This is a genomic window from Cytobacillus oceanisediminis, assembly GCF_007830235.1.
Lineage (GTDB): Bacteria > Bacillota > Bacilli > Bacillales > Cytobacillaceae > Cytobacillus > Cytobacillus oceanisediminis.
This window is the reverse complement of record NZ_VLKI01000001.1, coordinates 613,152-728,494: the sequence shown is the minus strand read 5'-3', so window position 1 is coordinate 728,494 and position 115,343 is coordinate 613,152. Positions and strand designations below refer to the sequence as shown.

Below are 115,343 nucleotides of genomic sequence, written 5' to 3'. Positions count from 1 at the left end.
ATTTGAGCAGAAGGCTTACTTCGAATTTTGCGAAAGAAGGGGGCCGGTCAGCATCGATCATAGTTAGAAGGAAGCTGGCGGAGCAATGGTATTAGACCCGCATGACTTAGTGGAGATTGATACAGAAAATCTTATCAGCCATTCTCCAATCCCGGCCTGGGCGATGGAATCGTTGAGTATTGCACCCTACGTTGTTGTCCGCAGAGCACATGCGCCCAGTGGACAGATAGCGATAGGGATTAGGGGGAAGTCCAGGGGTGAAAGATTTGGTGCATTTTTACCTGAGCATGCTGTAATTCGTCAAATCAAGCCCGAGCATTTGACTGGCAGGCATCTCTTGAAATATAAGCAATCACCTGTGTTTGAATCACTTGAAATAGCAGGGGAAATACTGAATAGGTACCAGTTTGTGTGGGGACCTGGGGGAAGTGCCGGTTTTGAACTTGCCAGCGGAGTTGAAACTGTTACAGCAAAAAGCGATCTGGATCTCATTGTACGGGCCATTGATCCACTTCCAATAAATACAGCCATCCTAATACTAAGTGATTTACAGACGTGCCCGGCTAGAGCAGATGTACAGGTTGAGACACCTAAGGGTGCATTTTCATTAGCGGAATATGCAAGAAATACATTTCCAATCCTATTAAAAACTCAAAATGGTCCACTTTTAATTGAGAATCCTTGGATGAAATAACTTGGGTACCTCAATTTTGCCTTGTGAAATCTAATTAGTGAATTAGATCTCCTTCATATTAAAATTTGAAAGCTGCCGTTTTGGCAGCTTTCGTTCTGAAATTATCCACTTTCATTTCTTGAAGCACCCAGACGCCTCGCACAAAATTCTTCTTTATACTACCGGGCATAGGAGCTGCCCATTGCTACCTGGTTTTTCTATGGGGTGTTATAGTTGACATATCATTCTGTAACGTTTATTATTACAGTAAGTCAATTGCTTATAATTTAGGAGGCGGACATGAACAGTGAATTCACACTTGCCATTCATAGTTTAACCCTGCTTGCGCTGCAGCCGGATCGGATGTCAACAAGCGATGCTATAGCCGAGAGTGCAGGTGTTCACCCCGTTCGCATTCGCAAAGTGCTAAGTTTGTTAAAAAAGCATGGGTTTATCAAGTCAAAAGAAGGTAATGGCGGCGGGTTTATTTTTGCTTTAGATTTAGAAAAAGTTAATCTTTGGGATCTTTATAAAACCACTTCTGAAGGTACACTCCAGCCGAAATGTCCGGAATCCAATGAACAGTGCATTGTGGGAGCAAATATGCAAAGAGTTCTATTTGCCATTTTCTTAGGTGCTGAAGAACATATGGGAGAGTATTTAAAGGACTACACCATAAAGGAAGTTATCGACCTTATCAATCAGGAACAATAAAGCGGTAATGGGGTATCCATACCGCATGATTTTTTTGTTTAAATGTAATTAAAAAAGTTACAGTTAACCTATCGGGTGTAAATTAATTAATTTGGGGTATGGCTTATAATACAGTTTAAATTAATCGACTAAAATAATATAAGAAGGTGAAACACATGTTGGCTAATAATAATTCCATATTAAAAGTAGGGGATTGGATTAAGGGAAAGTCACAAAAAGGTGAATTGATTCTAGGTTATATTGAAACCCTGGATATATTGAAAGGGATCGTAAGGGTAACCGTAGTGACAAGTGATAATCAAGAAACGATTGGCAAAACTATTCAAATGTTAAGCAGGAGGGTTAAGCCATTACCTGAATCTAATGTGGCGAACAAGGAACAAATCCATTTTCTAATAGACTTGGCGCTTTCAACAGGGGATGAAGAATGGTTCATTGAGCTTTCTTCCAAATTAAATTCAATGAAGGAGCTTGTAAAGGGAGTATCATAGATATAAAGATTCCCGTGATAAAGATGAAAAATTATAGGTGAAGTGCTGGAGAATTTTCATTAATTAAAATGAGGATAATAAACAGGGAAAAGCCCTTCTGAAAACAGATTCAGAGGGGACTTTTTCCTGTTTATTTTTTGCTGAAAATGGGACCTTCAAATACTTCAGCGTTTTTGGCAAACTTAAATTCAGTCATAGCTTGTCCGCCGGAGGAGAGGTTCGGATAAAAATTCACATGGTTTCCAGTGTGTTCAGCTTTTTTATTTTCCATTCCTTTTGCACGCTCGATTGCTTCTTCGAAAAGGGCTGCGTGAGCTGCTTCCCGATCGATCAGGAATTGGAACATTTCTCTTGCACCAGGGTCTGCTACGTGGCGATACAGCTCTTCATATACCTTTTTTGCGCGTAGCTCGGCTGCCAAGTCTGATTGAAGGTTGGCAACGAGGTCACCGACATTATTAATAAAATTTCCTGTAAATGGAGTGCCGGAAGAATCCACAAAATCAAGGCCATGGCCGTCCAGGATCGTGCTTTTTTGTACTGTTGAATTTTGATGGATCATACTATTGACATATCCTTTAGCGTCTGACAGCAGGTTTCCTTCGCCAGCCATTTTACGTTCGTCACTGCCGAGTCCATTCATCATCTGTTCTTTGTCTGGTCCGCCCATGAGCTGCGTAATACAGGAACCTACCATTTCAAGATGGGAAATTTCTTCAGTTGAGATATCCATCAATAGATCTCTGATTGCAGGGTCAGGAGTGCTGAAGCTCTGTGCAAAATACTGCAAACAAGCCTTTAATTCACCATTTGCCCCACCAAATTGCTCAAGCACTGCAGCCGCATAAGCAGGATTGGGTTCTTTCACTTCAACGGGAAACAATAGCTCTTTTTTGTGGATATACATAATCAGCCTCCAAACATAATTGATTTACATCATTTACATTCCCATTTGATTTTTGGATAAACTTTATTTTTGAAAATTCATACAATACAAGTGAATAAATTTAACATTTTTTTATGAACAAGATTCATTATTTTCCTTTCTTTATACAATAAACTATGGTTTTTTAATGTAAGAGGAGTGAAAATTAATGAATGAGGAACTTCAAAAATTATTGAACAATTTAATTCAAATTGAACACGTTTCATCAACATTATATCTAGCAATGTCTGCATATATGGGTAAAGAGAATCTGACAGGGATGGCTAAGTGGCTGCGTTTGCAATCAGAAGAGGAAAGAACGCATATGCTTATGTTGATTGATTATGTTGTGGATAAAAATGGAACAGTAGTGATCCATAGTATTCCCGCTCAGCCGAGTGACTTTGGAACTCCGCTGGAAACATTTCAGAAAGTGTTGGCTCACGAACAATTCGTAACAAATTCATATCGTCAAGCTTATAACTTCGTCAGTCAGGTTGACCCTCAGGCTGGGGTTATTATACAAGATTTTTTAAGAGAGCAAATAGATGAGGAAGCACAAAGTCAAACGATTGTCAGTCGTCTCAAACTTGCTGAAAATAATCCCTCTGCCCTTTTGCTTGTGGATCAGGAACTTGGACAAAGACAGAATGAGGCAGGTGGCCCGGCTGCTGGGTAAAAATAAGGATACGGATTATTGAGTAGGCGATTCCTTTTATTACAAAAAAAGAATATTTTATTATGTTTAATTTTTGAAACAGCTAATAATACAACAAATCCCCTGCAAATATGCCGGGGATTTCTTTTTTATCATAAAATCGTAAAAGTGAAGACAGGTTAGGTATAAATTGTTTGATTAAACTATATTTAAAGACCATCAGACCTTTATCTTAATAATAAGAGAGTTTATCTATCATATAATAAAATTTATCCCTATTATATCTATTTTTTCACCAAGACAGGGAGTATTCCCTGTCTCTAAATTGTCTACTTTCCTGACATTTTAGTTCAGTCAGGGGAGAGATCGCTATCATTCAAACACTCAGTCCTGTTCAAATTATTGTATTTTTTCCACATTTACCCGTCCAGAAAAAAACACAGCACCGCCGCCCATATCAGACAAACGGTCCGGAGTCAGCGAGTTGACAAGCTGATTAGTGCCAGAAGCATCTGCCCATAGGCCTTGTGTAACAAGGACGCCAGGGAGGACGAGTTTGCCAACCGCCGCTTTAAGTTCGCATTCTCCACGCTCATTCCACACACGTACCATTTCTCCATCAATGATTCCTGCTGCATCAGCATCCTTCTTATTTATATGCAGGCGCGGCTCTTTTTCAAGCTTCACATGCCTTTCATTATTGGAAAAAGTAGAGTTTAAGAAATTATGGTTCGGCGCCGGTACAAACAGGAAAGGAAAGACGCCTTCTTCCTCCAATGGGATATAGGTTGGCAGAGGAGGGTAGCCCGCATCCATCATTCTCTGAGAATATAATTCTATTTTTCCGCTTGGTGTCGGCAGTTTCCCAGGGAAGAGCGGCTTCACGTTAGCTTTGATATATTGATTTTTTACAAGAGATTCATAGTTAATTTCCCTAGTAAACGGATTGCTAGGGAAATCGAGTGCTTTCTCTATCATTTCAGCTTCAGCTTCCTGAAAAGCTGGTTCATCAAAGCCCATTCTTTCTGCAAGCAGGCGAAATACCTCCACATTCGATTTGGACTCCCCATAAGCTTCCATAACTGGCTGCTGGATTTGCATGTAATGGTGCCAATAGGATGAATAAAGATCTGTATTTTCATAGGAAGAGGCAGCTGGCAAAACAATATCAGCGTATTTAGCGGTTTCGGTTAAAAATAAATCATGGACAACGAGAAACAAGTCTTCCCGCTGAAGCCCTTTTCGTACCTTATTGCCCTCAGGCGCAACAACTGCCGGGTTGGTACCATATACAAACATGGACTTGATGGGCATTTCCAGTTCAAGAAGGGCATGGCCAAGCTGATTCATATTAATGATTCGTGTATTCTTATTTTCCAGGAGGTCAGGGCGCTGTAACTCTGTTGTATTAAGAGCCAGGTAACCTGAATTCCCTTTAATGGCACCCCCGCCTTGAACAACCCACTGCCCAGTAAGGGCAGGGAGGCAGGAAATAGTGCGGATGCACATTCCGCCATTATCATGGTGCTGCGGGCCGTTTCCGATCCGGATAAAAGAAGGGGACGTCTTTCCATACATGCGAGCAAGTGTGTAAATATCCTCAACAGGCACTCCAGTAATACCCGAAACGGTTACCGGATCATATGGGACGACATGCTCACGAAGATCTTCATGGCCAACCGTGTACTCCTGTAAAAAGTGTTCATCCACCATGTTTTCCGAAAACAAAATATGCATGATCCCCAGTGCAAGAGCGGTATCTGTACCAGGCGTAATCGGAATAAACCAATCTGCCATTTTACCGGTCTGGTTTTTGTGTACATCAATAACAACGATTTTTGCACCATTTTTTCTTGCTTTTTGTGCGAGTACGACCTGATGCATGTTAGTGCTAACCGCATTGATGCCCCAGAAAATAATAAGCTTGGAATGAATGGTGTCTTCAGGGTCAATGCCAAAGCTTCCGCCCATAGTATAGCTGTACCCGACCGTGCCGGCAGATTGGCAGATCGTCCTATCCAAACGTGAAGCACCTAGTTTATGAAAGAAACGGCGGTCCATTCCTTCTGCATTAAGCCGTCCCATGTTACCATAGAAGCTATATGGCAGGATGCTTTCCGGTCCCTCTTTTTTAATCAGATCGTTCCACCGTGAGGTAATGGTGTCAATGGCTTCCGCCCAGCTGATCCGCTTAAAACGGCCTTCCCCCTTTTCGCCAATCCGCTTTAAAGGATATCGCAGACGCTTTTCATCGTATAACCGTGCAGGCATGTTCCGTACCTTATTGCAGATATTGCCTTTTGTAACCGGGTGGTTGGGGTCACCTTCAATCTTCACGATTTTTCCGTCTCTTTTATGAACAAGAAGCCCGCACTGATCAGGACAATCCAGTGAGCATACGGAAGGGAATACACCGTTAAAAGAATCGCTGTAAGAGCTCATATCAAAACTCCTTTACTGAACTTATTAAACTGATAATATCACAAAAATCAATTAATTAAGTTTAAGATAAAGAATTCTACCACATCATACCAGTAAATTTCTATAATGAAACAGAATAGCTCACTTTTGAAACAATGAGGCGAAATAATTTTTGTAGAATAGGATTTAACCAAGAATAAGTAAAAATGATGATCAAAAGGGCATAGGTTATTTGAAAAGCCCACTTATCTATATGGAGATTCAAAAGGTGTTATGAATACAATTGAGTAGGAGACAAACCATATGACTACTAAAATTGCTATTATAGACGACCATAAGCTATTTAGAGAGGGAGTAAAACGGATCATTGAGCTGGAAGCAGACTTTGAAGTTGTAGCTGAAGGGGATCATGGGCGGGATGCGCTTTCTATAGAAAAGACATATCAGCCTGATATTTTCATTATGGATATTGATATGCCATACATGAATGGGATTAAAGCAACGAGTAAACTGATTGAGAAAAAATCAAATAGCAAAGTCATTATCCTATCCATCCATGATGATGAAAACTATGTGAAACGTATGCTCCAACTGGGTGCTAAGGGTTATCTGCTAAAAGATATGGGCGCAAAGACACTAATCGAAGCAATTGAAGTTGTTGCGAACGGTGGATGTTATTTGGATCCAAAGGTTACACAAAATATAATAGAAGAATATCGGAAACTGGCCTCATTAAACCTAAGCAGCGCTGCATCAACCGGTCAATCTGTCGAGCGTCCCCTGCATCTTTTAACTCGCCGGGAATGTGAAGTGCTTCAACTGCTTGCAGATGGAAATAGCAATATTGGCATCAGCAAAGCGCTTTTCATAAGTGATAAAACGGTTAAAAACCACGTCAGCAGCATTTTGAGGAAAATTAGAGTAAACGACCGAACGCAAGCAGTCCTTATGGCAATCAAAAGGGGCTGGGTCAGAATAGGTTAATAAGTGTTGCCGGTCATTTATAGTAAATAGGATTATACGTAACTTTTTATAGAGGCATGTTCTCAGGAGCATGTCTTTTTTGTGGAGTGATAGAAATTTGCCGGAAAACAGAAGCTGTTCCAAATTGAATTAGATAAAAATCTTTTATGGGTATGGGAATACTAAGAACTGAGAAAATAAAGCAGAAGAATCTTTAAGTAGGGCTTCGTAATACAAAGAACGAATAGGTGATAAAATGAATCGGTTTTATAAGCGATACTCAGACTTGATCTTTCATATGCTCAGTGAAAATAAGTGGAGCAGTTTAGCTCAATTAGCAGAAAAAACAGGGTTTTCAAAAAGCACTATTTGGCGTGATTTAGAATTTTTGGAGACGATCTTGCCTAATGAATGGAAGCTTGAAAAACATGAGTCCCTTGGAGTTCGATTAATAAAACCCGAAAGTGGGACTCTTGAAAGTATATTGGGGCAAATTCGAGAAAAGAATTCTTATTTCCATACATTAAAGCTTATTCTCTTAAATGATGGAGTGGACATTTCGCAAATATCCCGAGAGGTTCATATTAGCCGTTCCACTGCATATCGCCACATCGAAAAACTGCAGGATGTCGTACAGGAAGCTGGTTTAACTTTGACTGCGAGCCCTTTTAAACTAGTTGGAGATGAAAAAAATATTAGGCGATTTATTATGCAGTATTTAGATTTTATGACCTTTAAACTGGACGCCGTTAAAGTTTCTCTCAATTTTACAGAATTTCAAACTACGTTACTTCAGCTGCTTTCAGGATATTCTATGTCATTGCGCACAGGGTCTTTGCAGCGCCTCAAGATGATCATGTATATTTCAAATTTGCGTGCTTCTATGGGGTATTTTGTGTCATTTCCTAAATCTGTTTTAGCTACCTATCAAGAAAGTAAATTTTTTCTTATCACTAAAGACTTGGTGCATTTTATGGTTAAATGCCCATCCCGCGAACTCCAGCTTCAAGAAATACTCTTTTTTGCTATTTATCTCATGAGTGAGGAAAGGCCGATTAATAGGTCACAGCATCTCCGCTACCTCCGGGGCAGGAAGATAGGTGAAAGAGAGCACCCATTCTCTCTTTTCTTGGACAACCTTTCAGACTATGTTGGCTTTAATCTAACGGAGGATGATATTTTTTTATTTCATATTTATCAAACATTAAAGAGAATTTCACTTGAAAATGAATTTCAAACAGAAACGATTAGGAATTCGATGCTGCAATACCTGCCATATTACGAAACGAATCCGATCTTCCAGACAATTGAGGAGTTTGCAGTTAAAGCTTTTTCGAAAGTTCCTCTTATAATAAAAAAACTAGATGTTCTGGAGATGTTTACACTCCTTCAGGCTGCTATTTTACGAAAAAAAAATCAGCATACCATACAAGCTGCTTTGGTATGCCGTACTTATCATGAAAAAGATTATATAAAGGAAGTTTTGAAATTTCATCATGGAAATCAGCTGGCCATTTCAACACTGGATGCCTCAAGCATAGAATTGATATCTAAATATGAGGAGTTTGATTTGGTCATTTCTACAGATTTCAACGATTCTTCCCAACTGATTGAGCACATCCCAACCATTATAATTTCCACTTTTCCGACGCCATCAGAAATAACGGAAATCAAACGGTTTATTCATGAGCATTTCTTTGGCCAACTGCGTCTCGATCAAAATATGATCTATCCATTTGGGAAGAAAGAATTTCCTTATTAAAAGGAAAGACACCTGGAATAGCCAGGCCACTGAAAAAGTCCTTAAAGGATAGCCTTTGTTAAATTAGCCGGTTGATATCCACTCCAGGATGCTCGCTTTCCGCGGGGCGTGCGGTTAGCCTCCTCGGCGCTTTAGCGCCTCCGGGGTCTCACCTGTCCCGCTGCTCCCGCAGGAGTCTCGCACCTTCCGCTCCAATCAACCTAGTGCTACTTAACTAATAACTTTTAACCTAGCCTTATTTGAACAGGCAGACATTGTATGAGATCAAAACAGTTCTTGGCACAAAGAATCTCTCTGTTAAAAGAGGATCAGCAATTTGCGATATTTGCGTCTGTCCGACTGCACTCATAAGCAACGTTAAGTGATTTATTGACAGATCGGTATGCGGTAAAAGCAGGTCAATGATTTCTTCGAAAGAGGTTTTTGCACTCTCATCCAATGTTTCCATTATCCAAGAATAAATGTTTCCAGAATGCGGCCTAATGGGTAGTGAAAGGTATTTCCATTGCTTTTAGCTGTATTTCCCGCTAAAGTTTTTAAATAGATGATTGATAGGAAAGGTTGCGATTACTCTTTGAAAATATTTATTACAGGAGCAAACGGATTTTTAGGAAAAAAGCTTTCCCTAAGGCTTTTGGAACAGGGACACGAACTATATTTATTAGTCAGGAAAAGAACCCGATTGGATTCTTTTATGAATAAAGAAGGGAAGGGATACTCCGGGCAGATCCATATTGTAGAAGGAGATGTGACAAGGCAGAACCTCGGTTTAAACGCCGAGCTTTTGGAATCATTAACAGGAAAAATCGATGCGATTTATCATAGTGCTGCACTGTTATCTTTTGATGAAAATGATCGGGATAAGACTTATAAGGTGAATGTTGACGGTACGGAAAACGTCATGAATTTTGCTTTAAAGGTTGGAAGTCCAAGAGTATTGTATATTAGCACTGCCTATACGGTTGGGGAAGAGAATGCAGGGTCAGAAACACTTTATTCTGCAGACAGAAGTTTTGTAAATCCGTATGAAGCTTCAAAATGCGAGGCTGAGCATTTGGTTTACGGGTACAGAGAAAAGATGGAAGTGGTAATCCTCCGCCCAGCCATTATTATCGGCGATTCAAAGACAGGGGAGGCCGACACTAATTTCGGCCTGTATGGATTTTTAAAAGGGATTAAGATTTTAAAAAAGCGAGTGGAACGGAAAAAGGATAACCAAAACTACAGAATATTTTTAGATCCGGATGTTGCCCAAAATTTTGTGCCAGTCGATTATGTTATTAATGTGCTGGATGCAGCCTTGTTCCATAGCGAGAATGGAGACATTTTTAACATCACAAACCCTAACCCGCCGCTGCAGTCAGAGATTTTGTCGATTGTAAAAGAAGTGCTAGACTTTCCGGAATTGAAGATGCATTTACTCTCTTCAAACGGGGAGATGACAAATGAGGAAAAAGCTTTTCATGATTCAATGAGCATTTTTAATAGCTATTTTCAGCGGACGATTGATTTTCCGACAGAGCATACAGAAAAAATGCTCACAGCTGCCGGAGTGCCAATGCTTGAAATGGATAGAGAAATGTTAAAGAGGATTATAGAAACGTTTTTAATGAATCAGGCGAGGGTTCCTTTATAATTTAAAGAGATAAGGCCGCGGATAAATAATCCACGGTCTTTATATTTTATTCCATTATTTGCACTTTTAATAGTCTCTGCCTGTTTCTTCTTATCTTCCGCTACATTTTTTCCTTACCCTTCCGTCTTCACCGCCTTTAAAGCTCTTTTACATTTGGTTATTTTGATTGAACCCCTTGATATAGGCAAATTCCGTATAATTTGCCTGTTTCTTCAACATCCTTTAATTATAAGGTTTAGCAGAGGGATGAAAAAAATGAAGCCATTTCGCAGAAGAAAGACTAATAAAAAAGAAATTCAATCTCAGCAGGATGCCAATATTATTTTACAATCACCATTCTCTTCTAATATTGATGTTAATGTCTATATTCTGGAGCAATTGTTCAAAGATATTCCCGACTTGGTTATGCGCCATTTTCTGTTAAGCACAGGCTCGAACGCATTGTTGATTTATATGAAAGGTCTGGTGGACAAGGAACAAGTACATCTGCATGTTCTCCGTCCTCTTATGAATTCGAACACAATAAGTCACGGGAATATCGAATCAGTCATATCAGTGGGAAAGATTCTGAAATTGGAAAAATGGCAAAAGGCGGAGGAACTAATCTTTAACGGGTTTAGCATTCTGTTTATTGATGGCGTACCATTGGCATACGCAATTGAAACAAAAGGCTGGCCTCAAAGGGCCATTGAAGAGCCGGCTACTGAATCAACCATTAAAGGAGCGCATCAAGGCTTCATTGAAACGGGTGTAAGCAATGTTGCGTTAGTCCGCCGCTATATTCAAAACCGTGAGCTGAAGATAAAGGAATTTGATGTTGGAAGAAGAAGCAGAACAAAGCTTTCTGTCCTATATATTGAGGATCTGGTCCATCCAGAAGTTTTACAGGAACTAGAAGATAGGATTCAGCAAATTGATATTGATGCCATTTTAAACACGGGTGAATTGGAGGAGCTTATCGAAGACAATCCTTTTGCGCTATTTCCGCAGTCTTTGACAACGGAGCGTCCGGATGGAACTGCATCTCATCTCTTACAGGGAAGAATAGCCATTATTGTCGATGGGTCGCCCAGTGCGTTAATTGCCCCAATGACATTCACCTCTTTTTTTCAGACAGTAGACGATTATAGCATGAGATGGACTGTAGCGTCCTTTATACGATTATTACGGTTTGGCGCATTTTTTATCGCTGTGCTTTTACCTGCTTTATATATTGCATCCATTTCTTTTCACTATGAAATAATTCCGGTCAGTTTACTCATTTCTGTTGGGGAATCACGCGCTGTTGTTCCGTTTCCTCCTATAATTGAAGCACTTTTAATGGAACTAGCTTTAGAAATGATGAGAGAGGCCGGTTTAAGGCTGCCGGCTCCGGTAGGCCAAACAGTCGGGATTGTTGGAGGTATTGTTATCGGACAAGCAGCAGTTGAAGCAGGTATCGTAAGTAATATTATGGTTATAGTTGTTTCCATAACTGCTATTTCATCTTTTATCATTCCAAACCAGGATATGGCGACACATATTCGATTGTTAAGATTTCCGTTTATGCTCATTTCAACCTTATTTGGGATGGTGGGGATTGTAATTGGCATTATGATTGTTATGGCGCATTTTGTATCCCTGGAATCGCTTGGTACACCTTATGGAAGTCCGATTGCTCCGTTGCGCCTATCTGACTGGAAGGATAATTTTATCCGCTTTCCGAGATGGGCGATGGTTAACCGTCCGATATCTGCAAGAACGACTCAGCTAAAAAGGCAAAAGTCGAAACGAAATCGCGGGGATCAAAAATGAAGAAATATGCATTAAATGAAATTACCACTTCACAGTTCATCTTCTTCATATATAAAACACAGGTTGGCATGGGGATATTAACAATGCCAAGAATTACAGCAGAAGAAGCTGGTACAGACGGATGGCTCTCTGTTATTTTTGGATATTTCCTGGCGATATTTATCAGTTTAGTCATTATAAAAGTTATGGAAAAATATCCTGAAGATACTTTATTTGATCTGCTGCCGAAGGTCTTTGGCAAATGGATTGGGAAGCTATTCATTATAGGCTGGATTGGTTATACAGGCTATTTTGCCATCGTGTTATTATTGATGACCGTTTTTATTATTCAAGTGTGGATTTTTCCGCAAACGCCTTCGTTTCTGGTTATGTGGCTTTTTCTGATTCCAATCTATATGATCACTCGAAGTGGGATACGGGTTATTGGAAGATATGCTGAATTTGTTTATTTCATCACATTGTGGATGGTCCCGCTCTTATTATTCGGGTTAAAAGATGCACATTGGCTAAACCTGCTTCCCATCCTGAAAGAAGGTTGGAAACCAGTCTTGGTAGCAGTTCAAAAAACGGTGGTCCCATTTATCGGCTTTGAATTAGCGTTTATTTTATACCCTTTTTTGAAGAATAAAAAATCAGCCTTCAAAGGTATTATTATTGCAAATACATTGACCTTTTTATTGTATATGTATGTCATTATTATCACTTATGTATATTTTAGTCCTGATGAAATTAAAGAATATACATGGCCGACATTAAATATCTTAAAATCGATTGAACTCCCTTTTCTGGAGAGATTTGAGATCATATTTCTCTCTTTTTATATGATTATTCTCTCGATGACCATCATTCCTTTTCTTTTTACGGCTGCATTTGGAACAAGCAAGCTGTTTGGGCAGAAGAGTCATAAAATCCACGTTAGGATTTACATTGGAGTTATTGCTTTTTTTTCCATATTTTATACACCTATCGGCCAAAACATGGAATCATTGGGAAAATGGGCCGATTATCTTGGGATAGGTTTTGGTTACGCCTTTCCTATTCTCTTCGGACTGTATGTCTTTATTTATACAAAACTGAAGAATAGGAGGTTAAGTGCATGAGAAAAACATTCTTGTTTCTTATTTGCTCCTCCTTTTTATTTGTTTCCGGCTGTGGAGACCGGATGGATTTAGAGAATGCTGCCTTTGTCCTCGTATTGGGGCTTGATTTGGATGAAGAAGGCCGCTTACTTGTACATACATCAAATCCTGTATTTAGCCAAGAAGCCGAAAAAAGGCAGGACATGAAGAAAACAGCTGCTTCTTCCTTACACAATTCACGTGTCCAGCTTAATGCACAAAGCCAAGGTTTCCCGGCAGTAGGGAAGCTGCAAGTTATACTGATTAGCAAAAAACTAGCTGAACAAATCGATCCGTTTCTTTTACTGGAATACTTGTATCGTGTAGCGAAAAATCCAACAAATGCTCGAGTTGTGATTGTTGATGGATCGATTGATGGCTTGTTCAATGCCCAGGAGCAAATGAAGGATAAACCACGGATTGGCGTTCATTTAAAGGACATTGTTGATACAGGGTTTGAAGGCAATGAAACAGTAGATGTCAGATTGCAAAAATACCATTATCAGGTTTTCGAAAAGGGTATAACCCCTAGTTCAACTGAGCTATCTTACAATAACGATGAAATTAAAATTACGGGTACCTCCCTGTTTAATAGTGAAGGACTGTATACCTCATCCTTGGATCTTGAAGAAACTCCTTTGTTATTAATATTAATAAAGGAGACCGAAACCAAATCTCCACAATTTACTTTTCCTTTTTCATCAAATAGTTCAGATGGGGAGGGTGGGGAAGGACATAATTTCCAAAGCTTAACCTTTGCTATCCAAAAAATGAAAAAGAAAGTAAGGGTTTCAGTTCAAAATGGTCAATTTGTTTTTAAAGAATCTATTAAAGTAGATATAGATCTAACGGAAATACCAACGGATGTTGACTTTGAAAAAAATAAAAAGGAAATTAAAAAAGCGATAGAAGAGCATTTAAAGCAAAAGTTTTCTAATCTAATCAAGAAGTTTCAGGAAAATGAAATTGACCCGGTGGGCTATGGGCTATATGCCCGCTCATTTCAGTATAAGGAGTGGAAAAATGTTCAAGATGACTGGCCAAAAGCCTTTTCTGAAGCAAAAATTGATTTTAACATTGATGTAACAATTCGGAACCAGGGGGTAATGAAGTAATACTTCAATTAGCGGTATTTTATGCCTAGGTTTTTCTGCAGTCTTAAAAAAGAAATAGGAAAGCCATGTTTTAGCGTGGCTCTTTCTATTTCCTAAATTCCTATTCCTTGGCCTGGATTCCTTTTAAGGAGTCTTTTAAGTGCTGGCTTTTTAGAAGCCTACGGTGTTTTATTTCAAGATTTTGAATATGATTAAGTTCCTCTATCAAATCATGGATGGACAAGATTTCATACAATATCGCTGTTTCAGGCTGGACATGGTGATGGGTACGAGGTTTTAATCCGCCTGCAGGATGCTGCTGTTTTTGTTCGATAAACCATTGTGTAACTTCGCTGATTTTTTGATGATGGCTATCCGTTATCAGAAAGCCCGGATCGTACAGGCTGTCCTTCAGATCATCTAAAACTGAAATGGCGAATTTTTGCTTCCTTTCATCAAGCTTGATTTGGCTTGGCGGCAGAAAGATTAAGTTGCCAACGTGATAGGTAATCTGCCTTAAAATGGTGAGTTTTTTATATTCATAATGAAAGTCACGCATATCGTCTCGGCTGAAGCGGTGATATTTATATTCAGCTTTTTGGTAATTACATAATGTCTCCGTTTTTTCAATATCCTTTATAAGCCTTTGGAATTCTGTACGGAGATTTTTATCGTAAACCTCCAGATGAAAGATTTCCAAGCCTCGTTTATGTAAAATATCGCCAGATCTCCTATATAAGGAATGAATGCTGCTCATTATCGATTTAGAGTAATTCGGTGGCATGACAAAAAAGTTGACAGCAGTGGACACAACAATGCCGGTAGTGGTTGTCCCTAATCGGATGAAAAAAGAAGACAAGTAATGGTCTTGGACTGTAGAAATCATGGCTACACCCGTTAAGGTGGCAACCAGCATTCCGTCATGGAGCTTCAATTTATGGCAAGCGATAATCGTAGCCAGGGATACAGAGGCATAGCTGTATGGGCTGTCACCGAATAAAAAGGTAAAAAGGACAGCGAACCCAGCCCCAATGGCTGCCGCAGGAAACCGGACATAAGCTTTTCGGATTGAATCTGCTACGGTTGGTTCAATGGTTACGATCGCTGTAATGACCGCGAACATGGCCGGCCAATTCAGCATATGGCAGATAAAGGCCGTGATAAATACAGCAAGCCCTGTTTTGGCAATTCTTCCGCCGATAAACTTGTAAGAAATAAGTAATTTCATAAGCAGTCCTTCTTTAAAGCAGTATATGTCTATAGTAGTGTAATGACGCACCCAGAGCAAATGTAAATTTTCTGATAAAAAGGGGGATCTTCCGTGGCTGGCAAGGATAGTATGTTAAAATAAACAACTATACAGAATAAAAATCCAGCTAATTTATACAAAGAACCATGTTACATAGGGAAGGGTGAGTTTGAATGTCAATTGAAAGTGTAAAGGCCCATTTTAAAAAATGGGACCGGGAAAAAGATGTGATGGAGTTTGATTCTTTAAGTGCAACCGTAGACCAGGCCGCTGAGACAATCGGTGTCATGCCAGCACAAATTGCCAAGACTCTCTCCTTCAGAGGGGATGAGGATCATGCTATCCTTGTGATTGCAGCAGGCGATGCCAAAGTAGATAATAAGAAATTCCGGAGTACATTCGGCTTTAAGGCGCGTATGCTCTCTGCGGAAGAAGTGCTCGAACAAACTGGCCATGCAGTAGGCGGGGTATGCCCATTCGGATTGGCTAACGACCTGGATGTTTATCTAGATGAATCCATGAAAAGGTTCGAGACACTATTTCCTGCTTGCGGCAGCAGCAACTCGGCAATTGAATTAACACCTGATGAAATTGAGGAATACTCAGATGCAAAAGGCTGGGTGGATGTGTGCAAGGGCTGGGAAGATGAATTAATTATTGAACGGGCACCTGAGAAAATTACGAAATAAAAAAATAACGGGTGCCCGGTACCTATACCAGTTGACAGAATTGGTACATGTGCCTGGCACCTTTTTATTTGTATCAGTTATTTACAAATTGGCGAATTAGGTTATTTAGTTGTTTTGCCGCTTTAGTCGGGATACGGTGGTCAACTTTTTCAATAAAATGTAATTGATTGCGAGGCAATTTTTCATGAAGTTGTTCTGCATATGAATGAAAAGGCTTATCCTTTTTACCGTAAACCAATAAAATTGGCAGATGGATTTCAGCAAGCTGGCTTACGCAATTGTATTTTAAGCTATAACGATAATATTGCTCGATATTGCGGTAATCGCCTTTTCTTGCTTCTGAAAACATTTGTTTAAACAGCTTTATATTATTTGAATTACTCCAAGAGATGGACCACGCTAGGAAGCTTATAGCGCCCTTGCTTGAAAGTTTGATTCCCAAAGAAATTTTCTTCCTCAGGTAATCGTCATTTACATCGGCCATTGCCCCAATTGAAATTCCCCCCAGAGCTCTTTCGGTAAACGATAGCATGTATTCCAAAACAATAGAGCCGCCTGTAGAATATCCGCATAGAAATGCTTTGCTTATATTTAGATGGTCCAAAAGGCGATTAATATCTTTAACAATCAATGGATAGGTTACAGGTTCAGGGGAGTAGGGACTTCTTCCGTGTCCGCGAATATCAAAAGTAATAACCTGAAAATTTTGCGAAAGTTCTTCTAATTGGTACTTGAAATTCACGGAAGTTAATACAGGCGGGTGAATAAAAACAATGGGAGTACCGCTTCCTTTTACAGTATAGTGCAGACTGGACCCGTCCAAATTCAGCATTGGCATGGATAGACACCTCAATTTATTGATGCTTTTTAATTCTTAGTAATTTCCTTAACTAATATGTCTGTTCTGGACAGGTTTATACGATAAAGCGTTTACTTTTGTCTATATAAATGTTCCTAGCGACAGCAGTGAATATTTTTTTCATGTTAAGTATTTTCCTCATTTCAAAAAGGACATAGGGTTAAGGTCAAAATTTCTTTAATTAAGGCTCCGATAAATTTGCCTGTTGATTTCAGCACGAGGCACGCAGCGAACCGCGGGCGGTCCGACGCTCCTCGTCGCTTTGCTCCTGCGGGGTCTCCCTTTGATTCGCACTCCCGCAGGAAGTTGAATAAGCATCCTCGAATAAACACCGCACGAAGAAAATGCGAATGCATTTTCGAGGAGCTCGTGCCTCCCGCTCCAATCAACAGGTGTTAAAAAAACAACAATCAGCTTTAACAAGGCCTAAATTAAATGTAGTGAAAAAATACGAGTTTTGTATTATTATAAGTAATAATGAATAATCCTAAAGCTTAATAGAATGGAGAGCATCTTAATGGGAAAAAAACTTATTATCAATAAAATTGACAGTTTACAAGCTGATTTTTATAACATTAGCAAATATATTGGAGAAAACCCTGAGCTTGGACATGAAGAGTTCAAGGCATGTAAAGTATTGATTGAAGAGCTGGAGAAACATGGATTTTCTGCAGAAGTGGGGACATGCGGTTTGCCAACTGCATTTACAGCAACTTTTGACAGCGGGAAAGAAGGTCCTGTTATTGGATATATGTCTGAATATGATGCATTGCCAGAAGTCGGACATGCATGCGGCCATAATTTGATTGGCACAATGGGAATTGCTGCAGGCATTGGTCTAAGCAAAGTGCTCAACGAAACTGGCGGGAAAGTTATTGTATTTGGCACACCGGCTGAGGAAACCAAGGGCGGCAAAGTGACAATGGCAGAAGCGGGTATATTCGATTCACTTGATGCTGCCATAATGGTACACCCTTTGGACAATTATGTGAAGAGCGGAACATCGCTGGCGATGGATGCAATCCAGTTTGAATTTTTTGGAAAATCCGCACATGCAGCTGCAAATCCGCATTTGGGTATTAACGCATTGGATGCTGTTCTCCAAACCTTTAACAGCATTAATGCTTTGCGGCAGCATATCACACCGGATGCCAGAATCCATGGAATTATTACAGAGGGTGGAAAAGCAGCAAATGTCGTTCCCGATTACGCTGTTGCACAGTTTTACGTCCGTGCCGCAAAACGGGAATATGTAAATGAGCTCGTAGAAAAGGTTAAAAAGTGCGCTGAAGGTGCCGCATTGCAGACCGGTGCAACAATGAAATGGTCATTCTATGAACTTTCCTATGATAATATGATCACCAATAGTCCTTTATCGGAAGCTTTTAATAACGAATTGGTTTCCTTAGGAGTGAATGCGGGTGAAATCTTGGACCAAAAAGACGGATCGGGCTCCCTTGATATGGGAAATGTAAGCCAGTCAGCCCCTTCCATTCATCCATATATTAAAATTTGTAATGAGGCTTATGCATGCCACACACATGAATTCCGCGAAGCAGCAATGAGCGACCAGGGAAGAGAAGCTATGATCCTCGGAGCCAAAGCAATGGCGCTTACTGGCTATGAGGTCTTAACAAACAAAGAACTATTAAAGCAAATAAAAGAAGAATTTGAAGTGCAGAAAGCATTGGTTTAGTAATAGAGATACCCAAAATAATGGAATCCTTAAACAAAACAGCTAAAAAAAGAACCATGGTCCTTCCCAAGAATCCGGGATGAATCATGGTTTTTAATTTTAAGAAAGGCTATTCCATTCTGAATATAGCCCGGTTCCGTTACAGCCAGGACAATCAAACTGATTAGCGTGATAAGCGAACTCATTGCCTGGATACAGAGAAAATCCTCTGCCATAGCATTCCGGGCACTTATTTTCTTCCTTCATGCGGTTGACATGATTTTGATATCTCATCTCGCGCCATTCATTAAAGGCATTTAATAATCCCATCTTTTTCACCTCAGCCATTTTTTTCTTATTTTGAATAAAATGGGCAGATTTTATGCATCTCGCTACTATATGTATATGAAAAAGAGGGGACAAGTGTGAAAAAATGCTCGTCCAATTGTTTTAAATATAATTAAAGAAACGCCTGGATGGTCTCCAAGCATTTTAAATTACTGTATTTCTTTATATACGGTGAAAATTTCTTTTATTGCATCATTATATTTTATCTCAATATCAGTTTCATCAAAGAACCATTTGTCATTGAATTCTACATAAAAAGTGATTCCATCCCGTTCTTGCTGTTCACAGCAAATTGTGGGGTCTTCCAGTGAGAAAGCGAGGCTATAGCCTTTGTTTTTTTCTCCAAAGCCAGCATATTGCGGGAAAAGCCGGATAGAAAATGGTTTTGCTGACTGGAATTCATTTTCAAACCATTTAAATGCTTTGTCATCGATTGAGATCATAACAGGTGCACCATCCTTTCTTATTTTTAGTGTAAGTGAAGGATAATGCTGCTGTCTGTGCTTGATGTCACAAAGCTGCCAGGAAAGGCGTTATTTTTTCTGAATTCTGTCCGGCCATTTTTTGCTGAGTGCTTCTACAAAAATGCTAACATTCTTTTTCTCTTGCATGATCGGGGAAAGAACATATGAAAGAGTACGTTTGAATTCCTGGTTTTTAATTTTGATGATTGAAAGATTTTTTTGGTTAACATCTCTATCTACTACACTGCCTGACAGGATGCTGATACCCATTCCGTTTATAAGCGTTTCTTTAATCCCCTGGTTGCTGCTGATGGTTAGAAGGGATTTCACTTTTAACCCGTTAGAACGGATAAAATGATTAAAGTATTCGCGTGTGCCAGAGCCAGTTTCCCTCATAATCCATGCCTCGTTTTGGAGATCTGTAATGGCTACTTCCTTTTTATGGACTAAAGGATGCTTATTTGAAGAAACAATAAATAATTCATCTTGCATAAAAGGGATAACTGTAAGCTCTTTTTCATTCGTCTGGCCTTCAATTAACCCAATATCAACGTGATGGGACCGAGTTGACTGGATAATTTCCTCCGTGTTTCCGATCGTCACTTGGAGTTCGAGCTCAGGGTAATTTTTTTGCAGATCAAGCAGCAAGGGAGGCAAAATATATTCTCCTATTGTAAAACTGGCACCAATTTTCAGTTCGCCTTTAATGGTGTTTTGCTGCTCTAAAATATCCTGCCGTGTCTGCTCATAAATAGTAATCATCTGTTTGGCCCGGTCATATAATATTTCACCGCTTGGGGTAATTTTAAGAAATTTAGGTGAACGGTGGAACAGCTTGGTCTGGAACTCTTTCTCAAGGTTTTTAATGTGCAGGCTGACGCTCGGCTGTGACATAAGAAGGAGCTCAGCTGTTTTTGTAAAGTTTTTTACTTCCGCCAAGGTTACGAAGGTTTTTAAGGCATCATAATACAAAAAATCACCGCTTTGTCATTAGTTTTATTAATAATTGTGATAATTAATATTTATTTTACTAATGTTAATTCATTCGGTAAAGTAATAGATATATATTTTTTAAGTTTAAAGCCGACTTTTTTTATAGGAAAAGAGGAAATTTAAAGAAAAACAATAAAAATCAGCCATATTAGCTGGTTTGTGAGGTGGATTACGTTGCAACTTCAGGTAATGAACAGTCCGTTTAATCAGGAGCAGACAGAGCTCCTTAATCGCTTGCTGCCGACTTTGACAGAAACTCAATCTTTATGGCTGAGCGGCTATCTTGCAGCAGTGCAGTCATCATCATCACAGGCTGCACCGGCAGTAGAGGAATTGCCTGCCGTGGCTTCCGGTTCGGCAATCTCCAAAGAAATGACCATTTTATTTGGATCGCAAACAGGGAATGCGCAAAGCCTTGCAAAAAAGGCTGGTAAAACACTGGAAGGTCATGGTTTTCAAGTAACTGTATCCTCCATGAGTGATTTTAAGCCAAATAACTTAAAAAAAGTTAAGAACCTTTTAATTGTAGTTAGTACCCATGGTGAGGGAGATCCTCCAGATAATGCATTAACTTTCCATGAGTTCGTCCATGGGAGACGAGCGCCAAAGCTAGAGGACTTGCGTTTCTCTGTATTGGCGCTTGGGGATAGTTCTTATGAGTTCTTTTGCCAGACTGGGAAAGATTTCGATAAGCGTCTGGAGGAGCTTGGCGGGACACGGATTGCTCCCCGCGTAGATTGTGATCTTGATTTTGATGAACCAGCTGCGGAGTGGGTGGAATCTGTACTTGCTGAATTAAATGAAGGGCAAAGCAGCGTAAACTCATCAGGAACTGCACCTGCTGCACAAGCTCCGGCCGCCGAATCTGTATATTCCAGGTCCAATCCGTTCAGGGCGGAAGTGCTTGAAAGTATTAATCTTAATGGACGCGGATCCAATAAAGAAACACGCCACCTTGAATTGTCGCTTGAAGGCTCCGGATTAACTTATCAGCCTGGGGACAGCTTAGGTGTATATCCGGAAAACGATCCGGAATTGGTAGATTTGCTCTTAGAAGAAATGAATTGGGACCCTGATGAAGAGATAAAGGTGAAGGATGAAGTTGTTACCTTGAAAGAAGCGCTGCACTCTCATTTTGAGATTACAGTTCTGACAAAACCGCTTGTGGAAAAGGCAGCAAAGCTTTCAGGTAATGAAGATTTGCTACAGCTTGTTTCCCAGAGTGACCAATTAAAAGCATATATTGATGGCCGGGACCTGATTGATCTTGTTCGCGATTTTAAACCGTGGAATGGAACCGCGCAGGATTTTGTTTCTATTTTACGAAAAATGCCTGCACGCCTTTATTCCATTTCAAGCAGCCTTGAGGCAAACCCGGAAGAAGTGCATTTAACAATTGGAGCAGTACGTTATGACGCTCATGGACGCGAAAGAAAAGGTGTCTGCTCGATTTTATGTGCCGAGCGACTGCAGCCAGGGGATACTTTGCCTGTATTTATTCAGCATAATGAGAATTTTAAACTGCCGGGAAATCCTGATACTTCAATTATTATGATTGGACCTGGCACTGGAGTTGCGCCGTTCCGCTCGTTTATGCAGGAACGTGAAGAAACCGGAGCAGAAGGAAAATCATGGATGTTCTTTGGTGATCAGCATTTCGTAACAGACTTCCTTTATCAGACGGAATGGCAAAAGTGGCTTAAAGATGGCGTACTGACAAAGATGGATGTTGCTTTTTCCCGCGATGGTGATGAAAAAGTTTATGTGCAGCATCGTATGCAGGAGAACAGCAAAGAACTCTTCCAATGGCTGGAGGAAGGGGCATCTGTCTATATCTGCGGCGATGAAAAGCACATGGCGCACGATGTCCATAATACTCTCATTGACATTATTGAAAAAGAAGGCGGTTTGAACCGCGATGAGGCTGCAGCTTATCTTGCTGAAATGCAGCAGAATAAACGCTATCAGCGCGACGTATATTGATTTGGAATGAAAGGAGTTTTTTCAGCATGGTGAACCCTAAATTAAAAGCGCCGGATGGCCCTCCGAGTGACGTTGAGGGCATTAAGGATCGAAGTAATTATTTGCGCGGAACATTGGCAGAAGTGATGCAGGACCGGATTAGTGCCGGAATTCCGGACGACGATAACCGCTTAATGAAGCACCACGGCAGTTACCTGCAGGATGACCGTGATTTAAGAAATGAACGCCAAAAGCAAAAGCTGGAACCGGCATACCAGTTCATGCTGCGTCTGCGTTTGCCAGGCGGAGTAGCAACGCCGGAACAATGGCTTGTGGTAGATGATTTAGCTGATAAATATGGCAATGGAACTTTGAAGCTGACAACGCGCCAAACCTTCCAGATGCATGGGATTTTAAAATGGAATATGAAAAAGACAATTCAGGAAATCCATGCAACAATGCTGGATACAATTGCGGCATGCGGGGATGTCAACCGTAACGTTATGTGTATCTCTAATCCTGATATTTCGGAAATTCATTCGGAAGTCTATGAATTAGCGAAAATGTTAAGTGATGATTTGCTGCCTCGTACGAGGGCATATCATGAAATCTGGCTGGACGAAGAAAAAGTTGCTGGTTCGCCTGAGGTGGAAGAAGTAGAGCCGATGTACGGCGCGCTTTATTTGCCGCGTAAGTTCAAGATCGGAATTGCTGTACCGCCTTCCAATGATATTGATGTGTTTTCACAGGATCTAGGTTTCATTTCTATCGTGGAAAATGGCAGGTTAGTAGGTTTTAATGTTGCTATCGGAGGGGGTATGGGCTTCTCTCATGGCGATAAAGAAACATATCCTCAGCTTTCCAAAGTAATCGGTTTTGTTACGCCGGATAAGATTTATGATGTCGCAGAAAAGGTTATTACCATTCAGCGCGACTATGGAAACCGCTCTGCCCGAAAAAATGCGCGCTTTAAGTATACGGTGGATCGACTTGGTTTGGAGACAGTTAAAGAAGAGTTGGAGAATCGCTTGGGATGGAGCTTGGATGAAGCTAGGCCATTCCATTTTGACTCAAATGGAGATCGCTATGGCTGGGTAAAAGGTGTCCGCGGAAAATGGCATTTTACGATGTTCATAGAAGGCGGCCGGGTTGCCGATTTTGATGGATATAGGTTCAAAACGGCTTTGCGCGAAATTGCAAAGGTTCATAAAGGTGATTTCCGATTAACTGCGAATCAGAATTTGATTATTGGGAATGTTGCTACTGGTGATAAGAAGAAGATTGAGGCGCTGATCCATCAGTATGGTTTGACAGACGGCAGCCGTTATAGTGCGCTGCGCCGCGGATCGATGGCATGTGTTGCTTTGCCAACTTGCGGATTGGCAATGGCCGAAGCCGAACGCTATCTTCCAGTTTTGATCGATAAAATAGAAGAGATTGTGGACGAAGCCGGCTTGCGGAACGAGGAAATTACCATCCGCATGACCGGTTGCCCGAACGGCTGCGCACGCCATGCTTTAGGTGAAATTGGCTTTATCGGAAAAGCGGTCGGTAAATACAATATGTATCTGGGTGCAGCCTTTGACGGCAGCCGGTTGAGCAAAATGTACCGGGAAAACATCGGGGAAGAAGACATATTGAACGAGCTGCGCGTTATTCTGCCGCAATATGCTCGGGAACGCCTGGACGGCGAGCACTTTGGCGACTTCGTGGTTCGTGCTGGGATTATTGAAGCGACAACTGATGGGACTAATTTTCATGATTGATGATGGAAGACGGGGATCGCAGGGTCCCTGTCTTTTTTTTAAAAATAGATGGAACGCACATAAAAAATTTTATCCGCACATAATTTCCTGCTATCCGCACATAAAAAAATCTATCCGCTCATAAAAATCTCTATCCGCACATAAATTTTAAATTCGAAATCGCCGTATCAAATCTCCATTATTTTTGAAGGAAATATAGCCGGATTGTCGAATCTAGTAATAAAAATATTTATTGGAGTGATGTTATGATACTTAAAGAAAGAAAAATACCTCTTTTGATTCGAAAACTGGAAGCTCTTCTCCGCAGGCTGCCTCCTCTCCATCCCAAAATCCCATTAATTAATGAAGATTTAAATAAAAGAATTGCAGGTTATAAAGGTGAAGCTTCTATTGATTTTCATTTGGATTTTCTAGATAGTAAGGGGTTTTTTATTTTTCATGATATCCGTTTGCCGGATGGTCCCCGCTTTTTTCAAATTGATACGCTTGTTCTTACAAAGAAGTTTGCTTTGGTATTAGAAGTGAAAAATATTACGGGTATTTTGCAGTTTGATACAGTATACAACCAGTTGATTCGTACTAAAAACGGAGAAGAACAAGTCTTTCCCTGTCCAATCTTACAGGTGAACAGACAGGCATCACAGCTAGGGAACTGGTTTTCTGCTAATGCTATCAATGGAAGCATCCCAATCTATTCAATTGTTGTTATCAGCAACCAGCATACTCGAATCAAAGTCATTCCTCCTCATATCAACCTCAGCCAAAAAGTAATTCATAGAGATACTCTTCCAACAAAAATACAACAAATTGAAAAGTCCATAAAAAATGAAATCTCTGATAAACTCTTTAAGAAAATTATACGGTTATTAAAAAAGCAGAATACAGAGGGAGAGACTTCTATACTGTCAAGATTTCAAATAAAAGAGTCTGAAGTCTTAACAGGTGTATTCTGTCCTGCATGCAATCATTTGCCCCTTGTAAGAGTTAATCGTACCTGGCATTGCACTGGATGTAAGAGCACTCATAAAGATGCTCACATAAAAGCACTAAATGACTATAACTTCTTGATAGGAACAACAATCACTAATAAAGAATCCAGGGATTTCCTGCATTTAGATTCTTCCTATACAGCCACCAGATTACTGAAATCACTAAACTTACCCCATACAGGAGCAAATAAAAATAGAACATACACTCTGTTTTTTCCAAATGAAAACACCTCCCAACAAGGGAGGCGCAATGATTAGTAGCTATAATGCTGTTCCGGCAGGTTGTCATAGACAGCAGGGTCAGCGTTTTGAATAGATCCGTTCGCAATTGCATTGGCGGTGACATCCATTGCGTTGAAGGCCTGCTTGATCAGGTAGCCGTTCGATTTTTGGCCGAGTACGTAGGGTTCATAGGAATGGTCAGCCATGCCGCGCATTTCAAATAGCATGATAGCAATGTCGTATTGGAGTGCCATGGCATTGGACGCTACAGAAGGGTTTGTTGTCGGCTCATCAAATTTTAATATAAAAGACCAGCCTGTTGTATCAACACCTTCATAGAGTATGGTTGCGAGTTTTTTAGAATTAAGGACAACTTCTGGATCCACATTCGGGCTTTGAGGAGTAAGAATGGCTCCCGAGGTTAACTTCCCGTAGTAGTCTTCCTGCGTGCCCTGGTGGTGGAGGTCAATCATATAATCAATATTGTATTTTTGCAGCACATTCTTATGAAGAGCTTGAGTTTCAGGAGCCGCTAAATTGATGTGGTCTCTGTTTAAATCAATTTTGTCTGCATTATAGCGGGTTAGGTGGCGTCCGCTCGCCATGTAGTTATCAAGGGGAAAGTTTACATCTCCCATTGCTCCGTCAACGTTTAGCATTGGCACGAGAAGGATATTAACATTTTGAAGCATGTCCTGGACTTTTTTGCTGTTAGATCCAAGGTGGCTTATATAATCCAGTGCTCCTTCAGTTGTCATAGCCTCATTCCCGTGCTGCTGGGTCAGGTAAAGGATTGTTGGATTTTCAGGATTTGTTATGTATTTAGCAAGAAATAGGTCGCGCCCTTTTACGGACTGCCCAATAACTTCAAGTTCCATATGCCCCTGCTTAGCATCCTCTTTTTTCAGGAAAGAGGCCATCTCGTCATAAGTTGTTAGCATTGCAGTTTGAACGGTCTCCTTTCCATTTACATCTGGACCGCCGCCGACTGCAAACGCGGGTGCTGGAAAACCGGAAGCAGCTAATGCCGCAGTTAGTGATAAGGCAAGCATCTTTTTCTTCATCTAATTTCCTCCTCTTTGTTTTTAATAGAGTTAAATTATAAAACTGAATATAATGAAAACTCTAGCAAATAGGTTGGCCGTTCGGGGAAAATGATTATATGTTACCAGTTAATAGGTAATTTGATGTGGTGTGAATTTATGTAAAATAGCTTCTGCTTATCCGCCAACCTCAAAAGAAAAAAAGGTTTTTCAATGAAAATATCGAAACATTTAGATAGTTATAAAACGACTAACGGAAAAGGGGGATGGATCATGCGGAATGAATAGATGCTGCTTGTTGCACTGGCACATCTAGCAGGAAAAGCATTCCGCATCGGCCATATGGGAAACACAACAGAAGAAATGCTTGAAAAAGCAATTTTGCAGATCGGCGAGACAATGAAAGAACTTGGATTTTACGCTGATATTGAAAAAGCGGTTCAACAATTTAAAGAACTTGCTTTGCCGGTTGCTAAAGGGAGGAATTAAATGTCTGAACAAGCTTTGGTCCATGCTGCGGTTAAAGAGCTAAGAGAGATGAAACTGGCAGGGTTCCGGGTGCTTTGCCCAGGCGATCAATATATAAAGGAAATTCCAAAAGCTATCTCTTTATTAAATGAACGGAGCGGTGAGATAAAGCATGTTTTGAACCCTCATCAGCTAGTAGGTGCCTTTTTTGTAGAGGAAAGCTCACAAGAAGAAGACGGCTATTGGATCTGTTTTGAAGTGAAGGAAATAGAAAAAGTCCCAACCGGGATGACATCTCTAGTAATCCCTGCACAAAAATATGCTTCCCTAAGACATAAGGGATCAAATCATGAGATTGGGAATTCTTACAGCAAATTGCACGGATGGATAGAGGAAAAAGGATACAGCAGGCTTAAAGATAAATGGCATTTGGAGATTTATCACAAGTGGAATAATCTTAATGATCTGGATATTGAGCTGCTGGACGCAATTAAATAGAATGGTTAATGGCTGCTGCAGGCAGTCTTATAAAACAAAAAGCTGCTTTCGTTTACAAAGCAGCTTTTTCATGGCCACTAAAATTATACCATTATTATCCATGGGATATCAGTCTTTTTCTATTTTTCTATCTTGGTAACCTTATAGAGAGGGGAAAGGATAGATATAGAAAACTGTGAGGATTTAAATAGAAAATTATAATTATTGAGCTAAATGAGAAATTGAAAGATAAAATGTAAGGGGTTACTTTAATGAACATTCAATTAAAACCTATTACAAGAGACAACTGGGAAGAAGCCATCAATTTAAAGGTGAAGGAATCGCAGCGTCACTTCGTTCCTTCAGCGGCGGTTTCACTGGCAAAGGTGTATATCAAACCTGATGGGGATCAAGTCGAGTATATTCCATTTTCTATCTATGATCATGATAGAATGGTTGGTTTTATCATGCACGCTTATGAAGCGGATACGGTTAATATGTATTGGATAAACGGCTTTATTATAGATGAAAAATTCCAAAGGAGCGGGTATGGCCGGGCAGCGTTAAATGAGATGATCAACTGGATAAAAAATAAATTCCCAATATGCAAGGAAATCCGGTTAACTGTTCATAAAGATAATCATCATGCACGAGATCTTTATAAAAGCTTTGGATTTCTTCCAACTGGAGAGGTTTGGGGAGAAGAGGAAGTATTCCATTTTCCGGTAAAAAGGAGTTTTTAAAATGAACACAGAATCACTTAGGGTTAATAAACAAAGCTGGGACGAGGCAGCGGAGCGGTTTTATGGGCGTAATCCGCTGCCGGAATACGGACCGCTTGCGCCAACTGAAGATGAGCTTAAATTATTTGGTGATGTTCGTAATCTAAAAATGTTGGAGATAGGTTGCGGAAGCGGTCATTCACTAAAATATTTGGATCAGCGAGGTGCCGGGGAGCTTTGGGGACTGGATTTGTCTATAACCCAAATTACGGCCGCCAAGGCACTTTTAGAAAACGCTGCTTCACCTGTAAGGTTATTTGAATCGCCGATGGAGAATAATCCGGGAATACCTGCCGATTATTTCGATATTGTTTTTTCCATATATGCCTTGGGATGGACAACTGATCTGGAGAAGACTTTATCGAATGTACATCAGTATCTGAAACCGGGGGGATTGTTTATTTTCAGCTGGGAGCACCCCATGTATAACCGTATTAGAGCTAAAGGTGGTGTTCTGCTGATGGATAAATCCTATCATGAAGAAGGTTCCTACCAGCATGAAGCTTGGAGCCAGCCTGCCATTATGCAGCAATATAAATTAGGTACATATATCAATTTATTGATCGAAAACGATTTTAAAATTGAAAAGGTAGTTGAAGACGTAAGCTTGTCCGATGAAGATATCCAGAGGCATGCGAACAGATGGTACTCCTATGATAAAGCAAAGGCTCTGCCAGCAGCTTTTATATTAAAAAGCAGAAAGTCATAGATTTTTCTATCTTTTCTGGGAGTTGATATTATAAGATTGCTGTGCCATTTATTTCTGTGGTTGGTATCGAAGCACTGTCTTCTTAGCCGATAAAAGAATTATTTTGTTCATGCACAATAAGAGATAAATCAAGAAACATTTGCGGTGCTATATTGAACCTAAAAGAACGGTCAGCAGTTCAGGAAGTGTTTAATAGAAAGGCGATTCAATCAGGTCGGGAATGCTGAGATTAATGGAGTGGAATTACATATATAGAAACTTAGTAAAAGATATTTGGAGAAAAGATATTTCTCTTCATATAAATAGCGGGAATCCGCATAAATGCTGGCTATCTTCACATAATTCCGCTCTATCCTCACATAACCTATACTTTTGCCTAGTAAAGCTGACTGCAAATGTCATGTTTTGAAAAACACCCTCAATTCTAGAGGGTGTCCATCTTTTTAGTTATAAATCCGATTTAGGGTTCGTATTAAATTTCCCGTTTTTATTTTTTTTTTCATGACCGCGGACCTGGTCGCCGCCATTGCCTTTTTCTCGCACTTTTTTTCCGCCTAGCTTTACGTTTGGATATTCTTGTTCTGACATGGTCTTCACCTCCATGTTATTTAAATTATCCATTTTAGAAGAAAATATATAAATTTGGGGGATTTGCATGGAAATTACTCTCATTAGACATGGCCGATCGGCTCATATAGAAGAGACCCGGATGACCATCTCAGATTTTAACGAATGGATTGAAAAGTATAACAGTAACGGGATTTTTAAGAATGAAGTTTGTGCTCAAGAAGCAACTGAAATAGTGAAATTTGCACCATTTCTGATCACAAGTGATTTAAAAAGGTCCATCGAGTCGGCCAGGCTTTTGAATCCTGCTGCAAAAATAAAAGAAGATCCGCTTTTTAGAGAAACAGAATTGCCCTTACCTGCAGGGAGTCTAATGGAATTCAAATTAAAACCAAATAGTTGGGCCGTTATGTTAAGAATCCTGTGGTTCTGCGGTTATTCGAGCGACTGCGAATCATATCAGGATGCAAAGCTGCGGGCAAAGAATGCAGCATTAAAATTAATATCCTGTGCAAAAGAACACAATTCAGCAATCCTGGTTGGACACGGCTTTTTCAACCTTTTAATTGCAAAGGAGCTGCAAAAGATGGACTGGAAAGGAAGCAGAAAGACCGGCTCAAGACATTGGAATGTGACAACCTATAAAAAATGATTAACTTAATCATCGGAGCCTGGAGAGGAATAGCCTGTTCCAAATCTGCTTTTTAAAACGGTGCATTATTTGCTATTGAGGGGAACGGTACATAAGCTTAAAGTTTTGGGATCTACAGAGAAGGAATCCCAAATTGCTGCCTGTCCTCTCACCGAAAATTGGATTGTCACCTAAAAGCGAGCCAGCCAATATAATAGGTATACGAATTAATCATTTATAAATAGGTGACTGGAATGGAAAAGGTATTGCTTTTCTGCGATCCAGGGATTGATGATGCGGTCGCTATCATTTATGCATTGTTAAATCCCAGGATTGATTTAGTAGGAGTGGTTACAGGTTATGGCAATGTTAATGAAAAACAGGCAACCGATAATGCATCCTATTTGCTTCAGCTGGGAGGAAGGCCGGATATCCCGGTTATAAGAGGTGCAAAGGGGCCTTTTTCCGGTGAGCTTGTCAGCTATTATCCGGAAATTCACGGACCAGAAGGTTTGGGGCCAATTCGTCCGCCTGATAATCTTATTACAAACGTTCAAGATTACAGGGCCGTTTTTGATCTTATAGACCTGTATAAAAATGATTTAACGCTTGTAGATGTAGGCAGATCCACTTCCCTGGCAATATCTTTTATTTTGAAAGGAGCCGAGGAAGTAAATTTAGTTAAGGGAATTTACATCATGGGAGGAGCCATTAATCATCCCGGAAATGTTACTGCCGTGGCTGAAGCTAATTTTTTCGGGGATCCAATTGCAACTGACCTTGTCCTTGAAAAGGGGAAAAATGTCACAGTTATTCCCCTTAATGTGACAAATTATGCTCTGGTGAACCCGCAGATAGTCAATTGGATAGCAGCTTCTAACTCCAATCCTTATTCTGGATTAATTAAGTCAATTATTGATTACTATATTAACGCTTACAAGAAGTTGATACCAGGCTTGAATGCTGCCCCAATGCATGATGTAATCACCTTATTCGCGTTAACCAGTCCTGGTTCTTTTCAATTTGCCTCACGCAGGGTCAGAGTCGAATCTTCTTCGTTATCCAGAGGGAATACAATTGCAGACTTCCGGGCAAAGCCAAAAGAAGAACCGAAGGAAACACTGGATCATATCGCCTTGGCATTTGACTATAATGCCTTTATCCAAGACTTTATTAACGTTATGACTGCTAAAATTAATAATCTTAAATAGCTCCTAGAGTCTTTTGGATGGGTCATATTCAATCCTTCCGGTTATACGATTGAAAAACGGTGTCATTTTTGATGGCATCGTTTTTTCATCTAGGATCTGTTAAATTAGCCTGTTGATTTCAGCACGAGGCACTCCCTTTCCGCGGGCGGTCCGACGCTCCTCGTCGCTTTGCTCCTGCGGGGTCTCCCTTTGATCCGCACTCCCGAAGGACTTTGAATAAGCTTCACTGAAATAACACCGCACGAAGGAAATGCGAATGCATTTTCGCGGGATTAGTGCCTTCCGCTCCAATTAACAGGGTGTTAAAAAACAACAATAAGCTTTAACAGAGCCTTCATCTAAAAAAAAGATCAGGAAATGTCTGCCTTGCAAAAAATTAGAATTAAATAATTTTATACCAGGAAACTGATCTGGGGGTGATTACTGGGATGGATCTTTTCGGAAATATCTTACAAAATTAAATATACACGGACTCGAATATGAGAAGCGGTATGGAAATCCATATGTTTTACCTATTAATATGATTGAAGTTCCGGTTTTCTTGGGACAAATAGGCATCTCTATTATGAAACTTGACTCAGTTTGTTATACTAATATAGGTAAGAATATATGTTTAAACCTATTAACAGATATATCTTGCAAATATTAAGTGATAGGTGGAAATAAAAATGAGTCAAAAACCATACAGAGTTTTGCTGTATTATATGTATGTTCCGATTGAGGATCCAGAGGAGTTCGCAAAGGAGCACAAAGCGTTTTGTAACGAGCTTGGCCTTAAGGGGCGTATTCTTGTTGCAAATGAGGGAATTAACGGGACTGTTTCAGGACCAGTTGAACAGACTGATCGTTATATGGAAGTGATGAAACAGGATCCGCGTTTTGCGGAGATGGTTTTCAAGATTGATGAAGCGGATGGGCACGCTTTCCCAAAAATGAAGGTGCGCGCCCGCCAAGAGCTGGTAACACTTCGTCTTGAAGACGATGTTAATCCGAACCAGCTGACAGGCGAATATCTTGAGCCTAAAGAATTTTACAAGAGGCTCCAGGATGAAAATACTGTCGTGTTAGATGCACGCAATGATTATGAATATGATCTTGGCCACTTTAGAGGGGCGATCAGACCTGATATAAAAAATTTCCGTGACTTGCCTGAGTGGGTCCGTGAAAATAAAGAAATGCTTGGCGACAAAAAGATTATCACGTATTGCACAGGAGGGATCCGCTGTGAAAAATTTTCCGGCTGGCTTCTGCAAGAAGGCTTTAAAGATGTAGCCCAGCTTCATGGAGGAATTGTCACATACGGAAAAGATCCTGAAGTTCAAGGCGACCTGTGGGATGGCCAGCTTTACGTATTCGATGACAGAATCGGCGTACCGGTCAACCAGAAGGAGCATGTAGTCGTAGGGAAAGATTATTTCTCCGGGGAACCATGCGAACGCTATGTAAACTGCGCTAATCCTGAATGCAATAAAAAGATTCTATGCTCAGAAGAAAACGAGCATAAATATATGCGCAGCTGTTCAGATGAATGCCGCATACACCCAAGTAACCGTTATATCGCGGAGCATGGGCTGACAGAAGCAGAAATAGAAGAACGATTAGAAAAAGTGAATCCCTAATATGGCGAGAGCAGATTTTCTTTTGGAAAATCTGCTCTTTTTATGATTGGAAAATTCATGAAACCTGCTATAATAAATTCAATATTTTAAAAACATTAGGGTGGGAGGGTGAAATTTGGAGAACTTTCTTTTGTTCCTGTTTATGTCGTTTCTGCTGGTAATCCTGCCGGGGCCGGATACAGGAATATTAATCCAAAATACCATATCAAGCGGCAAAAAAAGCGGGATTAAAACAATGTTTGGCTCTGTGGCAGGGCTGCTTGTCCACACGATGGCTGTTGTGTTTGGCTTATCCGCGTTGATTGTAAAATCAGCATACATTTTTTCGATTATTAAATATGCCGGCGCGATGTACCTCATATACTTGGGCGTTGTTTCACTGAAATCCCTGTCATCTCAACGGACGCAGACGGAAGGTGTCAAAAAGCACAGGAAAAACAAATCCCATTTCCTGCAGGGGTTTTTCACATGTGTGTCTAATCCGAAGGTAGCCGTCTTCTTTTTGACGTTCTTCCCTCAATTTGTAAGCCCGGGTGGAAACCACTTTGTCCAATTTCTGACAATGGGATTCACCTATAGTATTATTACAATCGTTTGGTTCTTTTTCTATGTTTATTTAATCGACTTTTTCAGAAATTGGCTGAAAAAGCCTGCTGTAAATAACGTTCTGCAAGGTGTTTCAGGAGTAGTTTTAATGGGTTTTGGTATTAAATTGGCTCTGGAGAAACAGCCGTAAGGCAAAGGGACTGCTAAAGATGGGTAATCCGGATATAGCAGTCTCTTTTAGGGTCTAAGACTTGAATATCCTGCCTGATGCTTCTTTTTCTCAAGTTTGCAGGTCTATTCACCAACGGTTGAGAGAAAACAGATTGCATCCTGTCCTCTCTTTATATTTGATCTGACCACTTTCTGACTGTTTGAGCAAGCGAGTTTTTTTGTTCCTCAAATTGCCTAACCCGATGGCCATTTGCACCAGATGGATGCGGGAATCCAAATAAGATTGTATGACCAGCGAGCTTGTTGGCTTCCATCAGATGGCGGATGATGGTTTCAGCTGTTTTGCCAAGAGGGATGATGAGGGCGTTCTTTTTAATTTCTCCGATTTCTTCTGCAAAAACCTTTGTTGCATATTCAGTCAGGAGCTTTGACTGAAAGATGCCAGGCTGATGGCCAGTATAATTTTTGGCACGGTAGAAGACAGGGTATTTTATGACTGAGGTTGTATGCAGGAGTGTCCTGTCTTCATTAAAAAGGGCTGATGAGCCATTTATATGAAGAGATTCTGGAATGCCGCATTGATCAAGCATTGCCATTAAGTTAGCCCGCATTGCACCGGCAAAACCGGCTGCTATCTTCGTTTCCCTCAAGACAACTTCCATTGCTTTTTCAGCTGCAAAGCCCTTTAGAAAATGTTCATAGGCAATCTTCATCTGGCTCCAGCCAGGCGTGATGCCCACTATGATGATTCTTGCTTTTTTATTGATATATTCATTGTGGGGCGAATAGTACATCTCTAATTCCCAACTTTCTGAATTAAAAAATCTTCTGATAACAGATCTTCTTTTGTTAATGGCATTGAATCATTTAATGTTCGGATTGTCTGCAAAAAAGCAGGCAGCAATGTATGTGTCATAAGAGATCCCCTTAATCCAAAGATTGATTTTCCATAATATTACCAAATGGTGAATAAAAAAAGCCACTCAAGGGAGATTAACAAATAAAAAGGACCATTCATATGATAGGACTGCTCATTGCCATCACTCTGTTTAATCTTACCGCATTTAAATCGAATAAACGCCTGACCAAAAACCAAATTGTACATATATGGTTATTTACAATATCAGCTCAGCAGGTCTTTGACTGCATGATTGAATTCAAATACTGGGGCTACTGGTATTTCACAAAAGAACCGAATTGGGGCGGACTGGCGGCACATATTTTTGTAGTGCCGCCAGTCAATATGATGTTTCTGAACTGGTACCCTTTCAACTCAGACCTTATTAAACGGGTAACATATATAATCTTCTGGGTAGTTGCCATACTGCTGTATGAAGTATTGGCTTTGCTTCCAGAGCCATGGGGTTATTTCCGCTATGGCTGGTGGGAATTGTGGTATGCAGCCGCCCTAGATCCAATCCTTTTATTTGTCATGTTAAAGTATTATAAGTGGATTTGCGCATTGGAAAAAGAGGCATGTAAATGAAGAATGCTGTAAAAATTTTAGCTATCGTTTTTTTTGTAACTTTAACGTTTGAAAAGGCAGAAGCTTCTTCACTATGGGGGCATCCCCATTCAATTGTTTTTAAAGGGGAAAGTAAGAATTGGTTTGTGGAGCACAAAAGGTTTCTCATTGGAACAATGGTTGAATATGAGACGAGTCTTACATATAAAGGAACCAATCAATACATTAAGAAGGTCCGTTACTTAACTTATCTAATCACCGATGGAGCATCCGATCTTGCAGGGGATTTTTCCTTAAAGTGCGGTTCCGAATATAAAACGGAAAGAATCGAATGCGGAGGCTGCAGATACCTGGATAAGCAGGAAAGCTTAACGTTTATTCTTGATGAGTACGGAAAGTTTGAAGAGAGGATTATTCTCAAAAGAGAGAGGTGATAGGACCTCTCTTTTTGCGTTTGTTCATTAAATGAATTTTAGTCCTTTATTATGGTACAATTTTTATATCATTGTCCCTGGAAGGAGAGCGTTTGTGGATATTAAATTAACTCATAAAAGTATAAAAGAAATGTGCGGCACAGTCTCCTTCAAAAGAGGGGACGCTTTTTTTCGAAATAATAAAGTAAGCTTTAACGAATATACCGCTGATCGCTGCGAAGCAACGGTAGCTGCAGCGGAAGATTTTTATGTGAAGGTTGAAAAGGATTCGGGAAGCAGCTTTCAAACTTCTTGCAGCTGTCCGAAGCTTGCTTCCTTTGATAAGGAATGCCAGCATGTTGCGGCTGTGCTGCTGGCAATATATGAACTGCAGCAGAAGGGAACACCAGTAATCAATTCTTCGCAAGAACAGATGGCTGCACCGCCAGAAAATTCACTCACGGACGGTTTGCTGACGCTTTTCAGCAATTCGGCTGTCCGATCAAGCGGACATCAGCTGCATTTTGAAAACAGACAAGTGCTTGAATCGGAATTTACATGTCAGCCGGTGCATTTGGGCAAAGGCCAATATTTATTCACCATAAAATTAAAGATAGGCCCTACACCGGTTCTTGATATCCGCGATTTCCTCCAATCGGTAAAAGAAGGAAAACCATGTTTGTTATCCCTAACATTTACATATGATTCAAATCTGCATTGCTTTAAACCTGAATCAGCTGCTGTTATCCAGCAGCTGATCCAGGTTATACAAGATGAATCCGTTTATGTGAATGCCTTGTTGGACGAATTTGACTATACAGCCAGCAAAGATATGCTATTGATTCCACCCTCATCATGGGAGCGGATCAAACCAAGTCTTGCACATGCGGAAAAAGTGAAGCTTGAAGTAGTTGGAAAAACATTTGAAAGGTTTCATTTTTCAGATGAGAGTTTGCCATTACGATTTGAATTATTAGAAGCGGACAGGAGGTACTATTTGAGAATTAAAGGGCTTGACCGTTTGCTTGTCCTGAATTCTTACAATTCCGTTCTATATGGCGGCAAGTTCATCACGCTAAATAAAGAGGATTGCCATCGGCTGTATGATCTCACACAAATGATTGAAACTGCAGGGGAAAATATGATTCCAATCGCTGCGGAACAAATGGAGCTTTTTTTGGAAAAAGTAATCCCAGGTTTGCGGAAATTAGGTGAAGTGCAAATTTCAGAGGAGATGGCCAAGCAGTTTTTAAAGACTCCTCTTGTTGCTAAGCTCTACCTGGATCGTTTGAAAAATCGCCTCCTTGCCGGCCTGGAATTTCACTATGAAAATATTGTGATTAATCCATTGGAAAGACGGGAACCACGAGGCGGAGCACGGATTATTCGGGATGTTGAAAAGGAAGATGAAATCCTGCAGCTGATGGAGGAAAGCTCGTTTGCCAGGACGGACGGCGGTTATTTTTTGCAAAATGAAGAGCTTGAATATGAGTTTCTTTATCATGTCATTCCGAAGCTGCAAAAGCTCTTGCAAATATATGCTACAACGGCAGTTAGAAATCGTATTTTCAGGGAAAACGCTAAGCCGCAAATCCGGATTAGAGTGAAAAAGGAACGGACCAATTGGCTGGAGTTCAAGTTTGAAATGACCGGAATTGCAGATCAGGAAATCCGTGATATTTTATATGCCCTTGAGGAAAAACGGAAATATTATCGATTGCGAAATGGTTCGCTGCTATCTTTGGAAGCAAAGGAGTTTGAAGAAATCCAGCGATTTTTGAATGCTGTACCCGTGCAGGCTGAAGATCTGGAAAGCGGATTGGATATGCCGATTGTCCAGGGCCTTAGAATGCTGGATACAGTTGGGGAAAAGGATACATTTCGGCAGGAGGAGTCTTTCCGAAAGTTTTTAGCCACTCTTGAAAACCCGGATAGCCTGCAGATTGAGGTGCCGGAAAGCCTGGATACAGTTCTCAGGGATTATCAAAGACATGGCTATAAATGGATGAAGGCACTTGCACATTATGGCTTTGGCGGCATTTTGGCCGATGATATGGGGCTGGGCAAAACGCTGCAAAGCATTGCGTTTATACGATCTGAGCTTCCTGATATCCGGGATAATAAGGTTCCTGCGCTGATTGTATGCCCTTCTTCGTTAACTTACAACTGGTTAAGCGAACTGATGAAATTTGCACCGGAAATTCAAGCGGTAGTCGTAGACGGCAATCAGTTTGAACGGGCAGAGCTGCAGAAAGATTTAACTGGCATTGATGTAGTCATCACATCTTATCCGCTGCTTTTAAAAGACTTTAAATGGTATGAAATACAGGATTTTCACACAGTATTTTTTGATGAAGCCCAGGCGTTTAAGAATCCGGTAACACAGACAGCAAGGGCAGTGAAGAAGATACAGGCTAAACACCGCTTTGCTCTGACTGGAACACCGGTTGAAAACTCGCTTGAAGAACTGTGGTCTATATTTCACGTGGTATTTCCTGAGTTATTTCAGGGCTTGAAGGATTACAGTAATTTGACCAGAAAGACAATTGCACGGAGAATTCGGCCATTTCTGTTGAGAAGGCTGAAGGAGGATGTCCTTTCTGAGCTTCCTGAAAAAATGGAATCGATTGATTCTGTTGAGCTTCTGCCTGAGCAGAAAAAGTTATATGCTGCTTATTTGGCAAAACTGCGGGAGGACACTCTGAAGCATCTAAATAAAGATACAATCAGGAAAAACCGTATTAAAATTCTTGCCGGGTTGACCCGTTTGCGGCAAATTTGCTGCCATCCTGCTTTATTTGTTGACGGCTATAAAGGCAGTTCGGCTAAATTTGAACAGCTCAAGAGAATTATTGAAGAATCAAGGCTTTCAGGCAGAAGGGTGCTTATTTTTTCACAGTTTACAAAAATGCTTAATCTGATTGGAAGAGAGCTGGCGCTTGAGGGATTGCCATTTTTCTACCTTGATGGGCAAACACCTTCCGAGGAACGTGTCGAGGTTTGCCGCCGCTATAATGAAGGAGAGCGGGATTTTTTCCTTATTTCGCTGAAAGCTGGGGGAACAGGCCTCAATCTGACCGGTGCGGATACCGTCATATTATATGATTTGTGGTGGAATCCGGCGGTTGAGGAACAGGCAGCCGACCGGGCACACCGCATGGGCCAGACTAATACAGTCCAGGTCATCAAGCTTTTGGCCCGCGGCACGATTGAGGAAAAAATGAATGAACTGCAGGACAAAAAGAAAAACTTGATTGAAGAAATCATAAACTCCGATGAAAAATCTGCAAAGAGCCTGACGGAAGAGGATATACGGGAAATATTAATGATCTAAAAGGAGAATACAGATGTCGGAAAAACAAATCAAAGAGAGCGATATGCCAGAAAAGCTTGCAAAACCAGCAAGACGGGCACTTGAAGGCGCAGGCTATTTTCGGCTGGAGCAACTTGCGGGTGTTCCTGAAGAAGAAATAATGAAGCTGCATGGAATGGGGCCGAATGCAATAGAAAAACTCCGCAAGGCATTGGCTGAAAAGGGATTAGCATTTGCAGATGAATAACAATGGGCGCGTCTTAAATGATGCGCCAATTTTTGTGAAAAGCCGCGTCAGATTAAGGAGTTGTGCATAAACCATTAAGAGTGGTTCATAAATTTAAAAAGTTGTACGCAAAAGTAGAAAAGTGGTTCATAAAATTTGAAAGCGAGGATAAAAGTGTTTTTTTCTTTTGAAAAATACTCTTTTCTCGGTCAATACGTCTCGAATATCAGCTGAATTTTAAGATAAAGTTAAGAACATTCCAAATAAATAGCTGAACATGGAAGATAAATAGAGAAAATGCTAGATTAATCTCTCAACATGGTAGCTATTAAAAAAAATAGTTTAAATAAAGAAGGGGATTTACCAAATTTTAGAGAAAGGAATAATGATTTAAAATGTTTGGAGGTTATTTCCGATGTGTAAAGTGGTTTCGAAGGAATTTAAAGCAGTGGTTATGAGGAACAGGGGACATTTTAGAGATTATGCTGAATTGGTCCCTAAAGCCGCACAGCATTTCCTGAAGCGGGCACATGATATACCAAACAGTACAGGTGTTGAGGTTTCCATTTATGAACCTAAGAGAGATCCAACGCATAGAGAAGGAACCTTTTTCGTAGGCTGTTTAGTAAATGGCGATGCAGAGTCTTTGCCAGAAGGAATGGAGTACATACGAGCTGGGAATTCATACGCAACGATTAGAGGCAAGGTAACGGAAATGGGACAGTTGTACAGCGAATTGGACAAATGGATTGGAGAGCAGGGTTATCAATATGGCTCGCCTGAACATTATATTTTGGAAGTCTATTGCCCGGTGGAAAATGATACAGAGGATGTTGAAGTCTATATTCCTATCAAGAGTTCATAAATATGACCGCCCAGAGGATATCTCTGAGCGGTTTTTTGAAATTAAATTTCCTTGGACGAAATCGGGAGAAATAGCTTGATGCCCCTTTTATTGAACGGCAGCATTTTAAAATCAGCTATTAAATGGCTTATGTATCCTGCGAGGCAGGTATAGAAAACTCCATTGATTCCGAGGGATACTTCAAATTTTGAAGCGATGTAGCCAAAGAATATAACACCAACTATTGAATGGGTATAGCTGCGATGTGAAACGAATGAAGCGATTAAAATATAAATCCCAAACAATATCAGCCACAGTTCCTGGAGGGAGATCCCGCCTGCCAGGACGCCGATTCCAGTTATGGTCAGCATATGCTTTTGCCTGATGCGGGAGGAAATGGCGACCATACCAATTCCGATGGCTATGCCAAGCCATTTCTCTTTAGAGTTTCCTTCATAGAAACTGTAAATAATCATTAAAATTCCGATTAGCTGGGCAACTGTCCGTACCACTTCATGTGATAATGTGATCCGGTCACGAAGCTTTCCATCAATGTCCAGGTCGGGGATCAATCCTGACACTCCTCCTAAACCAACCAATAATAGTGTTGCGGAGGGGCTGGCATGAACAGTGTTCGCAACCACGTATCCTGCTGCTGCTCCGATTGCTGCATGGGCGGTACCATTCAAAATTTTTTCCACCTTTATGAGATATTTGCATTTTTTTCATGCTCTATTATTTTATAACAAAACATTTGTTCTGTTTAGTGTTTACTAGAATTTAGTGCTATTCTCCCAAGCAGTGCTTAATTATCTTGGGCAATCATGGCAGGGTTCATGGTATAATGAACAAATGAAACATACATAAGTTTGTAAGATGAAATGACGTTTTAATCGCAATGCAAGAATTTGTTTTTTTTAAAGGAAGGTATTTATGGCTGAGGAAAACATAACGAGGATTCATTTAGATGGCAAAGAATACATATTGATTGGAACAGCACACGTTTCAAAGCACAGTGCAGAACAGGTTAAAGAAGTAATTGAAGCAGAGCACCCGGACTCTGTTTGTGTAGAATTGGATGAGCAGAGGTATCAATCGATAACTGAGGGCAGCAAGTGGAAGGAAATGGACATCATCCAGGTTATTAAGGAGAAGAAAGCTTCCCTCCTTTTAATGAATTTGGCCATTTCTTCTTTTCAAAACCGGATGGCAGATCAATTTGGCATTAAGGCTGGACAGGAAATGATTCAGGGTATCGAATCAGCGAAAGAAACGGGAGCCAATCTCGTTCTGGCTGACCGCAATATCCAGATCACATTTGCACGGATTTGGGGAAATCTCGGTTTAAAGGGGAAGGCACTCCTGCTTAGCCAGGTGATCGCCAGCATCTTCAGCAAAGATACGATTTCAGAAGAAGAACTTGAAAAAATGAAAAACCAGGATACGATCAATGCGATTCTGAATGAGTTTACGGAATCTTTTCCCCGGTTAAAGACACCTTTAATTGACGAACGGGATCAGTATCTGGCGCAAAAAATTAAAGATGCACCAGGCGAAAAAATTGTTGCGGTATTAGGGGCAGCCCATGTACCGGGGATTAAAGAGGAAATTAAGAAAGAGCAGGATATGGCTCGATTGACTGCACGCCCGCCAAAATCCAATCTTCCTAAAATTATTGGATGGAGCATTCCTGTATTTATTTTGGCGATTATTGCTTACACTTTTTATGCCAATCCTTCTGCCGGATTTGCGCAGACGATCAGCTGGATTATTTGGAATGGCGCACTATCAGCCCTTGGAGCGGCCATTGCAATGGGGCATCCGCTTACGATTTTGACAGCCTTCGTGGCAGCGCCAATTACGTCATTGAACCCTCTGCTTGCAGCTGGCTGGTTTGCAGGCCTGACTCAAGCATATATACGCCGGCCCAGTGTACAGGATTTCGAAACTCTGTCAGAGGACGTTTTTAGTGTAAAAGGCTTTTGGCGGAACAAGGTCAGCCGCATTTTGCTGATTGTTGTGCTCTCGAATCTGGGAAGCTCTCTTGGTACTTTTATTGGCGGGGCAGATGTAATTAGGGTGTTTTTTGAGACCTTATAATTGTTTAAGGATGGGACCTTCGCGGTTTCATCCTTTTTTTATTTGTTAAAAAATATTGCTGCTGATTAAACCAGTATGATTAGGAAATACTATTTCAGACAAAATGGCAGGAGGGAAAGCAATGCCGAGCGTAAATAGTGAAGATAAACTTACAGCAGCTGAACTCGCAACCCTTTGGTCACAATATATTAATGACAGTTTATCCATTTGTGTCCTTCGTTATTTTTTAAGTCATGTAAAGGATAAAGAGATCCGTAAAGTACTTGAATATGCCCTTAATTTATCAGAGAGCCACATAAAAAAAATTAATGGATTTTTATCAAAAGAGAATCATCTCATCCCCATTGGTTTTACAGAAGACGATGTTAATTTGGATGCACCGTTATTATTTACGGATACTTATATGGGTGTATATATACATATCATGTCTATACATGGGGGAACCAGGTACACGGGTGCTTTGGGGAATTCAACCCGGAAGGACATAAGGAAATATATGATGCAGGTTATAAATGAAACCATGGAATTATATGATCGTTCGACAGATGTATTAATTAATAAAGGAATTATTGTAAAACCGCCGATTTTAAACAACCATATGGAAATTGATTTTGTAAAAAACCAAAGTTATTTAACTGGTTGGTTTGGAAAGCGTAGACCTATTAATGCAGTCGAAATCAGCGGGGTCTATCTGAACATGCAGAAAACAATGGGGAAAATTGTTTTAGAACTGGGATTCGGTCAAGCAGCGAAATCTAAAGATGTTCAAAAATATATGGAAAGAGGCAGACAACTTTGCTGCAAACACTTTGATATCCTATCTGTGATGTTACAGGAATCTCATTTAAATATTCCAAGAACATTTGAAGCGGAAGTAACTGATTCAACCATCCCTCCTTTTTCCGATAAACTTATGCTGTTTCATATATCAACCCTGCTGTCTTCGGCTATAGGCTATTATGGCGAAGCGATGTCTATGGCCCAGCGCAGGGATTTGTCGGCAAGTTACGCAAAAATGATCATAGAAATTGGAGTGTTAGCAGAAGACGGGATGAATCTATTAATAGAAAATGGCTGGTTTGAACAGCCTCCAATGGCTACAGACCATGAAGGTTTGTCAAAGAATAATTAAAGCTCGAGGGAGTAAAACACGTAGTTTTTGTAAGTCATAAAACGAGAATTGTTTGGGCAAACAGGTTAAATGAAATGGATCTGAGTAGTAAAGAGTAAAATTAAAAAGTGTTAGTTGCTCCTTAGGACAACTAACACTTTTTGTTTATCTGTCTGCAACAATTGCTTTTCTTTTATACAGCCACGATCCTAGAATGAAAGTAATGGTGCCCCAAATTACCATCACGCCAATTCCAAACCACAATGTGCCAGAAATAACACTTGTCTCATACACCATACTTTCTCTCAGGCCGTCCGCAAAATAGGTAAGCGGAAGTACATTAGAGACTGGCTGCAGCCATTCAGGCATGGTTTCAACCGGAAAAAACACACCGCTTAAAAACATCATAAGGAAGCTGACAATATTTGCAACGCCCATATAGGCTTCAGTCGTTTTGCTGAAAGAAGAAAAGAAGTATCCAAGGGCATTAAAGGACAAGGCTCCCATTAAGAAAACAACGACCAGACTAATAGGACTAATATAAAGATTGGCGCCGAAGATCAGAACACCAATTAACGATAGCAAGATGATTTGTATAATACTGAACAGCAATCTCATAACCATGTCGCTTAACCCAAATATGCCCATGTTTGCAGGAGTCATCCGCAGCCTTTTGATTAATCCTTTTCTTCGCATTTCTACCAGATCAACCATTCCGAACATACCGCCTTGAGCAATCGATAAAGCAATCATGCCGGTTAATAGAAAATCTGTATAATCTAATTCATTGCTCCCAGATGAAACAGATTTGTATTGTAATTCAAAAGAAGGCTCTGCACCGGCCGCAAATAAATTAGCCTGCTGTACAAATTTATCCAGAATGCCTGAAACCGCCTGAACTGCTGCACCTTGTTCATCCTCTTTATTTACAATAAGCAAAACAGAAGAGGCATCTGCTGATTCAGGCAAGATAATGGCTGCATCCACCTCCTGTCCTTTTACCCATTCCTCTGCTTTCTCCCTGCTGACAGGCGTGCCAGTTTTCACGTCAAATACCGGAAGTCCGCTGATTTGCGTAAACAGCATTTCCGAAGCAGGGTTCGGATTTGGATCGACAATGGCAATTTCTGATTGAAACTCTTCATCTGAATTTCCGCTAAAGATCACCATAAAGATAACCATCAGGATGACTGGAAAAAATATACCCCAAAACCACGCCTGTTTTTCACGGAGTGTCAATTTTAATTGAGCGGAAAGCATCATTTTAAATTGATGAAAATGTTTAATTTTAATCCCTCCATTCCTTGCCTGTAAAAGCAATAAATACATCTTCAAGGCTCATTTCCCGAATGGAGACCTGCTCCACCTGATATGCTTTCTCCTTGTTGAATTTGAACAAATCCAATAGTGTATCCTCCGGTTTTACGGCCCAGACTTTCAGGGATGTACCTTCACGCTCGGTTCTTGCGACAGACTCCAGGTTCCTGGAAAAGTGGTCAGCTTCCTCTGCAGCATTCTCGCCATCCAGGAATGATAATCTTATTTCGCGTTCATTTGTAAGTTTCTCAATAAGAGCAGAAGGAGAGTCAAGAGTGATAATGTTTCCCTGGTCCACGATGCATACACGATCACTTAATTTTTCGGCTTCTTCCATATAATGAGTGGTTAGAATGGTGGTCTTGCCTAATTGCTTCAGGTGAAGAATTATATCCCAAATATTTCGGCGTGCCTGAGGATCCAGGCCGGTTGTCGGTTCATCGAGAAAAATAATTTCCGGATCACTGATCAGCGCAAGGCCTATCGCCAGCCTTTGCCGCTGGCCGCCGGAAAGCTTTTTCACCTGATTTTTACGATGGTCAGTAAGGTTAATGATCTCGAGAATGTCGTCCGTTGGCCGTGCATGATCATAAAAAGAAGCAAAAAGATTCAGGTTTTCTTCAGGTGTTAATAAATCAAACATGGCGCTCGATTGGGGCTGGACGCCAATCTTCTTCTTGATGGCAACAGCGTTTTTACTCCAGCTGAGATCCCCAAAATGAATTTCACCATCATCTGGCGAAACCAAGCCTTCAATCATTTCCAATGTTGTCGTTTTGCCTGCACCGTTTGGACCGATAATCGTAAACACTTCCCCAGTGTTCACCGAAAAACTGATGTCCTGCACAGCCCGTATTGTACCGAACGACTTTTGCAGATTCCTCACTTCTAAAACCGTCATCATGCTTCCTCACTTTCATGGCGCTTCTGGGTCGGGTGAATGAGCTGAGTAGAATGTGCACCATCTAAAAAATTAGTAATCTTATATTTAATACGTTGCTTACTTTGAAAAAATTCATTTTCCAAATAAACTTAATAAATAGCTAATGACTAATTGAGTAATATTCGGAAGAATGTCAGATAAAGGCTCGGATTAACGATGAAATGTAGATGGGACCTTCAAGGATGTTCATTAAAGAGGCAGAGGGAAGGACCTTTCTAGATGATCGAGGTGCAAATGAGTGTGAACCATTTCCAAGTAACTCTTAGGACGGTCGCTTTTTAGAATCTGTTGGCGTATAATGAATCTATAGAAACAATTTCCTTAACTTTTTTCATCCGATTCTATAGGAGGCTGAGTGTATCATGAAAAATGAACAAATGTTGCCAACCCATATAACGTTTAAATCGAAGAAAGCCATAAAAAATGGAGAAGTGATTCGAACTGCGCTATTCGCAAGATTTAAGGTTACTGAAGTCGAGACAGAGTTTAAGGAAAAATATTATTTCATTTTCTACAAAAACAATCTCATCTATGGTGACCTGCTTGAACATATAGAAGAAGGCACCTTCATAGAGAAAGCGATGGAAGAAGGAATTGTATTAGAAAGAAATCATCCCTTTATATCCGTTCTAAATCAAGCCTCACCATTAACCATCCCTGCAAAAAATAAGCTCTTCTTAATGCTTCAACGTAATTATTCCCTCCTCGAAATACCGTGCATAACTGCTGCTCTCGATTCTTTTTTTTCAAAAGGCCAGCTTGGTCAAACCATCGAAAAAATCTTTTTCCACTTTAGAAGAAACGGCAGTTTTTTAAAGGCCTTTCAATCCATTCGTATATTGTCTGAGCTTTCACCTTCCTTAGTAACTGTGGGCGATATCCTCAATACCCGTGAGTTTAGTTCATATGCAAATTTCTACAGCACTTCACCCATTTCAGCCATTGATCAAAAGGATCCCTTATACACAGAATTTTACTGCTTCGCAAAACGCAAACATCCAGATCACCATAAAATGCTCGAAACCCTGCTGAAAAATCAGGAACGATATGCAGACTGGCTGCTGGTTTGGATGGAAGATAAAAAGCACCTTACACCAGAGTCAGCTAGAAGCAATACGGATCTTGCGCTTCACTACATACCGGTGGAGAATTGGATCCTTGCTTTATCAGAGGCAAACATAAATCCATATCAAGGGGTACAGCAATCTCTTGGGTTTATTGAAGACTTGATCAGTGATGGACAATTGGAGAAAGCGGCCATTTATTTGTTCCCATTTATTGAGGATCTTCCGGCAGAATATAATAAGATTCTAAATGAGCTGAGAAAACACCTGGATGCCCAATTTGTCGCATCCCATTTGGATGAATTTCTGCTTCTCCTCGAGCAGATTGACCAGGAAGATGATCCGATGCAAACGGAACAGCGGATTTTGCAGTTGATTGCTAAGCTGATGGAAGGACATGATGTATCGGCTGTATCTGATAAATTAAAGCCGATCTCCGAAAAGTTTCCGAACAGTCTGGCCATCCGAAAAATCAATAAAATGGCAGCAATATTGGAGGATCCCGACCGAATGATGGAATTAGGCCAATATTATGCAGAGTTTAGCCAGTATGATCAAGCTATCGAATGCTTCTTTTGGGAAATGGAACTTAAACCAACTGACCCAAACCCTGTATGGCAATTATGCAAAATGTATCAGCACAAAGGGTTGGTCCAAGAGGCCTCAGCCTATCAGCAAATTTACACTCAATTAAGAAGCAACGGGGAAACAGGGTGAAAGAGGGAAAGTTTCATTATGCTCATAATCTGAGAAGAAAAATTTCCTGATTTTTGCTCCTACTATTAAAATTTCTTAAAAATACCCATAAAATAAAGTTTCGCTCATAAAATGAAGATTTCGCTCAAAATTTAGGATTTCGCCATAAAATGAAAATTCCGCTTCGCCCATAATATAAATTTTTACTCATAAATCCTGTCAGTTGTTTATTAAATAAACAATTTCGCCGATAAAACTTGTTTTTCTTCCATAAACCTGTTTTCATAAGAGGAAAGTTATTCATAATGGGGAGATGTGTTAATGAAAACAGAAAAAGAAAAAATGCTTGCCGGCGAAATGTATGATCCTGCAGATCCGGAACTATTAAAACAACGTGAAAATGCAAGGCGACTGGTTAGGCTGATCAACCAAACAACAGAGATAGAAGGAGATAAACGGATCGGCCTGCTAAAAGAATTGTTTGGATCAACAGGTGATAATCTTTTTCTGGAGCCTACCTTTCGATGTGACTACGGCTACAATATCCACGTGGGCGAAAACTTTTTTGCCAACTTCGAATGTGTCATTCTTGATGTATGCGAGGTAAGGATTGGAAACAATTGCATGCTTGCTCCGGGCGTACATATTTATACGGCTGCTCATCCGCTTAATCCGACTGAACGAAATTCCGGAAGGGAATTTGGGAAGCCTGTGACAATCGGAAACAATGTCTGGATTGGCGGGGGAGCCATCATCAATCCTGGAGTGAATATAGGGGACAATGTGGTTATTGCATCTGGTGCAGTCGTCACCAAAGATGTTCCTGAGAATGTGGTTGTAGGCGGCAACCCTGCAAAAATAATGAAAAGTATTGAGATTGATTAAGAATAAAGTGCTTTATTTCTTAGGAGGTAAAGCTTTTTTTATGGAAACTAATCTATTCTAGCAGAAGGTTTTTTCTGGAGAATATTGAATACAAATAATGATTTGGTTTCTTGCACATTTGAAAACATGAACACATATTGGGCAAGCCGCATTCAGAAATTCGAGAAATCAATTGAGCAGCTGAAGTATTTGCCAGCTAGTTTGATAGATGAAGAAATTGAATGGACTGTACTCGGTTTGCTGCGCCAATTTTACACATTAAGAGAAAACAATATTATTTCTAACTTGGTGCAGGAGAGTACGCCTTGCAGCATATGCCGGAAGAATGCATGGAATTATCCGGGAAGCGATTAATATCCGGGACAGGGGTCAAGGAAAAATTCTTCGACTCAAAGGTGAACCGAATAAATGAAACTATTAGATTCTCAAACTATATTTTTAGTCAATCAGCCGCCATAATAATATGAAAACTGCCTGGCCAGACAGCTTTCTAGAAAAAGAACTTAAATAGAGAAAGACTCATTATTAGAAATAAAACAATCGAACCGCAAAAAATACCCACCATTTGTCTTCCTGCTTTTTGTTTTATCCGTAAGTATTCTGTATAAGTGATTTCACCTTTTGCAAACATGAGACCTGTTTCATTTGGTTCAATCATATAATGAATTCCATCAGAAGCCTCCAGTATCACTGATGAAATCAAAGGCAAACGCTCTAATGCAACCGTACCAGGGTCATTTATGGGAATTACATTCCCAGCAAAATTGACTTTTATAATTTTGTATTTTGTTTGTTTTCTCATGTCTTCATAAATATTAATGGCATGATGTTCAATTGCATTTGTGGAAACGCACAATTTTATCACCTCATTTTAATTAATTATATTTTAAAAATATGCAGAGGTGAATCGTTAATATTGAGGAGATATTTGAAGAAAATATGGAATAGGTTAAAAAAGAATGAGCTGCTCTAGAAGAGATAGCTCATTTACATAACTTTATTTAGGTCAATTTCATCGGAGTATCTAAATCATAAGAATCACGGTAGGACCGATAGGATACAAATTGTTTTCCGTGGGAAGATCCATCCAGCTGCAAGATGCGGTCATTGTTGGTTTCCATATAAAGTAAATCCTCATTCACTTTTAGCCGATAGAATGTGTAGGTGTTTCCGAGCAGCTCTTTTTTGGATATTTGTGTGTCAGGATGCTGTTGAATGAATTCAGCCAGCTGCTTAACTGAAACAGAAGGGATATCTGCCATTTCAAAGAACTTTCCTTTTAAATTGGTTTTTATTTTGCTAACTGCGTTCATAGCCTTGTCTTTGTATTTGTTTTTAGACATATGGTCACTCCTTGTTAGTGAGATTATTAAGCATAATTCCCATTTGTTAAAAGAATAAACAATATTGAGAAAGACGCGTCAAAATATTTCTGCTTGTTGTAAATTTAAGGTTTGTTATTTGAATTATATTTTAAAGGAAGTGCACGTTTTGTCTAATCAAATGAACCATTTAAGGTCTGATTGCGAAAATTGCTTTGGACTGTGCTGTGTAGCTTTGCCTTTTGCAAAATCCGCCGACTTTGCAATTAATAAGGAAGGAGGCATACCTTGCCCCAATCTGGAGTCTGATAATCGCTGCCGTATACATAGTAAACTTCGAAATAAGGGGTTTAAAGGCTGCACCTCTTATGAATGCTTTGGAGCTGGCCAAAAGGTCTCTCAAGATACTTTTGAAGGAAGAGACTGGCGCGACCATCCCAAGCTGGCCAAGGAAATGTTTGAAGTTTTTCCGGTAATGCAGCAGCTTCATGAAATGCTTTGCTATTTAACAGAGGCACTGCGCTTAGAATCAGCTCGGCCAATCCATAGTGAATTGAGAGTTGCTCAGGAAAAAACAGACTCTCTAACGAATTTGGAACCACACTTAATTATTGGCCTGGATGTTTCTGTCCATAGAGCAGTTGTGAATGATCTGCTTTTAAAAGCAAGTCAACTGGTTAGGTTTAATTCGGCTAGCGGAAAAATAAATGAGAAAAAGAAAAAAGAAGACTTTATAGGTGCGAAGCTACGAGGATCCGACCTTCGTAGAGCCAATTTAAGAGGAGCATTGTTTATTGCTGCGGATTTGAGAAAAGCGGATATGAGATATGCTGATCTTATTGGAGCAGACTTTAGAGAGGCAGATTTAAGCGGAGCGAATCTAACGGGCAGCATTTTTTTGACACAGTCACAGGTGAACTCAGCCAATGGTGATGTTCATACTAATTTGCCCGAATCTTTAAGGATGCCTGGCCATTGGGTTAAATAAAAATAGAAAGAGAGACAAAAATGACTCAAAATGGAATTGTGCTCGTTGCAAGTGTAACAATATTGAGGGACAGGAAAGTGTTAATGATAAAAGAGAATAAACCAACGGCGCTGAATAAGTGGAACTTCCCATCCGGCCGGATAGAAAGAGGGGAAGATATTCTTACAGCTGCATGCAGAGAAGCAAAAGAAGAAACTGGATTCGAAGTGAAGCTGACCCAATCGACAGGTCTCTATCGTTTTATCAGCAGCACCAATCATCAAGTCATACTATTTCATTTTACTGGTGAAATTATTGGCGGCTCTTTGAAGCTGGAGGAGGAAGAGATTGCAGACAGTAAATGGGTACCGCTTTGCGAGGTTTGGAGTTTTGAAGACAAGGAACTTCGTAATCCCGAAGTGATAAAACAGATTATGAATGCTGTAATAGATGATAAATATTACCCTTTAGAAATTTATAAAGAGAAATTAATCTATTGAAAGAAAAGGAATTTTCAGGAATTTTGTCGAATTAATACCCTATTGAATAATATAGGGTGATTTATAGATGGAATTTAAGATAAAGCACGAATTTTTTAATAATGCCATTTCAAATGTAAGTAAAGCGGTATCCTCAAAAACGCCCTTTCCCATTTTAACGGGCATTAAAGTTGCCGCAGAAGAAGATTGTTTAACACTTACCGGTAGCAATTCGGATATTTTTATAGAAAAAATCATTCCAGCAGTCATTGATGGAGTGAAAGTCCTGGAGGTTTTTGAGTCCGGAAATGCTGTCATAACAGCAAAATTTTTAAGTGAAATTGTAAAAAAAATGCCGAGTGACATCCATATTAAAGTAGACGAAGAGCAGCACATGACAATCACATCAGACGACATTCTTACAAACCTAAATGGCTTCCCCTCTGAAGAGTATCCAAAGCTTCCGCAAATGGAACACGCCGAGCATATTAAAATCCCAGCTATAAAATTAATGGAAATAATAAAGCAAACCGCTTTTGCTGCATCCAAGAATGAATCAAGGCCTGTCCTGACAGGTGTCCATATGTCTTTTAAGGAAAACCGCTTTTCGTGTGCTGCAACCAATTCACATCGTTTGGCATTAAGAGAAACTGAGATTGATTGCAATATCACTGGCTCTTTTATTGTTCCAGGCTCCAGCCTCAATCAACTCGCCAAGTTAATGAATCATGAAGCCGGTGTAATACATATATTTTTAACAGATAGCTATATTGTCTTTAAGGCTGAAACCATTTTACTTTACTCACGCCTGATTGAAGGCAGGTATCCGAATGTTTCCGGCCTTATTCCCCAGGAGGCAACGACGGTTATTACATTGAATACCAATCAGCTTTTAAATGGGATTGATCGGGCAACTCTGTTTGCGGGTGAATGGAAAAATAATAATGTTCATTTGGAGGTCAAAGAGGACTCAAAATTAAGAATTTCCTCTAATTCTTCGGCAATAGGGTATATTGAAGAAACTCAAAAGATAAATGATATTAGCGGTGAAAAAGAGTTATCCATTTCACTGGATGGAACCTTTTTAATGGAAGCTTTGAAGACAATCCAGGAAGATGAAGTTCGATTAAGCTTTGGCAGTTCAATGAGGCCGGTTTTGATTAAGCCGGTCGGAAATGATTTCTATTTGCATCTTATTTCCCCAGTGCGAACTAACTAATAAAGGAGGTCCCAAATGAAACGGATATTATTATTGAGTTTTCTTGCATTCCTGACTGTTGCTTTAGCTTTTAAGGGTTTGGATTTATGGTCTCTCGGAACCAATGTGGATGGAAATGGCATAGGAATTCACTTTTTGGGCTTTGAAATTAATGACAGAGTTCCTAAGGCCAGTATTCCTGTTTATGCCATTGGGTTTCTTGCATCGAGTTTGGTGACGCTGCTGACTGGGATCGTTTTGACCGGCGTAAAATTTAGAGGATTCGAAAATGAATCATACTAAACTGCTGCTTCTTATAGCACTCGCAGTTTTATTTGCAACAGGGGGTTGGGTATATAAATATGTTACGAATGAAACCTATGAAGGAATGAGTATTATTCCGGAAGATCATGAGGATATTCCCTTATTTAATGGGCTGAAGCCTAGACGCGCCGATTATGTGATTGAGGGAGACCATTGGGAGGACATTTACGCCTTTTATATGAAGGAGCTTCCGGGTAAAGGGTGGAAGCTTAGACACAAAGGTTCAGCAATGGATGATAATGATCCAGGGAATAATTGGGGTGGTTTTATGTCAACCTGGACAAAGGATGGCTTTGAAGGAGAGCTCTCCCTTTCTGCCGGTTATTTTCAAGCCGAAAACGTAACGGAGGTAAGGTTTGACCAGCATATTCCGCCGAAAATCACATCGTGGATAGATAAACCACCTGCAAGTCTTTGTGTATATGCAAACCCAGCTGAAGAAAACTGTACGCCCCTTGAAGATAAAGATGATATCGAAAATATTGTTCATTTTATAGATGAAATTGCGTACGAAACCAGCCAATTTAAACAGCAAAAACAATATGGGATCATTGAATTCTTAAATGATTTAGGGGAGACTTATTTTAGTGTAAAAGTCACTCAAAAGAAGGCCAGATTCTTTTCCTTGAATCTGAGAAAGGTAAAAAGGAAATGAAGCCTGAAAGTGAATTCTTCCAGTGGACGAAACTTGAACATTTAATTAAATAAGCAAGTTCAAAAGGGACTTTTAAAAAAGTCCTTTTTATATTGGGCTCCCACATTAAGTTTCACAGATAAAAGATAGCCTTAGAATTCAAATTTTTTAAAGGCCTAACCACTAGTACCACACTAGCAAAGATAGATGAAGATCAGTGTTTTTTTATGTCTTTCAAATACAAGTCTATTTTTCCAAATCCATCCATTATAAAATTGAACCGATGCACAAAAACTTAAGAAATGCGCTTTCAATCTTAAGAAATTCTTAAGATTTCTATTACTTTAATGTTAAGATTTTACGTTTAGTATAAAAATATGAAAACGAGCTGCTGGAAAGTAGGGGGATTATGGATCATTATAATGTGCTTGTTGTTGATGATGAAAAAGAGATAAGGGATGCAATAGAGATTTATCTTAAAAATGAGGGCATTACTGTGCTGAAAGCGAAGGATGGAATTGAAGCACTGGAAATTTTGAATGAGCAGCAGGTGCATCTGATTATATTGGATGTGATGATGCCGAAGCTGGACGGAATTTCGGCTACCTATAAGATTCGCGAGAAGAAGAACATCCCGATCATCATTCTGAGCGCCAAGAGCGAGGATACGGACAAGATTTTGGGCTTGCAGGTAGGGGCTGATGATTATGTCACCAAGCCATTCAATCCGATGGAGCTTGTTGCCCGGGTAAAATCGCAGCTGAGAAGATATGTGACTTTTGGTACCTTTGAAGGCATCAAAAAGGTGATTGACTTAAATGGCCTCATGCTTGATAAGGAAGCAAAAGAAGTGTCAATCAATGGAGAACCGGTGAAGCTGACACCGATTGAATATAAGATCGTCGGATTGCTGATGACGAATGCTGGACGTGTTTTTTCTATAAATGAAATTTATGAGCGGGTCTGGAACGAGCCTTGTTATAACGCGGAAAATACAGTTGCGGTGCACATCCGTAAAATTCGTGAAAAAATTGAAATCGATCCGAAAAATCCAAGATATTTAAAGGTGGTGTGGGGCATTGGATACAAGATGGAAAAATAGATGGATTATTGCCATTATAACGCTTTTATTTGCTTATGGTGTGAGCGGCGTTTCATCTCTATTAATTAATGGCCAAGAATATAAGAACCCTGACTATTTCCACACAGCTGAGTTTAGAAGTGATTTGGATCAGTATGCCGGATACCTGGAAATGTTTGAACTGAATAACGTCACACTGGAGGAAGCCAAGAAAGCAATCAAGGTTACGGAAGAGGACATTGAGGAGCACCGCTATAGATATGGGAGCCTTCCTGCACAAATAGATAATATTAAAGCCCAATATGAACCAAGGATTCAGGAGGCAGAGGCTGCTGAAGATAGTGAATTGGCACAAAACATAACGGATCAAATGAATAAAAAAATACAGGACATTTCAAAAAACTTTGAGAGTGATGAACACGTACGTCCTAAAGTAGTGAAAGAAAAAGAAGAAAAATTAGAAGAATTCTTCAAAGAAAAAGAACGATTACGGGATCAGTACGATTTTTATGAGAAATCATTTACCTATTATTTTGAGGATACTTCTACAGGCGATGTATACACAAATTTAACTTTGTCTAAAGATGAGTCACCGGAAGAGGTGATGAAAATGGAGATGCTTTATCTTACGGATTACACTATGGACAAAGATTATAGCTACCACTTTATAATGGGGGGATATGAAGATATTACGGAGTCACTGGTAGAATCCGAATCAGGCTACTTTAAAGGTCAAATTGGCCTGGCCAATAATCTTCCCGATACAAATATGTTTGTTGATCAAAACAATCATTTCAAACAAAAACAGATTGTATTATTCGTTTATACCGGCACAGCTGTTCTGGCATTGCTCATTGCGTTGATTGCTGGCAGAAGGTCGAAGGCGCTGTCTGCTGAAATAAAGAGGTGGGATCCTTTATATAATAAGCTGCCAATTGATTTGCGAATAGTCTTTTTAGGTTTTGCTGCTATAGGCAGTATATTATCGTACTTTCTATTAAATGATTTCCTTATGGATTCCTACGAAATTTCATCACATGCAATAGAATTGATCATTGTCCTGCTTGGTGCCTCGGTTCTAAGCGGACTAACGTTTGTACAGCTGAAATATATCGCTGGTGAGTTTAAAAACTGGGATAATGCAAAGGCTGTTTTGAAAAAAAGTCTGGTTTACAAACTGTGGATTCTGCTTAGAAACATAGCAAAGAAGACTGCCAATAGCCTGCATGAAGCCTTTTTAAACCGAAGTACAGGCACTCAGCTATTTCTTATGCTCGGGTTGATTTTCGGGTTGGGAATGGGCTCGATCATCATGTTGTTTCATCCGCTGTTTGCGCTTTTTTACCTGATGTTTCTAGCCTTCATTGGCATACCGCTGGTTATGGCGCTGGTAAAACGCATCGGCTATTTCAACCGAATTCTTGAGACGACGAATGAACTGGCTTCCGGACATATGGGACAGGATTTGCCGATTAATGGGAAAAATGTGCTGGCGACACTTGCCGGCAATATCAATGTCCTTAAACAAGGTGTAAAAACTTCCCTTAGTGAGCAGGCAAAGAGTGAGCGGCTGAAAACGGAACTTATTACAAATGTAAGCCATGATTTAAGGACACCATTAACTTCTATTATCACGTATACCGAGCTTCTAAAATCAGGCGAGGTTTCTGGAGAGGACCGATCAGCTTATCTGGAGATTATTGACCGCAAATCTAAGCGGTTAAAAGTATTAATTGATGATTTATTCGAAGTTTCAAAGATGGCGAGCGGGAATATTGAGCTGAGAAAGGAAAAAGTTGATCTCGTACAATTGCTGCAGCAGGCACTCGCTGAGCATGATAACGCGATCAGTGAATCCAATCTACATTTCCGTGTCACAAACCCTGGAGTACCGCTATTCGCCCGTGTAGACGGTCAGAGGCTTTGGCGCGTTTTTGATAATTTAATAGGCAATATCCTGAAGTACTCATTGGAGAATTCCCGCGTTTATATTGCGATTGCTGCGGTTAAAGGCCAGGCCGTCATTACGTTTAAAAATATTTCAAAATACGAGTTGAACGACCAGAGTGAAGAGCTATTTGAGCGGTTCAAGCGAGGCGATAAGTCCCGCCACACCGATGGTTCAGGTCTCGGACTTGCCATAGCGAAATCGATTGTCGACCTCCATGAGGGAAGTCTGGATATTGATACAGATGGTGATTTATTCAAGGTCTCCATTTCACTGAATTTAGAGGAGTAAATGAAGATGAACAAGATTGATTTTTCAGCGCTTTACAGCTTGCATTATAAACGCCTTTTTCATATAAGCTTTTCTATCACAAGAGACTCATATCTGGCAGAGGATGTCGTACAAGAGACTTTTATAAAAGCAATGAAAAAAGCTGAAACAATACAGGACAATCAGAAAGTAGGAGCATGGCTCGCTGTCATTGCCGGGAGGACTGCCCTTGATTTTGTAAGAAAAGAAAAGAGGAAGACCGCCATCCCGATGGACCAGGAAATGATTGAATGCCTGGGGAAAAAAACAATGCAAAACGTCGAGCAGGAAGTGCAGTCAGGGTTTATGGCCGAAGAAATCAACTCGGCAATAAGACAGCTGACACGAGACTATCAGGATGTCCTTTTCCTAAAGCTGGACCAGGGATTAAAAGAGCAAGAAATTGCAAGCATTCTGAACCTCAAGCCATCAACCGTTAAAACAAGGATTTTTAGGGCGAGGAAGCAGTTGAAAATGATGGTGCAGATGAGTGCATAGATATTGAAAAAAGGAGAGCAGACCATCCGGAAAAGGAGGAATGCTCTCCTTTTTGTATTGAAAAGACTCTTTTTATTGCTTATAACCATTTATCCTTACTAATCTGCATTATAGCTCATCCCCTTAACCTAGGCTGAAATAATAGTTTACCAATTTTAAAATAGGGGAAAGCCTTTCATAGAATAGAGGAGGTGCTTTTATGGAAAAATACCAAAGTTCTTCAAATCAGCAAGATTGCCAATGGGCAGTGAACGAACAAGCAGCAAACCAAGAGGCAAACCCTTTAAACGAGGTAGTGGTTAACAAAGAAACGATACTTGCAAATGAAACCGGTGTACACAATGAAAATTCATCTACTGTACACAATGAAACCTCGTCCGCCAGCCAATCACGAAACTATCTCCTTCCCGGAATTGTCATTGGAAGTATTTTAGGAGCAGCAATGGCCCTTCGTAATCCTCAAACGCGGAAGAAGGTTACTGACACCGCTGCAAACCTAAAAGAAAATCCTAAGGAAACGATGGAAGATATGACACAGCGATTTAAAAATGCTTCATTTTCATTTAAGGAAGCCATGTCAGAAGCTAATGCGATCTTCACCATGGTCAATGACCAGCTTTTGAAAAACAAGGGATCCAATTCGATCACTGGCAATTTGGCAAATACCGCGAATTTAGTAAATGTAGCTTCAGAAGCAAAAGAGAAGTTAAAAGAGGCTGCAGCAAATCTGTCTGAAGCCGGTAGAGCACTTTCTTCATCCCCTTCCCAGACGACTGCTTCGGGAAGCAGGACTAGCGATACAGGTCAATAAATGCAAAAAGGAGCAATTTTATAATTGCTCCTTTTTTAATAGCTCAAGCGTCTGCCCGGGTTCATTCTGGGACTGGACCTTGAATGCAGTCAATAATCCGTCCCTAGTCTCTCCAACATGGACGTAATACAGAGTGGCTGCGGAAGAAATTGAGTATTGGCAAGCTGATAAAAAATCGAAACATATTAGGTAAAGGTATAAACTTGAAGGAGAAAAGTGGATAAAACAATTATTATGGGGCTTAATATAGCAGGTTTATCACTATTTTTATAGGGGCAGGCTTTTTTTACTTGAGTATCCCTATTTTAAAAAAATTCATCAATCATTTAGATTTTTTAACTGCATTATAAGAATTATTAAATCTATCCCTGTTAAAGCCATATCCCTGCATAGATGTTCTTAACAAGGGCAAAATAGTAAAAAAATTTCTCCTATATTAGGAAAAAGGAATTGCTTATGATAGGTCTAATTGTTTCAATCTTCATATTCAATCTGATTGCATTTAAAACGAATAAAAGACTAACACCTGCACAAATTGTGCAAATTTGGACGTTCACAGCTGGCTTTCAATTGCTGTTTGATATGATTGTGGAGTTTAAATACGAAAGCTATTGGTATTTTGAACCAGGTGTTGAGTGGATGGGATTGCTTCCCCGGACAGTATTGATTCCACCAGTAAATATAATATTTTTAAATGGGTATCCCTATTCTAAGGGTATTTTAAAAAAACTAGCTTACATGTTGTTATTTGTAATATGCATTTTACTATATGAGAAAGCTACAATGCTTCCTGAGCCTTGGGGATATTTCCATTATGGGTCTTGGAAGATCTGGTACTCGGCTATTGTGGATCCTATTCTATTATTGGTTCTGCTGGGATTCTATAAGTGGATTATCTGGCTGGAAACGAAAGGGATACAAAAGAAACATGACAGCAAAAAGAAATCCTTTTGAATCATACCCGCGAAACGAAGGCTGATTGTATTTCAAACTACTTTTTAAAAACGCTGAAAGATGATGACATACTTAAACTTTATAAAACTGCACTCCATTACTCCCAAAATCAAATAAAGGTTTTACGTGATTTATTTCAAAAAGAATTTCCGGTTCCTCAAGGTTTTACAGGTAAGGATTTTAACTTGAAAGCACAGCCTTTATTCCACCGATCTTTACAGTTTGTTCTATTTATATAGCATGCCTATGCATGGCGCTCAGGATACAGCTGCCGATATGATGATAGCAGCTGCAATCTCCTATTAAGGTTCAGCGCGTTTTTCAAGAAAAGAGCAGATAGGTAAAGAAGGGGAAAAATTACTTATGACCATGGGCTTTTTTTAGAAAGCTCTCATACATATTTTTATCGTTTAGGATTCTGGAAATAATGAGAGTAAAACGATCTCTGCTTTCAAAAATATGATAACTATCAGTAAGGTCTTTTATTGCTAAAAATGTTTTGGTTACAAGCTTGTGAGTATTTTCAATAACATGATGGGGAATCGTTCTGCCTGTTAGTTTTGCCCGCTTCTCGGCACGTTTTATGGCAAGAGACAAGGGTGTACCCAATACATATAAATGAATTTCATAGCCTTCCTGCCGGAGTTTTCGAACTAAATGCTTATATTTCTTTGGATTAGCAAGTGTCCCTTCGTAAATAAAGGAAACTTGCTTCATTATTAAACTTTCAACTAACATATTCCTGATGTCGCATGATTCTTTGTGCACGAAAGAAGCTGCTTTTTTAGGACAAGATCGTTTTAGCTGCTCATATTCAGGTATGAAATTTTTAATAATATCCAGGTCTACCGTTAGGAAATTACATTTATATTGTTTGGTTTTTTCCATTACGATTGTGTCCCTTAGAGTTGTTTTTCCAGTGGCAGTCCCTCCACCGATCAAAAAAACAACGGGCTTTTGTGCCTCCTTAAAAGATTTAGTCCCTTTCATAAGGTCTTTAATTATTTTTAAATGTAAGCTCCTGCGATGGGGGTCGTATTTGTTAGTCGGTAAACTATAAATTTCTTTCATGTCTTTTTCAAATTTTTCATATCTGGCTGACCTGTTATGATAAAACCTCCTTGCATCACGGATTACTGCATTACGGATCAGTTTCATAAAATTCATTTATCATCACCACTATAGAAATATGCTCTACTATGCCTTTTAATGTTATTCTAAGATGTTGACAGGTTTTTCTAAAACAAAAGGTAAAAGGAGCTTGATTATATTGTCAAAAGTCACCCCATTTTTTAATGTTCCAGGGAAATTAGGAAGAAGCCATGAACTTTTACACTTCTTTGATTGAGGATTCAGAGATAACAAGCATCACTCGTTACGGAGCAAATGGACCAGGTGAATAGGGTAGTGTGATGAATGCAACCTTTTTATTAAAAAGGGCAGGAGTTTATGTGCATTGATAGCAATGTGAAACATGAATTTACGTTTACCCCATCATTTTCTATTTATATCACATGCGATACAGAGGAGGAAATTGACCAACCTATATAAGAACTTAATAGCTGGCGGCAGTCCTTTCATGCCGTTTGATGATTATTCATTTTGTAAGAAGTTTGGCTGGATCGTAGATAAGTTCGGTGTATCGTGGCAGCTTAACCTTCCAAAATTAAAAAAATGCTATAAACTGCCCTGCTTTAAATTTATGCATGTTGCCTATGTGTTTATTTTTTTGATTTTACAAAAACAGAAATGGATTAATTAGAATATCCATTAGCATATAAGAATATTGGAGATGATTTTAATGAGTAAAGCAAAAGCCAAGAGCGGAACAGGCAGAGGAACAGGAAAGAAGGGCTGGAATCGTTGGCAAAAGAGTGCAAACAAAGCCAAAAGTGCGAAACCCTATAAAAGCAAGGGTGTAAAACATGGGGAAAGCACAAAGTCGCCAAGTAGTGGTTATGATGACAGCTTGGATAAAAAGTAATTGCTGATAAATACATGCCCAAAACAAGCCAGGAATTAATTGGCTGGAAAATTACACCTCAAGCAATCCTATAAAAATCAGTACCATAACTGTCTACTTTAAATCTTATAGAATTGCTATAATAATATAGACTTGCGCAGCGGAGGTGAATACAACATGAGCTGGTTTATAGCAGCGTTACGAAAAACATTTAATTTCAGCGGAAGGTCCAGACGAAAAGAGTACTGGATGTTTATACTGTTTACGTTTATTATTTCAGTCATTCTTACGATTTTGGAGATGGCTCTTGGACTGGAGTTTAACGAAAATTTTGGGATCTTAACAACCCTATTTTCTCTTATCCTTTTAATTCCGAGTCTTTCCGTAACAGTTCGCAGACTTCACGATACTGGAAAGAGCGGCTGGTGGATTTTAATATCTCTGATTCCTTTAATCGGGGGAATTGTTATCTTGATCTTTACTTTAAAGGACAGCGAGCCGGGCTCGAATAAGTACGGTCCAAATCCGAAAAAAGCTGCAATTTAATAAAAATCCTGGCCATCCATGTGGCTGGGATTTTTATTTTTATGAAACTTATTTAACAAAGTATTCGTATTAAAAGGTGAGCTTAATTTTTATATAAAAGGATTTATCCAGATTTAGATGAAATAACGCAAATTTCATCTGCTAATGAGTATGTATACCGGTTACAGAATTCTGTCATCGAAAGACGCTATAGAATTTTTTTACAAAAAAGCTTTATTAAGGAGCGTCAAGGTTTCGCCTGAAAATAAGGAATTGTTTATCTCTGAAATAAAGAAACGCTGTCCCCGGGTAAAGGTTCATGATTTAATTTTTTGACAGAAAGGAATTTAGGTGATGGAACAATTAAAACAACAAATTCTTGAACTGGAGCTAAAGCTACTTAAACCTGAAATCCGTACTTCTCCTAAAGAGATTGATAAGCTGCTTGCGGAAGGTTTTTTTGAATTCGGAGGCTCTGGAAACGTCTGGTATAAAAAAGATTGCATTGTACCAGAAGGAATCGGAGTGATGAAGATGACACTTTCCGAGTTTAATCTTCACCCATTATCAGATGATACAGTGCTGGCAACCTATCGGGTAAGGGACGATACCAGAATGCAGAATTCGCTGCGCAGCTCTATATGGAAATTCATCGATGGCAGATGGCAGATGTTTTTTCATCAGGGAACGATCACAAAGTCCTAAAAAGGAGGTGGTATCTTGGGCAGGGAAATTCATTTTGGAGAAGAAGAACTTACTTTAAAGCTAACAGGTCTAACAGGATATTTTGCTCTGAAGCGGAAAATCATCATGCCTTACTCTATGATCAAAAATGTTACGGTTGACTATTTTCAAGCTCCCCAATGGATGCTGAGGATGCCCGGTACTTCAATTGCTCCTTTAAACATATATGAAGGCAGCTATAAATACGGGAATGAGTGGTATTTTCTTTCCTACGAACGCAGAGAGCCGTTAATAATCATTGGTCTGGAAGGCCATGTAAAATATAAATATGTTATTTTTCAAATCGATCAGGCAACAAATTTAGCTGCTGAGGTTCGGAGACGAATAAATGAGTTAAATACCTTAAGCAAGCTATAAATAAGGTTATGAGAATCTTTTTTAAAAAAGCGAGGTGTTTATTTGCGGAAAAAGCTAGAAAAAAGGCTTTCCTATCTTTACTCAGGTGAAACGATGAAGCATACATAGGAAGGGTTGCCGTTTACGTTTTAGGAAAAGCAATCACAGAGGGAGAAAGTGAATTTGAGACCATTGCTGCAATACTATGTTAATTTATTGAATGGAAAAATCATTTATTAATGCTGATAAATATTGAACTCTATGATTAAAGTAGCGAATTTCTTTAAGCTAGCTGCCAATTCCGGCGGCTTTTTTTATGTTTTAAAACAGGAGGAGTTTTCCAGTTTTTATTGAAGTATAGTGATAGGATTTTTTTCAGGAGGCTTTTATGTGGGAGAAGCAATTTGTTCATACAAACAAAGGATTGTTCGAGATTTTTACCCAAGGGTGGGGTGAACCGTTGTGTGTAACTCATTTATATAGTAGTTTAATGAATTAGGAAATTATTTTGCGGATGTTTTTGTTAATGATTTTAAAGTTTTAATAAATCTATCTAAAAGATGCTGGGAACTCGTGTTAAGCTGAGGGGGAAGAGGAGCTTAGCATGCGTGAGACGGCTAAAGAGAAGTTTTTGGAGATGGTGACTGATTTTGAAAAATTAACTTAGGAAGAAAGAAGGAGATAACATGGCAAGAGTAGTTGGATTTGAATTAAGCAGCCAGGATCCGGAAAAAGCAGCCGAGTTTTATTCCAAGGTTTTCGGCTGGGAGATTTTCGAACCGAATTGGGATTATTGGCCTATAAAGACTGGAGAAGATAAGAATCCAGGGATTAACGGGGGCATTGGCAAGGGGCCAAACGATTATCCGCATGGAACCCGGATTCAAATAGAAGTGGATTCAATTGATGAAGCTATTTCTACAGCTAAAAACAATGGTGCAATGGTGGTAAGAGATAAAATGGAATTTGATGATTTTTATCTTGCTTACCTGGTGGACCCTGTTGGAATTAGCTTTGGTCTTATTGAGAAAAAATAAAAAGATGGTGAGGTGCTCCAAATGGCATCGCATTTGTTTTTAATGCGTAGAAAAGAGTATTAGCATATATGGTAAAATAAGGTGATTGCTTAGCAAAGAGAACTTTTTAGATGTTAACATAATCATTCCTTTGATTAACGACGAAATCAAGGTGGTTCAGCTAGAAAGGTAGTTAATGGGTCCGATTAACGACGAAATCAAAGGGGTTTATCAGAGAAAGGTAGTTAATCCTGCCGATTAACGACGAAATCAAGGTGGTTCAGCTAGAAAGGGTAGTTAATGGGCCCGATTAACGACGAAATCGAAGGGATCCAGCTAAAAAAGGTAGTTAATCCATCCGATTAACGACGAAATCAATGAGGTTTAGCTAGAAAAGGTCGTTAACGGCGAAACCGATAGGGTCTAGCAAAAAAGCTGTTAAAGCATCCAATTAATTCGAAATCCCATAGGAAATAAGCAGCTTTCCAATAAATAATTTTTGCATAGGTGTTAATTATAGTAAGTCTTATTGTCGTAAAAGGTATTGCTGTTGGTGCAAAAGAGGAGGGTTTTTATTGAATGTTGGCCATAATTATTTAAAGATTGTAGTGAACAGGTTTCAAAGTGTGAAGAGTCTTGGCGATAAGACTATTAAACAGCTTTCGGCAGAAGAATTGAATTGGGCTTATAATAAGGAATCAAATAGTGCAGCAGTGATTATAAGGCATATGAGCGGCAATATGGTCTCAAGGTGGACTGATTTTTTAACAACAGATGGTGAGAAACCGTATCGAAACCGTGATGAAGAATTTTCAACAGCTAATGCTTCTAAGGAAGAACTCATTCAAAATTGGGAAAAAGGCTGGCAGGTACTTTTCGCCACATTAGATGGTTTAAATGAACAGGATTTACTAAAGGATGTTTTTATTCGCGGTGAGAGCCATTTAGTTATAGATGCCATTGAAAGGCAGATGGCTCATTATGCTTACCATGTTGGACAGGTTGTCTATATTGGCAAGCTATTAAAAAGTGAGAAATGGGAAAGTCTTAGTATACCGAGAGGTAAATCTGAAGAATATTTGCAAGATATGCTTGATAAACACCAGGACAAGTAATTGAGCCAAAAGATTGGATTGCTATGGAAGCTCTTTTGTTTCTTAGTAAGTAAAAATTAGTATGAAAACATTTCCGAATAGGGAGCTGACGATCTGGAAAATTTGGTTCTGATTGCGGTATACATAAAAAAGAGCTGACGGAATTAGAATGTCCATCAGATCTTTGCTTTTTATAATTTAACAACTTCCAAATAATGCAGCTGGTGCCCGTCTTTTTCATGTACTTTAAATGTAAAGCCTTCAGCTTCAATGGCAGTTCCGATATCAGCGTCATCCATATGCTGAGTCAGGAACCAGCCGCCAATTGTATCTACATCTTCATGGTGAAAATCAGTCCCAAGTAAATTGTTTACATCTTCTATAAGCAATTTGGAATCCAGAATATAGTGATGGTCATTTAATTTTCGAATTTCAGGGATTTCATCTTCGTCAAATTCATCCCGGATTTCACCGACGATTTCCTCCAGGATATCTTCTACGGTTACTAAACCGGAAGTGCCACCATATTCATCAATAAGTATCGCCATATGTGTCCGTTCCTTTTGCATTTTGACAAGCAGGTCATGAATCGGAATGCTTTCAATGACATGGATGACAGGATTAATGAAGGAATCCAAATCCAGTTTTTCCGGCTTTAATCTGTTTGTCAGATTGGCTGTTAAGAATTCTTTCACATTGATGAAACCGCGAATATTGTCTTTGTCGCCATCTTCCACAGGGTACCGCGTGTAATTTTCAGATTGAATCGTGTCGATTATCTCTTTAAAGCTGTCGTCAATGGAAATCGTGATCATTTCTGTCCGCGGAACCATGATCTCTTTTGCTACTCTTTCGTCAAATTCAAAGATATTGTTCATGTACTTCAATTCATTCTTATTAATTTCACCGCTTTTATAACTTTCCGATAAAAGAATCCGGAGTTCCTCTTCTGAATGGGCGATTTCATGTTCGGATGCCGGCTTTAATCCGAATAGGCCAACAAGGACACGCGCTGATCCATTTAAGAACCAGATAATTGGATAGGCAATTTTATAAAACCATATAATCGGTTTTGCAAATGCCAAGGTAATAGCTTCTGCCTTTTGAATGGCAACAGTTTTGGGAGCAAGCTCCCCAATTACAACATGAAGGAAGGTTACAAGGGCAAAAGCAATACCAAACGATAGTAAATGGGTCACCGATTTATTCAGCTCAAAATACTCAAACAATGGGTGCAAAAGCTTCTCAACAGTAGGTTCACCAAGCCAACCTAGTCCTAATGCAGTCATGGTTATTCCTAGCTGGCAGGCTGATAAGTATTCATCTAAATGAGATACGACTTTCTTGGCCGCTGCTGAGCCTTTTTTTCCTTCAGCTATGAGCTGTTCGATCCTCGAAGCACGGACCTTTACTATGGCAAATTCCGTTGCGACGAAAAATGCGGTTAATGCTATTAATAAAGCGATCAGTAATAAATTAATGGTTGTGGTCAACGAGCAGTCTTACATAAAGTAAGACTTACACCTCCTAAAGATTGGTTAAAGTTCTGGTTCCCTGCACAATATCAGTGCAGAAGTATTCATTAGCTCAGCAATAAGAGCAATGACTGAATTAATGATAAGCTTTCGTTTGATAATTTCTTTTTAAAGTGTTCATATTTATTTGGATCAGATTCTTTCAACTGAGAAAGAGCCTTAGTTACATCCTTCTCCAAATCCTGTATTTTTAAGCGGAGTTCAAGAACATCCACTTCTTCAGAAAATTGGCTGATCACCTTATTCTTAATTTCCTCTAATGATAATCCATCACCTTTACATTTTTCAATAAAAGCAATCCGTTCGATAGAGGAGTAATCATAATAGCGGTAATTTGAAGGGGAACGTTCTGCTTTTAATAAGCCCAGTGTTGTATAGTAATCTATTGTTCTCTTGGTAACGTTAGCTTTCTCAGCCAACTCCCCAATTCTTAACTTCTCAGCCCCATAAGGACCACTCCAAACTATAACGTAATGGTTTATGAATTAATTATACTAGAAAGTGATTAGTTAGCAAGAAAAATGATTATATGACGAAGGACTTTTTGTCCTTATCTTCAAGGAGTTTCGTCTTTCATAGGTTTGATGAAGGAAATCTTGGTCTTTCCTAAAGGAGTATTGTCCTTCATGGATTGAATGAGGGATCCTGTATTGGCTGTTCCTTTATTTTAATCAATAAAAAAACGGCACTGCGAAACAGTGCCGGCTACAATTTATGAATTTACCTTAAGTCCTTCTCTTTTTTCCTCAGTTTCTGCCACAATAACTGCGCATGCAGCGTCACCAGTAATATTGACGGCTGTACGTGTCATATCAAGCAGGCGGTCTATTCCGATAATTAGAGCAATACCTTCGACCGGCAGGTTAACTGAATTCAGGACCATAGCCAGCATAATCAGGCCGACTCCCGGTACACCAGCAGTACCAACGCTGGCAAGAACGGCTGTTAGGACAACAGTGATAAGCTGTGTGAAGGTAAGATCCACGTTGAATACCTGTGCAATGAAGATCGTGGCGACCCCCTGCATAATAGCTGTTCCGTCCATATTGATCGTGGCGCCGAGCGGCTGAACAAAGCTGCTTATGGACTCAGGCACTTTCAGGTTTTTCTGGGCTGTGCTCATGGAAATCGGCAAAGTGGCATTACTGCTGGATGTACTAAATGCAACACCCATCGCAGGTGCAAAGCCTTTAAAGAACCATAAGGGACTCTTCTTTGCAAAGACGGCTACTGAAGTTCCATAAGTCAAGATGGCATGTACAATAAGTGCAAGTACGACGACGATCATATAAAGGCCCATCGCTTTAATGGCATCAAGGCCCTGGCTGCCGACAGCGGAAACAATCAGGCCGAAAGTTCCATATGGAGCAAATTTCATTACCAGATTTACAAGATACATCATAAGGTCATTGCCTTGTTCAATTAAATTCAATATTCCTTTTGTTTTGTTTCCCAGCATTGTCAGGGCAAAACCGACAAATACAGAGAATGCAATAATCTGAAGCATATTTCCTTCAGCGAAAGCTTTTACTGGATTGGTTGGAATAATATTTAATAGTGTGTCAGAGACAGGGGGAGCTTCCTTTGATTCATACTCCACATTGGTTATATCAAATTCTCCAACATTTCCCGGCTGTAAGATAGCTGCAAGGGAAAGTCCAATGATGATCGCTATACTTGTTGTTATAAGGAAATAAGATATGGTTTTAATGCCTATCCGTCCAAGTTTCTTTGGATCGCCAAGACCTGCAGTTCCAAGCGTGATTGAAAAGAATACAATTGGAACAACAAGCATATTTATAAGGTTTAAAAATATCTTTCCAAGCGGAGTGAAAATAAATTGATCCAGCTGCGGGAAAATGCCAGGTGCAAAAATATTAATGAACAAACCTGTGATTCCTCCAGCGATCAAGGCAATAATAATTTTAGTTGATAACTTCATGACGATTACCTCCAATAGCTAAAATATACAAAGAAATACAAGAGCTAGGATTTTTACTTTTCCTATAATACCCATAACTCAGATGAATTCCCCTAAAATTGGCAATAAAAAAACACAGAGGCAAAAACCACTGTGCAAAACTGCCGTGTTTTCCTCTCAACACGCTTACGAGGTTAGCTGTCGGGTTCGGGTCTTGAGAGTACCCTACCTTAAAAAAGGATTCACCCCAAATACTTATAAAATAAGTACAATTGGTTCCCCCGCTCAAAAGATTAAGCGAATGTCTTATAAAGTTTTTATTGTATAATATTAGGTTGTTGAGAAATGTCTAGTTTTAAAGTTTTTGCCGTTCCAGGCTTATAACTATTTCTATTGTAATGATAGTAATTTAATATGAAATTTTAAATTTGTCAATTTAAAAATTAGAAGTTAAATCTATTGTCCTATTTTTTTTCCTGTTTTAAATCACAAATTACGAATCTATGAAAAGACAACTCAAATTAAACTTTATTAGTTCAAAATGAGCTGCCTTTTACAATGAAATATTTATTATTAAAAGTTCAACCATCTTAATAATGGATGTCTATTCTTGTCTTTAATTTTTACATCTTTCATATTTACCTGTTCCTGGTGCTCTGATAGCCATTTTTTTAGCTCTGCCTTGTCCTTACAATGTGTATAATACATTTCTCCATTTTTGCCTGTTGCGCTAACGACATATCTGCATGTATTCCCCATAGTACACCCTTTTTCAATTAATATCTTAGAGAATTATAACAAGTATTTGCAGAATGTCTACCATTTCTTTTAAAACAATCTTGGGCATGTCTATCGTTTAGAGTAGAAACAAGGAAGTTTGCAGAAAAAATAGAATAAAATAAGTGATGAATCTTAGTGGGGGATATGCATGCGCAGGCCAAACGAGGAGAAGAATTTGGGAATTTTAGTAAAGAAAATTCATCCGGATAACAGGCTGAATAAGGTATGGGATTTAAAAGGTGGAGTTTCAGCAGAAGTAAAAGGTCTTGAAGTGGTAAGGCCTGGTGGGCATATTTTAAAAATGGTGGTCCGCCAGTATGGGGATGCTGATTTTTCAAGGAATCCAAACATGGCCGCTGATGAATTAATGTTACTAAGGGTTTAAAATCAGAGGGGATTCTAGTTCCGTCACCGTATTATCTTGAAATTACTGAAGAGATTTTTTCCAGGCCATGTCTGGTTATAGAGTTCATAGAGGGAACAACTGAAATTCCTGCTGAAATGGAAAAGGGTTATTTGGAACTTCTAGCTGTGGAATTAGCAAAAATCCATCGTTTGGACATCTCAAAATATAATTTAACCTTTCTGCCCAGAAAGGAAGAGATGTTTGCTGAGATGCTGGAGAAAGTTGACGCTGATGACGCGGTTCTAGAAGCATTGAAATCAGTCTTTCCGTTGCCTGAGAGAAATACTGATGTCTTGCTGCATGGGGATTACTGGCCAGGAAATATTTTGTGGAGTGATGGCAAGATTGTTTCCATAATCGATTGGGAAGATGCTTGGATAGGTGACCCGCTTGCAGATTTGGCGAATGGACGATTGGAAATTCTTTTTCAATTAGGAAAAGATGCTATGATTTATTTTACTGAACAATATAAATCGGTCATGACAAAAGTTGATTATTCCAATCTGCCTTACTGGGATCTTTGGGCTGCATTACGTCTTTCCAAGTTTACGGAATGGGAACTTGATGAAAACATTTTAAAAACCATGAAGGAAAGAATCAACTGGTTTATATCCCAAGCAATTGACTAGATGAAATCATTGGAATTTTTCAAAAAGCAGAACTAAAAAATTCCAGACAGCACTGGGCTTCTATTAATCGCCAAGGGTGGAGAGTGAATGGGGTATTGGTTCGGATTTCATATTGGTTATTGATCGTGAGTTTTTATTGAATGCAGGTATATCAAAAAGGTTAAAAAAATACTAGTAATTGGCAGCTTTTTACCGTTACTATATGGTGTACTATTTTTCAAAACACTTATGTATGGAATGAAACAGTAGTGTACGATAGAAAAATGTCCAAATGAATTAAAGAATGCCCTCATTCAAGGGCATCTTTTTATAAAACATCATTCAATTCGGTATCAGAATACACGGAGATTAAGACCACGGCCTTTTCATCTGTAACGTTTTTGGCGAAGTGCGGGACACTTGCATTCCAGCTGAAGGAATCACCGGCTTCAACAATAAATGAATCTTCTCCCTGTTCGGCCATAATTTTCCCCTCCAGGACGAGATGGCACTCTTCTCCTTTATGCATGTTGTTCACCCATGGATGGCTCCAGGCGGAAATGCAACAATCATCATTCTCAGGCCGCCTTTTGACGTTAAATGTTCTATTTTTAGGTTGTTAAAAGTCGAAGTCGTTCTTTCCTCTTTTCGGACGACTCTCATATGCTGTTTCTTCTCCAGCAGCAGTAGGGAAGCGGGACGCCAAGAAACTCTGCAATCGTACTCAGAGTATTAATGGAAGGGGACGTATTATTATTTTCCACATTGCTGATGAAGCCTTTTGATAATCCCGTCCCTTCAGACAACTGTGCAATGGTACACAGCGGGATGGTTTTCAAGTATTGGCCTGCCAGGATTCCTGGCAACTGTTGTTACTGCTATTGAGCTGGTCGGCGGAATTGCATTAGTTCTTGGTTTATTCAGCAGGGCGGTATCTGCCTTATTCGTCTTACTCATGGCAGGTGCCATTATTAAAGTGAAATTAGCGGGTGGTTTCCTCGGCAATGGCCAGGGGGCCGGATATGAACTGGACCTTGCTCTTCTTGCAATGGCTGCGACAATTGCAATTACAGGCTCCAAATTATTTGCATTAGATCAGATGGTTTTTAGAGGGAAAGAAAACAGCAGCAATTCTACTTCCATTCAATAAGAGCTAAAGGCATTACTTCATGCAGAGGTAATGCCTTTTTTTGGGATGGAGGGAAACTGCAGATTATTATGAATAAGAATGCTTCCTTAAATAGAAAATAGTTATATAAAAGGGAAAATGGGGGGAGTGCAGATGGATAAAAGAAAGGCAGTTTCAATCATAACCTTGGTTGTGCCCTGGCTAACTGTCCCTTTATTAGGCAAAAAAAGTTTTGTCCGTTTTTTGCCGGCAGCTACTTTCATTGGCTATTTCTTTAGCATATTAAGTGAGATTGCAGCCGACCGAAAATGGTGGAAGGTAAAGAATGCCCTATTTCCTCGATATCGCCAGGATTTTTCATATCTCTTGGGCCTGTTTTTTATTGTAACCTTATGGGTATACAAGTTAACTTACAAAAACTTTTTTAAATATCTCTTACTGAATGCAGTGATTGACTATATTTTTATATTTTACATCGTAAAGTATTTTACAAAGGTAAGGGTATTCGAGTTCAGGAAAATGCGTCCTAAGCATTTTTATTTCTTGTCTATAACGATGGCGGCAATCATCTATTTTTATCAAAAGATCGTTGAACGTGTTATTGTCCAGGAGGTTAAGAAGGAAAAAGAATACATAGTAACTAAATAAAGAGTCTGTTTCCGATTCGGGGATAGACTTTTATAATTTTTTTAATATAAAAAGTTATGAATAAACTGGCTTGAGGAAGAGGAATCGTTGGTTCAGTAAGAGTTCTGTAGAGACAAAGGACACATTTTTATGTGATTATAATGAAATCCAGTCTGAAAGAGGCTGGATTTCTTTTATGAAGTGAATTTTTATTAAAACATCGGCGGTATCTTCACCGGTATATTGTTTTCTATGCGTATAAAATAATTTCTCTGCACATGAAAATATTTACCCGTACAAAGATGATATTCTCCAATACTTAAAGTTACTTTCTATTTTCTTTGTTTGAATAAAGTAATTTACCACCCTTTAATGGAATCTTAAATAAACGCCAATTTCTTTGAGGAGGGTTCATATGAAAGTTATAAAGGAAAACCGTGAATATGGAATTTTTCTTTTGGATGATGGACATTCGATTGTCCATCCTGCTTGACCAGAAGGAATTTGGAACATCGGGGATGTTCGTGATATTGAAACAAGAAGAAGGCTGTCTGATGAAGAGGTTGAAAAATACATGGGATTAATTGTGCCCCACTTACCCTGGCAGCAGGCTAAGGATGAATTATGGAGAAGCTGTGCTTCACTTGGTGACCCTGGGACAAAAGAAAAAGAGCAAAACATACAAAATGCGATATTTGAACAAGGGACAGATATGACCTAGTCAGGTAAGGCCAGGATGCTTAAGACGTCCTGGTCATTTTTTTATCCATAGTTGTTCAAATCTTCATGTCTAAAACCTTTTCAAAAACACATAACTGACCTTGTCGTAAAATCGGTGGGCTGCTTCTCTTTGCAGGCCTGATGACAGAGAAACGATCGGAAACCCGGTTGTCCATTGTCCAATTTTCAACATAGGAAAGAAGGGCTTAGCCATAGTCCTTAGACCGCTGATCTGGATCTGTTACCAGATCGCATACCCAAATAAATCTTCCATTATATAAAGTGACCATGGGCATAAAACCTGTTACGGCCATCATTTTTTCATTTTCAAATAAAGCCGCCAGTTTATAGCTTTCTTTTTCGACAGCTTCTGAAACCAGTTCCAAATATCCTTCTTCATCCAAATCGGTACGAAGGTGCTTCATTAATGGGAAGGCTTGCTTCCACTCCTTCTGGTTTTTTAGTTCCTTAATTAAAGTTTCCCCCATGCTTTTCCTCTTCTTCTCCTATTCTTTGTAAATTAACATTGGTATGTATTCAGGCAGATTAAATATTAACATTTACTTCATAGCACTTTTGCGTAAAACCGTTATAAAACCATCCAAAATATCATGGCTAACCTTAAATCCTTTGCGTTTATAAAAGTCCAAGGCGTTTGTGTTGCCATTTGAAACATAGATAAAATAATCCTCCACATCCTCAAATTCACTTAACCAATTCATGGACATATCGAAAAGTTTAGATCCAACCCCATATTGCCTGTACCCATCTTTAATATAAAACTGTGATAAACACCAGACATTCTTTCTGTTTACAGTAGAAAGGTCAAAAAAAGTGGCAAAGTCAATAGAATATGTTTCTTTTGGAGAAATATTGGAATACACATACGCGACAATTTCTTCATCATCTTTCACGACAACAATATAATTATGTAAGGCAGCTTTTACGGAAGGAATCATCCGTGTTTCAAAATTCATGCTGTCAAAAAGCTCGGGTTTGATGTAAGCTTTCGATTTCTGAAAGGCCATCAGCTCATTGCACAAATCCCGGCAATACTCGATTTTATCCTCTGGTAGGATTTCATAATTCAGATTCATCTTTTTCACCCCTTATCCATCATTTTATTTGGAAAGTATCAATTAGTCCAAAGAAAATGGGACTGAACATTTGACATGATAGAGGAATATTTTCATTGGTATAGAATTTAATTTTAAGAGAAAACTTAAATGAGGGATACACTTGATAAAGGAAATAGATATCCGTGATCGAAAAGCTGCTGAAGAAGTTTTGAGCGTTCAGATCCCGTCTTATAAAGTTGAGGCTGAACTCATCGAGTGTTCTGATATACCTCCATTAAAGGACACCGTTGATACGCTGCAAAAATGTGGAGAAACGTTCTTTGGCTATTATTTAAACGAAGCATTATGCGGAGCGATTTCTTTAAAAGAAGAGAATAACACAATCGATATTCATAGATTAATTGTTCAACCCGATCATTTTAGAAAAGGAATTGCCCAAAAGTTGCTAGAATTCATTGAAAGCAAAGAAGGAATTAAAAGCTTGATCGTCTCAACTGGCTCTAAAAACACGCCAGCCATAAATTTTTATGAAAAAAACGGATTTAAGAAAGTGAATCAAATCAGAGTGAATGAACATTTATCTTTAACCTCATTTGAGAAAAAAATTAAGTAAAAAGGAAACTGCCTAAAGAAAGTGAATATTTATTTTAAATCAGTCTAGGGAGGGAATGTTCTCATGAATTCATTAACTGCGGAACAAGTAGAGAAGGCGATTGAAGAAAAAGAGAAGGAATTGATTCGTGTAAAAGAGGAATTGGCAGCATTAAGAAAACAGCTTCCTTCATTCATGGTAAAAGATTATCTGCTGACAACTACGGAAGGCACTAAAGTTGCATTGAGTAAGCTTTTTGGAGACAAAAAGGAGTTAGTGGTTATTCATAATATGGGAAAATCGTGTCCCTATTGCACTCTTTGGGCAGATGGATTGAATGGTTTTACGAAGCATATTGAAAATAAAGCATCCTTTGTTTTAACGAGTCCGGATGATTATCAGAAGCTAGACCAAATTTCAAAAAGCAGAGGCTGGGAATTCAATTGTTTATCAACTGAAGGATCGACCTTTAAAGAAGACCTTGGATTTAAAGATGAGAATAGAAATGTACTTCCAGGAGTTTCGGTTTTGTTGAAAAATGATGACGGCAGCATTCACCATTATACAAAAGCTGCGTTCGATCCTGGCGATGAATACTGCAGCATTTGGTCCCTATTTGAGCTTCTGCCAGGGGGAAGTGGAGATTGGGGTCCGAGAAATAAATACTGATTGTGCGTTTCTGCATTCTGACAGAAACGCTTTTTTTCGTTCAATGTAAAGTGAAAACAGGAAACTTATGGTATATTTTAATCGAGTCCGCTATCATAAGTTGTTTGTCACTTTAAGTCCTTGGAAAAATAGCTTAAAGGGAGTTCTGTTCATGCTGAAAAATAAAAGTACTAATAAATTACTAAGCGATGTTATTGAAGATGTTAACTTTTCTGGTGTCGTTCTCGCTAAAACGGAGAAGGAAATAGCCTTCCAATCTGCTCGTGGACATTCAAATAGAGCTGATGAATTATTAAATAATCTAAACACTAGGTTTGGCATTGCATCTGGATGCAAGTTATTTACGGCAATTGGCATATGTCAATTGGTTGAGGAAGGGATACTTACATTTGATACCAGAGTTAAAGACATATTGGGTGATATTTTTCCGCACTTTGATGAAGATATTACCGTTCACCACCTGTTAACCCATACTTCTGGAATGCCTGACTATTTTGATGAGAAAATTATGGATGATTTTGAGGAGCTTTGGAAAGAGAGGCCAATGTATCTTCTAAATTATTTAAGAGATTTTCTTCCTATGTTCCAAAATAACAAAATGATGTTTAAACCGGGTGAAAGGTTTCATTACAATAATGCAGGATTTATATTGTTAGGCTTAATTATTGAGAAAAGGACGGGTCTGAATTTTCAGGATTATGTCCAATTGAATATATTTGAACCTTGCGGGATGAAGGATTCAGGTTACTTTCGTTTTGACAATCTTCCTAAAAATACAGCAATTGGCTATATTGATAATGAGGAAGACGGGACATGGAGAACCAATATTTATTCATTACCCATTAGAGGCGGCTCGGACGGTGGAGCGTACGTGACTGCCCAAGATATGACCTTTTTATGGAATGGTTTGCGGACCTATAAGTTATTAAGCAAAGAGTATACAGAAAAACTTTTGACACCACACGTTATGGTTAAAGATGTCAAATTTTACGGATACGGGATATGGATTAGTAAGAGAAATGATTCAATATTTAAGTATCATGTTATGGGTTATGATCCAGGGGTAAGTTTTCATTCGGCATATTATCCGGCTAGTGGATTAACGCTGGTGATTCCCTCAAATAAATCATATGGCCCATCTGCTATAATGGAAACATTTGAAAATCACATATAGACCGATTAAAGGGGCGTTACTTTTAATAGAAGAACGCTTCTTTTTAATAATAGTATAGTTTGGCAAAGCTAAAATTTATCGATTCTAACCTTAAGGAAACAATTGAACAGATTTGAAAGAAGGCATCAAGAAGATGACCGGCCAAGGAAAGCAATCGAAGCCGCACGAATAGGTGCAGGGAGAACTAGGGGTGAGTGAAGCGCGAAAAGCATCGTTCGCTGCCCATGCAGCTACTCGTGAGGCAGAAGATAAAGCTGCGATTGCTGGACAAACTACGAACTTAAGAAAAAGACTTGAATAGCTGTATTGAATTGTTCTTTTAACAATGCTCTCTTTTTTGGAATGAATACATAAAAACCAAAATATATCCGAATCATTAATGGGTATAACGATTATATTTTGATGCTTTATCTCATATGTTTCTTTACAAATGTAAAACAGGAAAACCACCATTTTAGGGCGGTTTTTTTTTTAACTTGTCATGACCACCGACGAAAGTCATCAAGTAAGAAGAGAATGGTAGTTAATCATAATTTACTAATCTAATGAAACTTGCACGATCCTTCTTGGAGGGTTTTTATTTTAGAAAGGTCTAAAGTAATTAGTTAAATATGTTAACATGGAAGTGTGAGATTTATAGTTGAAAATAACGAATCACCTTTAATTAATTGGCGGATTAATTAATTCTTTACTTGTGGCTTTTTGATTGGACAAAATTAGTTACTGAAGCGGGGTTGCCTTGCTTTAGGCTTGCTGATCCCTGACTTACGAACCTATTTATTTATTTTGAAATGATGAAATAATTGTATGCCACTATACATAACAAGAAACGAATCGTGTTTTTTCGGGGATTTAACATTGAAAATCCTCTTTTTTTAAAGCAAGATTTCTTAATGTCTGTAAATATAAAGGGTTCACAAAATCTCAATATATCACTTGATACCCCCTTGGGTTGTTGGTTTATAATAAAGATGAAAGGAATGCGGTTTCATTCTTCCTTTTAAAAAAAATTTAGGGGTGTTGGATATGGACTACTTAGAAGTAAAAGAAAGATTAGAGGCTTCAAAATTGGAGTTAATGAATAGAATGCAGGATACGCACTTATTAGAGGATGAAAAAGAGAATATTCAAAAGTTCATTGAGAACTATGATTACATAATTGAATTAACGGATATGAACCATTTTGAGCGAGGTAAAGTCGTTCATTAAGGGAGGCGGATATTGAGCCGCCTCCTTTTTTAATGCAGAAAAAGATTGACAACGGTTTAGTACGGGAGTAATTTATATTTATTAATTTAATAAACAAACCTTTTTGCTGAATCATTATTGAGCGGGGGAACCATTTTTGATAAACCTGGTTTATCTTGGGGTGAATCTTAGCATATTGAGCTAAGAAGGGATACTCTCAATCCCTAATCCGACAGCTAACTCCGTAAGCCGTAACGAGAGAAGGGTTAATGCGAGCATTGACCATTCTTTATTAAGATTGGTCTTTTTCTGTTTATTTTTAATAAGAAGGGAATTTCTTCAATGAAAAAACAATATGCTGTGTTTGGATTAGGCCGTTTTGGCGGAAGTCTGGTAAAAGAGTTTTATGAGCTTGGAGTCGAAGTTTTAGCGATCGATGTTGACCAGGAAAAAGTGGATTAATACGCACAGTTTGTTACATATGCAGTACAAATTAATGGAATTGACGAAGCAGCAATTAAACAAGCGGGAATAAAGAATATCGATCACGCTTTTGTTTCTTTTGGTGAAAATATTGAGTCAAGCATCTTAACATCATTGTTATTAAAAGAGATGGGAATTCCGCGAGTTTGGGCAAAGGCACATAATGACTATCATGCCAAAGTGCTCAATAAAATTGGTGTAGATCGTGTAATCCATCCTGAAAGAGATATGGCCAAACGGATTGCACACCATATCGTTTCGGAAAAAATGATTGATTATATTGAGCTCTCAGAGGATTACAGTATGGTTGAAATCGTTGCATCAGATAAAATCCACAATAAGTCCTTATTAGATCTGAACATAAGAGCTAAATATGGGTGCAATATCGTTGGGATTCAGCGGGGAAAAGAAATTATCGTATCTCCCCCGGCTGAGGAGGTCATTATTAAGGGGACGTCTTAATCGTAATGGGATGAAACAAAGGAATCGGTAGGTTTGAAAGGCATGGGGTATAGGGTGGAGAAGAATTTACTGTAAAAGGGGAAATTGGATTATGTTTAAAAGGTCTGTAAGGCCAAGGAAAATGGAACGGCCTGCTGTTTGGATCAAATTGAATCCTGCCCAGGCTTTGTCGGTTGGATTTCTAATCCGGATTGCTGTGGGAACGCTGCTGCTAATGCTCCCTTTTGCGACAAAAGACAGGGGCATCATTTATCTTTTATTGATGCATTGTTTGAAGCAACCTCTGCCGTCTGTGTAACCGGGTTAGTTGTAGTTGATACCGAAACAACGTTTACCATGTTTGGCCAAATTGTTCTAATGGTTCTCATCCAGGTTGGCGGGCTTGGTTTTATGACGTTTGGCGTACTTCTTGCCATCACGCTGGGCAAGAATATTGGTTTAAAAGGAAGGCTGATGATTCAGGAATCTTTAAACCAGCTTACAATTGAAGACTTTAAAGAAACAGGATAGAGAAGGACTCTCTATCCTGTTGGCTCTGTAAACTTGACTGTTTATTTCTGCTCCAGGCGCTCAGCGAACCGCGGGCGGTCCGATGCTCCTCGGCCACTTGCGCCTGCCGGTTCTCCCTTTGATCCGCACTCCCGCAGGACATTGGAATAGCATCCTATAATTAACACCGCACGAAGGAAAGGTGAATGGATTTTCGAGGATCTCGCGCCTCCCGCTCCAATCAATACCATTGAGCTTTAACACACCCTATTTATTAAAGCTGATTAATTTTAGTAGAGGGTGTTTCTTTTTATCCGTAACCTTTATCTCATTTTGTGATAGTTTATCTTGATTTTCCAATAGCCATTTCTGAAGTTCTTTCTTATCTTTACATTGGGTATGATATGTTTCTCCGCATTTGCCAATAGCATTGACTACGAATCTGCAATTATTCTTCATAGATACCACCCTATTTCCCTTTAGTAGAATCTATGTGCATTATAACAAGAGAAAATTGAATTTCAATGGTTTTATTACAAAAATTCTATCCAATTAATAACATTGTAACCTGAATTCCGGTTTTCGAATTTTCTTTATATAAAGAAGACTGATAGCCATGGAAGTACGGCCACTTGAATTCTATAAATAATTCAAATTAAAAAGCAAAAATATACAGACTTTTTTTATCTTTTTAAAGTAAAATGGAAATATGTAGGGGGAGAAGATTAAAGCTTAGAGAATATAGCGAAAAAATAGGAGTGCCTGTCATGGAAACTTTACTTATATACAAAGACGATGTATCCAATAAATTCTGGAAAATTAACGTTACAGGAAAGGTTTTTACAGTTACCTATGGAAAAGTTGGATCAATTGGGGCGGTGAAAACAAAAGAATTTGAGTCAGAAAAAATTTGTCAAAAAGAAGCCAATAAACTTATACAATCAAAACTGAAAAAAGGTTATGTTGGGGCAGCTTTATCTGCACAAGTGATAAAAGAGAGCACAATGACAGAATCGCTTTTCTGGCAACTGCTTGAGACTGCCAGAAAAAAAGGGGAAGACCCCGAGGAGCAGCTTGAGTGGCTAATAAACAATCTAACCAGAAGACCGATTAAAGATATTGTCATGTTTGATTACTGGTTTAACCAGAATTATAACAAATCCTATTCATCTAACCTGTGGGCTGCAGCTTATATTATTATGGGCGGTTGTTCAGATGATTGCTTCGACTATTTCAGGGCTTGGCTGCTTTATCAAGGTAAGGAAACATATGAATCTATAATTATAAATCCTGAAATAATAATTCCTTGCCTTCGAGATCTTGAAGAAGAAGGGGATATGCCTCAGTTTGAGGATTTGCTCTATATTGCAAGTATGGCCTATGAAGAGAAAACTGGATTTGACGAAGACCAGTATTATCATTTATACGAAAAGATATCTGGCGATTCATATGTGGAACCCGACATTGAATTGGATTGGGACGAAGATGATGAAGAAGGGTTAAGAAAAAGATTTCCTAAGTTGTGGGAAAGATACGGAGAAAACCCCCTGGAATATTAACCAGTAGATCGGCTGCCAAATCAGGGCAGCTTTTTATTTCAGTCATGAATACCTTATAAAGACGAAATTGCATTCGGCGGGATAAAAAAGGTCGCCATGAAGGCTTTATGAAGACGAAATTCATCTTCAAGTAAGAGAAAAAGTCGCCATGAGGGCTCTATGAAGACGAAATTCCCTTCAAGTGAGAGAGAATGGTCGTCATGAAGGCTCTATGAAGACGAAATCCCATAGAAGTAAGAGAAAATGGTCGTCATGAAGGTTCTAAGAGGACGAAAGTTCATCCAATAGTAAGAGAAAGCTCGCCAGGGGGAAATTACATGACAAAGATTATGCAGATAACAGACGAACTGAAGGATTGTGTTGTTATGTACGTTAAAAAGTGATGTAAGTCCGATTGCAAGTGCGAATGCGCTAATTAAAAAGGGATTTATTAACCGGTTTGCATATGAGACGCTTTTTTTAAAATTGTTGGAAATGAAGCGATTAAGACGACAGAAGGGCATCAAATCCGCTATAATTATGAGGTTCATGAGATGTACCTAAAAAAGGGACAGCCATTTATTTTCATTATCCAGCGAATGTGGCCGGCTGGACCGCTTGTCTGTGCACAGGAGTGTGCCAGTTGAATCAGGTTAAAAAGGGGTCGCAACCAAATGGATCCAGGAGAGCAATATTTATCATCACTAGTGTTGACCGATTAATAATAGAAGGATGTTTTAAAGTTGAAACTGATTAATAAACTATTTTCAAAACAAAAGCAAGTAACGGTTGAATTCTGTCAGCGGAATCTCGACGCGTTTTTAAAGGAAGAGGATTTTTCAGAATATAAACGCTTTTTAAATCTGGAGAATATTAACTATAAAGAATATGAGTGCCAAAGCAAATGCAAAGAATGCAAGCATTCGCCATATGCAGTGATGGATGGGGATTTTATAGCTGCAGAGAACTCTGGTGAATTATTGGCGAAGCTTAAAGAGCGGGCTGAGAAGTAAAAAATAATCGACTTATGTCTATCCGTGCCAACTTTGATAGGCACTTTTTTAATATTCACATTCACTTGCCAACAAAAGAAATTCAACGTGAAATTAAGGCCTGGATCTTCCATTAAAAACTTCGAGATAGTTGTTACCTGGCTGCTATGCAACACAGGATAAATTCTGGGTAACTGACCCTGAGGGAAATGAATGGGAATTTTTCTACATAAAGGCTGACGTGGAATCGATGGAAACGGACTCAGGATGCTGTTCATCTGAGCCAGTGAAGATAGAGATCAAGGATTCTTCTTGCTGCTCTAAAAATTAGAAAAACGCTGATTATCTCAGCGTTTTTATTTTTAAAAAGGCTCTGTTAAAGCTTATTGTTGTTTTTTAGCACCCTGTTGATTGGAGCGGAAGGTACGAACTCCTCGAAAATGCATTCGCATTTTCTTCGTGCGGCGTTTATTCGAGGATGCTTATTCAACGTCCAGCGGGAGTGCGGATCAAAGGGAGATCCCGCAGGAGCAAAAAGCGACGAGGAGCGTCGGACCGCCCGCGGTTCGCTGCGTGCCTCGTGCTGAAATCAACAGGCAAATTTAACAGAGCCTTTAAAAAAAGTAAAGGAATTGGATCAATCCAAATCCTTTTTACATACGATATTCAAATAAATATTTGAATAACTTTCGTAAAGAGTTATAATATATTCAAGCGGAAGTTTGAATAAAGAGGGGGATAATGTTGGGTTCAAAGGATACTTGCGATATTTATTGTTATGACGAAGAAAAAGTTAATCGTATACAAGGGGAGCTGCAGAAGGAAGACCTGTCTAGTGTTGCCCAATTGTTTAAAGCACTTGCAGATGAGAATAGGGCAAAGATTTCCTATGCACTGTGCCAGGATGATGAGCTATGTGTTTGTGACATTGCCAATATCATTGGGGCTACTGTTGCAACTGCTTCCCACCATTTACGCACCCTTCATAAGCAAGGGATTGTGAAGTTTCGGAAAGAAGGCAAACTGGCTTTCTATTCCCTGGATGATGACCATATTAGACAGTTGATGATGATTGCATTGGCTCATAAAAGTGAGGTGAAAGCCGATGTCTGAACAAGCACAATTAGCGGAACTAGAAACGAAAACCTACCGCGTTCAGGGCTTTTCCTGAGCAGGCTGTGCCAAAACGTTCGAAGAGAACGTGAAACGCCTGGATGGCGTTTTAGATGCAAATGTTAATTTTGGGGCTTCCAAAATAACGGTTACAGGAACGGCTGCCATGGAAGCCATTGAAAAGGCTGGAGCCTTCGAGAACCTTAAACTGCGTGCTGAAAATGAAAAAGCAGTGGAGCGGGAACCGTTCTGGAAACAAAAAGAGAATTTCAAAGTATATATATCAGCTGTTTTGCTGGTGATTAGCTGGATTTTAAGCGAGCAATACGGTGAAGAACATATTATTGCAGTCGCTGGATATGCAGCCGCCATTTTAATCGGCGGGTATACGTTATTTCAAAAAGGGTTAAAAAATCTTGCCAGATTGAATTTTGATATGAGCACCCTTATGACGATTGCCATTATAGGAGCTGCAATCATTGGTGAATGGGGCGAAGGGGCAATGGTGGTCATTCTGTTTGCCATTAGTGAAGCCCTGGAGCGCTATTCGATGGATAAAGCCCGCCAATCAATTGAGTCCCTGATGGACATTGCCCCAAAAGAAGCGTTAATTCGCAGGGGCAATGAAGAAATGATGATCCATGTAGACGATATTCAAATTGGAGACGTAATGATTGTTAAACCAGGACAAAAACTGGCGATGGATGGAACCGTAATGAAAGGCACTTCAACCTTGAACCAGGCAGCGATTACAGGAGAAAGTGTTCCGGCCACAAAGACAATTGATGATGAGGTCTTTGCAGGAACGTTAAACGAAGAAGGCTTGCTGGAGGTAAAAGTAACAAAGCGGGTTGAAGATACAACCATTGCGAAAATCATTCATTTGGTGGAAGAAGCTCAGGCAGAAAAAGCGCCTTCTCAGCAATTTGTCGATAAATTCGCTAAGTATTACACGCCAGCCATTATTGTTTTGGCGATTTTAATTGCCGTGGTTCCTCCATTATTCGGCGGAAATTGGAGCGAGTGGATTTATCAGGGATTGGCAGCACTGGTAGTGGGCTGTCCGTGTGCACTTGTTGTTTCGACGCCAGTTGCTGTTGTTACAGCAATCGGCAATGCAGCCAGAAATGGTGTGCTAATTAAAGGCGGCATCCACCTGGAAGAAGCGGGTGCCCTTAAGGCGATCGCTTTTGATAAAACAGGCACCTTAACTAAGGGTGTACCTGCAGTAACAGATGTCATTACGTATAACGGCAATGAAAGAGAGCTAATGAAAATAACAGCAGCCATTGAAAAAGGTTCACAGCATCCCCTAGCTTCAGCCATTATGAGAAAGGCTGAGCAAAACGGATCTGACTTTAGCAGTGTGGCTGTTGAGGATTTCCAGTCCATAACAGGTAAGGGTGTCAAAGCTGTCTTTAACGGAGTGCTTTATTATGTAGGAAGCCCGAAGCTGTTTGAAGAGCTGCATGGAACTATTGATCGTGATAAAAAACAGCAGATTTCGGACCTGCAGACGCAAGGAAAAACGGTTATGGTGCTCGGCACCGAAAGAGAGATTCTTTTATTGATTGCCGTTGCGGACGAAATGAGAGAAAGCTCTAGGGCGGTTATCAGTAATCTGAACAGTATGGGAATTGAAACAGTTATGCTGACGGGAGATAATCAGCGAACTGCTGCAGCAATCGGAAAACAAGTAGGCGTTGCAGATATTAAAGCTGAGTTGCTTCCGCAAGACAAGTTGACTTATATTAAAGAGCTTCGTGCTGGCCACCATAGTGTTGCAATGGTCGGTGATGGTGTAAATGATGCACCAGCACTGGCAGCTTCTACGGTTGGCGTCGCAATGGGGGGGGCCGGAACGGATACTGCGCTGGAGACCGCTGATATTGCCTTAATGTCGGATGATCTAAGTAAATTGCCATATACAATTAAGTTAAGCCGCAAAGCTTTGGGGATCATTAAGCAAAATATTACATTCTCCTTAGCGATAAAAGCCTTGGCATTATTGCTTGTTGTGCCCGGCTGGCTGACATTATGGATTGCGATTTTTGCAGATATGGGAGCAACATTGCTTGTAACACTGAATAGTTTGAGATTGTTGAGAGTAAAAGAGTAATTATTTAGGGCGATGCTGCTGGTGGCATCGCCCTTTTTTCTATAACATAGCTGTGTTCAACATATACCCCATGTGGTATAATCAAGTCGGCAGTTAAGGAATTTGGAAAAGTAAAGGAAGCCTTCACATAGGATATAAGAGGGAGCTTTTTGGAAAGGGTGAGCAGGGATGCCACAAAAAATAGAGCAGGAGCCGGAATGGCTGCAGAGTTTTATTGACTCGCCGGAAAAGCAGCAAAAGTTATATAAACGGACGCTATTTATTGTCGTGCTTTCGCAAATATTTGGGGGTGCCGGGCTTGCAGCGGGCATTGCGGTTGGAGCGCTTCTTGCCAAGGAGATGCTGGGGACTGACAGTTACGCGGGGCTGCCAATTGCGTTGTTTACGCTTGGTTCTGCCGGAGCCGCATTGATTGTCGGGCGGCTGTCAGAGCGATACGGACGACGGTTTGGGCTTGCAGCAGGGTTCCTGGCTGGAGGGGCAGGGGCTCTCGGGGTAGTCGCTGCAGCCGTTACAAATAGTATTTTACTGCTATTCGTGTCTCTGGTCATTTACGGTGCCGGAACGGCAACAAACCTGCAGGCAAGATACGCTGGGACCGATTTGGCCACTTCACAGCAGCGGGCAACAGCCGTTAGTATCGCCATGGTATCCACGACATTTGGTGCAGTAGCGGGTCCCAACCTGGTTGATGTGATGGGCCGTTTTGCGACAGGCATTGGTGTTCCTGCTTTATCAGGACCGTTTATTTTAGCGGGAGCTGCTTATATTTTAGCCGGGTTCGTTCTTTTGACTTTTCTGCGGCCAGATCCACTCGTGGTGGCTAAGGCCCTGGCGGGGGTGCAGAGTCAAGAAAACGGCAGCATTCAAATAGAAAATACCCATACAGCGCCGGAAAATAAAAAGGGAATCATTGCAGCAGGAGCCTTAATGGTATTAACTCATCTGGTTATGGTGGCCATTATGACGATGACGCCTGTCCATATGGGTCATCATGGCCATGGGTTAAGTGCAGTTGGCATGATTATTGGGTTCCATATTGGTGCCATGTACCTGCCATCCCTGCTGACCGGAATTCTTGTGGATAAGCTTGGACGGAGTACGATGGCTATTGCATCCGGAGTTACACTGCTGGCTGCTGGCCTGATTGGCGCCGCGGCTCCTGGAGATTCCGTGCTGGTCCTTACGATCGCGCTTATTTTATTAGGTATTGGCTGGAACTTTGGGTTGATTTGCGGCACGGCCATTCTCGTGGATTCTACAGATTTGTCCAATCGTGCCAAAACGCAAGGGACGATTGATGTTATGGTTGCTTTGTCAGGGGCAACGGGTGGAGTACTGTCAGGCATGGTTGTCGCTAACTCGAGTTACGCAGGGCTCTCAATAGCAGGCGGCATCCTAGCACTGGTGTTGATCCCGGTTGTTGTCTGGTCACAGAAAAAAACCAAGGTTAAGGAAGATATTTTGCAGTCTCATGATAGCTGATGACTAAAAAAAGTGATTAATTATCTGGCTTGACCATTATCTTATTTACTAACCTCGGGTTGAGTATTCCTATTTGTTTTAAGTATATTAAAAGTTTACATGCTAACTAACCTTCCATGATTATATCTGGAAGGTTTTTAGCTTAGGTATGATAACAGGAAAAAACTAATATTTCCGAAAAAAAAGATTTTTAAGTTAATCATGTGTAACCGTTTCTGTTGCAAAACCGTCTATCTATATAGTAAAAAGAGACACAGCATAAAATCAGGCAACGGATCAGCCACCACTATTTTAATTGAGGGTGATTGTTGTGTTTAAATCCAATATGTTCAGAGTTGTATTAATCGGAGTTTTGGTGTTGTTGTTTTTTTTAGCTCCAAGAATTTTCTCTAAAGGGCCAGAAAACGTTAATCCAGCGATTGATCACAGCACCGCTTCCGCAGCCCAGCCAAAATTAGAGAAGCTCAAGAAAGCAAAAATAAAAACAGCAATTGAGTATAAAGGGAAGATTTATCGGGATTTAGAAACTCATTATTACGTTTTTTCGACCACAAAGAAAGGAAAGATTGATATAAGCTGGGGGCCTGATACACTAGGTTCTGATTATATGATCACGGATAAAAATTGGGGAGCCATGTATTTCAATGGGGATGTATTGCCAGCTGGTGAATATATGCTCGTCATTACGTCGAATCCTGCAGAATCACCAGAGGATCCAGCCCTTCTTTCTTATCATTTTATTCTTAAGGGGCTTTCTTTTAAGGAGTCACCCGATACTACTCTTCCCCAGTTAAACATCAAAAGTCCTCAGGAGCTTGTAACGTGGCTGCCTGAAGGAGAACATACTGTAATGTTTAGAGGCCGTTCAGACGCATTTAATCTCACTTTTGGAACCTTTGGTTTAGAGGAAGAAGTCACGGAACCCTTAACAAGTCCATTTGAAAAAACCATTTACTTTGATGAATCCAGTCCAAACTATAGTGCTTACCGGATTTCGGCTGCCAATGAATCAGGAAACACAGTTAATCGCTATTTTGAATTTATCTATGATGGTGGAGCAGAGGAGTAAAAATTAAAAAGGGGCTGCTGCTGCACCCCTTTTTTGTATTAACGGCGCAAATAGTAAAAAAGATTTTAAAAGAAGGGTTGATTATTTTTCAAATCTGAAATAAAATAAGAAAAATCAGAAAAATTGAACAGGAAACACAATGAAAGGGAGTATTAAGGAATATTTATTGTTTAGAGAGCTGCCGGCCGGTGAAAGGCAGTCAGTAAATTCCCCAACTCGCCCTGGAGTGGTAAGGCTGATATTTAGGCCTTAACGGTTGACCCCGTAATCCAGTCGTTAAGCGGGTTCGATTTGTTTTTCAGCGAATCAAAAAGAGTGGTACCACGTAGGCATAGCCTGTCGTCTCTTATGAGATGGCAGGCTTTTTATTTTTTAACGAACTCAAATTAATGGTGAAAAGGTGGTTGTCAACGTGAAAAATAATGAAAAGTATTCAAGAGGTTATTTTATGCCCCCGGTGAAAAGCTTGAAATGGTCTGAGAAGGAGTATATTACTGAAGCCCCAACCTGGTGCAGTGTCGATCTTAGAGATGGAAATCAGGCCTTGGTAGTCCCTATGAGCTTAGAGGAAAAGCTTGAATATTTTCAATTGCTTTTGAAAGTGGGTTTCAAGGAGATAGAAGTTGGCTTCCCCGCTGCCTCTGAAACAGAATATGCTTTTTTGCGGACATTGATTGAACAGGATTTAATTCCGGAAGACGTAACGATTCAAGTGTTAACACAGTCAAGAGAACATATCATACGAAAAACCTTTGAATCGCTGCAAGGTGTTAATCAAGCAGTGGTCCATCTGTACAATTCAACTTCAGTGGCACAGCGCGAGCAAGTATTCAAGAAATCGGAAGAAGAAATTATAGACATTGCTGTAACCGGTGCAAAACTGCTCAAGAAATATGCTGCTGAAACCGAGGGAAACTTTCAATTTCAATATTCACCGGAAAGCTTCACCGGTACGGAAATGGAATTTGCCCTTGAAATATCAAACCGGGTACTGGATATATGGCAGCCATCAGCTGAAAACAAGGTGATTATCAACCTTCCCGCTACGGTGTCAATGTCGATGCCTCATGTTTACGCAAGCCAAATCGAGTTCATGAGTGACCATTTGCACTATCGCGACAATGTGATTCTCTCACTACATCCGCATAATGACAGAGGAACTGGTGTTGCAGATGCAGAGCTGGGCATGCTTGCCGGAGCGCAAAGGGTGGAAGGAACACTGTTTGGAAATGGAGAAAGAACAGGAAACGTTGACATCGTAACACTAGCTTTAAATATGTTTTCACATGGGGTTAATCCAAAGCTTAATCTTGAAAATATCCGTGAAATTATATCAAGTTATGAAGAATTAACAAGAATGAAGGTTCATGAAAGACATCCTTATGGAGGAGAACTTGTTTTTACTGCCTTTTCAGGATCCCATCAGGATGCCATTGCTAAAGGGATGAAATGGCGTGAGAAAAGAGAACGCCAGTATTGGACAGTGCCTTATCTATTAATTGATCCAAAGGATATCGGCAGAGAGTACGAAGGGGATATAATCCGTATTAATAGCCAATCCGGCAAGGGGGGAATCGGTTATGTTCTTGAGCAAAACTATGGGCTTGACCTTCCTGCCGAAATGCGTGAAAGCTTTGGATATAGTGTAAAAGATGAATCAGACCGCTTACACAAGGAGCTTTTGCCAAATGAAATCTATGATATCTTTATAAATAAATATGTGAATAAAAATAGCCCTGTTGAGTTTATTAATTATAGATTTACTCAAAATGAAAACTACGAAACAATTGTATCAATCAGAATAGAGAATGAAGCCCATGAGTTTATTGGTGAGGGAAATGGAAGGCTTGATGCCATCAGCAATATTCTCCAAACCAAACTCGGCATCAATTTTAAAGATTTAGTCTATAAGGAGCATGCCCTTGAAATAGGCTCTGGGTCAAATGCTGTATCTTATGTAGGTTTCACCGATGAGGATGGTGAAGTTTATTGGGGCTGCGGAATTGACGCAGATATTATGACATCCTCTGTAAAAGCTCTGTTCAGTGCTGTCAACAACATGATTAAGAGTGTCCAGCTTCCAATTGAAAAAGGATTATCAGCATTAAAAAATTAAGAAATATTAGCCCTTCTAAAAAAAGCCGAAATAGCGAGTAATGTTCAGAAAAATATAAAAGTTAAAGCCGAAATGACGAAATATAATTAAATATAGGATTTTATTTCTTTTTTTGAATGTTGAAATTGTCCTGTGCTTTTTTTATATTAAAAGTGTCAAAGCTATGCATTTCTGTTTAGAAGGAGGATGCATATGAAATATTTTTGTATCCGCTGTGGACTGGAGATGCCATCTTGGCAGTGAGAGAGACCAGCCATTATAGTTGGGGTTGAGCATGGTGGAATGTAGGGCGAAACGGACAACCTTGTCCCATGATATGATGAATGAGATCCAAATAAACAACTTTTATTGGAGGCGTTAAGAATGACTACGAAAGCAGTACGCAAACGTAGGAGGATTAAGCGTTTCCTTCAAAAGGAATTAAAAAAAGGCAGAGTGAAACGGGGCAAAGCGATCGCTGCTGTATAGGGAGCAAACAACTTGTCCAGAAGCAGAAACCGGGGTATGGCAATACCCCGGTTTTGTTATTTCATTTTAGCTGAATTTAAAAGTATTCCTTTTAATATAGCTGCTGATTTTGGCAAGGCGGGAATGCATGTATATCCTGAATTTTTATTAGAAAAGGATAACAGGCTCATTATATGGAATTTATTTTACAAAACATGTATTAGGAGGATTAAAATGAGTACTCCTGTCATTAGCACAGAACGATTAATTTTAAGAAAAATGAATAAAGATGATGTGGAACATTTAATGCAAATATTCTCAGATCCCGAGGCTATGAAGTATTATCCATCAACTAAGGATGAAAAGCAGACGATGGAGTGGATTGACTGGACTTTGGGCAATTATGCTAAATATGGTGTGGGTCTTTGGATCGTGGAGAATAAAGAAACAGGAGAATTTCTTGGACAGTGCGGCATTGTTCCGCAAGAAGTTGATGGAGGGACCGAAATGGAGATAGGATATTTGTTTGCCAGACGTGTATGGGGAAAGGGATATGCAACAGAAGCGGCAATGGCTTGCAAGAATTACGGTTTTGACCAAATCAAGTTAAAGAAGATTATCTCATTACCGGATGTTCATAATATTCCATCTGCAAAGGTTGCTGAGCGGATTGGGATGAAGATTGAGAAGACCATTCATAAATGGGGAAAAGATGTATTCGTTTACTCAATCACTAACTAGCCTTTTATGAGGCAGGTAAAGGGGATTAGAAGTAATTGAACTGCAGAAAATGGAAATCAGAAATGTTCTGGATATAGTGTGAAAGGTTTTTCTGGAATTCGAAGCACCTGACTACTCTGAACAAGGTATTGAAGAATTTAGTAAGTTTATATCCTACGATTCCATCATTACAAAGTTAGGAGAAGGAGAATTACACTTTTGGGGATGTAAAGTTAATGATAAGTTAGTTGGGGTAATTGCAACACGCAGCATTAACCACATATGTTTGCTGTTTGTAAAAAAGGAATATCAACGGCGGGGTATAGCAAGGACTTTATTTGAGTTAGTTAAAGAGATTTGCAGAAAGCATAAACATATTGGATGTATAACTGTTAATTCATCTCCTTATGGGGTCGAAGTTTATCATCGTCTCGGGTTTGAAGATACTGATCAAGAGCAAACGGTGAATGGGATCCGGTTTACGCCTATGTCTTATTTGTTAAAATAAGTTCACTGAGAAGACCCTGCAGAATTGTGCACGAAAAGTCGGATGGGAAGTTTCGTCTCCTGCTAATGTATGGATATAAGGAGGTCATTGAAGTGGATTCGCACAAACACATGAATGATGCCATGGGGTTTATTGAGGCTAATCTTACGGGACATATTGATTTTAAGGAAGCTGCAAGGCTAGCTTATTGCTCGGAATATCATTTTAAAAGAATGTTTTCCTTTCTTGCAGGAATTTCACTTTCTGAGTATATTCGCCGCAGAAGACTTACGCTGGCAGCTTTCGATCTAAGGGATCCAAGCATGAAGGTTATTGATATTGCCGTAAAGTATGGATATAGCTCGCCAGACTCCTTTACAAGGGCGTTTCAGCAGCTGCATGGCATTACACCAACAGAAGTGAGAAATAATGGGCGTTTACTTAAAGCCTATCCAAAGGTGACCTTCCAATTATCGATTAAGGGAGGCAATGAAATGAACTATCGAATTGTAGAAAAAGAAGCGTTTCGCATTGTCGGGATTAAAAAAAGAGTGCCAATTATATTCAGCGGAGTAAATCCTGAGATTGAGTCCATGTGGCAATGTTTAGATCAGAAGAGAATATATGAACTCAAAAATCTAGCGAATATCGAGCCAACAGGACTAATCAGTGCATCAACGAACTTTTCTGAAGGCAGAATGGAGGAAAAGGGGGAGCTGGATCATTATATTGGTGCAGCAACAACAAAGGAGTGTCCCGAAAACTTAGACATGCTTGAAGTGCCCGCATCTGCATGGGCGGTTTTCCAAGCTGTTGGACCTTTTCCTGAAACACTTCAAAATGTATGGGGACGCATTTATTCCGAGTGGTTTCCATCCTCTAATTATGAACAAAGGGAAGGTCCGGAAATTCTTTGGAATGAACATAAAGATACTGCCTCGCCAACTTTTAAAAGTGAGATCTGGATACCGGTTTTGAAAAAGTAAGATATGTTAAAAAAAGCTTCCCGCAAACGAGGGAAGCTTTACTCTATTCCATCCACTTTTTATAGAGTGCGTCAAATTTGCCCTGCAGCTTCATTTCATCCATCCACATTTCGAGGTAGCTGGCATAGACGAAGTCACCACGTGGGATCATATAGCCTTTTTCATTGTTGGTGAAAGGGTCGTTGGTCAGGGCTGCATATAATCGCTGATCCTCATTAGCATAAAGTATTGCTTCCACTGTGTCGGTGATCATAACATCATATGTTCCATCTGCCACCAGGCCAGGGATAACAAGATTGTTCTCTACAACCGTTACATTTGCGTTAGTCAAATACTGGCGGACAAAGGCTTCATTTGTACCGCCTGGATTTACGCCAATGCGGACGGAAGGCTTGTTGATGTCTTCGATTGAAAGGTATTTATCCTTGTCTTCAGCCCGTATTAAAGGCACTTTTCCAAATGAAAGGTAGCCCTGCGATACGTAAGCTGTTTTTTGTCTGGCAGTATTACGGGTTATGCCGCCGACAGCAATATCAAATTTATCTGCCTGCAGGTCTTTCATCATGTTGGGCCAGGTAGTTCCGACAAAACGCACCTCCACGCCGAGATCCCTGGCGAGTTCTTTGGCAGCATCCACGTCATAGCCTTCATACTCATTTGTCTCTGGATCCAAATATGTAAAAGGCTTGTAGTCCCCGGTCATACCTACTCGTATGTATCCTCTCTCGATAATTTCATCCAATTGGGAAGCTTCAGCTTTTTTCAGATGGCCTGGGGCATTTTTCGATGCGGATTCTGCAGATGCATTTTGTGTTGAAATCAGGTCATGGCTGACATAACCGGTGCCAACCAGAGATAAACTGAGAACTCCGGCGAGCAAAGCTTTTTTCCATTTCTTAAACATGTGTGTTCCTCCTTTTATGGCTGAGTGAAAAATGATATATTTATTGTAGTCTAAATAGTTTGATATTTCTGTTAAACATAGAGAAATAAATAGATTTACCTACTATCATTTGACAAATTCCTACAAAAGTAATAGTGGGAGATTGTATTGTATAAAGGGGAAGCAATGGAAAAAGTACTTATTTTAGGACAAGCGCCGTGTATGCAAGGCTTAAATGGGGAGCTTTTTTCACTAAAATAAATTTGTCCTGGGAACGTTCTTATAGATCTATTTCTAATCTTTCAGAATGGTAGAGTTAGATTTAGGAGGGGTGAATGAGCAGCTCTGCGATAAACCATTTTCCTTTTTAAGTCTGGAAAAAACAGTAGTGAAAAAACCTTATGCTGTTTTCGTAAAGTTTGTTGCTTTTTACCGGAAAACTTAGTTTATCTAACTGAGTTGATTGTAGCGGAGGACACTTGACTCCTCGTAAATGCTCCCGCATTTCCTTCGTGCGGTGTTTATTCAGGAGGCTTATTCATTGTCCTGCGGGAAGTGAGGGAAGTGTGAGACCCCACAGGCAAAGCCGAGGAGGCTCGCATCGCTCCCCGCGGAAAGCAAGTGCCCCGTGCTGAAATCAACGGGCAGAATTTAAAGCAAAAACAACAATCTATGAGAAAAGAGCTAAACCTTAAGAATCCACGGGTGTCCATTCTAGATTTTTAAACTTACAAGTATTTGCGTTGACGATCCAACTAGGCAAACTTTTGGGGGTTCAGCCAAATTACAAATGCAACAGGAATGGCAATTATAGATTCATCTTTCATTTAGAATGGTACTAAAGATTAGGTGTTTTTTTTGTTTAAGGGTGGTTTTAGGTTCAAAAAGGGCTATTTTTAGTGCAAAATCAATAAAATTTAACACTTTGAGGAAATAAAACACTCGATTTAGAGGACCTTTCTGCTGCGATGAGAGGTTTACAGGTTTTATTTGCAGCTTTGCCTATTTTATTTGCAAGTTTTTTGTTTTATTAGCAACTAGGTCCATTTTATTAGCAACTAGGTCCATTTTATTAGCAACTTCTCTAATTTTATTAGCAATTAGACCGCTGAGCAAAAATCCTGTACATGGGATATCGCCACTAGGTCCATTCTATCATCAACTGTTCAAATATATCGTCAACTCGGCCTATACTTCATCAACTTTCCTAAATATCATGATTTTGGCCTATACTTCATCAACTTTCCTAAATATCATGAATTTAGCTTATATATCCTCAACTTTCCTAAATATCATGAACTTCGCCTATATATCATCTACTTCCAAAATAAAAAGGAAGGAGCCTGTTTACTCCTTCCCCGCACCTAGTTCGACAGCTAACTCGAGAATTGTTTTATTGATCCGCCATACATAGTAAAGATGGTGGATGAGGTCACGCTGGGATTGTTTTCTGGTTGGAGCAAGGCGTTCAATTTGTTCCCGTTCCTTTTCAAGGCTGTAGACCAGCGCTCCGTCCCCGTTGCCTTTTATCACTTCCATCAATGTTTCGATATTCAGATCCAGTTTTTCTTCGATCCTCTTGAAGACCTCCACCAATTCGTCCGGGTAATCAAAGCCCTTCCGATAGGAGGAGGCAACTAAATGTCTGGCATAGTAATTGATGGCAGCAAATATCGTAATCCATCTGTTTACATCCGAGTGACGGGGTGAGCCAGGCTTTTGGGTTAGCGATTGGGCTTCCGTTTTGATCGTCTGAAGTTTTTGGTCCAAGGCAAACGCACTCCCGGATAGTTCCTTGACATTTACATCTTCTCTAAATCCTCGTATATACTCTATTACAAAAGGCTTTAGTTCCGTTAAAAATTCATTAAAGGAATCAGCGACTTTGTCCTTGGTTTTCTTTGGAAAAACAAACGTGGAAACCCCAAATGCAATGGCAGCACCGGCAATCGTATCAAGGACACGTGCACCGATGAGGGAAATAGAAATCCCGCCCAGTAAAAGGTCATACATAAAAGCGACCAGCATCGTAATAAACATGCTCATTAATGTGTAAGACACCTCAAGCAAATAGAAGGCGAAAAATACTGCCACAAAAATCAGTGTGACTTCCAGAGCAGAATGGCCAGATACCAGCCTTGCCAGCGTAAAACCAATCACTGCTCCAATAATGGTTCCGATTGAGCGCTGAAACCCTTTTGTGTAAGTACGGCCTATGGATTCGGTTCCAAGCAGGACGATAAACGCTGTCAGGAGTACCCAGTATGGCTGGGCAGGCGAGATGATTTGGCCGACAATGATGGATAAAACAGCGGCAACCAAAGCCTGATAAGCTTTTTTAGTGGAAGGCTTTAGAGTCTTCTCTTCATCTTCCGAGTCTTTTTCCCCTGAATCCTTTTTCGAGGTCTCACTCAAATCTTCATCCGCTTCTTCAGAATTCTTTACCATTATCTTTTCACTGTAAAGAGCTTGCTGCAAGGTTATGGCACCTTCGATTACATGGTTCGCAATTGACTCAATCCGCCGGATTAAAAAGAGCCATCCTTCAGGCTGATCTTCACGATTAAATAAATCCATTATCAGCAGGCGCAATGCCTGCACGGCCAGTTCTGCTTCTTGCAGGTTTTGTTCTTCATAATTTTGGGCGAGGACCTCAGCATCCCGGAGAGTCTGAATTACCCATATTAGCAGCCTTCTTAGTTCATCAATTTCAAGGGCGTCTGCATACTTTAAGCTTCGTATGGAGTCAGTTAGTGTTTCGATCAGCATTCCGGTATCAAAAACGTACAGCCTCAGCTGAGAGGGTGTTAAACCTGGCCATAATTTCTGTACATCATCTTCATTTATATAGTCAGAAGCAATGATGGCATATTCCCTTAGCTTGAGCACATTCTTCTGCAGCTCTTTTTTTCGCTGCGGGCTCAATTCCTTATCCTGCATGCCCTGTATTAAGAGATTGAAGGTAAGATTACTTTGGATATGAAAAGAACGGATGCTTCTTTTCAGGTTTTTAGCGGTATCCTGGAACAGGATGAAATTGAACAAGAAGGCATAAGCGATCCCAATCCAAATGCCTATGTAAAACCAGGGAAGCTGGCTGCTCGTCAGTTTTAAAATAGAAGAAAAATAAATTGTCATGAAACCGATCATGCATAAAGAAAAATAGCGAACTCCAAAACGTGTTAAATAAAAGCTGCCAAAAATTAAGACGATCATTGCTATATCAATGTAATAGGCATTGTGTGCCAAAGAGGAGCCAAGTGTAATTCCGGCCATAGCTGAAACACCAAGCAGAAAAGTAGTAAGGATTTTTTCCCTTTTCGTATCATCCATTACAATCATGATGCCCATCATCCCGGCCATACCGGAAACAATTGCCGGAGTAAGTGCATCAAAACCGGCTGCATTCATGATAAATAGAGTCGTAAAGACAGAGGCCATTAAACTGAGGGTAGCCCGTCCCGCTTTCTGAAACCTGATAAGTCCGGGGTCGGAAGCCAGTAAACGCCCGAGCCAATGGTGTTTTATATGCAGATGTTTCATTGTGTCACCAATCTTTGCAAAAGTTTTTCTATTTAGAGAGTTAAAGTATATATTAACACTCACCGTTTTAATATCCAAATTAACCACATTCAGGTGTTTTTACCCTCTCGTTAAACTTTTTCAAACAATAAGTGAAAATTATTATTTATGGTTTAAAAATCGAACAAATGTTCTATAATAAAGTATGGAGGGATTTACAATGCCACATAAAGATAGAGGTTTATTAAAATGGCTGCCTGCACACTTTATGCCGGAACAAAGAGCTATGCTGAAAAAACTGGAAATCGAACAGAATTATCAAAACAAGCCGCTTATCGATGAGTATGAAATGCTGGAACTCGAAAACAGGATTCACTATGCTATGGAGTTTGCTTATTTCGTAAAAGTAAAGATATGGAGAGAAGGCTTTTTCCATGACTTTAAGGGAAGGGTGAACAGGCTGGATGGGTTTAGCAAAAAGATTTACTTAGAAACAGACCATGGCTACATACAAAAAATCGTGTTTGATGAAATAGTTGGGGTGGAGGTAGAAGCATAGTCAAAGTATAAAACCTCTTTGAAACATTCTCTTTAATAAGACTGTATTGCTTTTTGCTAATAGAGCATGGAGTATTTTTCTAATAACAATTCTTTTCTTATTCAAACCGGTAAATGATTGTAATTAACAGGTACGAATGATAGCCTTAACGAGCATAGTTTATTTTTTCTATGCAAAGGGGAGTATCTACGATGGTAGGTCAATCGGAGTATTTACTTTTTCTTAGAGAACTTGGACGCTTGCATATTGATCTTCAAAACTGCAGCGATACCCAAGTCTGCATCGACATCTCCCAGGATATCCTTTTACTTCAAAAGGCTTTAGATTTGACTGCTATTCAATAGTGGTCTTTTTTATATCTGTTTAATAACTTGTAAGCTCCGTGAAACCTTTGGATACAGTATAAAATTCCTTCCATTGAAAAACTAAATGTTAATCGCTAATAATCTCGGAAATAACCAATGGGGCAATGAGCCAGTATAGTGACATAAATATAAATTTAAGGGGCTTTGGGAGTTTCCCAAGCCTTTTACTCGTTTGATCGAAGTGTTGGTTAACCTTACAATTAAAGGAAAATATAAGCCTGAAGTGTCCGTTATTTAGAATTTTTAGATATAATAAAAGAAAGAGAATGGTGGAGGGGATTATGAAAAGAGAATTAGAGAAAGCAATTGTGCTGAGGAATATTGGAAAGTATAAAGAATCCAACGAGTTACTTGTAAAATTGGCAAGTGAGTTCAACGATGATCCATTCATCAATTATCAATGTGCCTGGAGTTTTGATGTGCTCGGTGAAGAGTCGAAAGCAGTCGGTTTTTATAAAAAGGCAATTGAGCTTGGCTTGCCGGACGAGGATTTGCAAGGAGCGATACTCGGTCTTGGGAGCACCTACCGAACATTGGGAGAATATGAGAAATCAAAAAATGTATTGCATAGTGGTATTGAACAATACCCAAACAACCGGGCAATCCAGGTGTTCTATTCAATGACTCTTTATAATTTGGAAGAGCACGGCACGGCGATGGAGCTGCTGCTGAACTGCCTGGCTGAGACCACCACAGATGCTGATATATTGAAATATAAGAAAGCGATAAACTTCTATTCTGATAAACTGGACAAGGTTTGGGATTAAAGGGGGATTAAATGCTGGAAGAAGCACTGCAGGCAGTTGAGGAATACCGCAATGTGATTAATAGCGGGAATGTTTATGAAATATGATTTCTTCGGGTATTTTGGCTATTACAGTGACAAGGACTACGAAGTTTAACGCGGGGATACATACAGGGAAGATAATATTGATACGCAGAAAACATACGAAGGAAAAAGCCCAAGCTGGAAATACAAAGACTTAATCCGCAACATGAGAGAGCAGGATGAGCTGATATTATATTCATTGTAAAATTTTATTTATCCGGCGAAAAAGTGGCACTGCTTTGGCCATGGAAGTTTTTAAAATGGAATCTGGAAAATGGAAGTTATTTAGACAGCATATGGAATAATATGGGGAATAATTCGAATCGTTTTCCTGTATAATATACTCTTACACTGTTTTAGGGTACCAGGTTATCATTTATTAAATACTATCATGGAAGTTTAAGGAGTTTTATAGATGAGCGAGTTATTAGTAGATTTGATAGATGATTTGAAAAAGACGAACAGCGGTCATATTCTTTATCACTATGATCAGATAGATTGTTACCTTCAAAATGCGGTTACCTATATTGTGGCAGGAGTTGAAAACGGAGGTCATGTGATGTTTGTGGAAAATGACCGAAATCTTCCACATATAAAAAAAGAATTGGATAAGCATTTAAGCAAGGCTGAATGCGCCAGAGTCCATTTTGCTAATAACTTTGATTTCTATTATTCCAATGGTAATTTTAATCCGGAAACCGTTATTAACTATTTCATAAAAAATGTCCAGCCCTATCTGGAAAGCGGTGCAGCGGTGTTTACATGGGTACTTGTGGAATGGGGTAATGTGAAGGAATACATTCCGAAAATAGAAGAGTATGAAAAGAAGTTAGATAAGATGGTACCTGAAAAAGGCATTATTTCATTATGTGCCTATGATAACAAGAGTACACCTGATGAATTAAAAGAAAGATTAAAGCGCTGCCATGGGGTGCTGATAACAGATCGTGAATACAAATACTTGCAAAATTAAAATAGAGTAGGCTTTTTTTTAAGGAGAAACGTATGGGAAATATAACATTTAAAGATATTTATAAACCTGGCAAGACCATTTTGGAAACTGAATGTTACATTCATCATCATAATCCCGAAATGCTGCTGCAGTATGACAGCAATTTTATCAGTTTTAAAAAAATGCCGACCATTAAGGAATTCATTGAAGCTCAAGATTATCTAAGAGCCTATCATCAAGAACATGGCCAAAAGCATGTTTGGTTTTATTTTCCGGAAGGAGAACCGCTCTTACAGGAGTTAATGGATTTCTTTCAGAAAGATGAAGATTATTCAATCGGATTTCTTGAGCTTTTTGCTATACAGCCGGAGGATTTTCCTGCTGTGAAAGAAAATCCTGAAATCGGTGTTGGTAATGTAACAGAGGAAACATGGAATGCTTATTCAAAATTTCAGTATGAACATGATTCGGTTTATGGAGAGGAATATGCTGAAAAGAAGCAGAGCCAACATTTACGGAACTATAAAAATCAAAGCATTCAGCAAATCCTTGCGTTTTACCAAGGTAAACCGGCTGGATCTGTCGATGTCATTTTAAAAGACCATACAGCTGAAATCGATGGTTTAATGGTCCATGAAGACTTCCAGAAAAAAGGCATTGGCAGCCGTCTGCAGAAATTTGTGATGGATCAATTCCATGATAAAACGGTTATACTGGTCGCAGACGGGCAAGATACCCCAAAGGAGATGTACCGGAAGCAAAACTATCAGTATCTTGGCAAACAGTATCAAGCATTAAAAGTATATGAATGAAAAAGTGTCTGGTTCTTAGAGAGCCGGACATTTTTTATTGGGTTGAGTAGAACACTGTTCTGTTAAAAGGAATGAAAATCGAGTAAATATATGTGGCGACATCGCGGTTTTGTCGAAAACAATCGAGATAGCAAGAAAAAATTCCGTTTCGTAATGTAACAGTGTTATGTTACAATTGGTTCAACAGAAAGGAGTCCTATAATTTGAACGAGGAATTAATTTCTAAAAAAGATGTGCTGGAATTAACGGGCATTTCTTACGGGCAACTTTATCGCTGGAAAAGGAAAAACTTGATTCCCGAGGATTGGTTTGTCAGGAAATCCACCTTTACGGGGCAAGAGACTTTTTTTCCAAAAGAGAAAATCCTTGAGCGGATCGAAAAAATACAGAAAATGAAGGATACCCTTTCGCTGGATGAATTAGCCGATATGTTTTCACCCAGTACCGCCAACCTCAGGATGAAAAGGGCGGATATTATGGCTAAAGGTATTGCATCCGAACCAGTTTTGAATATTTTTCTGGAACATCAAGGAGATATGAATGAATTTGATTTTCATCACCTTATGAGTCTATATATTCTTTCTGCCTTGCTGGAATCAGGCGATATTCATTTAGAGGAAGGGAAAATGCTTCTGCAGCTATTAAACGATCACCAGAAAATAGTTCATCAGCCAAATACGGTTATTTATTTTATTCGCAAGCTGGGTATTTCCAGCTGTTTATTTTCTGTTAAGGGTGAAGAGCTGTACTTTGAAAAAGGGACAAAAGTTGTCACAACTTTATCAGTAGGGCAAAGTGCAGAAGAATTAAAATCAAAATGGATGTAGGAGGAAGAATAGTGAATACAAAAACATTAGGCAATTTGGTGATCAACGGAATTGGGTCGTCAAATGGAGGTTCATTTGAAAAGGTTGAGTTAAATGGGAAGGGAACGGTAAATGGAGATACAGAATGTGTAAAGTTCTATTGTAACGGTACCGGTACAATCCATGGGAACGTAAAAACGGGGAAGGCTAAGATTAGTGGCGCAGCCAAGATCAATGGAGCAGTAAAAGCGGAGGAACTCATTATCAATGGTTCTGCCTCCATAGCTGAAGCGATCAGCAGTAAAGTGATGGAAGTATCTGGAAAGTCATCTATAGGCGGATCCGTAAAATGCGATGAAATGACTGTGAATGGAAAGGTATCTATTGAAGGAGATTGTGAAACGGAAATCTTCCGTGCGGAGGGTGCCTTTTCAGTAGCAGGTTTATTGAATGCTGAGACAATTGATATAAAGTTATTTGGAGACAGCAGAGCGAAAGAGATTGGCGGCAGGAATATAAAAGTAGTACAGCATAAAGAAAGCTTATTCAAATTAATTAAATCCATTTTTCCATTGAAGCTTGAGGCAGAGGTTATTGAAGGCGATGAAATAGAACTGGAAGGAACAGTGGCTTCTATCGTAAGGGGGAAAAATGTGAAAATCGGGAAAAATTGCGAGATTGGGCTGGTTGAATATTCAGGTGAATATGATTGCCAACCGGGTACGCTGGTTAAAGAATCCCGCAAAATATAGGAAGGAGGATGTCCTTGTGGCTGAAATCAGGAATATCAGCATCAATGGTTCTGGCAGCACATCTGGCGGCAGTTATCGAAAAATGGCCATTAGGGGAGAAGGCGCAATCCTTGATGATGTGGAATGCGATCAGCTGATGGTATTCGGTTCAAGTGAACTGAAGGGCAGCATCAAATTTAACAAATTCCATGTTTTCGGAGAAACAAGCGTAAAAGAAAATCTCCATGGCGAGGGTTTAAGGTAATTGGTACGTTGTCTTCTGGCGGGAATGCGTATGTCCATCAAACGAAGGTGCGCGGAACCATTGATATCGGAAGCGGATTTAAAGGAGAGAAGGCCGATATTAAAGGAATGATTACTACTGGCGGAAATCTCGAGGCTGAAACGCTTTCCTTGCAGGGCGGCTTTGAGGTTGGCGGAGTTTTAAATGCCGGAACAATGGACATTGGCCTGCGTTTTAGTGTTAATAAGGCAGAAGAAATTGTCGGCGGAAAAATCATCATTAAAAAGAATCCAAGCATTCCTTTCTTTTCATTTGGCAAAGGCGGCAGGCTTGAAGCGAAAATCATTGAAGGGGATGACATTTACCTCGAAAATACAAAAGCAGATGCTGTAAGGGGACATCATGTAAAAATTGGCCCAGGGTGCGAGATTGGGATTGTTGAGTATTCAGGAACTTATGAATATAAATCGGAGTCTGTTGTAAAGGCAAATAAAAAAATCTAATAGTGACGATCTCCACAATATACGAAGCTTTTATTTCCGGTTAACTGGTAAATTAAAACTCCAAAATGATGGTCTAAAAAGGTAATTTGTTACGGCTTTTATATTTATATATTTATTCGAACTTCTATTTTTAATCATTTCTCCATGTGACCTATATTTATTTAGAAAATTCCTCCCTGGCCAGCAGCTTAAGATTTATGTGCCGAGCAGCGCGTTTTTATATGCGGAAAAAATTATTTATGTGCGGATAGTGCCGTTGGAGGGGAGAAAGAGCCGATGAAAGGGACTAAAGAGTGTGAATAGGACCGTTGTAGGGGAGAAAGAGCTGGCGAAGGGAACTAAAGAGTGTGAATAGGGCCGTTGGATGGGAGAAAGAGCCGATGAAGGGAACTAAAGAGTATGACTAGTGCCGTTGAACGGGAGAAAGATATTGCGCTGTTACCTGAAATAGGCTTTAAAGCTTTCCGGGTTTCGATTCACTGACCGAGGATTTTCCTCACGGATATGAAGAAACGCCAGATGAAGTCATGGGGCGGATTAATGTTTATATTTGAAACATAGAAGCCCTAACTTCGACCAGTGAAATATAGATTATAAGCATAGTGTACAAAAAGAGTTAAATATAATCTAAATATAGTAAATATAACGACCGGAAAATAAAAAAAATTTTTTAATTATGTAAGCGCTTTAAAGGGTTGAAGTTTTCTGAAGACTTTGATAAGATTTATAAAACTGAAAAGGCTATGTGTGACTGGCGAGACACGGATTACCGTGAGGGAGCACATAGTGTCGAAGCCGTTCGCCTGGGCAGAGGTAAGGGATTCTACCCCTTGCCTCTTTCTGTTTAAAATCTGACAAAGCTATTTAGAAAAGGGGAGAATCCAGTGAGTACCATGACTTTAGACAAAGTGAAGACTATTAAAACGTTAAACGCAATTGCAAAAAGCGGCCTTGATGTATTTAACAAGGACCATTTTACAATCGATAATGAGAGCGATAACCCTGATGCAATTGTTCTTCGCAGCTTTAACATGCATTCAATGGAATTTGGCGATCGATTAAAAGCAATCGCACGCGCTGGTGCCGGAGTGAATAATATTCCGGTCGAAAAATGCACAGAGCAGGGCATTGTTGTTTTTAATACGCCAGGAGCGAATGCAAATGCTGTAAAAGAAATGGTGCTAACCTCATTGATGGCTTCATCCCGCAATCTGTTTGCCGGAATTGCATGGACCAAAACGTTAGAGAACGAAGGCGATCAAATTCCAAAGCTTGTGGAAGCAGGGAAGAAGCAATTTGTCGGAAAAGAAATTAAGGGCAAAACACTTGGTGTTATTGGCTTGGGTGCAATCGGGGCGCTTGTAGCGAATGATGCGCTTGATCTTGATATGGATGTAGTCGGCTTTGATCCGTTTATTTCGGTTGATACGGCCTGGAACTTGTCCCGCAATGTTCAGCGTGCAATGACAATTGAGCAAGTATTCGCGGAGTCTGACTATATCACAGTGCACGTTCCGCTAACAGATGACACAAGAGAAATGTTTAACGAAAACACATTCAGCATGATGAAGAAAGGCGTTCATATTTTAAATTTCTCCCGCGGTGAGCTTGTGAATGAAGCCGATATGGCAGCTGCCCTTGAAAGTGGAAAAGTTGGCAAGTATATCACAGACTTTCCGAATGGAAATGTGCTGAAAATGAAAAATGCAGTCGCGATCCCGCATTTAGGTGCGTCTACACAAGAATCTGAGGAAAACTGCGCTGTGATGGCAGCACGTCAGGTGAAGCATTTTCTTGAAACAGGTAATGTTAAGAACTCGGTGAACTTTCCAAACGCTGCTCTTCCTTATACAGGCAAGCGCCGCGTAACCGCTTTTCATAAAAATGTCCCGAACATGGTTGGTCAAATCACACTGGCAATTTCAAGCTACCAGCTTAACATCGCGGACATGGTGAACAGAAGCCGCGGGGAATACGCCTATACAATGATTGATATTGATAATAAAGTGAATGGCGATGTCATTCCTGGTTTGTTGAATCAGATCAATCAAATCGAGGGCATTGTTTCAACACGGATCATTTAATTATGAAGCCTCAATTCCTATAGGATTGGGGCTTTTTATTTGCTGTGGAATTAGTTGATGATACTTTTAGCGAAGTTGATGATATAAAGTGAAAGTTAACGATAAAAGGCCTAGTTGCTGATAAAATAGGCAGAGGTGCTGATATCTGTCTTTCAGAAGCAGGTCCCGGGCAGGCTATGAAAATATTATTAAAAATTGGCAAATAAAACGATTCACGCCTTAAAATAAGGATTAAATTGGGCTAAAAGATTTCCTGAGCAGCCCAAATTCTGCGAAAATAGGTACCCAGACACCACAAATCTGTATAAAAACAGATAAGCTTAGAATAAACTTATAAAAAATTGCAGTTGCCCGTATCTTTTTGTTTGTTTTATCCGTTATAAGAGCAGAGATGTGTAAAGGAGTGAGCAGGTTTATGAAGCAGGGGGAAATTCCGGTTCAATCAGGATGTGACGATAAGCAGGCTGAGAATATCCGTATTGCCAGTTTATATCCTTCCCTTCAGCGTTATGGACGGTTTCTGGCACAAAACCAGTGGGACGGAGATGACATTGCCCAAGAGGCTATCGTCCGTGCATTCTGTGCCTATAAGCCATGCAGTATCAATCAGGCTCTTTTAAAAAAGATTGCATATAATTGCTGGATGGATACTGTCAGAAAACGAAAGCGGGAACAGCTTGTAGAGGAACCGGAAGAGGAAGCAAAGGTTAGCGAGCGGAAAAATAGTGGTTTAGTGGAACAACTCCTAAGTCAACTAACATTGAAGCAGGCTGTTATTTTTGCATTAAAAGAAGGCTTTCAATACAAGTCAAAGGAAATTGCCGAAATAATGCAGACAACCGAATTTGCAGTAAAATCCTCGCTTAACCGTGCACGGAAGCAGCTTAATCATCCGGAAACAGATGAGAGAAAAGTAACTTTTGCCATTGAGGAAGAAGTGAAGGTGTCCCAACTACTGCAAGAATCATTGGCCACAGAAGACCCATCTATCCTTCTTAAAGCCATTCCAGCCCTGCATTCCTTGAAAAGCCAGGCCGTATCGAAGCCTGTTCTTTCCGTTAAACAGGCTCCTTCAAACACTCTCTGTATGGCGGCATAAATCCGCTAAGAACAGGAGGGATACAGGTGACAGCTATACCATATGTAATTGAGCAGTCCAGCCGGGGAGAGCGATCTTACGATATTTACTCCCGGCTGCTTAAAGACAGGATCATTATGATCGGTGAAGAAATAAACGATGGGGTGGCAAACAGTGTCATTGCCCAGCTGCTTTTTCTGGCAGCCGATTCCCCGGATAAGGATATTTCTTTATATATTAATAGTCCAGGAGGTTCTACCACTGCCGGGTTTGCCATATTTGATACGATTCAATATATCAAGCCGGACGTGAGAACCATCTGCACAGGGATGGCAGCCTCCTTCGGTGCAATGCTGCTTTTGGCAGGAAAGAAAGGGAAGCGCTATAGCCTTCCTAACTCTGAAATCATGATTCACCAGCCGCTTGGCGGGGTAAGGGGGCAGGCAACCGAAATTGAAATTTCTGCACGGCGGATTATCAAACTGAGAGAGCATATTAACAGCATTATTGCTGAGAGGACCGGCCAGCCACTGGAAAAAGTGGCCCGGGATACGGACCGCGATTATTTCATGAGTGCCGAAGAAGCAAAGGAATATGGGATTATTGATGAGATTATTTATCATAGCTAGCAATGGAATAAGAGATTATTTAGGCATATGAAGAGCAGCCAGTTTTCCGGCTGCTTTTTTGTGTCTTTAATAAATGACAGGAATAAAAAAGAAACCAGCTATCGCTGATTCCTTCTACTTGTCTTCTGAATAAAACTCATCGATTGCCCGAAGCCAGTTTGTCCGTGCAATTTCACCGGCTTTGTTTTTGTCTCTTTGCTCAAAAGCCTTCAGAATCTCTTCATGCTCTGCAATTGAGCGGGTTTTTAAAATAATCGTTTTATTATAATACAGCCGCATGACATGTGCTTGAAGCATGGAAACAGTATTCGAAATATATGGGTTTTGTGCAAGTTCAATAATAATGTTATGGAACTGCTCATCCTGCTTCAGAGCAGAAAAGGTATCGCCTACATTAAGGGCTTGTGAGAATTTATGATTGATGTCCCGAAGTATATCGATGGTTTGCTGGCTGATAACTGGCGCAGCCATTTCGGCAGCAAGCGCTTGCAATACACCTAATGGAGGCAGAATTTTGCTTATGTCTTCTGGATTTACCGAGGTGACTTGCGTTCCAACACCAGGAAACATTTCGACAAACCCCTGGACGTTAAGCAATTGAAGAGCTTCCCGAATGGGTGTGCGGCTGACGCCCAATGCCTTGGCAAGATCGGCATCATTCAATTTTTCTTTCGGCTGCAGAGTCCCGTCAATAATCCATTCCTGAATCTGGGAGAATGCACGCTCTTTTGCTGATATACGTGTAGGTGATGAATAGTTGGAAGGAATCGGCATAGCTGTAAACACCTCTTTATTTCATTATAAATTACTTTTTATCTGCTAATTTAAAGTTATTTCCAATAGATTATAAATTTAGTATATAGAAGAATCTAGGAAAATTCAATATATCGCATAATTCGACAAAAACTTTTGTGCGATATATTGCATAAGTATGTTTGATGTGTTATCTTGGGTTATGCAATATATTACGTAACAAAAAATAAAAAATATAATTACTTTGCAATAATTTTTCAGAAGATTTCAATTTGATAGATTGTTAAATAAATGGAAATTAACGATTAAAAGCAGAGTAATAGGAGGAGTCTAAATGAGCAGTAAAATACCTTTTTCGTATATAGTCGCAGTTGGTTTTATGCTGTTTGCCTTATTTTTCGGGGCAGGAAACTTAATTTTTCCAGCCATGCTTGGCCAATCGGCAGGTACTAATATTTGGTCTGCAAATGCCGGTTTTATCATAACAGGGGTTGGATTGCCATTACTAGGGATTCTGGCACTTGGCTTTTCCGGAAAAAGTGATTTGCAATCATTGGCGGGCCGGGTTCATCCACTATTTGGATTAGGTTTTACCGTAGCGCTTTACTTATCAATTGGACCGCTATTTGCCATTCCAAGAACAGCTACTGTTTCATTTGAAATTGGAATTAAACCATATATTTCTGAAGGAAGCAGCGTTATTGGATTAATAATCTTTTCCCTTCTCTTTTTTGGAATTACGGTTTATTTTTCATTAAAATCTTCCAGCATTGTGGATATTATAGGAAAATTCTTAACACCAATGCTGCTGATTGTTATTGCCGTTCTAATTGGTGCAGCTTTTATTAATCCTATGGGATCATTTCAGGCTCCAGCTGAAAACTATGTAAGCGGTGCGTTCTTCAAAGGATTCCAGGAAGGCTACCTTACAATGGATGCCCTTGCTGCTTTCGTATTCGGGATTATCGTTGTAAATGCAGTAAAAGACAAAGGGGCTGCAACCAAGAAGGATATCATGGTTGCCATTGCTAAAGCAGGTGTGATTGCAGCAGGCCTTTTAGCGATTATCTATACTTCCCTTTCCTTTATCGGAGCGTCAAGTGTGAGTGGGCTTGGCCTATTAGATAACGGCGGTGCTGTCCTATCCGGTGCCTCCACACATTATTTTGGCTCTTTCGGTGCCATACTTCTAAGTTTAATCGTATTTGGAGCATGTTTAACGACAAGTGTCGGGCTAATTACGGCTTGTTCTTCTTACTTCAATAAATTGATGCCAGGCGTTTCTTACAAATCTTTTGTCATTGTTTTATCCATTTTCAGTGCGGTTTTAGCCAACTTTGGTTTAAGCCAGTTAATTGCCATTTCTGTTCCAGTTTTAGTAGGTATTTATCCGTTAGCAATCGCTTTGATGGCACTGACCTTTTTGCATCCGCTATTTAAAGGAAAGAAAGAGGTCTATCAGGGAAGCATGCTATTCACATTTGTAGTAAGTATGTTTGATGGATTGAATGCTGCAGGAATAAGTTTTGCACCAATTAACGAACTATTTGGTTCCATCCTTCCATTATATGATGTCGGATTGGGCTGGATTGTCCCTGCTATTGCAGGTGGTTTGATTGGATATGCGGTTGGATTATTAAAAAGCAGCACTTCACAATCTTCGGAAGCTGAAAAAGCAGCATAATGACTAGGGCCCCCAGAGTTCATCTGGGGGCCTTGAATTTTTTGCATGGTTAAGGGGTCTTCAGTAAAGTTGCTAATAAAAAGTGAAACTTGCTAATAAAAAAAGAAAGTTGCTAATAAAACAGGAAACATGCTAATAAAACGGACGAAGTTGCAAATAAAAGTGAAACAGAGATATTTTTGTGAAAAATGCGCTGAAAAACGCGCAGTTAGCCGCTTAGAGCATTTCCAAAAACAGACTTCTCCATCAAAGGGAAGCCTTTTAATAGCAAAAAAGCCTTATTATAAACGGTTTCTTATCTTTTTTAAACTAGGAGCGCTTTCTATAATATGCAGAGTCTTTTTTCTTGTGAAATCACCAAAATACGAACATTGTATAGTGGATTTGTATTAAATATTCATATATTGGTTGTATTTCGTTTGTGAGTTTGTTATATTTGCATAGTAATAATTTAAATTTCATCACTCGTATATGCTCGGTAATATGGTCTGAGCGTTTCTACCTGGTTCCCGATGAAAGAACCGGACTACGGGTTAAAGTATATGGAACTGATCCTTAGTTTGATTTACATACATTACTTTAACTCACAGGTCTGGAAGGTAGAAGTTGTTCTGCTTTTCCAGGCCTTTTTCTATGGCATAAATCCGAGTATATCAAACAACTAGAGAAGGGGAGAGATCATTGATGAAAAAGAATCTTACTTTATTTGCAGTAATTGCGGTTATGTTTGCAACTTTGCTTACTGGCTGCGCTTCTGCACCACAATTTGAAACAGAGGCCGAAAGTGCTCAAAGACCAATTCTTATTCAAGGGCCAATGCCAATCGAAGCTGAAAAATTTGCTCAAAGATTAGATAAAGTGAAAGTTGAAAAATCTGGAACGTTCGTGTTTTACATTGGGAAACTTGACAAGTATCCTGTTATTGTTGCTAAAACAGGCAAGGGTATGGAAAATACAGCAGCTGCTACAGCAGTTGCGATTGAAAAATATGATCCAATCGCAATCATCAACCAGGGTACCTCTGGGGGACATGATCCGAGCTTAAATGTTTTTGATATTGTTTTAGGAGAAAGAACAACAAATATCGGTTCATTAAAAACAGGTCATTTGGAAGAAAACGAAGGGATCGAACCTACAAATTGGATTCCGATGGACTTAATGGCTTCTGAAGGAAGCGCCGGAGAAGATCCAAACGCTGAAAAGGCACGTTACTATGAAGGCGATGCAGATCTGCTTGCAGCTGCCAATGCAGTTAAAGATAAATACACAAAAGGCAAGGTTGTAAAAGGGACAATCGGTTCAGCTGACGTATGGAATAATGAAGTTGACCGAATTAACTGGTTCCATGAAAACTACGGTACATCTGTCGAGGAAATGGAAGGTGCCGCAGCAGCCCAAATTGCCAAAGCATATGATGTCCCATTTTTAGGGATACGAGTTCTATCCAATAATAAGACAAATGGCGGCCAATATAATCCGAATACCGCTGAAGCAAATCAGGATTATGTGTATGAAGTCGTAAAGCAATATATTTCAAAGATACATGAAAAATAAAAATGTGAAGAGGGTGTCCCAAAAGCATAACTTTCGGGCACCCTCTTTTTTTCCTCTATAAAATTGGCCTGTTGAATTCCGCTCCAGGGACTCAGCAAACGCGGGCGGTCCGGGAGCCTCCTCGGTGCATTCGCACCTGCGGGGTCTCCCGCTGACTCGCTTCTCCCGCAGGAGTCTCGCCCCTTCTACTCCAATCAACAGGGTGCAAAAACCTTTTGAGACAGCCTCTTTTTTGTGTAGACAAATAAAAAAGGGCGATAGTTTGCATAAACTATTGCCCTTTTAATTTCTATTTAAAACTGAATTATGCCTCTAACCAGGTTTGCGACCATTTTTCTATCTCTTTCATGAGCGGTTCCATTGCCAAGCCCTTTTTCGTTAAGGAATATTCGATTCTTACAGGTGTTTCCGGGTAGACATCTCGTTTTACGATACCCTCATTCTCCAAATCCTTTAACCGATCTGAAAGGACTTTGCCGCTAATCCCGATAGAGGATTCAATATTGCAGAACCGCTGCGGTCCGTTGAGTAATTGATAAATAATTAATCCAGTCCAGCGCTGGCTCAATAAACTGATGGCTTTTTCAAATCTAGGACAAATTAGCGACTTATCCATAAGTATCACTCCTTATCTTTTATTATAGACATAAACAGAAAATAATTAAATCACTTTTTATAAAATAATTACTTGACGTAATTTAATAACAGTAATATACTAACTTACATAAAGTAAGTAACTAACAACAGGGAATAAGGAGAGGAACACATGAACAAAAATGAAATAGGCAAATTTATTTTGCGTGTAGTGTTGGGATTTATTTTCTTTATCCATGGATTATCAAAATTCCAGGGAGGCATTAGTAATACGGCTGGTTTTTTTGATAGCCTTGGCATACCAGGTTTTATGGCCTATGTGGTCGGGATGATCGAGTTGGTAGGGGGTATCGCGGTGATACTGGGAATTGGTACAAAAATTGTTTCTGTACTGTTTGCCATTATTTTGTTGGGAGCTATTTTTACTGCCAAGCTTCCTGCTGGACTTCTGGGGAACGGCCAAATGGCAGGCTATGAATTGGATTTAATTTTACTGGCTGCATCCATATATTTTGTATTGGCTAAGGAATCTGCACTGTCTCTGGAAAACAAATTTTTTCAGTCTAAGGAAATCTAAGGGGCAGGAGGAATTCATATGAATTTTCATACTAAACCAAACACCTTTGTGGCCCAGGTCAATCTGAAGGTGCAAGATCTGGAACGCTCTTTGGCTTTTTATAAGGAAGTAATCGGCTTTAAAGTATTAGAACAAACGGAAAGAACAGCTCAATTGACTGCTGATGGCAAAACGATTTTGTTATCCATTGAGCAGCCTGAAAATGTTGAACCTAAGATGGGTAGAACGACTGGCTTGTATCACTACGCCCTGCTGCTTCCTAAGCGCTCTGATTTGGCTGAAATTGTTCAGCATTTCATGGAAATTGGCTTGCGGTTTGGATCTTCTGACCATCTTGTCAGTGAAGCTCTTTATTTATCAGATCCAGATGGCAATGGCATTGAAATCTATATTGACCGTGAGCCTTCAGAGTGGCACTGGAATAACGACGAAGTGGAAATGGCAGTAGATCCTTTGAACTTTCCAGACTTGCTTTCCATGGGTAAACAGCAGTTATGGAAGGGCCTGCCGAGCAGAACGGTAATGGGGCATATCCACTTACATGTGTCTGAGCTGGAGAAAACGGAGGAGTTTTATACAAAGGGATTTGGTTTTGATGTGGTCAGCCGCTATGGAAATCAGGCTTTGTTTATATCCACCGGCAAATATCATCACCATATTGGCTTGAACACTTGGAATGGAGTGGGTGCACCTGCACCTAGTGAAAACAGTGCCGGCCTTCAAACCTATACACTCATTCTGGATAATGAGGCAGCAAGAAATAGGGTAATCGCGAATTTGAGAAAAATTGGCGCAGCTGTAACAAAAGAAAATAATCAATTTATTACCTCAGATCCTTCAGGAAATCGAATTCTTTTGCAAATTTAATACATGTAACCAGGTGGTGTAAGATATGGGATTTTTAAAAAATTTATTTGGAAGAAAAACAAAGGAGGAAGAAACAATGAGCGAGAAATTAAATATTGGGATTATTTTAGGAAGCACACGTCAAGGAAGAGTCAGCCCGCAGGTTGGGGAATGGGTAAAAGAAATTGCGGATAAACGCGGAGATGCGAATTATGAAATCGTAGATATTGCAGACTTCAAATTGCCATTTTTAGGTGAAGCGGACGCACCGGGAATTGTAGCTTGGAATGAGAAGCTTGCAAGCCTGGATGGGTTTGTGTTTATCGTTCAAGAATACAACCACAGTATTACAGGAGCATTAAAAAATGCCCTTGATCTTGCCCGTGAAGCCTGGAACAATAAAGCGGCCGGTATTGTAAGCTATGGTTCAACCGGCGGTGCACGCGCTGCTGAACATTTGCGCGGAATAATGGGAGAACTGATGATTGCAGACGTTCGAACACACCCAACGCTTTCATTATTTACTGACTTTGAAAATGGAACAGACTTCAAACCGCAGGATCTTCATCTAGATAATGTGAATGGAATGCTTGACCAAGTGGTCGTCTGGAGCGGTGCATTAAAATCAATTAGATAAAAAATAGGAAAAAGAACAGAACCTTACAGGTCCTGCTCTTTTTTTTGTACTTTCTGACATGATATATAGTGAATCCGCTAAAATTGGTTTTTTGCATGTCTAAACGGAAATACTAGATTACCAAACAAAACGGGAGCCAAATCAGAAGGGAGAGGATAACCATGTGGATTGCTGCAATATGGGGTGGGGTGTCAGGTTCAGCAGTTTTATTAGGGGCATTGGCGGCCATGTTTTTACCTATCAGCAAAAAAATGATCGGTTACATAATGGCGTTTGGTACTGGTGTATTAATCGGTGCGGCAGCTTATGAACTTCTGGGCGAATCCGTACATAATGGCGGATTATTTCCAACTAGTATTGGGTTTGTTGCAGGCGCAATTACATTTACCCTTTTTGATATTATGATTTCCAACAAAGGCGCACAGAATCGGAAAAGGTCAGGCCATAAAGCCGCTACCACAGGGGGAATGGTTCTTTTCATCGGTACGATCATGGATGCCATACCGGAATCCATTATGATTGGTGCGAGCCTGATTGAAGAACAGTCCGTGAGCTTTCTTTTGGTTGCAGCTATATTTATAAGTAATTTTCCTGAAGGCCTTTCCAGCTCTTCAGGTATGGAAAAAAGCGGTTATTCGAAAAAGAAAATTATTTTATTATGGATTTTGGTTTTCGTGATCTCCAGCCTGGCTTCCTTGATCGGATTCGTGTTCCTGGATGGTGCTTCAAAAGAGGTGATGTCCGTAATTGCGGGCTTTGCAGGCGGGGCGATTATTGCAATGGTAGCGTCTACCATGATGCCGGAAGCTTATGAAGACAGCGGTCCGATGACAGGATTTATTGCAGCTCTTGGCTTGCTGGTTTCGTTAATGCTTGATAACTTTTCTTAAGGTAAAAATACACCTTCCATATTTCGTCATGTCTAAAGATGAATGAATGATATCGATCGTGGAAAACAAAAACGGGGGTGTTATTTAATGAAGATAAAAAAGCTCGTGAGAGAACAGCAGGAAGACGTACAAATAGAGATGGGCAATTACCAAATGATTATTGAACATCGCTATCAGGTTTTATCCTTCTTCAATGATCTGTTACTGGGCGTTTTATATTTAATAGGAAGCATTTTATTTTTGACAGATGTCAGTCAGGTGGTTTCCATTTCATTTTTCCTGGCTGGCAGCATTATGATGATTATCCGTGCCGGTTTAAATATTTTGAAGGACTTTCATGTGCGAAAGATTACAAAAAACAAGAACACGTAAACTTCAGCTTCAAATTTTCATAATTGGGTTTTGTGAGATAGGGAAACGGCAATACTAGCGACATAGCATAAAAACAGCTGCGGACTTTAAAAGCTGGCCGCAGAAATAAACGTATTAAAAGGAGAATCCAAGATGGCTGAAGAAACAGAAAAGGCAAGTGATGTAAAAAAAGCGGACATTGGGGATACCATCAGTATTACAAGCGGTACGGAAAAAGGGAAAAAGGGCAAGGTAGTTGTTGTGCGAGATAACTCTGTCATTGTGGAATTAGGGATCAATCCCAAGAAGGATGAACCAATAAAAACGGTCATCAGCCATAAAAGGTATAAGGTGGTTAAATAAACTGGAAGGAGTGCATCTCTACGGTGAAATCTCAAAAGTACCCGAAAGGATCATCTGCTTCGATTCCGCCGGAAGTCCGTGAGAAAATTGTCCAAGCGGACCGCAATGAAAAGGCGAAGCGGATGACAAAACGGCCGCAATAAGCAGGGAAATCCATGATAGCTCTTTTTAGCTGTCATGGATTTTTCTTTTGAGAAATAGATTGTGTGGGGTAGTAAAGTGATAATGTTTTTAGGAAGTGGTTATATGATTAATGCAATTGTATTATTTATTCTTGCGGGATTAGCTGAAATTGGCGGGGGTTATTTGATTTGGCAGTGGATAAGAGAGGGCAAGCCATATTTCTGGGGGATAGGCGGAGGAATCATCCTTGCATTTTAGGGTGTAATAGCTGCTTTCCAAGCCTTTCCATCATTCGGCAGAGTGTATGCGGCATATGGTGGCGTTTTTATCGTTCTGTCTATTTTATGGGGGTGGGGGATGGAAAAAATCTCCGGATTTCTATGACTGGCTTGGTGCAGGGATCTGTCTTATTGGAGCTTCAGTCATCCTGTTTACGCCTCGGCAATAATGTTTGCCCGGTCTTAAGTACATTCCAGTTTATTTGGGGCCGGGGATTTTTTTATTTTTAGCCTGTATGGGCAGGTTTTCCTCTCTATAATTTTTCGCCTGGCTATTATGTTCCGTAAAGAAAAGATTTTTATGAAAATAGAACCCATTAAATGTAGCTTAATAAAATTTAAGGTATACTATTTACAAATTAATCAAAATAGTCCGCTTTGGGCTGTTCATATTTATGTAGCTTTAGCTCTCAATAGCCTGAAAGGATGATTGTATGAAAGTTGCCATTTTTGACTTTGATAGAACGTTATTTCCAGAAGAAACTTTTCCGCTTTTGATGAAACACTTAAAAACACACCCTAAGCATAGTCGAAAATACCGATACTTTATCTCAAGGATTTTACCTGTTTATGCAGCTTATAAATGCAAGCTTTATCCGGAAACTAAAATGAAGGATTATTCAATGCGGTGCTACATATCTTCTTTTGGATCAGCCCCTAAAACAGATATTGAGCAATTTTTTTCTGAGTTAGGTGGAATGATGAGTAAAAATCTAAGTGAGCCTGTTTTAAAGAGACTTGAACAGCATAGAAAAGATGGGTATTATATTATGATTGTGTCTGGAGCTTTTGAACCGCTTCTAAACTCGGTGATGAAAGGCATTCACTTCGATAGCATTATTGGAACCAGCATTTCATTTGATAATAAAAAAGGCAGGCACCTCCCTTTAGAGTACATTCATGGCATCCGTAAAAAGGAAGTAATTCATAAGAAACTTGCTAGTATGGATGTGGATTGGGAAAATAGCTTTGCCTATGGCGATAGTTATTCTGACTTAAGTGTTTTGGAACTAGTGGGAAATCCAGTGGCGGTAAAACCAGAGCCTCGGCTTATACAAGTAGCAAACAAAAGGAAATGGGAAGTCATCATGTGATTTTTTTCATAAAAAAGGAAAGTGATTCAGGCATTTTCATAAAAGCTGCCATATTATTTGGGCAGCTTTTTATTTTCAAAAGGATTAGAAAAAAAGGGATAAAGAAAAAACTGCGGATAAGTGCAAATCGTCTCGTTTTAAAGACAGTAAAAAGAACAAATTTAAAAGGATATAAAGTTTTCTGTAAAATTTTAGAACTTTTTGATCTTATACCCGTATATAAAATATAGATCGGGGGAGGGGGGTTTACGTGGAAATGGACGAAAGAAGCGAGCCGATTAAAAACTCTTTGTTAAAGAAAAGAATCTTATGGGGAATAGGGATATTTGGAGTTTTCCTTGTTATGCTTTATTTTGACAAACAAAAGGTATATAAGGAAGAAAAGCCTCCAATGCCAAC

Annotated in this window: 118 protein-coding genes, 8 pseudogenes, 4 riboswitches and 1 other annotated feature (2 of these 131 cut by a window edge); of the genes and pseudogenes, 100 read left to right on the top strand and 26 right to left on the bottom strand. The window is 39.7% G+C overall.

Annotation, left to right across the window (positions count from 1 at the left end):
- From IQ19_RS03575 to IQ19_RS03560, 4 genes are all read left to right on the top strand, one after another.
- Positions 1 to 95: the end of a biotin-independent malonate decarboxylase subunit beta gene (locus IQ19_RS03575; RefSeq protein WP_144539879.1), read on the top strand. 1,600 nt of this gene lie to the left of the window's left edge; only the last 95 of its 1,695 coding nucleotides appear in the window; the start codon falls outside the window, past its left edge; its stop codon occupies positions 93 to 95.
- Positions 86 to 694, top strand: a complete 609-nt coding sequence (locus IQ19_RS03570; RefSeq protein ID WP_144539877.1) for a malonate decarboxylase holo-ACP synthase — start codon at positions 86 to 88, stop codon at positions 692 to 694. The genes IQ19_RS03575 and IQ19_RS03570 overlap by 10 nt, the downstream gene beginning before the upstream one ends.
- Positions 695 to 973: 279 nt before the next feature.
- Positions 974 to 1,387, top strand: a complete 414-nt coding sequence (locus tag IQ19_RS03565) for an Rrf2 family transcriptional regulator (RefSeq protein ID WP_144539875.1) — start codon at positions 974 to 976, stop codon at positions 1,385 to 1,387.
- A 155-nt stretch (positions 1,388 to 1,542) separates the two neighbouring features.
- Positions 1,543 to 1,878, top strand: a complete 336-nt coding sequence (locus tag IQ19_RS03560) for an IDEAL domain-containing protein (RefSeq protein WP_144539873.1) — start codon at positions 1,543 to 1,545, stop codon at positions 1,876 to 1,878.
- Between the two features lie 130 nt (positions 1,879 to 2,008).
- Here the strand turns inward: IQ19_RS03560 and IQ19_RS03555 are convergent, their stop codons facing one another.
- A complete protein-coding gene (locus tag IQ19_RS03555; RefSeq protein WP_144539871.1) occupies positions 2,009 to 2,785 on the bottom strand; it encodes a manganese catalase family protein in 777 nt (258 codons plus the stop codon).
- A gap of 187 nt (positions 2,786 to 2,972) precedes the next feature.
- On the opposite strand from IQ19_RS03555, the gene IQ19_RS03550 reads away from it, so the two are divergent.
- The gene (locus IQ19_RS03550) at positions 2,973 to 3,482 is read left to right on the top strand and encodes a ferritin (RefSeq protein ID WP_144539869.1); all 510 of its coding nucleotides are present in this window, start codon (positions 2,973 to 2,975) and stop codon (positions 3,480 to 3,482) included.
- A gap of 378 nt (positions 3,483 to 3,860) precedes the next feature.
- Here the strand turns inward: IQ19_RS03550 and IQ19_RS03545 are convergent, their stop codons facing one another.
- On the bottom strand, positions 3,861 to 5,903 hold the full coding sequence (locus IQ19_RS03545; RefSeq protein ID WP_144539867.1) for a molybdopterin-containing oxidoreductase family protein: 2,043 nt from the start codon (positions 5,901 to 5,903) through the stop codon (positions 3,861 to 3,863).
- 282 nt (positions 5,904 to 6,185) lie between these two features.
- On the opposite strand from IQ19_RS03545, the gene IQ19_RS03540 reads away from it, so the two are divergent.
- The 6 genes from IQ19_RS03540 (at position 6,186) to IQ19_RS03515 (ending at position 14,270) form a co-directional block, all read left to right on the top strand.
- Positions 6,186 to 6,866 (top strand): response regulator, encoded by a 681-nt coding sequence (locus IQ19_RS03540; RefSeq protein ID WP_144539865.1) that lies wholly within the window; start codon positions 6,186 to 6,188, stop codon positions 6,864 to 6,866.
- A 235-nt stretch (positions 6,867 to 7,101) separates the two neighbouring features.
- Positions 7,102 to 8,607 (top strand): AcpB/EbpR/MafR family transcriptional regulator, encoded by a 1,506-nt coding sequence (locus tag IQ19_RS03535; protein ID WP_144539863.1) that lies wholly within the window; start codon positions 7,102 to 7,104, stop codon positions 8,605 to 8,607.
- Between the two features lie 574 nt (positions 8,608 to 9,181).
- A complete protein-coding gene (locus IQ19_RS03530) occupies positions 9,182 to 10,243 on the top strand; it encodes an SDR family oxidoreductase (protein ID WP_144539861.1) in 1,062 nt (353 codons plus the stop codon).
- Positions 10,244 to 10,498: 255 nt separating this feature from the next.
- A complete protein-coding gene (locus IQ19_RS03525) occupies positions 10,499 to 12,037 on the top strand; it encodes a spore germination protein (RefSeq protein ID WP_144539859.1) in 1,539 nt (512 codons plus the stop codon).
- Positions 12,034 to 13,137, top strand: coding sequence for a GerAB/ArcD/ProY family transporter (locus IQ19_RS03520; RefSeq protein WP_144539857.1), 1,104 nt, complete (start codon positions 12,034 to 12,036; stop codon positions 13,135 to 13,137). The genes IQ19_RS03525 and IQ19_RS03520 overlap by 4 nt, the downstream gene beginning before the upstream one ends.
- Positions 13,134 to 14,270 (top strand): Ger(x)C family spore germination protein, encoded by a 1,137-nt coding sequence (locus tag IQ19_RS03515; protein WP_144539855.1) that lies wholly within the window; start codon positions 13,134 to 13,136, stop codon positions 14,268 to 14,270. The genes IQ19_RS03520 and IQ19_RS03515 overlap by 4 nt, the downstream gene beginning before the upstream one ends.
- A gap of 100 nt (positions 14,271 to 14,370) precedes the next feature.
- On the opposite strand, the gene IQ19_RS03510 is transcribed toward IQ19_RS03515, so the two are convergent.
- Positions 14,371 to 15,477 (bottom strand): aromatic acid exporter family protein, encoded by a 1,107-nt coding sequence (locus IQ19_RS03510; protein WP_144539853.1) that lies wholly within the window; start codon positions 15,475 to 15,477, stop codon positions 14,371 to 14,373.
- Between the two features lie 194 nt (positions 15,478 to 15,671).
- Here IQ19_RS03510 and IQ19_RS03505 point away from each other — a divergent pair, with 194 nt between their 5' ends.
- A complete protein-coding gene (locus IQ19_RS03505; protein ID WP_144539851.1) occupies positions 15,672 to 16,187 on the top strand; it encodes a YbaK/EbsC family protein in 516 nt (171 codons plus the stop codon).
- Positions 16,188 to 16,260: 73 nt separating this feature from the next.
- On the opposite strand, the gene IQ19_RS03500 is transcribed toward IQ19_RS03505, so the two are convergent.
- Positions 16,261 to 17,025: an alpha/beta fold hydrolase gene (locus IQ19_RS03500; RefSeq protein ID WP_144539849.1), complete on the bottom strand. Its 765-nt coding sequence runs from the start codon at positions 17,023 to 17,025 to the stop codon at positions 16,261 to 16,263.
- Between the two features lie 538 nt (positions 17,026 to 17,563).
- Between IQ19_RS03500 and IQ19_RS03495 the strand changes: the two genes are divergently transcribed.
- Complete coding sequence (locus IQ19_RS03495; protein ID WP_144539847.1) at positions 17,564 to 18,742, top strand: M20 family metallopeptidase; 1,179 nt, start codon at positions 17,564 to 17,566, stop codon at positions 18,740 to 18,742.
- A 99-nt stretch (positions 18,743 to 18,841) separates the two neighbouring features.
- Here the strand turns inward: IQ19_RS03495 and IQ19_RS03490 are convergent, their stop codons facing one another.
- The 3 genes from IQ19_RS03490 to IQ19_RS03480 form a co-directional block, all read right to left on the bottom strand.
- Positions 18,842 to 19,051 (bottom strand): methionine aminopeptidase, encoded by a 210-nt coding sequence (locus IQ19_RS03490; protein ID WP_144539845.1) that lies wholly within the window; start codon positions 19,049 to 19,051, stop codon positions 18,842 to 18,844.
- Positions 19,052 to 19,218: 167 nt separating this feature from the next.
- The gene (locus tag IQ19_RS03485; protein ID WP_144539843.1) at positions 19,219 to 19,512 is read right to left on the bottom strand and encodes a HesB/YadR/YfhF family protein; all 294 of its coding nucleotides are present in this window, start codon (positions 19,510 to 19,512) and stop codon (positions 19,219 to 19,221) included.
- 90 nt (positions 19,513 to 19,602) lie between these two features.
- A complete protein-coding gene (locus IQ19_RS03480) occupies positions 19,603 to 20,505 on the bottom strand; it encodes a LysR family transcriptional regulator (protein ID WP_144539841.1) in 903 nt (300 codons plus the stop codon).
- A 195-nt stretch (positions 20,506 to 20,700) separates the two neighbouring features.
- Here IQ19_RS03480 and IQ19_RS03475 point away from each other — a divergent pair, with 195 nt between their 5' ends.
- From IQ19_RS03475 to IQ19_RS03465, 3 genes are all read left to right on the top strand, one after another.
- Complete coding sequence (locus IQ19_RS03475; RefSeq protein ID WP_144539840.1) at positions 20,701 to 22,509, top strand: assimilatory sulfite reductase (NADPH) flavoprotein subunit; 1,809 nt, start codon at positions 20,701 to 20,703, stop codon at positions 22,507 to 22,509.
- A 26-nt stretch (positions 22,510 to 22,535) separates the two neighbouring features.
- Positions 22,536 to 24,254 carry an assimilatory sulfite reductase (NADPH) hemoprotein subunit gene (gene cysI, locus IQ19_RS03470; RefSeq protein ID WP_144539837.1) on the top strand — a complete coding sequence of 573 codons (1,719 nt, stop codon included), beginning with the start codon at positions 22,536 to 22,538 and terminating at the stop codon, positions 24,252 to 24,254.
- Positions 24,255 to 24,499: 245 nt separating this feature from the next.
- Complete coding sequence (locus IQ19_RS03465) at positions 24,500 to 25,501, top strand: nuclease-related domain-containing protein (protein WP_144539835.1); 1,002 nt, start codon at positions 24,500 to 24,502, stop codon at positions 25,499 to 25,501.
- On the opposite strand, the gene IQ19_RS03460 is transcribed toward IQ19_RS03465, so the two are convergent.
- Positions 25,498 to 26,529: a M14 family zinc carboxypeptidase gene (locus IQ19_RS03460; RefSeq protein WP_144539833.1), complete on the bottom strand. Its 1,032-nt coding sequence runs from the start codon at positions 26,527 to 26,529 to the stop codon at positions 25,498 to 25,500. The two genes, IQ19_RS03465 and IQ19_RS03460, sit on opposite strands and share 4 nt — an antisense overlap.
- A gap of 279 nt (positions 26,530 to 26,808) precedes the next feature.
- On the opposite strand from IQ19_RS03460, the pseudogene IQ19_RS03455 reads away from it, so the two are divergent.
- The 4 genes and pseudogenes from IQ19_RS03455 to IQ19_RS03440 form a co-directional block, all read left to right on the top strand.
- A pseudogene (locus tag IQ19_RS03455) lies at positions 26,809 to 26,997 on the top strand (pyridoxal-phosphate-dependent aminotransferase family protein); the annotation flags it as partial.
- Positions 26,998 to 27,474 carry a GyrI-like domain-containing protein gene (locus IQ19_RS03450; protein WP_144539831.1) on the top strand — a complete coding sequence of 159 codons (477 nt, stop codon included), beginning with the start codon at positions 26,998 to 27,000 and terminating at the stop codon, positions 27,472 to 27,474.
- Between the two features lie 251 nt (positions 27,475 to 27,725).
- Positions 27,726 to 28,196 (top strand): GNAT family N-acetyltransferase, encoded by a 471-nt coding sequence (locus tag IQ19_RS03445; RefSeq protein ID WP_144539829.1) that lies wholly within the window; start codon positions 27,726 to 27,728, stop codon positions 28,194 to 28,196.
- 1 nt (position 28,197) lies between these two features.
- Positions 28,198 to 28,944, top strand: coding sequence for a class I SAM-dependent methyltransferase (locus IQ19_RS03440; RefSeq protein WP_144539827.1), 747 nt, complete (start codon positions 28,198 to 28,200; stop codon positions 28,942 to 28,944).
- A 447-nt stretch (positions 28,945 to 29,391) separates the two neighbouring features.
- Here the strand turns inward: IQ19_RS03440 and IQ19_RS28005 are convergent, their stop codons facing one another.
- Positions 29,392 to 29,532 (bottom strand): hypothetical protein, encoded by a 141-nt coding sequence (locus IQ19_RS28005; protein ID WP_199749362.1) that lies wholly within the window; start codon positions 29,530 to 29,532, stop codon positions 29,392 to 29,394.
- Between the two features lie 67 nt (positions 29,533 to 29,599).
- Here IQ19_RS28005 and IQ19_RS03435 point away from each other — a divergent pair, with 67 nt between their 5' ends.
- From IQ19_RS03435 to IQ19_RS03420, 4 genes are all read left to right on the top strand, one after another.
- On the top strand, positions 29,600 to 30,163 hold the full coding sequence (locus IQ19_RS03435; RefSeq protein ID WP_144539825.1) for a histidine phosphatase family protein: 564 nt from the start codon (positions 29,600 to 29,602) through the stop codon (positions 30,161 to 30,163).
- A gap of 233 nt (positions 30,164 to 30,396) precedes the next feature.
- Positions 30,397 to 31,353, top strand: coding sequence for a nucleoside hydrolase (locus IQ19_RS03430; RefSeq protein WP_144539823.1), 957 nt, complete (start codon positions 30,397 to 30,399; stop codon positions 31,351 to 31,353).
- 668 nt (positions 31,354 to 32,021) lie between these two features.
- A complete protein-coding gene (gene trhO, locus IQ19_RS03425; protein ID WP_144539821.1) occupies positions 32,022 to 32,972 on the top strand; it encodes an oxygen-dependent tRNA uridine(34) hydroxylase TrhO in 951 nt (316 codons plus the stop codon).
- A 115-nt stretch (positions 32,973 to 33,087) separates the two neighbouring features.
- Positions 33,088 to 33,708 carry a LysE family translocator gene (locus IQ19_RS03420; RefSeq protein WP_144539818.1) on the top strand — a complete coding sequence of 207 codons (621 nt, stop codon included), beginning with the start codon at positions 33,088 to 33,090 and terminating at the stop codon, positions 33,706 to 33,708.
- Between the two features lie 151 nt (positions 33,709 to 33,859).
- On the opposite strand, the gene IQ19_RS03415 is transcribed toward IQ19_RS03420, so the two are convergent.
- Positions 33,860 to 34,483 carry a uracil-DNA glycosylase family protein gene (locus tag IQ19_RS03415; RefSeq protein WP_338422623.1) on the bottom strand — a complete coding sequence of 208 codons (624 nt, stop codon included), beginning with the start codon at positions 34,481 to 34,483 and terminating at the stop codon, positions 33,860 to 33,862.
- 353 nt (positions 34,484 to 34,836) lie between these two features.
- Here IQ19_RS03415 and IQ19_RS03410 point away from each other — a divergent pair, with 353 nt between their 5' ends.
- From IQ19_RS03410 to IQ19_RS03390, 5 genes are all read left to right on the top strand, one after another.
- Positions 34,837 to 35,175: a hypothetical protein gene (locus IQ19_RS03410; protein ID WP_338422622.1), complete on the top strand. Its 339-nt coding sequence runs from the start codon at positions 34,837 to 34,839 to the stop codon at positions 35,173 to 35,175.
- Positions 35,172 to 35,588, top strand: coding sequence for a hypothetical protein (locus tag IQ19_RS03405; protein WP_144539814.1), 417 nt, complete (start codon positions 35,172 to 35,174; stop codon positions 35,586 to 35,588). Before IQ19_RS03410 ends, IQ19_RS03405 begins: the two co-directional genes overlap by 4 nt.
- A 94-nt stretch (positions 35,589 to 35,682) precedes the next feature.
- Complete coding sequence (locus IQ19_RS03400) at positions 35,683 to 38,901, top strand: DEAD/DEAH box helicase (protein WP_144539812.1); 3,219 nt, start codon at positions 35,683 to 35,685, stop codon at positions 38,899 to 38,901.
- Between the two features lie 13 nt (positions 38,902 to 38,914).
- Positions 38,915 to 39,127 carry a helix-hairpin-helix domain-containing protein gene (locus tag IQ19_RS03395; protein WP_144539810.1) on the top strand — a complete coding sequence of 71 codons (213 nt, stop codon included), beginning with the start codon at positions 38,915 to 38,917 and terminating at the stop codon, positions 39,125 to 39,127.
- A gap of 394 nt (positions 39,128 to 39,521) precedes the next feature.
- Positions 39,522 to 39,971 (top strand): GyrI-like domain-containing protein, encoded by a 450-nt coding sequence (locus tag IQ19_RS03390; RefSeq protein ID WP_144539808.1) that lies wholly within the window; start codon positions 39,522 to 39,524, stop codon positions 39,969 to 39,971.
- A gap of 41 nt (positions 39,972 to 40,012) precedes the next feature.
- On the opposite strand, the gene IQ19_RS03385 is transcribed toward IQ19_RS03390, so the two are convergent.
- Positions 40,013 to 40,639 carry a metal-dependent hydrolase gene (locus IQ19_RS03385; RefSeq protein ID WP_144539806.1) on the bottom strand — a complete coding sequence of 209 codons (627 nt, stop codon included), beginning with the start codon at positions 40,637 to 40,639 and terminating at the stop codon, positions 40,013 to 40,015.
- 244 nt (positions 40,640 to 40,883) lie between these two features.
- Here IQ19_RS03385 and IQ19_RS03380 point away from each other — a divergent pair, with 244 nt between their 5' ends.
- Both IQ19_RS03380 and IQ19_RS03375 read left to right on the top strand, forming a co-directional pair.
- Positions 40,884 to 42,050 carry a TraB/GumN family protein gene (locus IQ19_RS03380; RefSeq protein ID WP_144539805.1) on the top strand — a complete coding sequence of 389 codons (1,167 nt, stop codon included), beginning with the start codon at positions 40,884 to 40,886 and terminating at the stop codon, positions 42,048 to 42,050.
- Between the two features lie 121 nt (positions 42,051 to 42,171).
- Complete coding sequence (locus IQ19_RS03375; RefSeq protein WP_144539802.1) at positions 42,172 to 43,182, top strand: DUF3231 family protein; 1,011 nt, start codon at positions 42,172 to 42,174, stop codon at positions 43,180 to 43,182.
- Between the two features lie 144 nt (positions 43,183 to 43,326).
- On the opposite strand, the gene IQ19_RS03370 is transcribed toward IQ19_RS03375, so the two are convergent.
- Positions 43,327 to 44,490 carry an ABC transporter permease gene (locus IQ19_RS03370; RefSeq protein ID WP_242020881.1) on the bottom strand — a complete coding sequence of 388 codons (1,164 nt, stop codon included), beginning with the start codon at positions 44,488 to 44,490 and terminating at the stop codon, positions 43,327 to 43,329.
- Positions 44,450 to 45,382, bottom strand: a complete 933-nt coding sequence (locus IQ19_RS03365) for an ABC transporter ATP-binding protein (RefSeq protein ID WP_242020880.1) — start codon at positions 45,380 to 45,382, stop codon at positions 44,450 to 44,452. Before IQ19_RS03365 ends, IQ19_RS03370 begins: the two co-directional genes overlap by 41 nt.
- Before the next feature lie 401 nt (positions 45,383 to 45,783).
- Between IQ19_RS03365 and IQ19_RS03360 the strand changes: the two genes are divergently transcribed.
- The 3 genes from IQ19_RS03360 (at position 45,784) to IQ19_RS03350 (ending at position 48,420) form a co-directional block, all read left to right on the top strand.
- Positions 45,784 to 47,202, top strand: coding sequence for a tetratricopeptide repeat protein (locus IQ19_RS03360; protein WP_144539800.1), 1,419 nt, complete (start codon positions 45,784 to 45,786; stop codon positions 47,200 to 47,202).
- Positions 47,203 to 47,502: 300 nt separating this feature from the next.
- Complete coding sequence (locus IQ19_RS03355; RefSeq protein WP_144539798.1) at positions 47,503 to 48,066, top strand: maltose acetyltransferase domain-containing protein; 564 nt, start codon at positions 47,503 to 47,505, stop codon at positions 48,064 to 48,066.
- Between the two features lie 84 nt (positions 48,067 to 48,150).
- Positions 48,151 to 48,420: a hypothetical protein gene (locus IQ19_RS03350; protein ID WP_144539796.1), complete on the top strand. Its 270-nt coding sequence runs from the start codon at positions 48,151 to 48,153 to the stop codon at positions 48,418 to 48,420.
- 136 nt (positions 48,421 to 48,556) lie between these two features.
- Here IQ19_RS03350 and IQ19_RS03345 read toward each other — a convergent pair whose 3' ends face one another.
- Together IQ19_RS03345 and IQ19_RS03340 are read right to left on the bottom strand one after the other, a co-directional pair.
- A complete protein-coding gene (locus IQ19_RS03345; protein WP_144539794.1) occupies positions 48,557 to 48,922 on the bottom strand; it encodes a hypothetical protein in 366 nt (121 codons plus the stop codon).
- 145 nt (positions 48,923 to 49,067) lie between these two features.
- On the bottom strand, positions 49,068 to 49,409 hold the full coding sequence (locus IQ19_RS03340) for a hypothetical protein (RefSeq protein ID WP_144539792.1): 342 nt from the start codon (positions 49,407 to 49,409) through the stop codon (positions 49,068 to 49,070).
- A gap of 160 nt (positions 49,410 to 49,569) precedes the next feature.
- On the opposite strand from IQ19_RS03340, the gene IQ19_RS03335 reads away from it, so the two are divergent.
- The 11 genes from IQ19_RS03335 to IQ19_RS29245 all read left to right on the top strand — a co-directional run bounded on the left by IQ19_RS03335 (position 49,570) and on the right by IQ19_RS29245 (position 58,830).
- Positions 49,570 to 50,376 carry a pentapeptide repeat-containing protein gene (locus tag IQ19_RS03335; protein WP_144540091.1) on the top strand — a complete coding sequence of 269 codons (807 nt, stop codon included), beginning with the start codon at positions 49,570 to 49,572 and terminating at the stop codon, positions 50,374 to 50,376.
- Between the two features lie 20 nt (positions 50,377 to 50,396).
- The gene (locus IQ19_RS03330; protein WP_144539790.1) at positions 50,397 to 50,855 is read left to right on the top strand and encodes an NUDIX hydrolase; all 459 of its coding nucleotides are present in this window, start codon (positions 50,397 to 50,399) and stop codon (positions 50,853 to 50,855) included.
- Positions 50,856 to 50,922: 67 nt separating this feature from the next.
- Positions 50,923 to 52,053 carry a DNA polymerase III subunit beta gene (gene dnaN / locus IQ19_RS03325; protein WP_144539788.1) on the top strand — a complete coding sequence of 377 codons (1,131 nt, stop codon included), beginning with the start codon at positions 50,923 to 50,925 and terminating at the stop codon, positions 52,051 to 52,053.
- Between the two features lie 15 nt (positions 52,054 to 52,068).
- Positions 52,069 to 52,335 carry a hypothetical protein gene (locus IQ19_RS03320; protein ID WP_144539786.1) on the top strand — a complete coding sequence of 89 codons (267 nt, stop codon included), beginning with the start codon at positions 52,069 to 52,071 and terminating at the stop codon, positions 52,333 to 52,335.
- Positions 52,322 to 53,011, top strand: coding sequence for a hypothetical protein (locus IQ19_RS03315; protein WP_144539784.1), 690 nt, complete (start codon positions 52,322 to 52,324; stop codon positions 53,009 to 53,011). The genes IQ19_RS03320 and IQ19_RS03315 overlap by 14 nt, the downstream gene beginning before the upstream one ends.
- Before the next feature lie 388 nt (positions 53,012 to 53,399).
- Complete coding sequence (locus IQ19_RS03310; RefSeq protein WP_144539782.1) at positions 53,400 to 54,092, top strand: response regulator transcription factor; 693 nt, start codon at positions 53,400 to 53,402, stop codon at positions 54,090 to 54,092.
- On the top strand, positions 54,070 to 56,310 hold the full coding sequence (locus IQ19_RS03305) for a sensor histidine kinase (RefSeq protein WP_144539780.1): 2,241 nt from the start codon (positions 54,070 to 54,072) through the stop codon (positions 56,308 to 56,310). The genes IQ19_RS03310 and IQ19_RS03305 overlap by 23 nt, the downstream gene beginning before the upstream one ends.
- A 6-nt stretch (positions 56,311 to 56,316) precedes the next feature.
- The gene (locus tag IQ19_RS03300; RefSeq protein ID WP_242020879.1) at positions 56,317 to 56,826 is read left to right on the top strand and encodes an RNA polymerase sigma factor; all 510 of its coding nucleotides are present in this window, start codon (positions 56,317 to 56,319) and stop codon (positions 56,824 to 56,826) included.
- A gap of 199 nt (positions 56,827 to 57,025) precedes the next feature.
- The gene (locus IQ19_RS03295; RefSeq protein ID WP_144539778.1) at positions 57,026 to 57,637 is read left to right on the top strand and encodes a YtxH domain-containing protein; all 612 of its coding nucleotides are present in this window, start codon (positions 57,026 to 57,028) and stop codon (positions 57,635 to 57,637) included.
- 456 nt (positions 57,638 to 58,093) lie between these two features.
- Entirely contained in the window at positions 58,094 to 58,591 is a 498-nt protein-coding gene (locus tag IQ19_RS03290; protein WP_144539776.1) for a hypothetical protein, read from the top strand.
- On the top strand, positions 58,588 to 58,830 hold the full coding sequence (locus IQ19_RS29245; RefSeq protein WP_158638730.1) for a DUF3231 family protein: 243 nt from the start codon (positions 58,588 to 58,590) through the stop codon (positions 58,828 to 58,830). The genes IQ19_RS03290 and IQ19_RS29245 overlap by 4 nt, the downstream gene beginning before the upstream one ends.
- 118 nt (positions 58,831 to 58,948) lie before the next feature.
- On the opposite strand, the gene IQ19_RS03280 is transcribed toward IQ19_RS29245, so the two are convergent.
- Positions 58,949 to 59,758, bottom strand: a complete 810-nt coding sequence (locus IQ19_RS03280) for a zeta toxin family protein (RefSeq protein WP_144539774.1) — start codon at positions 59,756 to 59,758, stop codon at positions 58,949 to 58,951.
- Positions 59,759 to 59,913: 155 nt separating this feature from the next.
- Between IQ19_RS03280 and IQ19_RS03275 the strand changes: the two are divergent.
- The 8 genes and pseudogenes from IQ19_RS03275 to IQ19_RS03240 all read left to right on the top strand — a co-directional run.
- Positions 59,914 to 60,254, top strand: a pseudogene (locus tag IQ19_RS03275) (VOC family protein); the annotation flags it as partial.
- Between the two features lie 138 nt (positions 60,255 to 60,392).
- On the top strand, positions 60,393 to 60,575 hold the full coding sequence (locus tag IQ19_RS03270) for a DUF3934 domain-containing protein (protein WP_144539772.1): 183 nt from the start codon (positions 60,393 to 60,395) through the stop codon (positions 60,573 to 60,575).
- 156 nt (positions 60,576 to 60,731) lie between these two features.
- Complete coding sequence (locus tag IQ19_RS03265) at positions 60,732 to 61,100, top strand: DUF805 domain-containing protein (protein WP_144539770.1); 369 nt, start codon at positions 60,732 to 60,734, stop codon at positions 61,098 to 61,100.
- Positions 61,101 to 61,244: 144 nt separating this feature from the next.
- Positions 61,245 to 61,415 (top strand): PH domain-containing protein, encoded by a 171-nt coding sequence (locus IQ19_RS03260; RefSeq protein ID WP_144539768.1) that lies wholly within the window; start codon positions 61,245 to 61,247, stop codon positions 61,413 to 61,415.
- Between the two features lie 18 nt (positions 61,416 to 61,433).
- On the top strand, positions 61,434 to 61,784 hold the full coding sequence (locus IQ19_RS03255; RefSeq protein ID WP_144539766.1) for a nuclear transport factor 2 family protein: 351 nt from the start codon (positions 61,434 to 61,436) through the stop codon (positions 61,782 to 61,784).
- A 15-nt stretch (positions 61,785 to 61,799) separates the two neighbouring features.
- Positions 61,800 to 62,180 carry a hypothetical protein gene (locus IQ19_RS03250; protein WP_144539764.1) on the top strand — a complete coding sequence of 127 codons (381 nt, stop codon included), beginning with the start codon at positions 61,800 to 61,802 and terminating at the stop codon, positions 62,178 to 62,180.
- Positions 62,181 to 62,845: 665 nt separating this feature from the next.
- The gene (locus IQ19_RS03245) at positions 62,846 to 63,196 is read left to right on the top strand and encodes a VOC family protein (RefSeq protein WP_144539762.1); all 351 of its coding nucleotides are present in this window, start codon (positions 62,846 to 62,848) and stop codon (positions 63,194 to 63,196) included.
- A 554-nt stretch (positions 63,197 to 63,750) separates the two neighbouring features.
- Positions 63,751 to 64,290: a DUF1572 family protein gene (locus tag IQ19_RS03240; RefSeq protein WP_144539760.1), complete on the top strand. Its 540-nt coding sequence runs from the start codon at positions 63,751 to 63,753 to the stop codon at positions 64,288 to 64,290.
- A 170-nt stretch (positions 64,291 to 64,460) separates the two neighbouring features.
- Here the strand turns inward: IQ19_RS03240 and IQ19_RS03235 are convergent, their stop codons facing one another.
- From IQ19_RS03235 to IQ19_RS03225, 3 genes are all read right to left on the bottom strand, one after another.
- Complete coding sequence (locus IQ19_RS03235; RefSeq protein WP_144539758.1) at positions 64,461 to 65,762, bottom strand: hemolysin family protein; 1,302 nt, start codon at positions 65,760 to 65,762, stop codon at positions 64,461 to 64,463.
- A gap of 89 nt (positions 65,763 to 65,851) precedes the next feature.
- Positions 65,852 to 66,223 (bottom strand): MerR family transcriptional regulator, encoded by a 372-nt coding sequence (locus IQ19_RS03230; RefSeq protein WP_144539756.1) that lies wholly within the window; start codon positions 66,221 to 66,223, stop codon positions 65,852 to 65,854.
- Positions 66,224 to 66,516: 293 nt separating this feature from the next.
- Complete coding sequence (locus IQ19_RS03225; protein ID WP_144539754.1) at positions 66,517 to 67,746, bottom strand: dicarboxylate/amino acid:cation symporter; 1,230 nt, start codon at positions 67,744 to 67,746, stop codon at positions 66,517 to 66,519.
- A 148-nt stretch (positions 67,747 to 67,894) separates the two neighbouring features.
- A riboswitch (cyclic di-AMP (ydaO/yuaA leader) is annotated at positions 67,895 to 68,035 on the bottom strand.
- Between the two features lie 618 nt (positions 68,036 to 68,653).
- On the opposite strand from IQ19_RS03225, the gene IQ19_RS03215 reads away from it, so the two are divergent.
- Positions 68,654 to 68,890 (top strand): hypothetical protein, encoded by a 237-nt coding sequence (locus tag IQ19_RS03215; protein ID WP_144539750.1) that lies wholly within the window; start codon positions 68,654 to 68,656, stop codon positions 68,888 to 68,890.
- Positions 68,869 to 69,540 (top strand): phosphotransferase, encoded by a 672-nt coding sequence (locus IQ19_RS03210; RefSeq protein ID WP_144539748.1) that lies wholly within the window; start codon positions 68,869 to 68,871, stop codon positions 69,538 to 69,540. The genes IQ19_RS03215 and IQ19_RS03210 overlap by 22 nt, the downstream gene beginning before the upstream one ends.
- 307 nt (positions 69,541 to 69,847) lie before the next feature.
- Here IQ19_RS03210 and IQ19_RS03205 read toward each other — a convergent pair.
- A pseudogene (locus tag IQ19_RS03205) lies at positions 69,848 to 70,385 on the bottom strand (helix-turn-helix domain-containing protein).
- Between IQ19_RS03205 and IQ19_RS03200 the strand changes: the two are divergent.
- The 4 genes from IQ19_RS03200 to IQ19_RS27660 all read left to right on the top strand — a co-directional run bounded on the left by IQ19_RS03200 (position 70,301) and on the right by IQ19_RS27660 (position 71,996).
- The gene (locus IQ19_RS03200) at positions 70,301 to 70,669 is read left to right on the top strand and encodes a DoxX family protein (RefSeq protein ID WP_144539746.1); all 369 of its coding nucleotides are present in this window, start codon (positions 70,301 to 70,303) and stop codon (positions 70,667 to 70,669) included. The pseudogene IQ19_RS03205 and the gene IQ19_RS03200 overlap by 85 nt on opposite strands.
- 132 nt (positions 70,670 to 70,801) lie before the next feature.
- Positions 70,802 to 71,296 (top strand): hypothetical protein, encoded by a 495-nt coding sequence (locus tag IQ19_RS03195; protein WP_144539744.1) that lies wholly within the window; start codon positions 70,802 to 70,804, stop codon positions 71,294 to 71,296.
- Positions 71,297 to 71,718: 422 nt separating this feature from the next.
- Entirely contained in the window at positions 71,719 to 71,859 is a 141-nt protein-coding gene (locus IQ19_RS27665; protein ID WP_158638729.1) for a hypothetical protein, read from the top strand.
- Positions 71,850 to 71,996 carry a hypothetical protein gene (locus tag IQ19_RS27660; protein WP_158638728.1) on the top strand — a complete coding sequence of 49 codons (147 nt, stop codon included), beginning with the start codon at positions 71,850 to 71,852 and terminating at the stop codon, positions 71,994 to 71,996. The genes IQ19_RS27665 and IQ19_RS27660 overlap by 10 nt, the downstream gene beginning before the upstream one ends.
- A gap of 69 nt (positions 71,997 to 72,065) precedes the next feature.
- On the opposite strand, the pseudogene IQ19_RS03190 reads toward IQ19_RS27660, so the two are convergent.
- Both IQ19_RS03190 and IQ19_RS03185 read right to left on the bottom strand, forming a co-directional pair.
- A pseudogene (locus tag IQ19_RS03190) lies at positions 72,066 to 72,483 on the bottom strand (GNAT family N-acetyltransferase).
- A gap of 72 nt (positions 72,484 to 72,555) precedes the next feature.
- Positions 72,556 to 73,092 carry a GNAT family N-acetyltransferase gene (locus IQ19_RS03185; RefSeq protein WP_144539742.1) on the bottom strand — a complete coding sequence of 179 codons (537 nt, stop codon included), beginning with the start codon at positions 73,090 to 73,092 and terminating at the stop codon, positions 72,556 to 72,558.
- A 142-nt stretch (positions 73,093 to 73,234) separates the two neighbouring features.
- Here IQ19_RS03185 and IQ19_RS03180 point away from each other — a divergent pair, with 142 nt between their 5' ends.
- From IQ19_RS03180 to IQ19_RS03090, 18 genes and pseudogenes are all read left to right on the top strand, one after another.
- On the top strand, positions 73,235 to 73,687 hold the full coding sequence (locus tag IQ19_RS03180) for a GNAT family N-acetyltransferase (RefSeq protein WP_144539740.1): 453 nt from the start codon (positions 73,235 to 73,237) through the stop codon (positions 73,685 to 73,687).
- Positions 73,688 to 73,750: 63 nt separating this feature from the next.
- On the top strand, positions 73,751 to 74,335 hold the full coding sequence (locus tag IQ19_RS03175; protein ID WP_144539737.1) for a DUF899 family protein: 585 nt from the start codon (positions 73,751 to 73,753) through the stop codon (positions 74,333 to 74,335).
- A gap of 151 nt (positions 74,336 to 74,486) precedes the next feature.
- The gene (locus IQ19_RS03170) at positions 74,487 to 75,509 is read left to right on the top strand and encodes a serine hydrolase domain-containing protein (RefSeq protein WP_144539735.1); all 1,023 of its coding nucleotides are present in this window, start codon (positions 74,487 to 74,489) and stop codon (positions 75,507 to 75,509) included.
- Positions 75,510 to 75,681: 172 nt separating this feature from the next.
- Complete coding sequence (locus IQ19_RS29420) at positions 75,682 to 75,810, top strand: putative immunity protein (RefSeq protein ID WP_338422621.1); 129 nt, start codon at positions 75,682 to 75,684, stop codon at positions 75,808 to 75,810.
- A 725-nt stretch (positions 75,811 to 76,535) separates the two neighbouring features.
- A complete protein-coding gene (locus tag IQ19_RS03165) occupies positions 76,536 to 76,718 on the top strand; it encodes a DUF3896 family protein (RefSeq protein WP_144539733.1) in 183 nt (60 codons plus the stop codon).
- A 94-nt stretch (positions 76,719 to 76,812) separates the two neighbouring features.
- A riboswitch (cyclic di-AMP (ydaO/yuaA leader) is annotated at positions 76,813 to 76,963 on the top strand.
- 76 nt (positions 76,964 to 77,039) lie between these two features.
- Positions 77,040 to 77,656 (top strand): annotated as a pseudogene (locus tag IQ19_RS03160) (potassium channel family protein).
- Positions 77,657 to 77,763: 107 nt separating this feature from the next.
- A pseudogene (locus IQ19_RS03155) lies at positions 77,764 to 78,131 on the top strand (potassium transporter TrkG); the annotation flags it as partial.
- A 767-nt stretch (positions 78,132 to 78,898) separates the two neighbouring features.
- Positions 78,899 to 79,690 carry a DUF4240 domain-containing protein gene (locus tag IQ19_RS03145; RefSeq protein ID WP_144539729.1) on the top strand — a complete coding sequence of 264 codons (792 nt, stop codon included), beginning with the start codon at positions 78,899 to 78,901 and terminating at the stop codon, positions 79,688 to 79,690.
- A gap of 722 nt (positions 79,691 to 80,412) precedes the next feature.
- The gene (locus tag IQ19_RS03135; RefSeq protein ID WP_144539727.1) at positions 80,413 to 80,682 is read left to right on the top strand and encodes a DUF1450 domain-containing protein; all 270 of its coding nucleotides are present in this window, start codon (positions 80,413 to 80,415) and stop codon (positions 80,680 to 80,682) included.
- A gap of 142 nt (positions 80,683 to 80,824) precedes the next feature.
- Positions 80,825 to 80,992 (top strand): annotated as a pseudogene (locus IQ19_RS03130) (ArsI/CadI family heavy metal resistance metalloenzyme); the annotation flags it as partial.
- 413 nt (positions 80,993 to 81,405) lie between these two features.
- On the top strand, positions 81,406 to 81,774 hold the full coding sequence (locus IQ19_RS03125; RefSeq protein ID WP_144540085.1) for an ArsR/SmtB family transcription factor: 369 nt from the start codon (positions 81,406 to 81,408) through the stop codon (positions 81,772 to 81,774).
- Positions 81,767 to 83,893, top strand: coding sequence for a heavy metal translocating P-type ATPase (locus IQ19_RS03120; protein WP_144539725.1), 2,127 nt, complete (start codon positions 81,767 to 81,769; stop codon positions 83,891 to 83,893). Before IQ19_RS03125 ends, IQ19_RS03120 begins: the two co-directional genes overlap by 8 nt.
- A 168-nt stretch (positions 83,894 to 84,061) precedes the next feature.
- Positions 84,062 to 85,378 (top strand): MFS transporter, encoded by a 1,317-nt coding sequence (locus IQ19_RS03115; RefSeq protein WP_144539723.1) that lies wholly within the window; start codon positions 84,062 to 84,064, stop codon positions 85,376 to 85,378.
- A 358-nt stretch (positions 85,379 to 85,736) separates the two neighbouring features.
- Positions 85,737 to 86,447: a hypothetical protein gene (locus tag IQ19_RS03110; RefSeq protein WP_144539721.1), complete on the top strand. Its 711-nt coding sequence runs from the start codon at positions 85,737 to 85,739 to the stop codon at positions 86,445 to 86,447.
- 130 nt (positions 86,448 to 86,577) lie between these two features.
- Positions 86,578 to 86,797, top strand: a binding site (T-box leader).
- Between the two features lie 62 nt (positions 86,798 to 86,859).
- On the top strand, positions 86,860 to 88,563 hold the full coding sequence (locus IQ19_RS03105) for a 2-isopropylmalate synthase (protein WP_144539719.1): 1,704 nt from the start codon (positions 86,860 to 86,862) through the stop codon (positions 88,561 to 88,563).
- 681 nt (positions 88,564 to 89,244) lie between these two features.
- Entirely contained in the window at positions 89,245 to 89,751 is a 507-nt protein-coding gene (locus tag IQ19_RS03100) for a GNAT family N-acetyltransferase (RefSeq protein WP_144539717.1), read from the top strand.
- 91 nt (positions 89,752 to 89,842) lie between these two features.
- Positions 89,843 to 90,238, top strand: a complete 396-nt coding sequence (locus tag IQ19_RS29240; RefSeq protein ID WP_415803141.1) for a GNAT family N-acetyltransferase — start codon at positions 89,843 to 89,845, stop codon at positions 90,236 to 90,238.
- Between the two features lie 92 nt (positions 90,239 to 90,330).
- The gene (locus IQ19_RS03090; protein WP_144539715.1) at positions 90,331 to 91,203 is read left to right on the top strand and encodes an AraC family transcriptional regulator; all 873 of its coding nucleotides are present in this window, start codon (positions 90,331 to 90,333) and stop codon (positions 91,201 to 91,203) included.
- 43 nt (positions 91,204 to 91,246) lie between these two features.
- Here IQ19_RS03090 and IQ19_RS03085 read toward each other — a convergent pair whose 3' ends face one another.
- Both IQ19_RS03085 and IQ19_RS03080 read right to left on the bottom strand, forming a co-directional pair.
- On the bottom strand, positions 91,247 to 92,107 hold the full coding sequence (locus IQ19_RS03085) for a transporter substrate-binding domain-containing protein (RefSeq protein ID WP_144539713.1): 861 nt from the start codon (positions 92,105 to 92,107) through the stop codon (positions 91,247 to 91,249).
- Between the two features lie 1,326 nt (positions 92,108 to 93,433).
- The gene (locus IQ19_RS03080; RefSeq protein WP_144539711.1) at positions 93,434 to 95,629 is read right to left on the bottom strand and encodes an FUSC family protein; all 2,196 of its coding nucleotides are present in this window, start codon (positions 95,627 to 95,629) and stop codon (positions 93,434 to 93,436) included.
- A gap of 199 nt (positions 95,630 to 95,828) precedes the next feature.
- On the opposite strand from IQ19_RS03080, the gene IQ19_RS03075 reads away from it, so the two are divergent.
- From IQ19_RS03075 to clpP, 12 genes are all read left to right on the top strand, one after another.
- Positions 95,829 to 96,167: a YolD-like family protein gene (locus IQ19_RS03075; RefSeq protein ID WP_144539709.1), complete on the top strand. Its 339-nt coding sequence runs from the start codon at positions 95,829 to 95,831 to the stop codon at positions 96,165 to 96,167.
- 191 nt (positions 96,168 to 96,358) lie between these two features.
- On the top strand, positions 96,359 to 96,511 hold the full coding sequence (locus IQ19_RS28000; RefSeq protein ID WP_199749361.1) for a hypothetical protein: 153 nt from the start codon (positions 96,359 to 96,361) through the stop codon (positions 96,509 to 96,511).
- Positions 96,512 to 96,813: 302 nt separating this feature from the next.
- On the top strand, positions 96,814 to 97,299 hold the full coding sequence (locus tag IQ19_RS03070; protein ID WP_144539707.1) for a tetratricopeptide repeat protein: 486 nt from the start codon (positions 96,814 to 96,816) through the stop codon (positions 97,297 to 97,299).
- A 477-nt stretch (positions 97,300 to 97,776) separates the two neighbouring features.
- Positions 97,777 to 98,334 (top strand): MEDS domain-containing protein, encoded by a 558-nt coding sequence (locus tag IQ19_RS03060; protein WP_144539705.1) that lies wholly within the window; start codon positions 97,777 to 97,779, stop codon positions 98,332 to 98,334.
- A gap of 32 nt (positions 98,335 to 98,366) precedes the next feature.
- A complete protein-coding gene (locus tag IQ19_RS03055) occupies positions 98,367 to 99,125 on the top strand; it encodes a GNAT family N-acetyltransferase (RefSeq protein ID WP_144539703.1) in 759 nt (252 codons plus the stop codon).
- A gap of 203 nt (positions 99,126 to 99,328) precedes the next feature.
- Positions 99,329 to 99,952, top strand: a complete 624-nt coding sequence (locus IQ19_RS03050; protein ID WP_144539701.1) for a YhbD family protein — start codon at positions 99,329 to 99,331, stop codon at positions 99,950 to 99,952.
- 11 nt (positions 99,953 to 99,963) lie between these two features.
- Positions 99,964 to 100,683: a polymer-forming cytoskeletal protein gene (locus IQ19_RS03045; protein WP_242020877.1), complete on the top strand. Its 720-nt coding sequence runs from the start codon at positions 99,964 to 99,966 to the stop codon at positions 100,681 to 100,683.
- 16 nt (positions 100,684 to 100,699) lie between these two features.
- Positions 100,700 to 100,927, top strand: coding sequence for a hypothetical protein (locus IQ19_RS28375; RefSeq protein ID WP_242020876.1), 228 nt, complete (start codon positions 100,700 to 100,702; stop codon positions 100,925 to 100,927).
- Between the two features lie 8 nt (positions 100,928 to 100,935).
- Positions 100,936 to 101,409 carry a hypothetical protein gene (locus tag IQ19_RS03040; RefSeq protein ID WP_242020875.1) on the top strand — a complete coding sequence of 158 codons (474 nt, stop codon included), beginning with the start codon at positions 100,936 to 100,938 and terminating at the stop codon, positions 101,407 to 101,409.
- A gap of 737 nt (positions 101,410 to 102,146) precedes the next feature.
- A riboswitch (ZMP/ZTP riboswitch) is annotated at positions 102,147 to 102,225 on the top strand.
- A 68-nt stretch (positions 102,226 to 102,293) separates the two neighbouring features.
- The gene (locus IQ19_RS03035; protein ID WP_144539697.1) at positions 102,294 to 103,493 is read left to right on the top strand and encodes a phosphoglycerate dehydrogenase; all 1,200 of its coding nucleotides are present in this window, start codon (positions 102,294 to 102,296) and stop codon (positions 103,491 to 103,493) included.
- Positions 103,494 to 103,908: 415 nt separating this feature from the next.
- Positions 103,909 to 104,592, top strand: a complete 684-nt coding sequence (locus IQ19_RS03030) for a sigma factor-like helix-turn-helix DNA-binding protein (protein ID WP_144539695.1) — start codon at positions 103,909 to 103,911, stop codon at positions 104,590 to 104,592.
- A gap of 26 nt (positions 104,593 to 104,618) precedes the next feature.
- On the top strand, positions 104,619 to 105,200 hold the full coding sequence (gene clpP / locus IQ19_RS03025) for an ATP-dependent Clp endopeptidase proteolytic subunit ClpP (RefSeq protein ID WP_110065075.1): 582 nt from the start codon (positions 104,619 to 104,621) through the stop codon (positions 105,198 to 105,200).
- 114 nt (positions 105,201 to 105,314) lie between these two features.
- On the opposite strand, the gene IQ19_RS03020 is transcribed toward clpP, so the two are convergent.
- Positions 105,315 to 105,974, bottom strand: a complete 660-nt coding sequence (locus IQ19_RS03020) for a GntR family transcriptional regulator (protein WP_144539693.1) — start codon at positions 105,972 to 105,974, stop codon at positions 105,315 to 105,317.
- Positions 105,975 to 106,287: 313 nt separating this feature from the next.
- Between IQ19_RS03020 and brnQ the strand changes: the two genes are divergently transcribed.
- Together brnQ and IQ19_RS03010 are read left to right on the top strand one after the other, a co-directional pair.
- Positions 106,288 to 107,637, top strand: coding sequence for a branched-chain amino acid transport system II carrier protein (gene brnQ, locus IQ19_RS03015; RefSeq protein ID WP_144539691.1), 1,350 nt, complete (start codon positions 106,288 to 106,290; stop codon positions 107,635 to 107,637).
- Between the two features lie 445 nt (positions 107,638 to 108,082).
- A riboswitch (purine riboswitch) is annotated at positions 108,083 to 108,186 on the top strand.
- A gap of 135 nt (positions 108,187 to 108,321) precedes the next feature.
- On the top strand, positions 108,322 to 109,191 hold the full coding sequence (locus IQ19_RS03010; protein WP_144539689.1) for a 5'-methylthioadenosine/S-adenosylhomocysteine nucleosidase: 870 nt from the start codon (positions 108,322 to 108,324) through the stop codon (positions 109,189 to 109,191).
- 304 nt (positions 109,192 to 109,495) lie between these two features.
- On the opposite strand, the gene IQ19_RS03005 is transcribed toward IQ19_RS03010, so the two are convergent.
- The gene (locus tag IQ19_RS03005) at positions 109,496 to 109,807 is read right to left on the bottom strand and encodes a winged helix-turn-helix transcriptional regulator (RefSeq protein WP_144539687.1); all 312 of its coding nucleotides are present in this window, start codon (positions 109,805 to 109,807) and stop codon (positions 109,496 to 109,498) included.
- Positions 109,808 to 109,957: 150 nt separating this feature from the next.
- Here IQ19_RS03005 and IQ19_RS03000 point away from each other — a divergent pair, with 150 nt between their 5' ends.
- The 9 genes and pseudogenes from IQ19_RS03000 to IQ19_RS02960 all read left to right on the top strand — a co-directional run.
- Positions 109,958 to 110,362, top strand: a complete 405-nt coding sequence (locus IQ19_RS03000; RefSeq protein WP_144539685.1) for a DoxX family protein — start codon at positions 109,958 to 109,960, stop codon at positions 110,360 to 110,362.
- 18 nt (positions 110,363 to 110,380) lie between these two features.
- Positions 110,381 to 111,229 carry a VOC family protein gene (locus IQ19_RS02995; RefSeq protein WP_144539683.1) on the top strand — a complete coding sequence of 283 codons (849 nt, stop codon included), beginning with the start codon at positions 110,381 to 110,383 and terminating at the stop codon, positions 111,227 to 111,229.
- Positions 111,230 to 111,254: 25 nt separating this feature from the next.
- On the top strand, positions 111,255 to 111,845 hold the full coding sequence (locus tag IQ19_RS02990) for an NADPH-dependent FMN reductase (protein WP_144539681.1): 591 nt from the start codon (positions 111,255 to 111,257) through the stop codon (positions 111,843 to 111,845).
- Between the two features lie 161 nt (positions 111,846 to 112,006).
- The gene (locus IQ19_RS02985; protein WP_144539679.1) at positions 112,007 to 112,735 is read left to right on the top strand and encodes a ZIP family metal transporter; all 729 of its coding nucleotides are present in this window, start codon (positions 112,007 to 112,009) and stop codon (positions 112,733 to 112,735) included.
- An 87-nt stretch (positions 112,736 to 112,822) separates the two neighbouring features.
- A complete protein-coding gene (locus IQ19_RS02980; protein ID WP_144539677.1) occupies positions 112,823 to 113,107 on the top strand; it encodes a YrhK family protein in 285 nt (94 codons plus the stop codon).
- 132 nt (positions 113,108 to 113,239) lie between these two features.
- Positions 113,240 to 113,449 carry a DUF2187 family protein gene (locus IQ19_RS02975; protein WP_144539675.1) on the top strand — a complete coding sequence of 70 codons (210 nt, stop codon included), beginning with the start codon at positions 113,240 to 113,242 and terminating at the stop codon, positions 113,447 to 113,449.
- A gap of 246 nt (positions 113,450 to 113,695) precedes the next feature.
- Positions 113,696 to 114,020, top strand: a pseudogene (locus IQ19_RS02970) (YnfA family protein).
- Between the two features lie 264 nt (positions 114,021 to 114,284).
- Positions 114,285 to 114,944 (top strand): HAD family hydrolase, encoded by a 660-nt coding sequence (locus IQ19_RS02965; RefSeq protein ID WP_144539673.1) that lies wholly within the window; start codon positions 114,285 to 114,287, stop codon positions 114,942 to 114,944.
- A gap of 256 nt (positions 114,945 to 115,200) precedes the next feature.
- Positions 115,201 to 115,343, top strand: the 5' portion of a protein-coding gene (locus IQ19_RS02960) for a hypothetical protein (RefSeq protein ID WP_242020894.1). It continues 1,141 nt past the right edge of the window; only the first 143 of its 1,284 coding nucleotides appear in the window; the start codon lies at positions 115,201 to 115,203; its stop codon lies off the right edge, out of view.

Bases quoted from the DNA above. Each gene is read 5' to 3' on its own strand.
- IQ19_RS03570 (WP_144539877.1), top strand. From the start codon at position 86: ATGGTATTAGACCCGCATGACTTAGTGGAGATTGATACAGAAAATCTT.
- IQ19_RS03565 (WP_144539875.1), top strand. From the start codon at position 974: ATGAACAGTGAATTCACACTTGCCATTCATAGTTTAACCCTGCTTGCG.
- IQ19_RS03560 (WP_144539873.1), top strand. From the start codon at position 1,543: ATGTTGGCTAATAATAATTCCATATTAAAAGTAGGGGATTGGATTAAG.
- IQ19_RS03555 (WP_144539871.1), bottom strand. From the start codon at position 2,785: ATGTATATCCACAAAAAAGAGCTATTGTTTCCCGTTGAAGTGAAAGAA.
- IQ19_RS03550 (WP_144539869.1), top strand. From the start codon at position 2,973: ATGAATGAGGAACTTCAAAAATTATTGAACAATTTAATTCAAATTGAA.
- IQ19_RS03545 (WP_144539867.1), bottom strand. From the start codon at position 5,903: ATGAGCTCTTACAGCGATTCTTTTAACGGTGTATTCCCTTCCGTATGC.
- IQ19_RS03540 (WP_144539865.1), top strand. From the start codon at position 6,186: ATGACTACTAAAATTGCTATTATAGACGACCATAAGCTATTTAGAGAG.
- IQ19_RS03535 (WP_144539863.1), top strand. From the start codon at position 7,102: ATGAATCGGTTTTATAAGCGATACTCAGACTTGATCTTTCATATGCTC.
- IQ19_RS03525 (WP_144539859.1), top strand. From the start codon at position 10,499: ATGAAGCCATTTCGCAGAAGAAAGACTAATAAAAAAGAAATTCAATCT.
- IQ19_RS03520 (WP_144539857.1), top strand. From the start codon at position 12,034: ATGAAGAAATATGCATTAAATGAAATTACCACTTCACAGTTCATCTTC.
- IQ19_RS03515 (WP_144539855.1), top strand. From the start codon at position 13,134: ATGAGAAAAACATTCTTGTTTCTTATTTGCTCCTCCTTTTTATTTGTT.
- IQ19_RS03510 (WP_144539853.1), bottom strand. From the start codon at position 15,477: ATGAAATTACTTATTTCTTACAAGTTTATCGGCGGAAGAATTGCCAAA.
- IQ19_RS03505 (WP_144539851.1), top strand. From the start codon at position 15,672: ATGTCAATTGAAAGTGTAAAGGCCCATTTTAAAAAATGGGACCGGGAA.
- IQ19_RS03500 (WP_144539849.1), bottom strand. From the start codon at position 17,025: ATGCCAATGCTGAATTTGGACGGGTCCAGTCTGCACTATACTGTAAAA.
- IQ19_RS03495 (WP_144539847.1), top strand. From the start codon at position 17,564: ATGGGAAAAAAACTTATTATCAATAAAATTGACAGTTTACAAGCTGAT.
- IQ19_RS03490 (WP_144539845.1), bottom strand. From the start codon at position 19,051: ATGGGATTATTAAATGCCTTTAATGAATGGCGCGAGATGAGATATCAA.
- IQ19_RS03485 (WP_144539843.1), bottom strand. From the start codon at position 19,512: ATGATCTCAATCGATGACAAAGCATTTAAATGGTTTGAAAATGAATTC.
- cysI (WP_144539837.1), top strand. From the start codon at position 22,536: ATGGTGAACCCTAAATTAAAAGCGCCGGATGGCCCTCCGAGTGACGTT.
- IQ19_RS03465 (WP_144539835.1), top strand. From the start codon at position 24,500: ATGATACTTAAAGAAAGAAAAATACCTCTTTTGATTCGAAAACTGGAA.
- IQ19_RS03460 (WP_144539833.1), bottom strand. From the start codon at position 26,529: ATGAAGAAAAAGATGCTTGCCTTATCACTAACTGCGGCATTAGCTGCT.
- IQ19_RS03450 (WP_144539831.1), top strand. From the start codon at position 26,998: ATGTCTGAACAAGCTTTGGTCCATGCTGCGGTTAAAGAGCTAAGAGAG.
- IQ19_RS03445 (WP_144539829.1), top strand. From the start codon at position 27,726: ATGAACATTCAATTAAAACCTATTACAAGAGACAACTGGGAAGAAGCC.
- IQ19_RS03440 (WP_144539827.1), top strand. From the start codon at position 28,198: ATGAACACAGAATCACTTAGGGTTAATAAACAAAGCTGGGACGAGGCA.
- IQ19_RS28005 (WP_199749362.1), bottom strand. From the start codon at position 29,532: ATGTCAGAACAAGAATATCCAAACGTAAAGCTAGGCGGAAAAAAAGTG.
- IQ19_RS03435 (WP_144539825.1), top strand. From the start codon at position 29,600: ATGGAAATTACTCTCATTAGACATGGCCGATCGGCTCATATAGAAGAG.
- IQ19_RS03430 (WP_144539823.1), top strand. From the start codon at position 30,397: ATGGAAAAGGTATTGCTTTTCTGCGATCCAGGGATTGATGATGCGGTC.
- trhO (WP_144539821.1), top strand. From the start codon at position 32,022: ATGAGTCAAAAACCATACAGAGTTTTGCTGTATTATATGTATGTTCCG.
- IQ19_RS03415 (WP_338422623.1), bottom strand. From the start codon at position 34,483: ATGTACTATTCGCCCCACAATGAATATATCAATAAAAAAGCAAGAATC.
- IQ19_RS03410 (WP_338422622.1), top strand. From the start codon at position 34,837: ATGATTGAATTCAAATACTGGGGCTACTGGTATTTCACAAAAGAACCG.
- IQ19_RS03405 (WP_144539814.1), top strand. From the start codon at position 35,172: ATGAAGAATGCTGTAAAAATTTTAGCTATCGTTTTTTTTGTAACTTTA.
- IQ19_RS03395 (WP_144539810.1), top strand. From the start codon at position 38,915: ATGTCGGAAAAACAAATCAAAGAGAGCGATATGCCAGAAAAGCTTGCA.
- IQ19_RS03390 (WP_144539808.1), top strand. From the start codon at position 39,522: ATGTGTAAAGTGGTTTCGAAGGAATTTAAAGCAGTGGTTATGAGGAAC.
- IQ19_RS03380 (WP_144539805.1), top strand. From the start codon at position 40,884: ATGGCTGAGGAAAACATAACGAGGATTCATTTAGATGGCAAAGAATAC.
- IQ19_RS03375 (WP_144539802.1), top strand. From the start codon at position 42,172: ATGCCGAGCGTAAATAGTGAAGATAAACTTACAGCAGCTGAACTCGCA.
- IQ19_RS03370 (WP_242020881.1), bottom strand. From the start codon at position 44,490: ATGTATTTATTGCTTTTACAGGCAAGGAATGGAGGGATTAAAATTAAA.
- IQ19_RS03365 (WP_242020880.1), bottom strand. From the start codon at position 45,382: ATGATGACGGTTTTAGAAGTGAGGAATCTGCAAAAGTCGTTCGGTACA.
- IQ19_RS03360 (WP_144539800.1), top strand. From the start codon at position 45,784: ATGAAAAATGAACAAATGTTGCCAACCCATATAACGTTTAAATCGAAG.
- IQ19_RS03355 (WP_144539798.1), top strand. From the start codon at position 47,503: ATGAAAACAGAAAAAGAAAAAATGCTTGCCGGCGAAATGTATGATCCT.
- IQ19_RS03340 (WP_144539792.1), bottom strand. From the start codon at position 49,409: ATGTCTAAAAACAAATACAAAGACAAGGCTATGAACGCAGTTAGCAAA.
- IQ19_RS03335 (WP_144540091.1), top strand. From the start codon at position 49,570: ATGAACCATTTAAGGTCTGATTGCGAAAATTGCTTTGGACTGTGCTGT.
- IQ19_RS03330 (WP_144539790.1), top strand. From the start codon at position 50,397: ATGACTCAAAATGGAATTGTGCTCGTTGCAAGTGTAACAATATTGAGG.
- dnaN (WP_144539788.1), top strand. From the start codon at position 50,923: ATGGAATTTAAGATAAAGCACGAATTTTTTAATAATGCCATTTCAAAT.
- IQ19_RS03320 (WP_144539786.1), top strand. From the start codon at position 52,069: ATGAAACGGATATTATTATTGAGTTTTCTTGCATTCCTGACTGTTGCT.
- IQ19_RS03315 (WP_144539784.1), top strand. From the start codon at position 52,322: ATGAATCATACTAAACTGCTGCTTCTTATAGCACTCGCAGTTTTATTT.
- IQ19_RS03310 (WP_144539782.1), top strand. From the start codon at position 53,400: ATGGATCATTATAATGTGCTTGTTGTTGATGATGAAAAAGAGATAAGG.
- IQ19_RS03300 (WP_242020879.1), top strand. From the start codon at position 56,317: ATGAACAAGATTGATTTTTCAGCGCTTTACAGCTTGCATTATAAACGC.
- IQ19_RS03295 (WP_144539778.1), top strand. From the start codon at position 57,026: ATGGAAAAATACCAAAGTTCTTCAAATCAGCAAGATTGCCAATGGGCA.
- IQ19_RS03290 (WP_144539776.1), top strand. From the start codon at position 58,094: ATGATAGGTCTAATTGTTTCAATCTTCATATTCAATCTGATTGCATTT.
- IQ19_RS03280 (WP_144539774.1), bottom strand. From the start codon at position 59,758: ATGAATTTTATGAAACTGATCCGTAATGCAGTAATCCGTGATGCAAGG.
- IQ19_RS03270 (WP_144539772.1), top strand. From the start codon at position 60,393: ATGAGTAAAGCAAAAGCCAAGAGCGGAACAGGCAGAGGAACAGGAAAG.
- IQ19_RS03265 (WP_144539770.1), top strand. From the start codon at position 60,732: ATGAGCTGGTTTATAGCAGCGTTACGAAAAACATTTAATTTCAGCGGA.
- IQ19_RS03260 (WP_144539768.1), top strand. From the start codon at position 61,245: ATGAGTATGTATACCGGTTACAGAATTCTGTCATCGAAAGACGCTATA.
- IQ19_RS03255 (WP_144539766.1), top strand. From the start codon at position 61,434: ATGGAACAATTAAAACAACAAATTCTTGAACTGGAGCTAAAGCTACTT.
- IQ19_RS03245 (WP_144539762.1), top strand. From the start codon at position 62,846: ATGGCAAGAGTAGTTGGATTTGAATTAAGCAGCCAGGATCCGGAAAAA.
- IQ19_RS03225 (WP_144539754.1), bottom strand. From the start codon at position 67,746: ATGAAGTTATCAACTAAAATTATTATTGCCTTGATCGCTGGAGGAATC.
- IQ19_RS03215 (WP_144539750.1), top strand. From the start codon at position 68,654: ATGCGCAGGCCAAACGAGGAGAAGAATTTGGGAATTTTAGTAAAGAAA.
- IQ19_RS03195 (WP_144539744.1), top strand. From the start codon at position 70,802: ATGGATAAAAGAAAGGCAGTTTCAATCATAACCTTGGTTGTGCCCTGG.
- IQ19_RS27665 (WP_158638729.1), top strand. From the start codon at position 71,719: ATGGAATTTTTCTTTTGGATGATGGACATTCGATTGTCCATCCTGCTT.
- IQ19_RS27660 (WP_158638728.1), top strand. From the start codon at position 71,850: ATGGGATTAATTGTGCCCCACTTACCCTGGCAGCAGGCTAAGGATGAA.
- IQ19_RS03185 (WP_144539742.1), bottom strand. From the start codon at position 73,092: ATGAATCTGAATTATGAAATCCTACCAGAGGATAAAATCGAGTATTGC.
- IQ19_RS03175 (WP_144539737.1), top strand. From the start codon at position 73,751: ATGAATTCATTAACTGCGGAACAAGTAGAGAAGGCGATTGAAGAAAAA.
- IQ19_RS03170 (WP_144539735.1), top strand. From the start codon at position 74,487: ATGCTGAAAAATAAAAGTACTAATAAATTACTAAGCGATGTTATTGAA.
- IQ19_RS03165 (WP_144539733.1), top strand. From the start codon at position 76,536: ATGGACTACTTAGAAGTAAAAGAAAGATTAGAGGCTTCAAAATTGGAG.
- IQ19_RS03145 (WP_144539729.1), top strand. From the start codon at position 78,899: ATGGAAACTTTACTTATATACAAAGACGATGTATCCAATAAATTCTGG.
- IQ19_RS03115 (WP_144539723.1), top strand. From the start codon at position 84,062: ATGCCACAAAAAATAGAGCAGGAGCCGGAATGGCTGCAGAGTTTTATT.
- IQ19_RS03100 (WP_144539717.1), top strand. From the start codon at position 89,245: ATGAGTACTCCTGTCATTAGCACAGAACGATTAATTTTAAGAAAAATG.
- IQ19_RS03085 (WP_144539713.1), bottom strand. From the start codon at position 92,107: ATGTTTAAGAAATGGAAAAAAGCTTTGCTCGCCGGAGTTCTCAGTTTA.
- IQ19_RS03080 (WP_144539711.1), bottom strand. From the start codon at position 95,629: ATGAAACATCTGCATATAAAACACCATTGGCTCGGGCGTTTACTGGCT.
- IQ19_RS03075 (WP_144539709.1), top strand. From the start codon at position 95,829: ATGCCACATAAAGATAGAGGTTTATTAAAATGGCTGCCTGCACACTTT.
- IQ19_RS28000 (WP_199749361.1), top strand. From the start codon at position 96,359: ATGGTAGGTCAATCGGAGTATTTACTTTTTCTTAGAGAACTTGGACGC.
- IQ19_RS03070 (WP_144539707.1), top strand. From the start codon at position 96,814: ATGAAAAGAGAATTAGAGAAAGCAATTGTGCTGAGGAATATTGGAAAG.
- IQ19_RS03060 (WP_144539705.1), top strand. From the start codon at position 97,777: ATGAGCGAGTTATTAGTAGATTTGATAGATGATTTGAAAAAGACGAAC.
- IQ19_RS03055 (WP_144539703.1), top strand. From the start codon at position 98,367: ATGGGAAATATAACATTTAAAGATATTTATAAACCTGGCAAGACCATT.
- IQ19_RS03030 (WP_144539695.1), top strand. From the start codon at position 103,909: ATGAAGCAGGGGGAAATTCCGGTTCAATCAGGATGTGACGATAAGCAG.
- IQ19_RS03020 (WP_144539693.1), bottom strand. From the start codon at position 105,974: ATGCCGATTCCTTCCAACTATTCATCACCTACACGTATATCAGCAAAA.
- brnQ (WP_144539691.1), top strand. From the start codon at position 106,288: ATGAGCAGTAAAATACCTTTTTCGTATATAGTCGCAGTTGGTTTTATG.
- IQ19_RS03010 (WP_144539689.1), top strand. From the start codon at position 108,322: ATGAAAAAGAATCTTACTTTATTTGCAGTAATTGCGGTTATGTTTGCA.
- IQ19_RS03005 (WP_144539687.1), bottom strand. From the start codon at position 109,807: ATGGATAAGTCGCTAATTTGTCCTAGATTTGAAAAAGCCATCAGTTTA.
- IQ19_RS03000 (WP_144539685.1), top strand. From the start codon at position 109,958: ATGAACAAAAATGAAATAGGCAAATTTATTTTGCGTGTAGTGTTGGGA.
- IQ19_RS02995 (WP_144539683.1), top strand. From the start codon at position 110,381: ATGAATTTTCATACTAAACCAAACACCTTTGTGGCCCAGGTCAATCTG.
- IQ19_RS02990 (WP_144539681.1), top strand. From the start codon at position 111,255: ATGGGATTTTTAAAAAATTTATTTGGAAGAAAAACAAAGGAGGAAGAA.
- IQ19_RS02985 (WP_144539679.1), top strand. From the start codon at position 112,007: ATGTGGATTGCTGCAATATGGGGTGGGGTGTCAGGTTCAGCAGTTTTA.
- IQ19_RS02980 (WP_144539677.1), top strand. From the start codon at position 112,823: ATGAAGATAAAAAAGCTCGTGAGAGAACAGCAGGAAGACGTACAAATA.
- IQ19_RS02975 (WP_144539675.1), top strand. From the start codon at position 113,240: ATGGCTGAAGAAACAGAAAAGGCAAGTGATGTAAAAAAAGCGGACATT.
- IQ19_RS02965 (WP_144539673.1), top strand. From the start codon at position 114,285: ATGAAAGTTGCCATTTTTGACTTTGATAGAACGTTATTTCCAGAAGAA.